The organism is Teichococcus rhizosphaerae, assembly GCF_002631185.1.
Taxonomy (GTDB): domain Bacteria; phylum Pseudomonadota; class Alphaproteobacteria; order Acetobacterales; family Acetobacteraceae; genus Pseudoroseomonas; species Pseudoroseomonas rhizosphaerae.
This window is the reverse complement of record NZ_PDNU01000002.1, coordinates 1-113,705: the sequence shown is the minus strand read 5'-3', so window position 1 is coordinate 113,705 and position 113,705 is coordinate 1. Positions and strand designations below refer to the sequence as shown.

Sequence of the window (113,705 nt, the reverse complement as noted above, 5' to 3'; positions counted from 1 at the left end):
GCCTGGTCTCGGGCTTCGTCCGCTGGGCGGACAGCATCATCATGCGCGTCATGGACGGGCTGATGTCGATCCCCTCCATCCTGCTCGCCATCGCGCTGATGGCGCTGACGCGGGGCTCGGTCGGCAATGTCATCCTGGCCATCACGGTGGCCGAGATCCCGCGCGTCTCCCGCCTGGTGCGCGGCGTGGTGCTCAGCCTGCGCGAGCAGCCCTATGTGGACGCCGCGGTGGCCTCCGGCACCCGCACGCCGGTCATCATCTGGCGCCACATCCTGCCCAACACCCTGGCGCCGATGACCGTGCAGGCCACCTATATCTGCGCCAGCGCCATGATCACCGAGGCGATCCTCTCCTTCATCGGCGCGGGCACGCCGCCCATCATCCCCTCCTGGGGCAACATCATGGCCGAGGGGCGGGCGCTGTGGCAGGTGAAGCCCTACATCGTGTTCTTCCCCGCCATCTTCCTTTCCATCACCGTGCTGGCGGTGAACCTGCTGGGCGACGGCCTGCGGGATTCGCTCGATCCGCGCGCGGCGAAGCGGGTGTAACGCCATGGCGCTGCTCGAAGTCGAGAACCTCCAGACCCATTTCCGCACCCCCGATGGCGGCGTGAACCGCGCCGTGGACGGGCTCACCTTCTCGGTGGAGGCGGGCGAGACCGTCGCCATCGTGGGCGAGTCCGGCTGCGGCAAGTCCGTCACCTCCATGTCGATCCTGCGGCTGATCCCGGAGCCGCCGGGCCAGCTCGCCGGCTCCATCCGGTTCGAGGGGCGCGACCTGCTGAAGCTGTCGGAGCGCGAGATGCGCGACATCCGCGGCAACGAGATCAGCATGATCTTCCAGGAGCCGATGACCTCGCTGAACCCGGTGCTCTCCATCGGGCAGCAGATCGGCGAGGCGCTGCGGCTGCACCAGGGGCTCTCCAAGTCCCAGGCCGAGGCCAAGGCGGTGGAGATGCTGACGCTGGTCGGCATCCCGGCGCCGGCCAAGCGGGTGAAGGAATACCCGCACCAGCTCTCGGGTGGCATGCGCCAGCGCGTGATGATCGCCATCGCGCTGGCCTGCAACCCGAAGCTGCTGATCGCCGACGAGCCGACCACGGCGCTCGACGTCACCATCCAGGCGCAGATCCTCGACCTGATGCGCGACCTGAAGCACCGCGTCGGCGCCGCCATCGTGCTGATCACCCACGATCTCGGCGTGGTGGCCGAGGTCGCCGAGCGGGTCATCGTCATGTATGCCGGGCGCAAGGTGGAGGAGGCGCGGGTGGAGGAGCTGTTCCGCGCGCCCAAGCACCCCTACACCCAGGGCCTGCTCGGCGCCGTGCCGAAGCTCGGCTCCTCGCTGGACGGCACGACCGAGCGCCTGGCCGAGATCCCCGGCCTGGTGCCCAGCCTGAAGCAGAAGATCCAGGGCTGCGTCTTCGCCAGCCGCTGCCCGCATGCGACCGAGCTGTGCCGCGAGGTTCCGCCGGCGCTGGAGGAGAAGGCGCCGCGCCATGTCGCCGCCTGCCATTACGCGGTGAAGGAGGCCGTCGCCGCATGAGCATGACCATGGGAACCCACCCCGCCCACGCCACCGCGCCGAAGCGCCCCCCTGGCCGCGGCGGCAGGCCGCTGCTGGAGGTGAACGACCTCAAGAAGCACTTCCCCATCAAGGCGGGCTTCTTCGGCGGCACCACCGGCCATGTCTATGCGGTGGACGGCGTCAGCTTCCACATCGACAAGGGCGAGACGCTCTCGCTGGTGGGCGAATCCGGCTGCGGCAAGTCCACCGTCGGCAAGGCGCTGCTGCGGCTGTTCCCGCCCACGGCGGGGCAGGTGGTGCTGGACGGCCAGCGCATCGACGATCTCAGCCAGGCCAAGCTGCGGCCGATGCGCCGCCGCGTCGGCGTGGTGTTCCAGGACCCGTTCTCCAGCCTCAACCCGCGCATGCGGGTGAAGGACCTGCTGGCCGAGCCGATCCGCAATTTCGGCCTGGCCAAGAACAGCGCCGACCTCGACGAGCGCGTGGCCAGGCTGATGGACACGGTGCGCCTGCCGCGCGACGCCGTGAACCGCTGGCCGCACGAGTTCTCGGGCGGGCAGCGGCAGCGCATCTGCATCGCCCGCGCGCTGGCCGGCGAGCCGGACCTGATCGTCTGCGACGAGGCGGTCTCGGCGCTCGACGTCTCGGTCAAGGCGCAGATCGTCAACCTGCTGCAGGACCTGCAGAAGGAGCTGGGCCTCGCGCTGCTGTTCATCAGCCACGACCTCGCCATCGTCGAGCACATGACGCACCGCGTGGCGGTGATGTATCTTGGCAAGATCGTCGAGATCGCGCCAAGGCGCGAGCTGTTCGGGGCGCCCAAGCACCCCTACACCGAGGCGCTGCTCTCGGCCGTGCCGGTGCCGGAGCCTGGCTCGGCGCGCCAGCGCATCGTGCTCACGGGCGACGTGCCGAGCCCGATCAACCCGCCCTCGGGCTGCCGCTTCCACACGCGCTGCCCCTATGCCTTCGACCGCTGCAAGGTCGATGAGCCGAAGCTGCAGCAGACCGCGCCGGGACAGTGGGCGGCCTGCCACCTGCACGACCTGCCGGCGGAGCGGAACCCGCTGGCGCGCGGCGTTTCCATGCCGGTCTGAGAAGGCGGGCGGGCGAGGGGAAAGGGAGCCACGGCTCCCTTTTTCCCGCGCCTTATCTGAGAACGCTTCTCAATCGCGAAAAGCGGTGGTAAACGTCATGGCCTGGGTGCATCCGCCCGCTTGACGGGCCGCCCGTGCTTGGATGACCTTTCCCTCAGGGACGCCGCGTCGCGCGGCGCCGTCTGCATGGGGGAGACGCGGCATGCCGCAAGTCACGCTGACCGTGAACGGCCAGAGCCACACCGTTGAAGTGGAAGCCCGCACGCTTCTGGTGGAAGTGCTGCGCGAGAAGCTGCGCCTGACCGGCACGCATGTCGGCTGCGACACCAGCCAGTGCGGCGCCTGCGTGGTGCATATCGGCGAGGACAGCGTGAAGTCCTGCACCATCCTGGCGGTGCAGGCCGACGGCGCCGAGGTCACCACCATCGAGGGCCTGGCCGCGGCCGACGGCGCGCTGCACCCGATGCAGGAGGCCTTCCGCGAGTACCACGCGCTGCAATGCGGCTTCTGCACGCCGGGCATGGTGATGAGCGCCATCGACCTGGTGAGGAAGCACCCGCAGGGCCTTTCCGAGCAGGAGATCCGCGAGGGGCTGGAAGGCAATATCTGCCGCTGCACCGGCTACCACAACATCGTCAAGGCGATCGCCGCCGCCGCCGATGTGATGCAGGGCCGCACCTCCGAGCTGGCGCGCGCCGCCGCCGAGTAGGCCAGGCCGCGACGCCGGCGCCGACCGGCCAGATAAGGCCGGCGCGACACAGAAGCGTTCCGCATGCCGTTGGGAGGCGAAGTCCATGAATGTCACCACCCCCCCTTCCGAGGGGATCGGGGCCAGCGTTCGTCGCCGTGAGGATCTGCGGTTCCTGTCCGGGCGCGGGCAGTACACGGACGACCTGAACCGCCCCGGGCAGCTTCACGCCTGGATCCTGCGCAGCCCCCACGCGCATGCGCGGATCGGCGGCATCGACACCGCGGCCGCCGCCGCCATGCCGGGGGTGCGGGCCATCTACACCGCGGCCCACATCGAGGCGGCGGGGCTCGGCGGCGTCCCCTGCGGCTGGCAGGTGACGGGCAAGGGCGGCAAGGTGATGGCCGAGCCGATGCACCCCGTTCTGGCCAGCGGCAAGGTGCGCCATGTGGGCGACCCCGTGGCCGTGGTGGTGGCCGAGACGCGCAGCCAGGCGCGGGACGCGGCGGAGGCCATCGCGGTCTCCTATACGCCGCTGCCGGCGCTTCCCACCATGGCGGCGGCGCTGGCCCCCGGCGCCGCGCTGCTGCATGACGACGCGCCCGGCAATGTCTGCTTCGACTGGGAGATCGGCGACGCGGCGGCCACGGATGCCGCCTTCGCCGCCGCGTACAAGGTGGTGCGCTTCGAGACCACCAACAACCGGCTGGTGCCGAACGCCATGGAGCCGCGCGCCGCCATCGGCGACTACGACCCGAACAGCGGCGAGCACACCCTCTACACCACCAGCCAGAACCCGCATGTCATCCGGCTGCTGATGGGCGCCTTCGTGCTGAAGGTGCCGGAGCACAGGCTGCGCGTGGTGGCGCCCGATGTGGGAGGCGGCTTCGGCAGCAAGATCTACCACTACGCCGAGGAGGCCATCGTCACCTGGGCGGCCGCGCAGCTGAAGCGCCCGGTGAAGTGGACCTGCGAGCGCAGCGAGGCCTTCGTCTCCGACGCGCATGGCCGGGACCATGTCACCCGGGCCGAGCTGGCGCTGGACGCGGAGGGGCGCTTCCTTGGGCTGCGCGTCGAGACGCTGGCCAATATGGGCGCCTATCTGTCCACCTTCGCGCCCGCCGTGCCGACCTATCTCAGCGCCACGCTGCTGGCCGGCTGCTACACCACGCCGGCGATCCACGGGCAGGTGAAGGCGGTGTTCACCTCCACCGTGCCGGTCGATGCCTACCGTGGCGCCGGGCGGCCGGAGACGACCTATCTGCTGGAGCGCCTCGTCGACGTCGCGGCGCGCGAGATGGGGATGGACCGGGTGGAGATCCGGCGGAAGAACTTCATCCGCCCCGACCAGTTCCCGTACCAGACACCCGTGGCGCTCCAGTACGACAGCGGCGACTACGAGGCGACGCTGCGGGAAGCCCTGCGCGTTGCCCGCTACGACAGCTTCGAGCAGCGCCGGGCGGAGGCGAAGGCACGCGGCAGGCTGCGCGGCATCGGCATCTCCACCTATCTGGAGGCCTGCGGCATCGCGCCCTCCAAGCTGGTGGGGCAGCTCGGCGCGCGGGCCGGGCTCTACGAGGTGGCGAACATCCGCGTCCATCCCACGGGCAGCGTCTCGGTGTTCACCGGCACGCACAGCCACGGCCAGGGGCACGAGACCACCTTCGCCCAGCTCGTCTCGGAGCAGCTCGGCGTGCCGCTCTCGCAGGTCGAGGTGGTGCACGGGGACACCGGCAAGATCCCCTTCGGCATGGGCACCTATGGCTCGCGCAGCCTGGCCGTCGGCGGCAGCGCCATGGTCAAGGCGATGGACAAGATCATCGCCAAGGGCAGGAAGATCGCCGCCCATCTGCTGGAGGCCTCGGTCGAGGACATCGAGTTCTCCAATGGCCAGTTCCGCGTCGCCGGCACCGACCGTGCCAAGGCCTTCGCCGAGATCAGCATGGCGGCCTATGTGCCGCACAACTACCCGATCGAGGAGATCGAGCCGGGGCTGGAGGAGACGGCCTTCTACGACCCGAAGAACTTCACCTATCCCGGCGGCTGCCACATCTGCGAGGTGGAGATCGACCCTGAGACGGGCGAGACGGAGGTCGTCAACTTCACTGCCTGCGACGATGTGGGCCGCGTGATCAACCCGATGATCGTGGAAGGGCAGATCCAGGGCGGCCTGGCCCAGGGCATCGGCCAGGCACTGATCGAGAACACGGTGTATGACTCCGAGGGCCAGCTGCTCTCGGCCAGCTTCGCCGACTACGCCATGCCGCGCGCGGCGCAGATCCCCGCCTTCGACGTCTCCACCAGCACCACGCTCTGCACGCACAACCCGCTGGGCGTGAAGGGCTGCGGGGAGGTGGGCGCCATCGGCTCGCCGCCCGCCGTCATCAACGCCGTGGTGGACGCGCTGCGTGACTACGGCGTGACCCATGTCGAGATGCCCGCGACACCGCAGAAGATCTGGTCCATCATCCATTCCAAGGGCGGCGCGGCCCTGCCCGCCGCCGCCGAGTAGGGAGCCCCTCGCGATGTATGATTTCGCCTACCACAAGCCGACCAGCGTCGCGGACGCGGTGAAGCTGCTCGCCGAGGACCCGGACGCCCGGCCGATCTCCGGCGGCATGACCCTGCTGCCCGCGCTCAAGCACCGGCTGAACATGCCGAGCGCCCTGATCGACCTGTCCGGCATCGCCGAGCTGCGCGGCATCCGCCGCGAGGGCGATGCCCTCGTCATCGGCGCCATGGTGAAGCATTTCGAGATCGCCACCGACCCGCAGATCATGGCGGCCATTCCGGCGCTGTCGCGCATGGCCGCCACCATCGGCGACACCCAGGTGCGCAACCGCGGCACCATCGGCGGCAGCCTGGCCAACAACGACCCGGCGGCCGACTACCCGGCGGCCGCGCTGGCCCTCGGCGCCACGCTGATCACCGACCGCCGCCAGATCCCGGCCGACGCGTTCTTCGTGGGCATGTTCACCACCGCGATGGAGCCGGGCGAGCTGCTGGTCGGCGTGTCCTTCCCCATCCCCGAGAAGGCGGGCTACGCCAAGCTGCGCAACCCGGCCAGCCGCTACTCGATGACGGGCGTGTTCGTCGCCCGCGGGCCGAAGGGTGTCGGCGTCGGCGTCAACGGTGCCGCCGCCTGCGCCTTCCGGCAGAAGGAGATGGAGGCGGCGCTGGCGGCCAACTGGTCGCCCGAGGCCGTGGCCGGAATCCGCCAGCCGGCGGACGACCTGAACAGCGACATCCATGGCAGCGCCGAATACCGCGCCAACCTGGTCACGGTGATGGCCAAGCGCGCCGTGGCCGACGCCGGCTGAGGCAAATCGCGGGCCGGCCCTTCCGCCGGCCCGCACCCTGCGGCACGCTGCGTCTTCCAATGGCAGGGAAGGGGAGACTCGCGTGCAGATCGACGATCCGGCGGTGATTGCGGAAGCCCGGGCGGTGTTCGACCGCTACGAGGACGCGCTGATGAACAACCGCACGGAAATCCTGGACAGCATCTTCTGGGCCGATCCGCGCACCGTGCGCTTCGGCATCGGCGAGATCCTCTACGGGCACGATGCCATCCGCGCCTTCCGCGCCTCGGTGAAGGCCTATGCGCAGCGCGTGCAGCGAAAGGTCCACATCGTCGCCTTCGGGCGGGACTTCGCCGCGACCCACCTGGAATATGAGCGCGTCGGAACAGGCCTGATCGGGCGCGAGACCAAGATCATGGCGCGGCTCCCCGAGGGCTGGCGCGTGGTTTCCGCCCATGTCTCGCTGCTGGCGCCCGACCCGGGGATGCAGCCGCGGTGAGGGGCCACGCCGTCGTCATCGGCGCCGGCATCGTCGGCGCCACCACGGCGCTGGCGCTGCGGCGGGAAGGGTGGGGCGTCACCATCCTCGACCCTGGCGAGCCGGGCGGCGAGCAGGCGGCGAGCTACGGCAACGGCGCCTGGCTCTCGCCGCAATCCGTCATCCCGCCCGCCATGCCGGGGACGTGGAGAAAGGTTCCCGGCTTCCTGCGCGACCCGCTGGGCCCGCTGGCCATACGCTGGGGCTACCTGCCGCGCGTGGCGCCCTGGCTGCTGCGCTACCTCTGGGCGGGCTGGACCGAAGCCAAGGTGCTGCGCACCGCCCAGGCGCTGAAGCCGCTGCTGGAGGACGCGCCCGTGCTGCACCAGGCGCTGGCCGTGGAAGCGGGCGTGCCGGAGCTGATCCACCGCACCGGCCTGATGTACATCTATCCAGACCGCGCCGCCTTCGAGGCGGAGGCCATGGCCTGGCGCATCCGCCAACAGGTCGGCATCGCCTGGCGCGAGGTGGGCGAGGAGGAGCTGCGCCAGCGCGAGCCCGCGCTCGACCGCCGCTACACCTTCGGCATCCTGGCCGAGCAGGGCGGCCACTGCTCCGACCCTGGTGCCTATGTCGCGGCGCTGGTGGCGCTGGCGGCGCGGGAAGGGGCGCGCCACCTGCGCGAGGGCGCCACCGGCTTCCGCATCGAGGGCGGAAGGCTGCGCGCGGTGCTGACGCGGAACGGCGAGATCGCCGCCGACCGCGCCGTGATCGCGGCCGGCGCCCATTCGAAGGCGCTGGCCGCCGCCGCCGGCAGCCCGGTGCCGTTGCAGACGGAGCGCGGCTACCACGCCGTCATCGCCAGCCCCGAGGCGGGGCCGCGCATCCCGCTGATGCCATCGGACGGCAAGATGGCCATCACCATGACGCGCGGGGGCCTGCGCGTGGCGGGGCAGGTGGAGATCGCGGCGCTCGATGCCGCGCCCAACTGGAAGCGGTCCGAGATCCTGCGCGACCACCTGCTGCGCAGCTTCCCCGGCCTGCCGCGGGACATGCCGGCGGAGCGGGTGAAGGTCTGGATGGGCAACCGCCCGAGCATGCCGGACGGGCTCCCCTGCATCGGCCCCGCGCGCAACTCGCCCGATGTTGTGCTCGCCTTCGGGCATGGCCATGTGGGGCTTGTCGCGGGGCCGCGCACGGCCGGGCTGGTGGCGGACATCCTGGCCGCCCGCGAGCCGGATATTCCGCCGGAACCTTACGACCCACGGCGATTCGACTAGCAATCGGGCCGCTCTGGTGCGAGGATGGACCATGCCGGCCCTGCATCCCGTCGGGCCGCACACTTTACACGGATACGAGACGCAGTGTTTCCGGATAACGATTCGCAGGGCAGCACCGGGCCCATCGAGGCCGAGGTCAAGTGGTACAACGGCCGTAAGGGGTTCGGCTTCGTACTGGGCCCGGACGGTCAGGACGTGTTCTTCCACGCTTCGGCGCTGACCGAGGCCGGGATCGAGCCGCCCGAGACCGGTGACAAGCTGGTCTGCGAGATCGGCGCGGACCGCCAGGGTCGCCGGCTGGTGACCAAGATCCACGAGCGCAAGCTCGGCCCGGGCGCCCCGCCCGGTGGCGACCGTCCCCGCCGCGACTTTGGTGCTGGCGGCTTTGGCGACCGTCCGCCGCGCCGTGACTTCGGTGACCGCCCGCCGCGCCGCGACTTCGGCGCCCCGGGTGGCTTTGGCGATCGTGGCGGCTTCGGCGACCGTCCGCCGCGCCGCGACTTCGGCGACCGTGGCGGCTTCGGCGGTGGCTTCGGCGACCGTCCGCCGCGCCGCGACTTCGGCGCCCCGGGTGGCTTCGGTGGTGGCGACCGTGGCGGCTTCGGCGGCCCGCGTGGCTTCGGCGACCGCCCGCCGCGCCGTGACTTCGGCGGCCGTGACGAGGGTGGCCCGACCTATGCCGTGAACGGCACGGTGAAGTGGTTCGACCAGGTGCGCGGCTTCGGCTTCGTCACGCCGGATGACGGTGGCCAGGACGTGTTCCTGCACTCCTCCGTGCTGCAGCGTGCCGGCAAGCAGGATGTCCAGCAGGGCGAGAAGCTCAACCTGGAGGTCCGTGACGGCCAGCGCGGCCGCCAGGCTGTGGTGCTGAAGGGCGGCTGAGCCTTCCGCCACCCGATGATGGCCTGAATGGAGCCCCCGGCCTGCCAGCGCCGGGGGCTTTTTCGTGGCCTTAGCGATATCTTCAGCGTCACGGGTCCAGAACACCTCCCAGGGCCGGCCGGAGCCGGCTGAAGGGAAACCCTTGCATGTCGCTGGATTCCGCCTCCCTGCTTCCCACCCTGGTCCAGCCGTCCCTGCGCGCGGACATGGACGGGCTCGACAGCATCCTGCTCACCGGCCGCCAGCTCAGCAGTGCCAAGGCGCTGCTCGACCTGCTGGGGCAGGTGCTCGCGGATACCGACATGCTGGCCATGGAGGCCAGCCGCCTTCTGGAGCGGCTCGCCGGGGCCGCCGCGGCGGATGAGGGCCAGCACGCCGCCATGGCGCGCTACCAGCGGAACTTCGATGAGATCCTCTCGCTGCTGGCGGCATGCCGGCGTATCGGCCAGGCGCTGACGGGCGGCGTGGAGGACGGCGCTCCGGGCATGTTGCGCTCGCTGGAACTGCTGGAGCGCACCGCTGGCCGGCTGCCCGGCCCGCCCGCCAGCCCTGCCGCCGCCCTGGCCATGCTGCCGCATCTCGGTGCCTTCACCCTGGCCGTGGCGGAAGCGCGCGACAGCCTGGCGGCCGACCGGGGCGCGGTGGAGGCCCGGCTTTCGCTGAACCTGGAGCGGCTCGACGAGCACCAGCCCCGCCTCGGCGCGCTGGAGGACACGGACCTGCTGAAGGAAGCGGCACGGCTCCAGGCACTGCAGATCCGCCAGCAGCTCGATGGGCAGGCGATCGGCCTCGGCGCCCTGGTGCCGCGCTGCCTGCTGGATCTGCGCGGCGGCTGAAAGGTGGCCGGAACCCGTGCCGCTTTCCGGGTTCCCCCGGCGGGCGGCACGGGGATAGCCTCGCTTCCCACCACCGGAAGGAGTGCGTCCCGCCATGCGCCGAATGCTGCTTGGACTTGCGTTGGCCAGCTTCTGGCTTCCCCCGGCCGCCAGCCAGGCGCAGGAGGAGCCCTGGCCGAGCCGGCCCATCACCCTGATGGGCGGCTTTCCGAACGGCTCGGGTGTCGACATCTACCAGCGCAAGCTGGCCGAGCCGCTGGGCCAGGCACTCGGCGTGCCGGTGGTGGTGGACAACCGCAGCGGCGCCGGCGGCAACATCGCCAGCGACCATGTCGCGAAGGCGAAGCCGGATGGCTACACCTTCCTCTTCGGCACCGCCGGCACCCACGCCATCAACGCCACCCTCTACCGCAGCCTGCCCTTCGACCCGGTGAAGGACAGCACGCCGATCGCTCATCTCGGCGACGTGCCGAACGTGCTCACCGTCAGCCCCGAGCGGCGCCCGAACCTCGCCAGCTGCCAGGACGTGATCAGCGCCGCCAAGGCGCAGCCGGGCAAGTTGAACTACGCCTCCACCGGCAATGGCGCCTCGACGCATCTGGCGGGTGCGCAATTCGCCCAGGTGGCGCAGCTGGATATCGTGCATGTGCCGTTCCGCGGCCAGCCCGGCGCGCAGACGGCGCTGCTTTCCGGCGATGTGGACCTGTTCTTCAACCAGTCCGGCCCGTCCATCGGCTATATCCGGCAAGGGCAGGTGAAGGGGCTCGCGGTCACCACCGCCAAGCGGCTGGAGGCGCTGCCGGACGTGCCCACCGTGGCCGAGGCCTGTAGCCTGCCCGGCTTCGACAGCAGCACCTGGTACGGCATCTTCGCGCCTCCCGGCCTGCCGGAGCCGATCCAGGCGCGGATGAACGCCGAGATCCAGCGCATCATCGCCACGCCCGAGTTCCGCCGCTGGCTGATCGACACCCAGGGCATCACCCCCAGCACGATCTCCACCCCCGCCGAGTTCCGCGCCGTGCAGGAACGCGACATCGCCCGCTGGGGCGAGGTGGTGCGCCGCTCCGGCGCCCGGGTGGACTGAACCGCCCTGGCCGGAGGAGGCGCTCCCCCGGCCTGCACGCGTCAGCCCCGCCCGACGAAGGGCATCTTCGTCGCCATCACCGTCATGAACTGGATGTTGGCGTCGAGCGGCAGCGAGGCCATGTGCAGCACCGCCTCGCCCACATGCCGCACATCCATGCGCGGCTCCACCATCATGGTGCCATTGGCCTGCGGCACACCCTTCGCCATGCGGTCCGTCATCTCGGTCGCGGCATTGCCCACGTCGAGCTGTCCGCAGGCGATGTCCCATTTCCGCCCGTCGAGGCTGAGCGACTTGGTCAGGCCGCTGATGGCGTGCTTGGTGGCGGTGTAGGGGGCGGAGCCGGGACGTGGCGCATGGGCGCTGATCGAGCCGTTGTTGATGATGCGCCCGCCGCGCGGCTCCTGGTGCTTCATCATGCGGTAGGCCTCCTGTGCGCAGAGAAAGGCGCCGTGCAGGTTGGCGGCGACGACGCCGAACCAGTCCTCGTGCGAGATCTCGTCGAAATCGACCGCCGGGCTGCCGCGCCCCGCATTGTTGAACAGCAGGTCGCAGCGGCCCCATCTTTCCTTCACCGCGGCGAAGAGGGCGGAAACGGAGGCGGCGTTCCCCACATCGGTCGGCACGGCCAGGCAGCGCGTGCCGGCCTCGCCCGCCTGGGCGATGGTCGCCTCCAGCGCATCGGCGCGGCGGCCGGCCAGCGCGACATGCCAGCCGGCGCCCAGCAGGGCGAGCGCGGCGGCGCGGCCGATGCCGCTGCCCGCGCCGGTGACGACAGCGATCTTGCTCATGGGCGTTTCCCTTCTTACCTCAATCGGGCCGCAGCCTGCGGCGGCCGGAGGGGAAGCGCAAGCCAGCTCCGGCATGGCTGTCCGGCCTGTCCGGAAGGGAGGTTCCGATGCGACGCACCGCCATCCTGGCCCTGGCCCTCGCGGGGGCCGGTGCCGGCGCCGCCCTGGCCCAGGCGCCCGCGCGGAACGCTCCCGCCCAACTCTGGCCGACCCGCGACGTGGCGGTGACCTATACGGTGCGGGGCGGCGGCCAGGCGCCGCGCACCGTGCCCGCCGCCTGGCTCGCCGCCGAGCAGCGGCTGCGCGTGGAACCGCCGGAGGCGCCGGGCTGGGTGCTGGTGGATGTGCCGCGCGGCCAGGCGCTGATGGTGATGGATTCGGTGCGCACGGCGATGCAATTGCCGGAGGAGCAGAAGCTCCCGCTGGCCCAGGGCCTGCCGCCCGGCACCAGGATGACGCGGGCGGGCAGCGACACCGTGGCCGGCCACCGCTGCGACAACTGGCAGGTGAGCGGGCCGGAAGGGCAGGGCACGGTGTGCCTGACGCCGGATGGCGTGCTGCTGCGCGCCCAGGGCAGCCGCGAGGGCAGGCAGGGCTCGCTGGAGGCGACCGCCATTTCCTATGCGCGGCAGGATCCGGCCCGCTTCCGGCTGCCCGCCGAGTATCGCAGCGTCACGCTGCCGCCAGGGCTGCTGAAGAACCTGCCGCCGGGCCTGGCGCAGAACATCCCCGGCCTTTCCCGCTAGGCCCGAGCTTGCGACCGGGGCCCGTGCCCGTGCCCGTGCCCGTGTCCGTGCGCGTCCCGCTCCTGCCGGGCGGGCCGCGCGCCGGTCACCACACCAGCCGGTAGCCGCGCCCCCGCACCGCGAGGAGCTGGATGGCGCCCCCCGAGGCCTGCTCTAGCTTCTGCCGCAGCGAGGAGGCGAACTGGTCCACCCCCCGCTGCTGGGGCCGCCGGCGGTAGCCCAGCACATGCTCCGCGATCAGGTCCCGCTCGGCGGTGAGCGAAGGGTCGCGCAGCATCATGGCGAGCAGCCCCGCCTCGGCGCCCGTCAGGTGGATCTCGTGCCCTTGCGGCGGCACCAGCCTTTGCCGGGCGGGGTCGAGCAGCACGCCCATGGCCAGGCGCGGCGGCATGGGCCCCTGCGCCGTGGATGGCGCGGCGAGGCGGCGGGAAAGCGCCCGCAGCCGGGCCACCAACTCGCGGGGCGAGACGGGCAGGGGCAGGTGGTCGTCCGCCCCCAGCTCCAGGCTGGCCACGCGCTCCGCCTCGCCCGCCTGCCGGCTCAGCACCACGAGGCCACGGCCACGGCCGGGGATGCGGCGAAGCATCTCCGGCGCGGAGTCGGCGGCCCAGTCCAGGTCCAGCACCACGACGCGTGCCGGGGCCTGTTCCAGGGCCGCGCAGAAGTCGTTCAGGTCATCGGTCAGGTTCGGCTCGTAGCCGGACTGCGCCAATGCCTCGGACAATGCCGCAGCCATGCGGGCGCAACCCAGTCCGAGCAGGATGCCCTCGGCACGGACCTGTTCCGCCCGGCTGCGCGAGCGACGCAAGGGGGGTTCTAGGGTTGTGGCTTGGTTTACCATTGCTCGCAATGATAGCAGAGCGAGCCTAGGAATCTACCACAATGTGAGTTTTTCTCTAACAGATAGATGAGGTATCACAAATCTGCGCGAGAATGGAAACCCTCTTCCTTGACCGGATGAGGATTGGCGCTTTTCCAGGGCGTTGATGGGAAGCCGGCCGGCGCCACTGCCATGGCCATGGGTCAGCCGGGTCGCGGCAATGCCCGTGGCGTATCGGCGCCGCGCGTCAGGTGAGGGCAGATCGCTCGAAAGCGGCCAGGCGCGCGAGAAGGGTCAGCGCGGCGGCGTAGTAATGGGGCGCGGCATGAACGCGGGGCAGGTCCGAAACCTTTGCCTCGGGATCGAGCACCAGCCGCGCGATGGAATCCATGCCGCTATCGGCCGCGTAGGGCGCCACATGGTCCTGGGCGAACTCGGCCCAGGCGGGGGTGTAGCCGGAAGGGTGGGAGGCGCTCCAGAACCGCGCCGCGGCGCGCGCGGCCGGCTCGGCAGACAGACCCGCCCAGGCGAGGTAGAGCGGGATGCGAATGGCGTCGTAGGAAAAGCGGGCAGGCCAACCGGGAGCGGGCAGGGGCGGCTCGTCCGAAAGGTGCGACAGGCGGATCCAGTCCGCCGGCAGGTTCCAGGCACCGAAGCCGGTTTGCCGCAGCAGGGAGAGGCCGTCCTGGCGAAGCTCGCGCCACCGGTCATTCGGCATCAGCCGCGCCATCGCGTCGAGCGCGGGGAACACATAGTAGGACGGATTGATGACGGTGTAGCTGGGGTGCTCGAAGCCGAAGGCGGCCGGCAGCAGCACGGTCCGCCCCCGCACCTCCCGGACGCAGTTCTCGTGCAGGTCCCGCGCGATGGCGGCGGCCCGCCCCGAGAGTTCCGGGCGGTGCCACCGCCGGGCGGCCCTCTCGAGCGCCCAGGCGATGAACAGGTCGCCATCGGTGGCGTTGTTGCTGTCCTCCACCGGCTGCGGCCTGTTGGGGCGCCAGCTCCAGGCGTGGAGCGAATCATGAGGGCGGCGGAGGTTGCGGTGGGTCCAGGCGAACACCCGGTTGAAGGTGGCCTGGTCGCCATAGGCTTCGGCCATCAGCAACGCCCAGCCCTGGCCCTCCGAGTGCGAGGCATTGTTGTTGCCGGTATCGATGATGCGGCCGTCCGGCAGGAGGTACTTCGCCTTGAAGTCCTCCCATTCCTGCCGGCCGGGCAGGTTAAGCGCGGAGCGGAACTCGATCCGCTCCGGAGAGCGGGGCGTGGCAACGAACAGGCCGGCGCAAAGCGTGATCCATTTTCGCCGTCCCACGTCGTCTGGCATGGCCGGAAGCCCCATCATCCCCAAGGAGAATGACCACCCTCAATAGAAGGGTATCTAGCTTTACCCGTAATGCGCGCACAAGGACGGAAGTTAACATTCCTCAGGAGAAACTGTGGAGCTCGGACTTAACATTTTGGCGAGAACCCGACCGGTCTCAGCCTTTATCAACTTTGAGTTGATGAGCCTTGGCTGAACGATACGTCTTCGCCTGGAATGTGCCAGTTCTTAATCCCTGTTCTCCAGGCCAGGTGGTAGGACACAATATTGATGTCGTGCAACAATATTGAGAGCCGCCGCATACGCGAAGAAGGCCGGATGCTGCCCTGAAGGGTCCGAAGCCTCGAAAGCGTGGTGCTGGCGCTTCCCCTCTGCGCCGTCCACTCGCCGGGGGCGGCGCGTGCGGTGCTCCGCGGGCTCGGCGGTCCGGCTTCAGTGGGTGGTGGGGCGCAGCCTGCGCAACAGGGCGAGAAGCCGTGGCGGCAGAGGCTCCTCGGCCACCTCTTGGTATTCCTCGCGGATGCGCTCGTCGAGCCACTCGCGCCGCGTGGTGCCGGAGGCAGGGGCCGTACCGCCCGCAACCTCGTCCTCGGGGGTCGCAGCCGCCTGGTCTTCCTGGGCGGGCGATGACACGGAAGCGGGTTTGGCCACGCGGCAGTCTCTCTGTCTCACGAAGTGGTGTGCCATCCTATCGGCAGAGACCTGTGCATTTCGACAGGGAAGTTGTAACCCTCGGTTTCCCCTGACAAGAATTCACAGGCGCCGGCCTGGGCCGCAGGCGGTCCGGCCAGAGGGAGGCGCTTCCGGGAGGTCATGCGACGATGAGCTCCGATCCCGCCACCCTCCTGCCCATCCTCCGTTCGCTCCGCCGCTATGCGGCGGCCGCCACCGCCTCCCGCGTGCTCGGCGACCGCGTGGTGGAGGCTGCGCTGCGCGACCTGCTCGGCAAGCCTTCCAGCAGGCGCCTGCCAGGGCGCCTCCGCCTTTACCGCGCGGTGCAGGACCGGCTTTCCACGCTGCCGGAAGGGCTGCCTTCCGCGTTCGGAGACATGCCGGGCCCCTGGCCGCAGGAGCCGCATGCGCAGGCGCATGCTCTGGTCCGGCTCTGGCTGCGCCGCCGGCTGCGGCGGCTGACGGGGCCGCAGCGCCACGCCCTGTTGCTGTGCCATCTGGAGGGCTTCACCCCGCTCCGGATCGCCCAGATCCTGCGGACCGGCCCGGACATGGTGCGCGGCCTGCTCGCCGAGGCCTGGGCCATCACCGCCCCGCCCGGTCCGGCCGATATCCTGATCATCGAGGACGAGATGCTGACCGCGCTCGACATGTCCATGATGATGCACGATCTCGGCCACCGCGTGCTGGGTATCGCCGCCTCGGCACGGGAAGCGGAGATGCTGCTGGAGGATGGGCGGCCGGACCTGATCCTGTCCGATCTGCGGCTGGCCGCGGACTCCAGCCCCGCGGTGCTGCGCCATCTCGGCGGGGCGGATGCGGCGCCCGTCGTGTTCGTGACGGCCTGCGAGGAGCCGGTCCTGCCGGCAGGGCGCCCGGGCCCCGCCTTCGTGGTGCGCAAGCCCTTCTGCGCCCGGCACCTCGCCATGACGGTGTGCGATGCCCTGGCCGCCGGGCGCGAGCGCCGCCTGACCCCCAGCGCCTGACCCCCAAGCGCCTGAGATCAGCCTCGGGCTCCGGTGCCTGCCTCAGTCCGGCCGGAGCCCTGTGCTTGAGCCGGGGCCGCCTGGAAGCGGGCGATCTCCTCGTTGAACCCCATCAGGCGGAAGTCGCGCATCCGCATGGGGTAGAGGATGCCGTCGAGATGGTCGTTCTCATGCTGCACGACGCCGGCATGGAAGCCGCCCACCTCGGCCGAGACGGTACGGCCATCGCAGTCCTGTCCGGTGTAGCGGACCCGCCGGTGGCGCGGCACGGCGGCGCGCAGCCCGGGGATGGAAAGGCATCCCTCCCAGCGCAGATGCTTCTCCTCGCCCAGCGGCTCGACCACCGGGTTGATGAGCACGGTGTTGCCGACCGCCACGTCGTCCGGCGCGCCGGTGGAGCGTTCGGGCAGCACGCGGAAGACGAAGAGCCGCAGCGGGACATGCACCTGCGGCGCGGCGAGGCCGGCGCCCGGCGCGTCCTCCATCGTCTCGATCATGTCCCGCACCAGCCGCCGGATCTCCGGCGCGCCAGGGTCCGGCACGGGCTGGCACCGCTCCAGCAGGACGGGGTGGCCCATGCGGGCGATCTTCAGAATGGCCATGCCGGCTCCTGTGCGGGAAAGGGGGCTGTCCGAGGCCCGCCAGGCCGGCGCTCAGCCGAACACATCGTCCGTGCGGCCCTCGCGGAAGCCGTCCAGGATGTAGTGCCGGGCCGCCGCGTCCTGGTCCGTGCCGAAGGCCGCCTGCAGGTCCGGGTAGTTGATGAGGTATTGCACGGCATCGAAGCTGGCCTTGCGGCCCTCGAACCGCCCGTGCTGGAGGTAATGCAGGGCGCCGGCCTCGCGGTTCGCGCCGAAGGCCGCGATCAGGTCGCCATGGGAGGCGATGTAGTCCAGCGCGTCGAACAGCACCGCGCGCCCCTCATGCCGGCCCGTCGTGATGTAGTGCGCCGCCGCCCGGTCCTGGTTGCCGCCGAAGGCGAGGATGAGGTCCGTGTAGGAGGCGGTGTATTCGAGGCTCTCGAAGCGCGTGACACGCCCCTCGGCCCAGCCATGGGCCATGCGGTGCAGCGCGCCGGCCTCGCGGTCGGTGCCCAGGGCGTTCATCAGGTCCGTGTAGGAAGCGGTGTATTCGAGCGCGTCGAAGGTGATCGCGCGTTTCTCGATGAAGCCGTGGCGGATGTAGTGGGCGGTTGCGGCCTCCACGTCGAGGCCGAAACTCAGCTGCAGGTCGCCATAGGAGGCCAGGTATTCCGCGCCACGGAAGGCCAGGGGCCGGCCCTCCCGCGCGCCGAAATGGAGGTAGTGCTCGAAGCCCGCGGCCGGATTGGCGCCGAGGGCCTGGATCAGGTCCGGGCTCGCCGCGATGTAGCGCAGCGGCGCGAAGCCCTCGCCGATGGCGGCGCGCGTCTCGCCGCTGGCGAACTGGAGGCGCTCCACGCTGATCAGCCGGTCATTGCCCTCGAGCGCCAGCGCGGCAGCGGTCAGCGGAATGACGGCCAGGGCGCCGCTCCATTCCACCAGCCGGTAATCGGCGGCTTGCCCGCTCAGCACCACGGTATCGAAGCCGGGGCCGCCATCCACGGCATCGTCGCCTGGGCCGGGCAGGGCGGTGTCGTCGCCCGCGCCGAGCCGGATCGTGTCGTTCCCCGCATAGGTCTTCACATGGTCGTTCAACGGCGAGCCGGTCAGGACGTCACCGCCCGCCAGGAGGACGGACCGGGCCGAATCGCTCAGCCCGTGCCAGGTGCCGCCGAGCAGCTGGGCCACGGGCATGGCCAGGCCCTCGACCCGAAGGGTGGGGACGCCAGCCAGGCTTTCCTGGAAGCCGGACACGGCCCCCGAGGCCGGAACGCCATAGGCATCGTAGCGGAAGTCGCTGCCGAACAGTTCCAGGGCATAGGAGTAATCGCCAGTAAATCTGCGGTCTGCCCTGGCATAGCCGGCCTGCCGGTCGATGAAGGTCAGGTTGTTCCATGCGCCAGCGTTGAAAAGCCGGAAGTCGAGGCTGGCCTGATTTCCGGCTGTGATCTGGACCATCGGTGGGTTCCTGGGCCGCTACGTCTTGTTTCTTTTCGATAACACGGACAGCGCGGCTTGTCCCGGCCAAGTTTCAGCCTGCCTCCGAAGTCGTGGGAGGGCGCGCCGCCAAATCGGACGTTGCGCGACCCGTATTTTCTGCTACGGTATCAATCACGAAAAAGTGATTAAACTGGACGGAGCGCTCGGATGCAAAGCACCCCCGCCGATTTCTCGGACGCCCTCGCCGGCATCGACCAGGACATGCTCGACGGCGTCTCCGAGCTTGGTCCGGTGCGCAGGATGGCCAGCGCCGCCTTCCTCAAGATCGGTGCCCTGCACGGCGTCACGGTGGAGATCGAGGCGCCGCTCGGCCAGGAAGGGGATGTGCCGCCTCTCGTCCGTCAGGGGCTGGTGATCCGCTGCATGCTGCCGCGCGGCATCGCCCTCCCGCGCCTGGCCGGCGCGCTGGCGGAAGGCCCGGTGGCCGAGCTGGTGCGGAAGGTGCTGGACGGGCACCGGCTCCGACTCACGGCCGAGGGGGGCGCGGGCAGCCTCACCCCCGCGGCGGAACAGGCGCGGGGCCGCCTGCTGGAGGCGCTCTCGGGCATGGCGCTCGCGCCCGTGCCGGCGCCCGTGCCGGCAAAGGCCGCCTCCCGCCCCTCGAAGCGCCAGGTCGCGCTCCACCTGGCTGCCGCCTGAGCCGCACCCGGCGCCTGTCGCGCCCGGCTGATCGAAGCGTGTGTTGAGCTTGCGCTTGGCGAGCGCCACAACTCTGCCCTATGGCATCGCCAATCTATCGGAAAGGCCGTCCCTCCCGGAGAGGCGGCCTTTCCTTGCCATGACCGAGTGCGCGCGAGACAGCCGGAGCTTCGAGATGAACGACATGCTGCCCACCGACCAGAAGGCCCCCGCCCGGCTTCGCCCCGGCGTGGTCACCGGCGCCGACTACCTGACCCTGCTCGATGCCTGCCGCGCCGGCGGCTACGCCCTGCCGGCGGTGAACGTGGTCGGCACCAACAGCATCAACGCGGTGCTGGAGGCGGCGGCGAAGAACAAGTCCGACGTCATCATCCAGCTCTCCAATGGCGGTGCCCGCTTCTTCGCGGGCGAGGGCTGCCCGGACGCCGCCGCCGCCCGCGTGCTCGGCGCCGTGTCCGCCGCGCAGCACGTGCACACCGTGGCCGCCGCCTATGGCATCTGCGTCGTGCTGCACACCGACCACGCCGACCGTTCGCTGCTCCCCTGGGTCAACGGCATGATCGACCACGGCGAGGCGTTCATGAAGCGGACGGGCAAGCCGCTCTTCTCCTCGCACATGATCGACCTCTCGGCCGAGCCGCTGGAGACCAACATCGCCGAGTGCAAGCCGGTGCTGGAGCGCATGGCCAAGCTCGGCATGAGCCTCGAGATTGAGCTGGGCGTGACCGGCGGTGAGGAGGACGGCATCGGCCACGATGTCGAGGAATCGGCCGAGAACGCGCATCTCTACACCCAGCCCGAGGACGTGCTGAAGGCGTGGGAGGAGCTCTCGCCCATCGGCCATGTCACCGTCGCCGCCTCCTTCGGCAACGTCCACGGCGTCTATGCCCCCGGCAACGTCAAGCTGCGGCCCGAGATCCTGAAGGCCTCGCAGGAGGCGGTCGCTGGCCGCTTCGGCGGTGGCGACAAGCCGATGAGCCTGGTCTTCCACGGCGGCTCCGGCTCCGAGAAGGACAAGATCGCCGAGGCGGTCTCCTATGGCGTGTTCAAGATGAACATCGACACCGACACGCAGTTCGCCTTCGCCGAGCCGGTGGGCGCCTATGTGCAGGCCAACCCGGTGGCCTTCACGCACCAGATCGACCCGTCGAACGGCAAGCCGACCAAGAAGCTCTACGACCCCCGCAAGTGGCTGCGCGCGGGCGAGAAGGGCATCGTCAAGCGGCTGGACGAGGCCTTCGCCGATCTCGGCTCCGCCGGCCGCACCCTGGCGGGCTGAAGCGGGGAAGGGGCGGCGGCACCCCCGCCGCCCCGTTCCCCAGCCGGATCTCAGACCCCTTGCGGCAGGCCGGCGCCCGGGAAGCGGCCGGCCGTTTCCAGCGCCGGCGCGCCCAGCGCCTGCCCGCGCATCGCGTGCCAGCGCCGCAGCGCCGCGTGCACGGTGGGAAAGGCCAGCTCCTCCCAGGGGATGTCCTCCCAGGCGAACAGCCTCACCTCCAGGCTTTCCGGCCCGGCGGCGAAGCCCGGCTCCGCCAGGCTCGCGCGGAAGATCACCTGCACCTGGCCGATGCGGGGAATGGAATAGAGCGCCAGCACGCCCTCGGGCGCGATGCGGGCCTGGGCTTCCTCCCAGGCCTCGCGCCGGGCGCCGTCCTCCACCGTCTCGCCCAATTCCATGTAGCCGGCCGGCAAGGTCCAGAAGTCCATGCGCGGCTGGATGGCGCGGCGGCAGAGCAGCACCCGGCCCTCTCCCGCCACCCCTTCGCTCACCACGGAGCCGACGACGATCTTCGGGTTCTCATAGGCGATGAAGCCGCATTCGGCGCAGGTGAGCCGCTCGCGGTCCTCGCCCTCGGGGATGATGCGCTGGAAGTTCGGCTCTGGCATGGCGCCAGGGTGCGGGGCGCGGCCTTCCGCCGCAAGCCCCTCCCGCGCCGTCGCGCAGCACCCGCGTGGCTCAGCACCAGTCGGGCGGCGTGTCGTAGCGCGCGAACAGGAAGGTCAGCCCCTCGGGCGGCGCGTTCTGCCCGGCAAGGGTGCGGTCCCGGCCATCCAGCAGCCGGCGCGGCCAGGAGGCGGGGCGGCGCCCCAGCCCCACCTGCAAGAGCGTGCCCACCATGTTGCGCACCTGGTGGTGCAGGAAGCTGCGCGCCTCGGTGTGGACCACCACCTCGTCGCCCAACCGGGCGACATCCAGCCGGTCCAGCGTGCGCAGCGCGCTCTTGGCCTGGCAGGCGGCGGCGCGGAAGGCCGAGAAATCATGCCTGCCGAGCAGGGACTGCGCCGCCGCGTGCATGGCGGCGGCATCGAGCGGCTGCTGCACATGCCAGACCCGCCCGGCCTCCAGCGCCGGCCGCGCCCGCCGGTTGAGGATGCGGTAGCGGTAGCCCCGCCCGGTGCAGGAGAAGCGGGCCGACCATCCTTCCGGCGCCCGCGCCGCCGCCAGCACGGAAACGGGGTGGGGGCGGGTGTGGAAGTTCAGCGCCTCGCGCAGGCGCAGCGGCTCCAGCTCGGCCGACAGCTCGATCTGCACCACCTGGCCCTCGGCATGGACGCCGGCATCGGTGCGGCCGGAAGCCTGGGTGGCGGCGGGCTGGCCGCCATTCAGCGGCGCCGCCGCGTCCTCCAGCACCTGCTGCACCGAAAGGCTTCCCGCCTGGCGCTGCCAGCCGACGAAGGGCGCGCCGTCATATTCCACCAGCAGGGCGTAGCGCGGCATATCAGCCCAGCACCATGCCCGAAGGCAGCGGAAAGCCGCGCAGGAAGTCGGCCGCGGGCAAGGGGCCGCGCCCGGGGCGTTGCAGGGTGGTCAGCCGCAGCGCCGTGCCGCCGCCACAGGCGATGCGCGGCGCGCCATCCAGCACCGTGCCCGGGGCGGCCTCCGGCGCGCCTTCCGCCGGCTCGGCCGCCAGCACGCGGATGGCCTCGCCGCCATGCTGGAAGAAGGTGCCGGGCCAGGGGTTCAGCGCGCGCACGCGGCGGTCCAGCGCGGCGGCGTCCTCGGCCCAGTCCAGCCGGCCATCGGCCTTGGTGAGCTTGGGCGCGTAGGTGACGCCCTCCTCGGGCTGCGGCACGGCCTCCGGGTCTTCCTCCAGGGCGCGCAGGATCAGCCCGGCCCCCATCGCGGCCAGCGCGTCGTGCAGGGCGGGCGTGCCGTCGCGCGGGCCGATCGGCACCCGGTCCTTGAGCAGCATCGGGCCGGTGTCCAGCCCTTCCTCCATGCGCATGATGGTGATGCCCGTCTCGGCATCGCCCGCCAGGATGGCGGCCTGGATCGGCCCCGCGCCGCGCCAGCGCGGCAGCAGCGAGGCATGGATGTTGAGGCAGCCGCGGCGCGGCGCCTCCAGCATGGCGGGCGGCAGGATCAGCCCGTAGGCGGCCACCACCGCCACATCGAGGTCGAGCGCGCGGAAGGCCGCGTGCTCCGCCGTGTCGCGCCTCACGCGGGCCGGGTGGCGCACCGGCAGCCCCAGGTCCAGCGCGGCGCGGTGCACGGGGCAGGGGGTCTCGCGCTGGCCCCGGCCGGAAGGGCGCGGCGGCTGGGTGTAGACCGCCGCCACCTCATGCCCCGCCGCGTGCAGCGCGCGCAGCGCCGGCACCGAGAAATCCGGGCTGCCCATGAAGGCCAGGCGGAGCTTGCCGCTCATGCGCCGTCCGGAGCGCCGTCCCGCTGGCGGGCCTTGAGCTCCTTGGCCAGCTTGCGCAGCAGCATGTTGCGCTTCAGCGCGGAGATGTGGTCGACGAACAGCACGCCGTTCAGGTGGTCGATCTCGTGCTGGACGCAGGTGGCCAGCAGCCCGCCGGCGGTCATTTCCTGCCGGCTGCCGTCCAGCGCCTGCCAGCGCACCTTCACCTCCGCCGGGCGGGTCACCTCGGCATACTGGTTGGGAAGGGAAAGGCAGCCCTCCTCGCGCGCCGCGAGCTGGTCGCTCTCGGCCACGATCTCGGGGTTGACCATCACATAGGGCTCGGGCCGGTCGTCGGGCTGCAGGTCGATGACGACGAGGCGCAGCAGCTCGCCGATCTGGGGCGCGGCGAGGCCGATGCCGGGCGCCTTGTACATGGTGGCCAGCATGCGGGGCGCCAGCGCGCGCACCGCCTCCGCGTCGCCGGGGCCGACGGGGCGGGCCTTGGCGCGCAGTCGCGCATCGGGCACCAGGAGGATGGGCAGCAGGTCGGTGTCGGACATGAGGCGCCTGCTTTAGCCCTGCGCCCGCGCGGCTTCAATCGCTGACCCGCCAGGGCCGCGCCGGGCACATGCGGCGGGTCTTGCATCCACCGCCACGCTGCACAAAATATCGGCTTGCCGGCTGGGTGCTTCGGGCCCTGCCGGCGGCTCGCTCACCATGAGGGGTTACGGATCATGTCCCGCTCGTCGCTTTTCGGCTCGCCGCTGTTCCTGGGCTTCGATCATCTGGAGCAGATGCTCGACCGGGTGGCGAAGAACGCCGATGGCTACCCGCCCTACAACATCGAGCAGACCGGCGACAACCGGCTGCGCATCACCCTCGCCGTCGCCGGCTTCAGCATGGACGACCTCCAGATCACCCAGGAGGACAACCAGCTCGTGGTCCGCGGCAAGCAGCGCGAGGAGGTCGATGGGCGCGTCTTCCTGCACCGCGGCATCGCCGCCCGCCAGTTCCAGCGCGCCTTCGTGCTGGCCGAGGGCATTGAGGTGGAGGGCGCCTGGCTCGACAACGGCCTGCTGCACATCGACCTGAAGCGGCCGCAGCCGGAAGTGCGGGTGAAGTCCATCAACATCGGCACGCGTGGCGCCCAGGGCGGACGTCCTCTCGTCAATGGCAACGCCATCGACGATGGTTCGGCCTCCATCGCTTAAACTTTCACGTCCACCGGCCATTCTTCCCTCATCCCGCCCTGGCCGGGCGCGATCGGGCGGGCTGCCTCGGGCAGCACCGCCGCATGCCAGGCCAGGAACGGCCGGAACGGGAAGGGCCGGGGGTCATCACAGCGGTGCGGCGAAGCCGGCCGCGCGCCGTGTCCCATCTCGGGAACGGCAAAAGGAGATTCCTGCGATGAACAAGGAAGGCCCGACACGCCCCTTCGCCGCCGCCGACGCGCTGCGTCAGCTGGCCCCCGCCGACTGGGCGCGCTTCGGCGCGGAGCAGATCGCCTACATCCGCCCCGTCCTGGTGGATGGCAATCCGGCCGTGGCCATCCACGCCGCCGACGGCACCCAGATCGGCGCCGCGCCCGATGCGAGTCTCGCCACCGCGGCGATCCTGCAGCACGAGATGCTGCCGGTTCTCGTCCACTGAACGGATGAAGGCCGGGGCGCGGCGGGACCGCCTCCCGGCTTTCGTTTGCGGCCGCTCCGGCCATCCTCTCCGCCACCCACATTTCCGGCACCGCGTACGCAGGAAGGTGGTTGCCCTGGCACGCGAGGGGCGCTAGAGAGCGGCCGCGCGCCGACGTAGCTCAGCGGTAGAGCAACTGATTCGTAATCAGTAGGTCCCCGGTTCAATCCCGGGCGTCGGCACCATCCCCCCCATATCCTTAGTTCCGGCATCTCCAGCGTGGGCGCCCTTGCGTTCGCGCGGCTTCCCGCTTGCGCGATGCCACATGGCACAGGGCACCGCCTGTTTCTGCAATATTGCGAGTCATTCGCATTGCAACAGACTCTCATTGGCGGCATAAGCCAACGCAGTTGCGAAGGGGATGTTGCCGCCATGCCGATCCGCCGAATGCTGGGCGCCCTGGGGTTCGTCACGGCCGCGCTGCTGGCGGCGCCGCTGTTCCCGCTGGCCGCCTCGCCCGCGGCGGCACAGGGGGCCTCATCCGTGGCGGAGCGCATCGGGCTGGAGCTGAACCGGCTCGAGCCGCGCCAGAACGGCAATGCCAATGGCTGCCGGGTGTGGCTGGTGCTGCGCAACCCCGGCGCCGAGCCGGTCGACCCGCTGCGCCTCGACCTCCTGATCTTCGGCAAGGACGGGGTGATCGCCCAGCGCCTTTCGCTCGATGTCGGGCCGCTGCCGCGCGAGAAGACCCTCGCACGGGTGTTCGACCTGAGCACCCAGCCCTGCGACGGCATCGGCGCCTTCCTGCTGAACGACCTGCTGGCCTGCGGCGCGGCCGAGACCGCCGCCGCCTGCCTCCCCCGTCTCGCGCTGTCGTCGCGCGTCGACGGCGTTTCCTTCGACAAGTGAGGAGGTCGCGATGAACCCGACCGATGCCGCCACCGCCCTTCCGGAAGTCGCCAACGCGGCCGCCCATGCCGACATGTCGATGCTCGGCCTGTTCCTCATGGCGGACTGGGTGGTCAAGTCGGTCATGATCTCGCTGGTGCTCGCCTCGCTGGTCTGCTGGGCCATTATCGTCGAGAAGTCGCTGCTGCTGAGCCGGCTCGGGCGCGAGGTGCGCAAGCTGGTGGGCGCCGCCGCCCCAGGCAGCCAGGCCGCCCCACAGGCGCCGCAGGGGGAGGGGCTCGCCGCACGGGTGCTGCGCGCCGGCACCCGCGAATGGCGCGACGGCCGCGAGGATGGCGAGAGCCGCTTCGAGTATCGCCACCGCATGGAGCACGCCATGCGCCACGCCCTGAGCGGCGAGCTGCGCAAGGTGGAGCCCGGCCTTCCCTTTCTGGCCACCACCGGGGCGGTGGCGCCCTTCATCGGCCTGTTCGGCACGGTGTGGGGCATCATGAACAGCTTCTCCAACATCGCGCAGAGCAACGACACCAGCCTGGCCGTGGTCGCTCCCGGCATCGCCGAGGCGCTGTTCGCCACCGCCATCGGCCTGGTCGCCGCCATTCCCGCCGTGATGGCCTATAACCGCCTGCTGGTGCGCCTGGGCCGGCTGCGGCAGGACGGGCAGTCGGCCGCGGCCGACCTCGCCTCCAGCCTGTCCCGCCGGCCGCCCGTCCTGGCGGCCTCCCACGCCAACCGCGCGGCCGCGGCGGAGTAAGCGGCATGGCCTTTGCCGGACCGAGCCTGGGCGGCGGCGACGATGACGGCCCGCTGCCCATGGCGGACATGAACGTCACCCCGCTGGTGGACGTCATGCTGGTGCTGCTGATCGTCTTCATGGTGGCGGCGCCGATGATGGTGGTGGGCGTTCCGGTGGAGCTGCCCAAGACCGCCGCGCCGCGCGCCGCCGCGCAGCGCCCGCCCGTGGTGCTGACCGTGGCGGCCGACAGCCGCGTCTTCATCCGCCAGGAGGAGGTGCCCGCCGCCGAGCTGGCGGCCCGCCTCGCCACGCTGCGCGAGGAAGACCCCGAGGCCCCCGTCTATGTGCGCGGCGACCGCAGCGTGCCCTATGGCGAGGTGCTGCGCGTCATGGGCCGCATCACCCAGGCCGGCATCACCAAGGTGTCCCTGATCGCCGAGGCGGAACCCGCGGGCCCCGCGATCCGCGCCCGCTGAACAGGCTCCTGGCATGACAACGCAGACTCTCGGGGGCAATGGCCTGGGGGGCAATGGCCTGGGCGGCCCGGGGATCGGGCTGCGCGGCAGCCGGGCGCTTGGCTGGGGCGTCTCGGCGCTGCTGCATGGCGGCGCCGCGGTGTTCCTTCTCTATGGCGTGCCGGCACCCGAGCCGGCGCCCGAGCTGGTGCCGCTGGAACTGGCGAGCCTTCCCACCGCTCCCGCCAGCGAGGCGAGCGAGGCGGCCGAGGTGGCCGAGCCCGTGCAGGCCGTGGCCCCGCAGGCGATGAGCGCCACCAGCGAGCCGCCGCCGCCCAACGCCATGGTGTCCGCCGAGCCGGTGACGACCGAGCCGCCGCCCACCGTGCAGCCGCTCGAGCCGCCCCCCGTGGCGCCCGCCGAGCCGCCGCCCTTGCAGGCGGTGGAGCCCGAGCCGGTGACGGAAGCGCCGCCGCCGGAGCCGGAAGCGGCGCCGGAGCCTGAAACGGCGCCCGTGCTGGAGGTGGAGGAGCCGCCGCCGCCACCGCCCCCCCCGCCGCCCGAGCCCCCGCCGCCCCGCCCGCCGCCGCCGCGCCCCGCACCGCCCCGGCCAGCACCGCCCAAACCGGCGCCGCCCCGGCCCGAGCCGCGCCCGGCGCCGCCACGCCCCGCTGCCGCCCCCGCGGCGCCCATGCCCAGCACCGCGCCGCCCGGGCCGCAGACGGCCGCGCCGCCGCCGCCGGGCGCGCAGGTGGCGCCCGCACGCTCCGCCGGCCCGCCGCCCTCCTATCTGGGGCGCCTGTCGGCGGCGCTGGAGCGCGCCAAGCGCTACCCGAACGTCGCGCGGCTGCGCCGGCAGGAGGGAACGGGCGTGCTGACCTTCAGCATGCGGCGCGATGGCACGGTGACGGGCTGGCGCCTGGTGCGCAGCAGCGGCCACGCGGATCTGGACGAGGAGATCGTCGCCATGATCCAGCGCGCCTCACCCCTGCCGGCCCCGCCGGACGAGATGGCGGGCGATCCGGTGATCCTGACCGTGCCGGTGCGCTTCAACCTGCGCTGAGGGCGGGCTCGAAAGAGCCTGCTGGGATAAGAAAAGCCCCGGGGGAAGGAATTCCCACGGGGCTGTTTCATGCCCGCCTGCGCCTGCGGGCCGGCTTCGGCAGAAGCGGCGCCAGGAAACGGCCCGTGTGGCTTGCCGCCACCAGCGCCACATCCTCCGGCGTGCCCTCCGCCACGATCTGCCCGCCGCCATCGCCGCCCTCGGGGCCGAGGTCGAGCAGCCAGTCAGCGGTCTTGATGACCTCCAGGTTGTGCTCGATCACCACCACGGTGTTGCCCTGGTCCACGAGCTGGTGGAGCACCTCCAGCAGCTTGCACACATCCTCGAAGTGCAGGCCGGTGGTGGGCTCGTCGAGGATGTAGAGGGTGCGGCCGGTGGCGCGGCGGCTCAGCTCCTTGGCCAGCTTGATGCGCTGCGCCTCGCCGCCCGAGAGGGTGGTGGCCTGCTGGCCGAGATGGATGTAGCCGAGCCCCACCTCCTTCAGCACGCGCAGCTTGTCGCGGATGGCCGGCACGGCGGAGAAGAACTCCACCCCCTCGTCCACCGTCATCTCCAGCACGTCGGCGATGGACTTGCCGCGGAACTTCACCTCCAGCGTCTCGCGGTTGTAGCGCTTGCCCTTGCAGGTGTCGCAGGTGACGTAGACATCGGGCAGGAAGTGCATCTCGATCTTCAGCACGCCGTCGCCCTGGCAGGCCTCGCAGCGCCCGCCCTTGACGTTGAAGCTGAAGCGCCCCGGCTTGTAGCCGCGCGAGCGGCTGTCCGGCAGCTCCGAGAACCAGTCGCGGATCGGGCCGAACAGCCCGGTATAGGTCGCCGGGTTGGAGCGCGGCGTGCGGCCGATCGGCGACTGGTCGATGTCGATGATCTTGTCGAGGTGCTCCAGCCCCTCGATCCGCTCATGCGGCGCGGGCACGGTGCCGGCGCCCATCAGCCGGCGTGCCACCGCCTTGTAGAGCGTCTCGATGACGAAGGTGGACTTGCCGCCGCCGGAGACGCCCGTGACGCAGGAGAAGGTGCCGAGCGGGATGCCCGCCGTCAGCCCGCGCAGGTTGTTGCCGCTGGCGCCGACGACGCGCAGCATCCGCTTCTCGTCCACCGGGCGGCGCTTCTCCGGCACGGCGATGGCGCGGCGGCCGGACAGATAGGCGCCCGTCACGCTGTCCGGATGCGCCGCCACCTCCTCCGGCGTGCCCTGGGCGATGACGCGCCCGCCGCCCGCGCCCGCTGCCGGCCCGATGTCGATCAGGTGGTCGGCGGTGCGGATGGCGTCCTCGTCATGCTCGACGACGAGGACGGTGTTGCCGAGGTCGCGCAGGCGGCGCAGCGTGGTCAGCAGCCGCTCATTGTCGCGCTGGTGCAGGCCGATGGAGGGCTCGTCCAGCACGTAGAGCACGCCGGTGAGGCCGGAGCCGATCTGGCTGGCGAGCCGGATGCGCTGGCTCTCGCCACCGGAGAGCGTGGCGGAGGAGCGGGCGAGGGACAGGTAGTCCAGGCCCACATCCAGCAGGAAGCGCAGCCGCTCGACGATCTCCTTGAGGATGCGCCGGGCGATCTCGGCGCGCTGCGGGGTGAGGGTGGCCTCCACCCCCTCGAACCAGGGCAGCGCCTTGCGGATGGACAGCTCGCTGGCGCCGGCGATGTGCATGCCCGCCACCTTCACCGACAGCGCCTCGGGCTTGAGGCGGGCGCCGCAGCAGGCATGGCAGGGCCGGTCCGCCTGGTAGCGGGCGAGGTCCTCGCGGACCCAGGGGTTGTCCGTCTCGTGCAGGCGGCGGGCGAGGTTGGGCAGCACGCCCTCGAAGGGCTTCTTCACCTCATAGGCGCGCAGCCCGTCCTTGTAGCGGAGCGCCACCACCTCGCTGCCCGTGCCGTTCAGGATGGCGTCCCGCGCCCGCTCGGGCAGCGTGCCCCAGGGCTTGTCGGTCTTGATGCCGAGATGCTTCGCCAGGCTTTCCAGCGTCTGGTCGTAATAGGGCGCGCTGTTGCCGGCCCAGGCGGCCACGGCGCCGTCGGCGAGGCTGCGGCTGTCGTCCGGCACCACCAGGGCGGGGTCGAAGAAGCTTTCCGTGCCGAGCCCGTCGCACACCGGGCAGGCGCCCTGCGGCGAGTTGAAGGAGAACAGCCGCGGCTCGATCTCCTCCAGCGTGAAGCCGGAAACGGGGCAGGCGTAGCGGCTGGAGAACACCGTCCGCTCGCCGCTGTCCGCGTCCTCGGCATAGGCGACGCCGTCGGCCAGGCCGAGCGCCGTCTCGAAGCTGTCCGCCAGACGCTGCGCCAGCCCCTCATTGCCGACCACGACGCGGTCCACCACCACCTCGATGTCGTGCTTCTTGCGCTTGTCGAGCGCCGGCGCCTCCTCGACGCGCATCAGCGTGCCGTTGATCTTGACGCGCTCGAAGCCGCGGCGCTGGTACTCGGCCAGCTCCTTGCGGAACTCGCCCTTCTGGCCGCGCGCCACGGGAGCCAGCAGCAGCAGGCGGGTGCCCTCCGGCATGGCGAGCACGCGGTCCACCATCTGGCTCACCGTCTGCGCCTCGATCGGCAGGCCGGTGGCGGGGGAATAGGGCACGCCGGCACGCGCCCAGAGCAGGCGCATGTAGTCGTGGATCTCGGTCACCGTGCCCACGGTGGAGCGCGGGTTGTGGCTGGTGGTCTTCTGCTCGATCGAGATGGCCGGCGACAGGCCCTCGATGGAATCCACGTCCGGCTTCTGCATCAGCTGCAGGAACTGCCGCGCATAGGCCGAGAGGCTCTCGACATAGCGGCGCTGCCCCTCGGCATAGATGGTGTCGAAGGCCAGCGACGACTTGCCGGAGCCGGAAAGCCCGGTGATCACCGTCAGCGTGTGCTTGGGGATGTCGATATCGACATCCTTGAGGTTGTGCTGGCGCGCGCCGCGGATGCGGATCTGGTCATTCTGACCGGAGGTGGCATGCGGCTTCGGCTGCATCTTCAACGGCGGCTCCTGGGGCGGTCGTGGAGGCGGGGGGAGGGGGCGGGCGTTCGCATTGTGTTCCGGGTGGCTTTGTGCCAGTATCCGCCGCCCGCGAAAAGTGGGCGCGTGCGTGACCAGAACAAGGTCTTGGCATCGGGGCTGGCCGAGGCCGTGCCGCATGGCTAGGTTGCGCGCCGCTGCGCCATGGTGCGCACAGCGAAGTGAAACAGCGCCGCCATGGCCGGACCGCCCCGCCCTCCGTTGCGGGCGGGTGCGCCGGCCCTGGCGGGCGAGAACGGGCAAAGGACCGCGCGGCATGGCCGGCAGCGTCAACAAGGTGATCCTGATCGGCAACCTGGGCAGGGACCCGGAGGTGCGGAACTTCCAGAATGGCGGCCGGGTGGTGAACCTGCGCCTGGCCACGACGGACAGCTACAAGGACCGCGAGGGCAACCGGCAGGAACGGACCGAGTGGCACTCGGTCGCCATCTTCAACGAGAAGGTGGGCGAGATCGCCGAGAAGTACCTGCGCAAGGGCAGCAAGGTCTATATCGAGGGCAAGCTGGAAACCCGGAAGTGGCAGGACCAGGCTGGCCAGGACCGCTATTCCACCGAGGTCGTGATCCGCAACTTCGGCGGCGAGCTGACCCTGCTCGACGGCCGTGGCGGCGAGGGTGCCGGCGGTGGCGGCTTCGAGGGCGGGGCCGAGCGCGGCGGGGGTGGCTATGGCGGTGGCCGTGGCGCCGGCGGCGGTGCTGGCGGTGGCGGCAATGGCGGCGGCGCCCGCCCGCAGCGCGGCGGCTGGGACGCGCCCAAGGGCGGCGGCAGCGACCTGGACGACGACATCCCGTTCTAGCGTGCCCGGCCGGAAGCGCCCCGGATTGCGCTTCCGGGGATGCATCGCAATCTCTGCCCGGCCCGCCTCGCGCGGGCCGACGCATTTCGACCGCCGGACGAGAGGGACCCGCAGGCCCGTGATCCTCACCGCAGACCGCATCCGCCTCGCCGCCCGGCCCTCCAGCAAGGAGGCGGCGATCCGGCAGGCCGCGCAGCTCCTGGCCGAATCCGGCGCCATCGACGCCGCCTATGCCGACAGCATGCTGCGACGCGAGGGCGAGGCGGACACCTTCCTCGGCAACGGCATCGCGATCCCGCATGGCCAGCGCGCCGACCGGGGGCTGATCGCGCGCACCGGCATCGCCGTGCTCCAGGTGCCGGACGGCGTGCGCTGGAACGGCGATGACGTGGCGCATCTCGTGGTCGCCATCGCCGCGCAGGGCGACGAGCACATCGCCGTGCTGCGCCGCCTGACCGACGTGCTGGGGGAGGAGGCGCTGGCCGCGCGCCTGGCCCGCACCGCCGACAAGGGGGAGATCCTGGCCGCGCTCGACCCCGGCGCGCCGCTACCCGCCGCCGCGCCGCCCGAGCCGGACGCCGCGCCAGACGCCACGCCAGACACCACGGGCGGGATGCTGAGCGCGGAGGTGCGCGCCCCCGCCGCCGCCGGGATGCATGCCCGCCCGGCCAAGCTGCTGGCGCAGCTCGCCAAGGGCTTCGAGGCGCGCCTCACCCTGGCGCATGGCGACCGGCGGGCCGATGCGCGGAGCTTGATCGCCCTGTTGCAGCTCGGCGCCGGCCCGGGGGCGGCGATGACGCTGAGCGCCACCGGCCCGGACGCGGCGAAGGCCATCGAGGCGCTGCGCGCGGCTTTCGCCGACGAGCTGGGCGACCGCGACGTGGCGCCCGCCGTGCCGGCCGATGCGGCCCCCGCCGCGCCCATGGAGGATGAGCCGCTGGAGCCGGGTGCCATCGCCGGGCTGCCGGCCAGCCCCGGCGTCGCCATCGGCGTGCTGCACCGCTTCCGCTCGGAGGCCGCCGGCTTCGCCAGGATGGCGGCGGACCCGCTGGCCGAGAAGGCGGCGCTGGAGGCCGCGCTGGAGGCTTCCCGCGCCGAGCTGAAGACCGTCTCGGCCGAGATGGCGCAGCGCGTGGGGGACAAGCATGCCGGCATCTTCGCCGCCCATGCCGAGTTCCTGGAGGACCCCGAGCTTCTGGCGGCGGCGGAGCGGGCCATCGAGGGCGGCGCCTCCGCCCCCGCCGCGTGGCAGGACGCCGCCGAGGGCCGTGCCGCCGCCCTGGCCGGCCTCGGCGACCCGCTGCTGGCCGAGCGCGCCACCGACCTGAAGGACGTGGCGCGCCGCGTGCTGCGCCATCTGGTGGGCGCTGGCGAGACGGTGGCGCCGCCGCCCGAGCGCGCCATCGTCGCCGCCGAGGACCTGACGCCTTCCGAGACCGCCAATCTGGACCCCGCCCGCGTGGTGGGGCTGGTGACGGCGGCGGGCGGCCCCACGGCGCACACCGCCATCCTGGCCCGTGCCCTCGGCATTCCGGCGGTGGTGGCGGCGGGGCAGGGTGTCCTGGCGCTGGCCGACGGCACGCCCGTGGTGCTGGATGGCGACCGCGGCCGCCTGATCCCCGACCCTGACGAGGCCGCGCTCCGCCGCGCCGAGGCCTCCCGCGCGCGGGGGAAGGAGCGGGCCGAGGCCGCGAGGCGCGCCGCCTTCCGCCCCGCCGTCACGCAGGATGGCCACCGCGTCGAGGTCGCCGCCAATGTGCGCGGGCCGGAGGAGGCGGCGGAGGCCGTCGCCGCCGGCGCCGAGGGCAGCGGGCTGGTGCGCAGCGAGTTCCTGTTCGATGACCGCGCCGAGCCACCCTCGGAGGAGGAGCAGTTCGGCCTCTACCGCCGCCTCGCCGAGGGCTTCGGCGGCCTGCCCGTGGTGCTGCGCACGCTGGACGCGGGCGGCGACAAGCCGCTGCGCTTCGTCAATCATCCGGCCGAGGCCAACCCGTTCCTCGGCCTGCGCGGCCTGCGCCTTTCGCTGGCCGAGCCGGCCCTGTTCCGGGCGCAGATCCGCGCCGCCCTCCGCGCCGCCCGCCATGGCGACATCCGCGTCATGCTGCCGATGGTGGATGGTTTGGCCGACCTCCGCGCCGCGCGCGACCTGATCGAGAAGGAGCGCCTGTCGCTGGCCACGCCGCCGGTGGAGGTGGGCATCATGGTCGAGGTGCCCTCGGCCGCGGTGATGGCGGACCAGCTTGCCCGCGAGGCGGATTTCTTCTCCATCGGCACCAACGACCTGACGCAGTACGCCCTGGCGGTGGACCGCCTGCACCCGACGCTCGGCGCCCGCTCCGACGCGCTGGACCCGGCCGTGCTGCGGCTGATCCAGATGACGGTGCAGGCCGCCCATGCGCGTGGCCGCTGGGTCGGCGTCTGCGGCAACATGGCCGCCGATCCCATGGCGGCACCCATCCTGGTGGGGCTGGGCGTCGATGAGCTGTCCGTCTCCATCCCCAACGTGGCCGCGCTGAAGGCGCAGATCCGCGCGCTCAGCATGGCCAGGGCCGAGGCGGTGGCGCGCGAGGCGCTGAACTGCGCCACGGCGGCCGAGGTGCGCGCGCTGCCCGCGCTGCGCGCCCTGGGCGGGGCGGGCTGAGATGGCCCCCGCCAACCCGCGCCCGCGCATCGCCACCGTCACGCTGAACCCGGCGCTCGACCTCACCATCCCGCTGCCCAGGCTGGCGCGGGGGGAGGTGAACCGCGCAGGAGCTGCGGAGCTGCGGCCCGCCGGGAAGGGGGTCAATGTTTCCGTGATGCTGGGCGTGCTGGGGGAGGCCTCGCTCGCCACCGGCCTGCTGGGCGGCGCCGATGTTCCGGCCTTCACGGAGTTCCTGGGCGGGCTGGGCATCGCCACGGATTTCGTGGCGGTTCCCGGGCGGTGCCGCATCAACGTCAAGCTGGTGGAAACCGGAACGGGAGAGGTGACCGACATCAACCCGCCCGGCGCCGCCACGCCGGAGGGCGCGCTGGAGGCGGTGGCGGGGAAGCTGGCCCATGGCCCAGGCCTCGCCGTGCTGGCCGGCAGCCTGCCGCCCGGGCTCGATGCCGGTGCCTGGGCCTGGCTGGCCGGTCGCCTGCATGGCCAGGGCACCCGCGTGGTGCTGGACAGCAGCGGCCCCGCCCTCGCCGCCGCGCTCGCCGCGCCGCGCGCGGCCCGGCCGGTGCTGGTGAAGCCCAACCGTGACGAGCTTTCGGCGCTGCTCGGCCGCGCCCTGCCGGACCGCGCGGCGCTGGTCGCCGCCGCGCGGGAGTTGCAGGGTCAGGGCATCGAGCACGTCGTGGTCTCGGCCGGCGGGGAGGGGGCGCTCTTCGCGCTGCCCGGCGCCACCCTGTGGGTGACGCCGCCCCGGGTGCGGCTGACCACCACCGTCGGGGCCGGCGATGCCATGGTGGCCGGCCTGACCGCCGCCCTGGCGCGCGGCCTGGAGCCCGAGGCGACCGCGCGGCTGGCCACCGGCTGCGCCGCCGCCGCCGTTTCCCGCCCCGTGGCCGCGGCGGGCGAGGGGAGGCCGGAACTGGCGGAGATCGCCCGCCTGGCGGAGGCCGCGCATGCCGAGCGCCTCTGACCCCATACCCCGCCACCTGACTACCCGGCCCGGCACCGAGTTCCTCCGCACCTCCCACCAGGACGAGAGCCATGCCCTCTGATCCCGGCCAGGCCAAGCCGACCCGGCTGCTCGCCGTCATCCGCCACGCCGCCAGCGCCCCACATGCCGCCATGGCCGCCGAGGCGCTGCGTGACGCGGCCGGGTGGGCCGCGCTCGACCTCACCCTCGACACCGCCGAGGCGCCTGCCCCGGCGGCCGGGGCGGCGGATGCCGTGCTGCTGGTGGGTGACGCCACCGCCGACGCCGCGCGCCATGCCGGGCGGCCGCTGATCGCCACCACCGTCATCGAGGCGATCCGCCGGCCGGAGCAGGCCCTGCGCGCGGCCGCCTCGCTGGCGCTGCTGCCGCGGCCGGCGCCGCCGCTCCTGGCCGAAGCCGCGCCGGGAGCCATGGCCGCCGCGGCACCGGCCGGCGCCGCCATGGGCGAGGGGCCGAGGAAGCTGGTCGCCATCACCGCCTGCCCCACCGGCATCGCGCACACCTTCATGGCGGCGGCGGCGCTGGAAAAGGCGGCGGCGAAGCTCGGCCACAGCATCCGGGTGGAGACGCAGGGCTCGGTCGGCGCCCGGAACGCGCTGACGCCGGAGGAGATCGCCGAGGCGGATGCGGTGGTGATCGCCGCCGACACAGGCGTGGACACCGCCCGCTTCGCCGGCAAGCGCATCGTCACCGGCGGCACGGGGGACGCGCTGAAGGACGGCGCCGGGTTGATCGCCCGCGCCCTCGCCGCCGCGCCCCAGGGCGGCGCCCCCGCATCCGGCGCCGCCACGCCCGCGCCAGCCAAGGCCGGGCAGGCGCCGGGCGCCTACAAGCACCTGATGACCGGCGTCTCCTACATGATCCCGCTGGTCACGGCGGGGGGGCTCTGCATCGCGCTCTCCTTCGCCTTCGGCATCGAGGCGTTCAAGGAGCCGGGCAGCCTGCCGGCGGCGCTGTTCCAGATCGGCGCGCAATCGGCGCTGGCGCTGATGGTGCCGGTTCTGGCCGCCTTCATCGCCTTCTCCATCGCGGATCGTCCCGGCCTGGCGCCGGGCTTCGTCGGCGGCTCGCTGGCAGGGGCGGTGGGGGCGGGGTTCCTGGGCGGCATCGCGGCCGGCTTCCTGGCCGGCTACGTGGCGCGCTTCCTGCGGGACAGGCTGCCCTTCCCGGAAAGCCTGGAAGGGCTCAAGCCTGTCCTGGTCATCCCGCTGCTGGCTTCGCTGGTCACCGGCCTGCTGATGATCTACGTGCTGGGCACGCCGATCGCGGCGGCACTCGCCTGGCTCACCGAGTTCCTGCGCGGCATGGGCACCTCCAACGCCGTGATCCTGGGCCTCGTGCTCGGCGCGATGATGGCGGTGGACATGGGCGGGCCGGTGAACAAGGCGGCCTATGCCTTCGGCGTCGGCCTGCTCGGCTCCGAGACCTATGCGCCGATGGCGGCGGTGATGGCCGCCGGCATGACGCCGCCGCTCGGCGTGGCGCTGGCCACCCTCATCGCGCGCGGCCGCTTCAGCCAGGAGGAGCGGGATGCCGGCAAGGCCGCCGCCGTGCTCGGCGCCGCCTTCATCTCGGAGGGCGCCATCCCCTTCGCCGCCAAGGACCCTGTGCGCGTCATTCCGGCGCTGATCGCGGGCTCGGCGGTGGCGGGGGCGCTGTCCATGCTGCTCGGCTGCACGCTGCGCGCGCCGCATGGCGGCATCTTCGTGGTGGGCATCCCCGGCGCGGTGGGCAACCCGCTAGGCTACCTGCTGGCCATCCTGGCCGGCACCATTGTCACCGCCCTGGCCGTGGCCCTGCTCAAGCGCGGCTCGCCGGCCGCCCCTCCGGACCACGCTCCCGCGGCCCGGTCCCCGGCGGCCTAAGCCGTTGTCGGGGCGGGAAGGAATTCCCGCCCGGCGCCGTTTGGCGGAACGCACCGGAGCGGCTATAACATCCCCGATTTTCCGTGGAGGACGTTCCAGCCACCGCGCGCCTCGCGCCGGGCCGGCCCACCCCCCACTTTGCTGCATGGGATGACCGCGTGAGCGAAAGCGACAACGGCACGGGCGACAACGTAACCGGGCCCGCCGCCCATATTCCGCCGGAAGGCACCCTGCCGATCGCGCTCGAGGAGGAGATGCGCCGCTCCTACCTCGACTACGCGATGAGCGTCATCGTCGCGCGCGCCCTGCCGGATGTGCGCGACGGGCTGAAGCCGGTGCACCGGCGCATCCTGTTCTCGATGAACGAGAACAGCTTCACCGCCGACAAGCCCTACAAGAAATCCGCCCGCGTCGTCGGCGACGTGATGGGTAAGTACCACCCGCATGGCGACAGCGCGATCTACGACGCCATGGTCCGCATGGCGCAGACCTTCTCGCTGCGCGTGCCGCTGATCGACGGCCAGGGCAATTTCGGCTCCATGGACGGCGACCCGCCGGCGGCCATGCGCTACACCGAGGCCCGCCTCGGCAAGTCGGCCGCCGCGCTGCTGGAGGGCATCGACGAGGACACCGTCGATTTCGCGCCGAACTACGACGAGAGCGCCGAGGAGCCGCGCGTGCTGCCGGCCGCCTTCCCCAACCTGCTGGTGAACGGCGCCAACGGCATCGCCGTCGGCATGGCGACCAACATCCCGCCGCACAACCCGGGCGAGGTGATCGACGCCACGCTCAAGCTGATCGAGGACCCGGACACCACCCTCGAGGCGCTGATGCAGATCATCCCCGGGCCGGACTTCCCGACCGGGGCGCTGATCCTGGGCCGCGCTGGCATCCGCTCGGCCTTCGAGACGGGGCGCGGCAGCGTGATCCTGCGGGCGCGCGCCGAGATCGAGGAGATGCGCGGCGGCCGCAGCCTCATCGCCATCTCCGAGATCCCCTACCAGGTGAACAAGGCGGCGCTGATCGAGCGCATCGCCGACCTGGTGCGGACCAAGCAGATCGAGGGCATCAGCGACCTGCGCGACGAGAGCGACCGCTCGGGCCTGCGCATCGTCATCGAGCTGAAGAAGGACGCGACACCCGAGGTGGTGCTGAACCACCTCTACCGCTACACCAACCTGCAGACCTCCTTCGCGGTGAACTTCCTCGCCCTGCATGAGGGGCGGCCGCAGCAGATGGGGCTGCGCCAGGCGCTGCTCGCCTTCATCGACTTCCGCGAGGAGGTGATCCTCCGCCGCTCGCGCTTCCGCCTCGCCAAGGCGCGCGACCGTGGCCACCTGCTGGTGGGCCTCGCCATTGCGGTCGCCAACATCGACGAGGTGATCCGCCTGATCCGCGAAAGCCCCGACGCCGTCACCGCCCGGGCCGCGCTGATGGCGCGGGACTGGCCGATCGCCGATGTGGGCCCGCTGCTGGAGCTGGTGGACGATTCCGGCAATGTCGTTGTCGACGACACGGTGAGGCTCACCGAGGCGCAGGCGCGCGGCATCCTGGAGCTGCGCCTGCAGCGCCTGACCGGCCTCGAGCGGGACAAGATCAACGCCGAGCTGGACGAGGTGGCGGCGCGCATCCGCGAGCTGCTGGAGATCCTCTCCTCCCGCCCGCGCCGGCTGGAGCTGATGTCGGAGGAGCTGCGCGCCGTGCGCGCGCAGATCGCCAATCCGCGCCTGTCCGAGATCGTCGACGGCATCGCCGACCAGGACGACGAGAGCCTGATCGAGCCCGGGCTGATGGTGGTGACGCTGACGCGCGACGGCTATGTCAAGCGCACGCCGCTCGAGACCTTCCGCGCGCAGAACCGTGGCGGGCGCGGGCGCAGCAGCGCCAACATGCGGCAGGACGACGTCGTCATCCGCTCCTTCAACGCGCACACACACCAGTGGGTGCTGTTCTTCACCAGCCGCGGCATGGCCTTCCGCGAGAAGGTGTGGAAGCTGCCCGAGGCCGGGCCGACCGCGCGCGGCCGCTCGCTGCGCCAGCTCCTGCAGCTCCAGGCGGAGGAATACGTCACCGCCGTGCTGCCGCTGCCGCAGGATGAGGGTCTGTGGGAGAACCTGCACCTCGTCTTCGCCACGGCGCAGGGTAATGTCCGCCGCAACCGGCTGTCCGACTTCCGGAATGTCCGCTCCTCCGGCCTCATCGCCATGAAGCTGGACGAGGGGGACAGCCTGATCGGCGTTTCCACCTGCCGCGAGGGGGACAACGTTCTGCTCGCCACGCGCGGCGGGCGCGCCATCCGCTTCGTGGCCGACGTGGACACGCTGCGCGTCTTCGCGGGCCGCGATTCCACGGGCGTGCGCGGCATCAAGCTGGCGCTGAAGGACGAGGTGATCGCGCTCTCGGTGCTGCGCCACGTCGATGCCAGCGTCGAGGAGCGGGCGGCTTATCTGAAGCAGGCGGCGCAGAAGCGCCGCAGCGCGGAGGAAAGCGCCGAGGCGGCGGCCGAGGCCGAGGAGTCGCTGGCCGAGGAGAATGCCGAGGCCGCCGGCACCGAGATCGCCCTCTCGCCCGAGCGCTTCGCGGAGCTGGAGGAGCAGGAGGAGATCCTGCTCACCGTGACGGATGGCGGCTTCGGCAAGCGCAGCTCCGCCTATGAGTACCGCGTGACGGGTCGTGGCGGGCAGGGCATCGCCAACATCACCCTCGCCAAGCGCACAGGGCGCGAGGTGGTGGCCACCTTCCCGGTGCGCCAGGGCGACGACGTGATGCTGGTCACCGACAATGGCCGGCTGATCCGCCTCCCCGTCGATCAGGTGCGTGTCACCGGTCGTTCCGCCATGGGCGTCACCCTGCTGCGGCTGGACGGCGAGGAGCGCGTCACCTCCTGCTTCACCGTCGTCGAGGAGCAGGGCCAGGACCAGGACCAGCTGGAGGCCGCGCCGGGCGAGGGGGATGCGGGGGAGGACGGGGCCGATGTCTGAGCCGTCCCCGCGCAGGCCGCGCAGCGGCATTTATCCCGGCACCTTCGATCCCGTCACCAACGGGCATCTCGACATCATCCACCGCGCCGCCCGCATCCTGGACCGGCTGGTGGTCGGCGTCGCCATGAATGCGGGGAAGGGGCCTCTCTTTCCGCTCGAGGAGCGCGTGGCGCTGGTGCGCGCCGAGGTGGCGAGCATCGCCGAGCGTACCGGCACGGTGATCGAGGTGGTGCCCTTCGAGGGGCTGCTGGTCGGCTTCGCGCGGGAGGTCGGCGCCGAGGTGATCGTGCGCGGCCTGCGCGCCGTCACCGATTTCGACTACGAGTTCCAGATGGCCGGCATGAACCGCCGGCTCGATCCGGAGATCGAGCTGCTGTTCCTGATGGCCAGCGAGGGCAACCATTTCATCTCCTCGCGCTTCGTCAAGGAGATCGCGCGGCTGGGGGGGGACATCTCCACCTTCGTGCCGCGCCTGACATGCGAGCGCACCCTTGCCCGGGTTCGCGCGCCACACCAGGGGGAGTGACACAGGATGCGCCGTCGCGACCTGCTCGCCAGTTCCATCGCCATCACGGGGATCATGATGACCGAAGCCACCACCAATGAGGCCGCCGCCCAGGACGATCGCGAGAACACCCTGTTCTTCGATCTGAAGGATGGCCGCGTCGTCATCAAGCTGCGCCCCGACCTCGCGCCCCAGCATGTCGAGCGCATCAAGACCCTGGTGCGCCAGGGCTTCTATGACGGCACGCCCTTCCACCGCGTGATCGAGGGCTTCATGGCCCAGGGCGGCGACCCGACCGGCACCGGCACGGGCGGCAGCCAGCTCCCCGACCTGCCGGCCGAGTTCAGCCCGCCGGCCAAGGCGCGCTTCCTGCGCGGCGTCTGCGGCATGGCCCGCACCGCCAACCCGAACAGCGCCAACAGCCAGTTCTTCATCATGTTCGCGCCGGCTTCCAGCCTGGACGGCCAGTACACCATCTGGGGGCAGGTGACCTCGGGCATGGAGTTCGTGGACAAGATCAAGCGCGGCACCGGCCAGAGCGGCATGGTGCGCGAGCCGGACCGCCTGGTGAAGGCGCAGATCGCCGCCGACGCGGCCTGATTCCTCGCCGCTATCGCCGCGAGGCTTGACAGGGGCGGCGCGGGAGGGTTTCTCCCGCCCGTCTCCCCCATGTGCCCGTAGCTCAGTCGGTAGAGCACGAGACTTTTAATCTTGGGGTCCAGGGTTCGAGTCCCTGCGGGCACACCACGCTTGCCGGCGCTGAGGCCGGTTTTCCATCATCTGCCGGCCATACCGCCTTCCGCCGCCTGGAGCGGCGAGGGCAGCGTCCTGCTGGCTGAAGGGTTTACGGCCCATCGCCTGCTCATGCTCTCCAGACCAGTCCTCATAAACCTTATAAAGAAAATTATCGTAAATTCTTGCCGCTTCCTGCCGGACTCCTGGCGGAGAAGTCTCCAACAAGCACACACCTCGCACCCAGCCACGAAACAAGCGGGCCGGACCCGACCGACCTTTACGCGCCACGGACAGCGCCATTCCGATGGCCGGCCGGAAGGGGAGGGCCAGCAAAGCCCTCCACCCGCAGTGGAGCAGGCCCAAGGGGCCGCGGCCGAACTCGTGCCTTTTCCGTACTTTGGGTTCACGTCGGTGCCGGTGGCTTGCCATGCCACGCCCGGTTGCTGGTGCCGTGGCGGCAAGGGCGCTAAGCACGCGCCACCATGCCGTCCCCCGAACTCACCGTCGTCATCCCCTGCTACAACGAGGCCCTCAATGTCGCGCCCATGGTGGAGCGGCTGGAGGTGGCGCTCGCCGGGATCGCCTGGGAAGCCATCTTCGTCGACGACAACAGCCCGGACGGCACCGCGCGCGTGGCGCGGGAGATCGCGGCGCGGGATGGCCGCATCCGCTGCATCCGGCGCGTCGGGCGGCGCGGGCTCGCCTCCGCCTGCGTCGAGGGGATGCTGGCCTCGTCCGCCAAATATGTGGCCGTCATCGACGGCGACCTGCAGCATGACGAGGCGCTGCTGCCGCGCATGCTGGCGGCGCTGCGGGCGGGCGAGGGGGATGTCGCCATCGGCAGCCGCCATGTGGCGGGAGGCGAGGCGGCGGAAGGCTTCTCCGCCCTCCGCCGCCGCATCAGCGATGGCGGCACCACCCTGGCGCGGTTCTTCCTTCCCGTGCCTGTGGCCGATCCGATGAGCGGCTTCTTCATGCTGCCCCGCGCGCTGGCCGAGGAGATCGCGCCGCGCCTCACCGGGCGCGGCTTCAAGATCCTGCTGGACCTCCTGCTCTCGGCCGGGCGCAGATTGCGCGTGGTGGAGCTGCCCTACACCTTCCGCCCGCGGCAGGCGGGCGAATCCAAGCTCGACGCCACCGTGCTGCTCGATTTCCTGGCGCTGCTGCTGGACAAGTGGTCGCATGGGCTGCTGCCGCTGCGCTTCCTGGCCTTCGCCGCGGTCGGCGCCATCGGCATCGTGGTGCACCTGCTGGTGCTGTCGGCCGTGCTGGGGCCGCTGCCCTTCGCGCAGGCGCAATGGGTGGCGAGCCTCGTGGCGATGACGGCGAATTTCGTGCTGAACAACCGCATCACCTACAGCGATGTGCGGTTGCGCGGCGCGGCGCTGTGGCGCGGGCTGGCGCTGTTCTATCTCGTCTGCGGCGTCGGCGTCGCGGCCAATGTCGGCGTGGCCGGGCTGCTGCTGCGCGACGAGGTGCTGGACTGGGGCCTGGCCGGCGCCGCCGGCGCGCTGCTGACGGTGGTGTGGAACTATGCCGTCTCCGCCACCCTGGTCTGGCGCGCCCGCTGATGGCGGCGTTCCGGGGCAATGCGCCATGGCTGTGGGCGCTGGCGGCGCTGACCCTGCTGCGCCTGGCCGCCGCCTGGTGGCTGCCCCCCGCGCCGGACGAGGCCTATTACTGGGTCTGGGGCCGCGCCCTTTCGCTCAGCTACTACGACCATCCGCCCATGGTGGCGCTGTGGACGGCGCTGGGCTCGGCTCTGGCGGGCGACACCGCGCTGGGGCTGCGCTTGCTGGGGCCGCTCGGCGTGGCCGCCGCCTCCCTGCTGCTGGCCGATGCGGGGGAGAGGCTGTTTCCCGGCCGGCAGGCCGGGCCCTGGGCGGCGGCGCTGCTGAACGCCACGCTGCTGTTCGGCGCCGGCTCGGTGCTGATGACGCCCGACACGCCGCTGCTGGTGTTCTGGTGCGCCGCGCTCTGGGCGCTGGCGCGGCTTCATGCCAGCCAGGACGGGCGCTGGTGGCTGGCCTTCGGCGTGCTGGCGGGTCTCGCGCTGCTGTCCAAGTACACGGCCGTACTGCTGGGCGGTGGGGTGGTGCTGTGGCTGCTGCTGGAGCGGCAGGCGCGCCACTGGCTGGCGGATTGGCGGCTCTGGGCGGGCGGCGCGCTGGCGCTGCTGGTGTTCAGCCCCGTCATCCTCTGGAATGCGCGCCATGACTGGGTGAGCTTCGCCAAGCAGGGGGGGCGGGCCGGCGCCACCGCCACCGGTTCCTCCCTGCGCTACCTTGGCGAGCTGCTGGGCGGGCAGGCCGGGCTGGTCACGCCCATCATCTTCCTGCTCTGCGCCGCCGGCACGGTGGCCGCCTGCCGCCTGTGGTGGAAGCGCGGCGAGGGTGCCGGGGCGGCCGGGCTGCTCGCCGCCATCACCGTGCCCGCCGCGCTGCTGTTCCTGTGGCAGGCCACGGGCAGCCGGGTGCAGGGCAACTGGCCGGCCATCCTCTATCCTTCCGCCTGCCTCGTCGCCGCCGGCTGCCTCGGGCCGCGCTGGGCGCGCTGGCGCCGCCCCGGCGTGGCGCTGGGGCTGGGGCTGACCCTCCTGGTGCTGGTCCAGGCCGCCTTCGCGCCGCTGCCGCTGCCGCGCCGCAGCGACCCCACTCTGGCGCGGCTCGGCGGCTGGGCCGAGTTCGCCGCCACGCTGGACGCGGAGCGCGCCGCGCGCGGCGCCGGCTTCATCGCCGCCGAGGAATACGGCCTGGCCAGCGAGCTGGCGCTGCACCTGCCGCCCACCACCCGCGTCGTCGCCATCGGCGACCGCTGGGACCTGTTCGACCTGCCGGCGCCCGCCGCCGGCGGCACGGGCCTGATGGTGCGCAGCGAGCGGCGCGGCGGCCCGCCGCTCTGGCCCGGCGCGGTGGAGGAGGGAGGAATCGCGCGCAGCCGGCACGGCATCGAGGCGGAGCGCTACCGGCTGCACCGGGTGGTGACCACCGTAGCCGGGGAAGGGCCGCCGCTGGTGCTGCTGCCGGCCCGGCGCTGAGGCCTTTCCCTGCCGCCGGGGCCGCCTACATGCTGGGCGAGGTTCAGGGAGACGAGCTATGCCGATCCGCATTCCCCGGGGCTGGGAACTGCCCGAATCCGCGGCCACGCCGGAGCATCTGGTGCTGGGGCGGCGCAAGGCGCTGGGGCTTGGCGGGCTGATCGCCGCCGGCGCTGCGCTGCCGTGGCAGGGTGCCGCCGCCCAGGAAGCGGCGCCGATGGCCGCCATGCGCAACCCCGCCTACCGGCCTGAGCGCGCCCTGACGCCGGAGAAGGACGCCACCGGCTACAACAACTACTACGAGTTCGGCAGCAGCAAGAACGTGACGGCCGCCGCCGCGCGCCTGCCGCAGCGGCCCTGGACGCTGAAGCTGGAAGGCATGGTGGACAAGCCGCAGGAGCTTGGCCTCGACGACCTGCTGAAGCGCGTCAGCCTGGAGGAACGGGTGCTGCGGCACCGCTGCGTCGAGGCCTGGGCGATGACCGTGCCCTGGACCGGCTTTCCCATGGCCGAGCTGCTGAAGCTGGCCGGGCCGCAATCCGGCGCCAAATTCGTCGAGTTCCACACCGTGGCGGACCGCGCCGTCATGCCCGGCCTGCGGCAGAGCTGGTATCCCTGGCCCTATGTCGAGGGCTGCACCCTGGCCGAGGCGGCGAACGAGCTTTGCTTCATGGCGGCGGGCCTCTACGGCAAGCCGGTGCCGGCGCAGAATGGCGGCCCCATCCGCGTGCTGTTCCCGTGGAAATACGGCTTCAAGAGCGGCAAGGCGATCACCACCATCCGCTTCACCGACAAGCGCCCGGTTTCCTTCTGGGAGCAGTTGCAGCCGACTGAATACGGCTTCTGGGCCAATGTGAACCCGGAGGTGCCGCATCCGCGCTGGAGCCAGGCGCATGAGCGTCTGCTCGGCAGCAATGAGCGCGTGCCGACGAAGCTGTTCAACGGCTATGGCGAATTCGTCGCCGGCCTTTACGCGGGGCTGGAGAAGGAGCGGCTCTACCTCTGAGGCTGCCGCGGGGCCTGGGCCTTTCCGGCTCAGGCCGGCACCAGGCCATGCCGCAGCATGATCTCCCGCGCCCTTGCCGGGTCCGGCCTGCCGGACTTCAGCAGGGCCGCCAGTTCGCGGAAATACTCGGGGCCGAGCACGCCGGGGGTGAGGATGCAGAGGCAGGTGGCCGGTGCCCCGCTCCGGTTGTTGAAGCCATGCACCGCGCCGCGCGGGATGAACAGGCTCTCGCCCGGACCCACCGCATGGTCCTGGCCGTCCACCGTGAAGGTCACGGTGCCGGAGAGGCCATAGACCGTCTCCTCCCAGCTTTCATGGTAATGCGGCACCGGCATGCGCCCCTCCGGCTGGAGGGTCATCTCGAACATGTCGAGGCTTCCGCCCGTCTCGTGCCGGTCGCGCAGGAAACGCAGCTGGAGCGAGCCGAAATCGATGCGTTCAGCCATGGTCCACCTTCGAGGCCGGAAGCAGCATAAGGCACGGGCCTTGGCGTGTCTCGCTTCTGGCAGCCCTTCGAGCAGCTTCCGTTCGCCTTGGCTCACGTCTACTGCTCTAGCCGTTTGTTTTTGCGAGCATCTTCACCCGCTCAGATGCTTCCATCTGAGCGGGATCTGCTCTAGCCGGCCAGCCGCTTCCGCCCCTCCGCGATGGCGCGGATCGCCTCGTCCCAAAGACCCAGGCCCGGCAGTGCCTCGGGCGGGAAGAAGCGCGCCTCGCTCACATCGTCCCCCGCCACCGGCTCGCCGCCCGTCCAGCGCCCGGCGAAGTCGATGATGGTGTAGTGGAAGCGCGCGCGGCCCGCCTCGTCATGGTTCAGCGCGTCCACCACGACGGCCACAGTGAGGGGGCCCACGGTGACGCCGGCCTCCTCCAGCAGCTCGCGCCGCGCGGCGGCCTCGGCCGTCTCGCCCAGGTGCTGGGCGCCGCCGGGGATGGACCACTCCCCCATGCGCGGCGGCTTGGCGCGGCGGACCAGCAGCACGTCATCGCCCCGGAAGGCGATGACGCCGATGCCGACCCACGGCCGGTCCGGATATTCCCGGCTGCTCACGGCGCGGGGCGGGCAGGGGTGGCGGCGGGAGCCCCACCGGCCGGGGCTTCCTCCGCCTTCAGATCGTCCAGCAGCGGCAGGAAGGCGCGGCGCTTCCAGGCGCCCAGCTGGTAGGCCCAGCCGCGCCAGCGGGCGTTCAGCCGCTCCGCCTCGGCGTCGCCGCTCGCTTCCAGCAGCGCCCACACCGCCTCGCCCTCCTCATGCAGCGTAACGGTGATGCCGAGGTTGTCGGTCAGGGTGAAGCGCGCCTGGCCAAGCCGCGCGCCGGGGATGTCGGCGGCGCGGTGGACGTCGGTCAGCGTCAGGAACTCGAAGGCGCTGCCCACGCTGTCGAGCCGCGTCTGCTCCAGCGGCGGCGCGTCGGCGGGCTCGACCAGGCCGAGCCGCCCATCCGGCCCTTCGCCCCTGGCCAGCACCAGGGCGGGCGCGCCCTCGCGCTGCACCACCACCCTCAGCACGCGCTCGCGGGGCAGGTTGGCGAGGTCGCGGTCGATCCAGAGCTGCGGATCGGCGTCCAGCGGCAGCCGGCCCTCGGCCAGCCAGGACTGCGTCTCGCCCTCGCGGCGGACATAGACGCTTTCCGGCACGTTGCCCTGGGTGCGCACGCGGCGGCGCCCCACCACCAGCGCCACGATCGGCGCGCCGGTGCCGTCCAGCACCCGCAGCAGGGCGCCGGTGGAGCCCTCCTTTTCCGGGTCCTGCAGCCCGAGCCGCTCCAGCATGTCGGGGTTGGCGGTGCGCGGCTCCACCAGGCGCAGCTCGGTCAGCCCCACCAGCAGCTCGCGCACCTTCTCCGGGCGCACGGGGTAGTTGGCCACCTCGGGCAGCACCCAGGCATCGCCCGCGCCGGATGTGGCGCCCTGGCGCTGCACGGCCAGCGTCTGGTCGTGCCGCGTCACCTCGATGCGCATGGCGCCCTGCAGGCGCGCGGCGAGGTCGCGGAACATCAGCGGCGCCTCGCCCGTGGCGGCGGGCGGCGGGCCGCCGGGGCCCAGCGCCACCACGGCGGCGGCGGAAGCCAGGGCGGCACCGCCCAGGATGAGGAGGGATCTGCGTTGCATCGGGCGTGCTCCCTCAGGCGCGGGCGGCGACGCGGCGCCGGGCGCGGGCCACGGCGAGCCCGATGGCGAAGAGCGTGACGAGCACCGGCACCAGCGCGATGTTGAGGATGCGCAAGGCCCGCTCCAGCCCCTCGATGTCCCGCCGCAGGTCGAGCTGCACGGCGCGGAGCTGCCCGCGCGTGGCCACGATCTCGGCGCGCGCCTTGTCGATCTCCGCGCGCTGCTCGGGCGTGATGACGCTCTGCGAGCCAGGCTGGCCAGTTCCCTGAGCGCTTCCCTGCCGCAATTCGCGCAGGCGGCGCTCGGTGGCCTCCAGGCGCTGGGTGAGGGATTGCTCCGTCTGCCGGTAGCGCGCCTCCGCCTCCCGCCGCATCGCCTCGACGCGGCCGAAGGGGCGCAGCGATTCCCCGCGCGAGCGCAGGCCGATCAGCGCGTCGCCGCCGGCCAGCGTGTCGGTGAGGTTGGCGACGAGGGAGCCGTTGTCGCTGAAGGGTGTCGCCGTCTGCTGGCCGAAGAAATCCTGCACCCGCACCCAGAAGCGGTCCTCCAGCAGGTCCGAATCATTGGCGACGACGAGGTTGGCCGGCCCCTCGCTCTGCGCGCGGTGGGCGGGGAAGTCGGCCGGGCGCTCGGCGCCCTCGGGCGGCGGCGGCGGCCCTTCGGGGAAGGCGGATTTCAGGATGCCGCGGGCGCGCGCCATCAGCACGTAGCGCTCGCCGGAAGGGCGGAACTCGGCCAGCAGCCGGGCGGGGTTGGGGTTCTCGCGCACGCGGGCCGTCTCCACCAGCATCGCCTCGGGGCTGCTGGTGACGAGCGGCGTGAACTCGATGCCCGCGCCCTCCCGCCGCCGCACCTGCCCGGCGGCGGCGAAGGTGACCTGCTGCAGCTCGGCCGTCGCCACATCGGCGGTGCTGAGGCTGTCGCCCGTGGCGTTGAACCAGGCGGGGTAGTCCACCGCCTGCACCCGGTCCTGCGGGTTGGCGCGCACCCGCCAGGCGCCGCGCTGGTCGAGCACCACCTGCTCGCGCGGCGCCTCGATGCCCCAGGCGTTCAGCAGCCGGTCCAGGCTGGAGGCGGTGTCGGTGGGCGGCTGGCCGGTGGGGCCGGGGCGGCTGGCCTGGCTTTCGCTGTGCGGATCGGTCAGCGCGAAGAGCTTGCCGCCGCGCATGACGAACTGGTCGATGGCGTAGAGCGTCGCGTCCGGCAGGCCCTGCGGCTGTGCCACGATCAGCACCTGCGTGTCGGCGGGGATGAGCTGCGCGTCCGCCGCCACGTCGCGCAGGGTGAAGAACTGGCGCAGCTGGTTGGCGATGACGAAGGGCTGCCCGGCGCCGGGGACGCGCATCATCATCGCGCGCGGGTCGCCGTTCAGCGGCAGGGCGGACAGCAGGCCCACCACCGGCCGGCTGGGGTTTGAAAGGTCGTGGACCAGCCGCGTCAGGTCGTATTCGAGAAAGCGCTCCCGCTCGGGCTGCAGGAAGGGCAGCACCCGCTCGTCATCCAGCAGGTTGGTGCCGGCGATGCCGAAATAGACCTGCTCGCCCGACTGGTCGATCGGCACGCCCTGGATGCCATAGGCCAGCGCCCGGTCCTCGGTTTCCGAGAAGGGCTCGGGGTCGAGGTATTCGAGGCGCAGCTTGCCCCCCGAGACGGCGGCGTATTCCTCCAGCATCCGCCGCACCCGGTCCGCATAGGCGCCATAGACGGGGATGCTGCCGCCGAGGCGGCGGGAATAGAACAGCCGCAGCGTCACCGGGTCCTGCAGCCCGGACAGGATCTGCCGCGTGCCGTCGGACAGGGTGTAGAGGCGCTGGGCGGTGAGATCGACCTGCGCGCGGGGCAGCAGCCGCTCGGTCAGCAGGTTGGCCGAGACGGCCAGCACCAGGGCGGCGGCGAGGCCGCCCGCCGTGTGGGCGAGGCGGCGGGAGGAGGAGCGCGCGGGCGGGGACGCGGCGTCGTTCGGGGCAGTCATGGGCTCAGTCCGCCTTGCGATGATCGACCGCCACGGCATTGGCGAACAGCCAGAAGCCGATGAAGCTGGCGAAGAAGACGATGTCGCGCAGCGCCACCACGCCGCGCGAGAAGCCGGACAGGCGGTCGGTGACGGAGATGCCGCGGGCGATCTCGGCCATCACCGGCAGCCGCGCGGACAGGAACTCGGTGACCACGGGGCTGCCGGCTGCGGCGAAGACGAAGCACACCGCCACCGCCAGCACGAAGGCCACCACCTGGTTCTTGGTGAGCGCCGAGATGGCCGCGCCCACCGCCAAATAGGCGCCCGCCACCAGCAGGCAGCCCGCATAGCCCGTGGCGATGACGCCGTTGTCCGGGTTGCCCAGGTAGTTCACCGTGATCACCAGCGGAAAGGTTAGGGCCAGCGCGATGCCGCAGAAGGCCCAGGCCGCCAGGAACTTGCCCAGCACCGCCTGGCCCTGCGTCACCGGCAGGGTCAGCAGCAGCTCGATGGTGCCCAGGCGCCGCTCCTCCGCCCAGAGCCGCATGGTCAGCGCCGGCACCAGGAACAGGAACAGCCAGGGCACGAAGCCGAAGAAGGGCTGCAAATCCGCCGTGCCGCGGCCGAAGAAGTTGCCGAGGGTGAAGGTGAGCGCGCCCGTCATCACCAGGAAGATGACGATGAACACATAGGCTACGGGCGTCGCGAAATACCCGGCCAGCTCGCGCCGGGCGATGGTCAGCGCGGTGCGCATCAGGCGGCCTCCGGCCTGGCGGCGCCCGGGCGCGCGGTGGTCAGCTCGCGGAACACGGCATCCAGCGAGGGCCCGCGCCGCGACAGCTCGGCCGGCGTGGAATCGGCCAGCACCCGCCCGCGCGCGATGATGATGGCGCGCGTGCAGATGGCCGAGACCTCCTCCAGGATGTGGGTGGAGATGATGATGGCCTTGGCGGGCGCCATCTGCCCGATCAGCCGCCGCACCTCGTGCTTCTGGTTGGGGTCGAGGCCGTCGGTCGGCTCGTCCAGCACCAGCACCGGCGGGTCGTGCAGCAATGACTGCGCCAGCCCGACGCGGCGCTTGAAGCCCTTGGAGAGCGTCTCGATCGGCTGCAGACGCACGCCGTCCAGCGTGGTCAGGCGCATGGCATGGGCCACGCGGTCCGCCGCCTCCGAGCCACGGTAGCCACGCACCCGCGCGGCGAATCCGAGGAAGCCCGCCACCGTCATCTCCGGATAGGTCGGCGCGCCCTCGGGCAGGTAGCCGAGATGCCTCTTGGCGGCGACGGGCCGCTCCACCACATCCTCGCCGCAGATGCGGGCGGTGCCGGCGCTGGGCGTCACGAAGCCGGCCAGCATCTTCATGGTGGTGGACTTGCCGGCGCCGTTCGGCCCCAGGAAGCCCAGCACCTCGCCGCGCGCCACGGCGAAGGACACATCATCGACGGCGGTGAAGGCGCCGAAGCGTTTGCTCAGGCGGTCGATCTCGATCAGCGCGGACAACCGGGCTCATCCCCTTGCTCGTGGGCGGAACGTGCTGCGGGTTTAACCAGGGCAGGGGGCAATGCAACCCCTTGGCCTGTATCGAAGCGTGGCGCCCAAGGCGTGGCGTTCAAGACGGGGTACCCCGAACCTGCCGCTCAGCCGGCTGCCAGCGGCGCCAGCGTCAGGTCGTGGCCGAACACGCCGAGCAGCAGCCGCGCCGCGGCGCCGCGCGCCGTGGCGGCCAGCTCCGGGTCGCGCTCCAGCAGCAGCGCCGCATCCTGGTGCGCCATGCGGACCAGCCCGCCATGGCGCTGCGGGTCGGCCAGCCGCCGCCCGATGCGCCCCGCCTGCCGGACGCCGAGCGCATCGCCACCGCCGCGGTATTCGAGGTCGGCATCGGCGATGACGAAGCCGTCCTGCGTTTCGCGCAGCACGGCGAGGCGCCGCTGCTCGCTCTCGTTCAGCTCGGCCGAGGGCAGCAGCAGGCAGAAGCTCTGCGCCTTGCCACGCCCGACACGGCCGCGAAGCTGGTGCAGCGCCGCCAGCCCGAAGCGCTCCGCCTGCTCGATGATCATGATGGTGGCCTCGGGCACGTCGACACCCACCTCCACCACGGTGGTGGCCACCAGAAGCTGCGCGCGGCCGGCGGCGAAGTCCTGGAGCGCCGCCTCGCGCACCTCCAGCTTCTGCGTGCCATGGGCGAGGCGCACCTTGTCGCCGAAGATGGCGGCAAGCTCGGCGAAGGTGGTCTCGGCGGCGGCGTTGTCGTGCTTCTCGCCTTCCTCCACGGCGCGCACCACCCAGTAGGCGCGGTGGCCATCGCGGAAGGCGGCGCGCAGGCGGGCCACCAGCTCCCCCCGCCGCTCGCGGCTGACGATGCGGGTGACGATGGGCTGCCGCCCGGCGGGCAGCCCCTCCAGCCGGCTCACCGCCATCTCGCCCCATTGCGTCAGCAGCAGCGTGCGCGGGATGGGCGTGGCGGTCATCACCAGCACGTCCGTGGTGCCCTTCTCGGTCAGCGCCAGGCGCTGCGCCACGCCGAAGCGGTGCTGCTCGTCCACCACGGCGAGGCCGAGGTCGCGGAAGGCCACCCCCTCCTCGATCAGCGCGTGGGTGCCGACCACGAGCGGAATGGAGCCGTCGGCCAGCCCGGCCAGCACGCGCTTCCTTTCCTTGCCCTTCACCGAGCCGGCCAGCAGCGCGCAGGGCACGCCGGCGGCGCCGGCCAGCTTCTCCAGCGTGCGCAGGTGCTGGCGGGCCAGCAGCTCGGTGGGCGCCATGATCGCCGCCTGGGCGCCGCCCTCCACGGCGCGCAGCATGGCCAGCACCGCCACCAGCGTCTTGCCGGCGCCGACATCGCCCTGGAGCAGGCGCAGCATCCGGCGGGGCGCGGCGAGGTCGGCGTCGATCTCGGCCAGGGCCATGGCCTGCCCCGGGGTGGGCGGATGGCCGAAGGCCGCCAGCGCCGCGTCGCGCAGCCGCCCGTCGCCGCGCAGCGCGCGGCCCGGGCGTTGCAGCACCGTCCGCCGCACCAGCCCCACGGCGAGCTGCCCGGCCAGCAGCTCGTCATAGGCCAGCCGGTCGCGCGGCGTGTCGTCGGGCACGGCCCCGGGGGCCTGGAGGGCGTGCAGCGCCGCGCGGAAGCCCGGCCAGCGGCGCCGCGCCAGCAGGGTCCGGTCCTGCCATTCCGGCAACTCGGGCAGCAATTCCAGCGCCGCCGCCATGGCGCGGCCGACATCGCGCTGCCCTAGCCCCTTCACCAGCGGCCAGACGGGCTGGATCTCCGGGATGCGGTCCGGCGGCTCCACGAAATCGGGCGCGTCCATCTGCCAGCGATCGCGGAAGCGCTTCATCCGGCCAGAGACGCGCCGGGCTGCCCCTTCCGGGTAGGTCCGGCCCAGCCAGGCGCCGAGCCAGGAGCGGCGGCCGAAATAGATCAGGTCCACCGGCCCCGCGGCGGAGTCGCAGCACACGGACCAGGGCTGGGTCGGGCTGCGCGGCGGCTGGGTCTGCACCACCCGGACGGGCAGGGTGGCCACCTCGCCCTCCTGCGGGGTGGCGGCGCGGCGGTCCTGGTAGCGCTCCGGCAGGTGCAGCAGCAGGTCGAGCACGCGCCCGCCCTCCACCGCCTGGCCGAGACGCTTCCGCTTCTCCTCCGGCATGGGCAGGCTGCCGAGCGGCGCGAGCAGGGGCGCCAGCAGGTCCATTTCCGCCTCTTGGGCTGACACGATTCCCATCCGCCTCTATATGCCAGCCTCACAAGGCGCCGACGACATGTCCCAGACCGATCCCCATACCCCCGACACCCCCACCGGCGAAACGCCTCCCGAGCTTGCGCCGCCGGAGCTTTCCCCGCGCCGGCGGCGCCTGCTGTTCCGCGCTCACCATCGCGGCACCAAGGAAACCGACCTGATGGTGGGCGGCTTCGTCACCCGTCACATCGCCGCCTTCACCGAGGTGGAGCTGGACGAGCTGGAGGCGGTGCTGGAACTCCTGGATGTCGATCTCGCGGACTGGCTGTCCGGCCGCCGCCCCATCCCCGCGGAGGTGATGACGCCGATGCTCACCCGCATGGCCGAGGAATGCTCTATGCTGGGCGCAGGCGTGCCGGAGGCCGCGCGCCGGGCATGAGCGCGCTCACCATCCATGGCGCGCCGGAGGGCTTCGACGCCCTGCTGCTGACCCGCCGCCGCGCGGAAGCGGAAGGCTTCGTGCTGCATGTCTGCCGCGACGACGCGCGCATGGCGCGGATGCAGGACGGGCTGGCCTTCTTCGCGCCGGAAATGGAGGTGCTGCGCTTCCCGGCCTGGGACTGCCTGCCCTATGACCGCGTCTCGCCGCATGCCGAGCTGGTGGCCGAGCGCGTCGCCACCCTGACGCGCCTGCTGGAAAAGGCCGACCGCCCGCGCATCGTGCTGACCACCGTGAACGCCCTGGTGCAGCGCGTGCCGCCCCGCACCGCCTTCGAGGGCGCCACGCTGCACCTGAGGCGCGGCGGGCGCATCACGCCCGAGAAGCTGTCCGGCTTCCTGGAGGCCAATGGCTATGGCCGCGTCGCCACCGTGATGGAGCCGGGCGAATACGCGGTGCGCGGCGGCATCGTCGATCTCTATCCGGCGGGCGAGCCGGAGCCGGTGCGGCTCGACCTGTTCGGCGACGAGATCGAGAGCCTGCGCCGCTTCTCCACCGAGACGCAGCGCAGCGGCAAGGCGATGGACGGGCTCTGGCTGCGCCCGGTGGGCGAGGTGTTCCTCGACGAGGCATCGGTCTCCCGCTTCCGCGCCGGCTACCGCGACCTGTTCGGCAACGCCGCCGCCGAGGACCCGCTCTACGTCTCCATCTCCGCCGGGCGCCGCCATCCCGGCATGGAGCACTACGCCGCCCTGTTCCACGAGAGCATGGCGACGCTGCTGGACTACATGCCCGGTGCCTCGGTCAGCCTGGACCACCAGGCGGAGGAGGCGCTGGAGGTGCGGCTGGAGATGGTCGAGGACCATTACGAGGCGCGCCGCATGCCGGCGCGGGACGGGGAGGTGCCCTACCGCCCCGTGCCGCCCCGCCGCCTCTACCTCGACCGCAAGGGCTGGGACGCCATGCTCTCGGGCGGCCCGCTGCTGCGCTTCAGCCCCTTCCCGAAGGCGGAGGGCGCGGAGGGGATCGATGCCGGCGGCCGGCCGGGCGGCCTCTACGCCGAGGCGCGCACCGCCGGCGAGAACGTCTTCGCCCTCTACCGCCAGCACGCCGAGGCGCAGGCCAAGGGCGGCATGCGGCCCGTGGTCGCCGCCTGGACGCGCGGCTCGCGCGAGCGGCTGGGCAACCTGCTGCGGGAGAACCGCGTGCCCGCCCAGGCGGTGGAGGACTGGGCCGCCGCCCGGGCGCTCCCGGCCGGGGTGGTGGCGCTGGTGGTGTTCGGCGTGGAGCGCGGCTTCACCGGGCCGGCGTCCGGCGGCAAGACCAGCGCCGCCATCGCGCTGACCGGCGAGCAGGACCTGCTGGGCGAGCGCATCGCCCGCCCGCCGCGCCGCCGCAAGCGCGCCGACCAGTTCATCGCCGACGCCACCGAGATCGCCGAGGGCGACCTCGTGGTGCATCAGGACCACGGCATCGGCCGCTATGACGGGCTGGAGACCATCGGCGTCTCCGGCGCGCCGCATGACTGCCTGCGGCTGATCTACGATGGCGGGGACAAGCTGTTCCTGCCGGTCGAGAACATCGAGCTGCTGTCCCGCTTCGGCAGCGACAGCGCGGGCGTGGCGCTGGACAAGCTCGGCGGCACCTCCTGGCAGAACCGCAAGGCGAAGGCCAAGCAGCGCATCGCCGACATGGCGGGCCAGCTCATCCGCGTCGCCGCCGAGCGGCGCGTCCGGGAAGGCCATCTCGCCATCCCGCCCGAAGGGGCGTGGGACGAGTTCTGCGCCCGCTTCCCCTTCGCCGAGACGGAGGACCAGCAGCGCGCCATCGCCGACGTGCTGGAGGACCTCGCCGCCGGCCGCCCGATGGACCGGCTGATCTGCGGCGACGTCGGCTTCGGCAAGACCGAGATCGCGCTGCGTGCCGCCTTCGTGGTGGCGATGACCGGCGCCCAGGTGGCGGTGGTGGTGCCTACCACGCTGCTCTCCCGCCAGCATTTCCGCACCTTCACCGCGCGCTTCGAGGGGCTGCCGGTCCGGATCGCCCAGCTTTCCCGCATGGTGACGGCGAAGGAGGCGGCGCAGGTCAAGGCCGGGCTGGCCGATGGCTCGGTCAACATCGTCATCGGCACCCACGCGCTGCTGGCCAAGGGCATCGAGTTCGCCGACCTCGGCATGGTCATCGTCGACGAGGAGCAGCATTTCGGCGTGGCGCACAAGGAGCGGCTGAAGTCGTTGAAGGCCGATGTGCATGTTCTGACGCTGACCGCCACGCCCATCCCGCGCACCCTGCAACTCGCGCTGACCGGCGTGCGGGAGATGAGCGTGATCGCCACGCCGCCCGTGGACCGGCTGGCCGTCCGCACCTTCATCATGCCGTTCGACGCGGTGGTGGCGCGCGAGGCCATCCAGCGCGAGCGGCTGCGCGGCGGGCAGGTGTTCTGCGTGGTGCCGCGCCTCGAGGACCTGCCGAAGATGGCGGCGCGGCTGGCCGACATCGTGCCCGAGGCGCGCACCGTGCAGGCGCATGGCCGCCTGACCTCCACCGAGCTCGAGCGCGTCATGACCGAGTTCGGCGACGGCAAGTACGACATCCTGCTCGCAACCAACATCGTCGAGAGCGGGCTCGACATGCCGGCGGTGAACACGCTGATCATCTACCGGGCCGACATGTTCGGCCTGGCGCAGCTCTACCAGCTGCGCGGTCGCGTGGGCCGCGGCAAGCAGCGCGGCTACGCCTATCTCACCTGGCCGGCGACGCAGCGCCTCTCGGTCGCCGCCGAGAAGCGGCTGGCGGTGATGCAGACGCTCGACAATTTGGGCGCCGGCTTCACGCTCGCCAGCCACGACCTCGACATCCGCGGCGCCGGCAACCTGCTGGGCGACGAGCAGTCGGGCCATATCCGGGAGGTCGGCATCGAGCTCTACCAGCAGATGCTGGAGGAGGCGGTGGCCGACATCAAGGCCGGGCAGGGGCGGCGGGACGGCGCCGGGGACCGCGACTGGACGCCGCAGATCAACCTCGGCCTGCCCGTGCTGATCCCCGAGGCCTATGTGGCGGACCTGCCGGTGCGGCTCGGCCTCTACCGCCGCATCGGCGCCCTCGCGGGGGATGCGGAGGTGGAGGCGATGGCCGCCGAGCTGGCCGACCGCTTCGGGCCGCTCCCGGCCGAGGTGGAGAACCTGTTGCAGGTCGTCTCCATCAAGCATCTCTGCCGCCAGGCGGGGGTGGAGAAGCTGGATGCGGGGCCGAAGGGCATCGTCGCCGCCTTCCGCCGCAACAACTTCGCCAATCCGGGCGGCCTCGTGAACTGGGTCGCGGCGCAGAAGGGGCTGGTCAAGCTGCGCCCCGACCACAAGCTCGCCATGGTGCGCGAGATGGACCTCCCCACGCGGCTGCGCGCCGCCAAGGACGTGCTGAAATCGCTGGTGAAGGTGTCCCGCCAGGCCAAGGCGGCCTGACCGGGATGGCGGGGCAGGGCGGCTAGAACTCGCCGGCCTCGGCGAGCGCGACGTCGATCAGCCGCTCCAGCACCTCCGGCTCCTGCGCACCGGCGATGGCGTGGCCCGTGCCATGCCCCTGCTTGCCGGAGAACACGAAGCAGGGCACGCCGTTGATGCCGAGGCGGTGGGCGCGCAGGTTCTCGGCATGCACCGCCTCCGCCTCCAGCCCGCTGGCGAGGAAGCGCTGCACCACGCGCGGCTCCATCCCGTGCCGGGCGGCCAGGGCGGCGAGGTTCTCGGGCCGGCCGATATCGGCGCCGTCGCAGAAATAGGCGGTGAACAGCGCGTCCACCAGCGCGTCGGCCAGGCCCTGCTGGGCGGCGAAGCGCACCAGCCGGTGCGCGTCCACCGAGGCGGGCACGCGCTGGATGCGGTCGAAGCGGAAGGCGATGCCTTCCGGGCGCCCGAGCTCGGTCATGGTGGCATGCAGGCGGCGGGCGCGCTCCTCGCCGCCGAACTTGCGCGCCATGTAGTCCTGCCGCCCGGCGCCGCCGAGGCCGAGGTCGGGGTTCAGCAGGAAGGGGCGCCAGCGTATCTCGGCCGCCACGTCCGTCCGGCGCTCCAGCGTCCGGCGCAACCGGCGGGTGCCAAGGAAGCACCAGGGGCAGACGAGATCGAACACCACCTCGATGTCGAGCTGGCTGCGGGGCGAGGAGACGAGGTTCACGGAGCCGATCATAGGCCGGAAAGCCCCGGCCGCCCATGGGGCGGGCGGCAGGCGAGGGCGGGCATTTTCTGCCACTTATGGTTGGAAAGCCGTGGAATCAGCCTTGTAGGGAGGATTCCTGACTCCTAGTTTGAGACATGCGGAGCAGGAGCCTTGAAACTCACGGATGATGGCAGGGTCGCACATTGCGTTGGGCGCGGCTGCCTGGTTCGCGGCCGCGCCGCGGCTGGACCTGCCGGCGCTGGACCCCGCCCTGCTCGGCCTCGCCGTGTTCGGGGCGCTGCTGCCCGACATCGACCACCCGAAATCCTGGGTGGGCAAGGCGCTGTGGCCCGTTTCCCGCGTCTTTGCCCGGCTGCTGGGGCACCGGGGCATCACCCATTCCGCCCTGGCGGTGGTGGGCTGCACGGCGCTGCTGCTGAGCCAGGACGTGCCGCTGGCCATCACCGCGCCCCTCGTGGTGGGCTACCTGTCGCATCTGGGGGCGGATCTGCTGACGCCCGCCGGACTGCGCCTGGCCTGGCCGCTGCGCGGAACCTACGCGCTGCCGCTCTGCCGCGCGGGCTCTCCCTTCGAGCCGCTGGTGGTGGCGCTGATCCTGTCCTGGGCCTGGGGCAGCACCTCGGAGAAGGTGAACTTCGCGGCCGGCCTGCGCGCCACCGGCATCTGCCGCGTGGCGGAAGGGGTGATGCCGGCGCTCTGCCCGCCCGGCTCCTCGGCCGCGCTGCCGGGCGGACCCGGCCTCGGGCGGCTGTGGGAAAAGGCGCTCGGTGCCGGCGGAACCGTGCTGGCGCGCCAGGGCGGGGAGGCCCTCGGCCCGGCCCTGCGCTAGTTGCCCGGCCAGTGGGCGCATGGCGGATGGGGTGGGATTCGAACCCACGGTAGGGTTGCCCCTACGGCGGTTTTCAAGACCGCTGCCTTAAACCACTCGGCCACCCATCCGCAGAGGGGGGGCGGGATCCTGGCCCTGCCGCCCCGATAGCGGGTTCGCGCGCCCCGGTCGAGAGGGTCAGGCGGCGCGGACCTCCTGGAGGAACTGCTCCACCTGCACCCGCAGCCGGCCCGTGGTCTCGCTCATCTCCGCCGATGTGGTCTGCACCACGCCGGCGGTGCGGCCGCTGACCTCGGCCGCGTTGCGCACCACGCTGGTCTCGCGCGAGACGGCAGCGGCGGCCTCGGCCGAGCCCGCGATGTTGCGGGCGATCTCCTGCGTGGCCGCTCCCTGCTCCTCCACCGCGGCGGCGATGGCGGCGGCCGTCTGGTCGATCTCGGCCACCACGCCGGCGATGCTGTTGATGGCCTCCACCGCGAGGTTGGTGGCGCCCTGGATGGCGTTCACCTGCTGGCTGATCTCCTCGGTCGCCTTGGCGGTCTGGCTGGCCAGGTTCTTCACCTCGGAGGCCACCACGGCGAAGCCCTTGCCGGCCTCGCCCGCCCGCGCCGCCTCGATGGTGGCGTTGAGTGCCAGCAGGTTGGTCTGGCCCGCGATGTCGGCGATCAGCCGCACCACGTCGCCGATCCTGTTGGCGGTGCCGGCCAGGTCGCGCATGGTGTGCTCGGTGCGCTGGGTTTCCGCGACGGCGCGGCGGGAAACCTCGGCCGAGCGGCTCACCTGGCGGGTGATTTCGCCGATCGAGGCGGTCAGCTCCTCCGTGGCGGCGGCGGCGGTCTGGGCGTTGGCGGAAGCCTCCTCCGAGGCGTGGCTGAGCGTGTCGGTGAGCTGGGCGGAAGCCTGCGCCGCCTGCGTCATCTCGCCGGAGCTGCCGCGCATGCGCTCGGCCGCGCCGCGCAGCGCCTCCAGGGCGCGGCCCGCATCCTGGCCGAAGCGCGCCACCAGCGCCTCCAGCCGCGCGCTCCGCTCCCGCCCCTGCAGGTCCTGGCGCGCCTGCTCGGCGGCGAGGCGCTCGCCATCCTGCACCTTGGCGCGGAACACCTCCAGCGCCTTGGCCATGCTGCCGATCTCGTCGGCACGCTCCTGGTCCGCGACCTGGGTGTCGAGCGCGCCGCCCGTCATGCGGCGCATGCTTTCCGTCAGCCGGCCGACGGGCGCGCAGATGCCGCGGATCAGCGACAGCCCGACCAGCGCCAGCGCCACGATGCCAAGGCCACAGCCGATGGCAATGGCCCAGGTCGAGGAGCCGACCGTGCCGCGCGCTGAGACGCCGCTGGCCTCCGCGCCCTTCTTGTTGAACTGGCCGAGCTTGTCCAGCCCCTCCTGGAAGCGATCGAAGGCTTCGCGGTTTGGTCCATTGAGTTGCGCGAAGACCTCGGCCTTCCGCTGCGCACGGCTCAGCTCCAGCGTGGCGCGTGACAGGGCGAGATAGCTGCTCCAGTCCCGCCGGGACGTCTCGAGCAGCGCCATCTCCTGCGGCATGTCCGCCATCTGCGCGTAGCTGGCGAAGGAGCGCTCAACCCTGGCGCCCGTCTCGGCGAGGCGGCCTTCCAGCTCGCGCATCCCCGTCTCATCCGACAGGGTGGCGTGGCGGAGAGTCTGCTGGCGCATCGTCAGGGCGTCCTGCTGAGCCTGGCTGATGATGTCGAGGGCCGGCAGCCAGGTGCCGACGAGCTGCTCCACCTCAGTCTGGATGCTGGCCAGCCGGTGCAGGGCGAAGCCCCCGAGCCCCACGAAGCAGATCATGATGAAGGCCATGGTGGCCAGAATGCGATTGCGGATGGACATGGGAAGCTTCGACCTCCTCCCGGCTGCTGGGAAGGGCCATTGTGGAGACCGAAGATGAACCAAAGCCTGCCGCACGGTGTCCGAATCCGGAGGCGCGCGGCCAATCCCATTGTGCCGCCGCAATAAAACGGAACTTGCGGGTTTATCCGTGCCTCGCCAAAACCCCCCCCGCGCCTCCGTCCGCGCCGGGCGGCGGCGTGATTCGACCCGGCGGCCCCCGCCTCGCCGCCGCGAGCAAGGATTGCCGCATGCGCGCCCGCCTCTCGCCGACCGTCTTCCTGCTGCTGGCCATGGGCGCTTCCGGACCGGCCATCGCGCAGGCCATTCCCGGCGACCAGGCGCCGCCGCCCGACCCCAAGGGCACGCTGAGCTTCTCCCTCGAGAACGACATGTTCGGCGGCAGCGACCGCTACTACACCAACGGCTTCCAGCTCGCCTGGCGCTCCCCCTCGGCCGACCTGCCGGCGCCGCTCGGCTGGCTGAACGACCGGCTGGACTGGCTGATGGGCCCCGGTGCGCTGCGCTGGGGACTGGCCTTCGGCCAGAGCCTCTACACGCCGCGCAACACCGACACCGTGCTGCCCGACCCGCGGGACCGTCCCTATGCGGGCTATCTCTACGGCGCCGCCTCGCTGTCGCGCGTGTCGGGGCGCACCGCCAACCTCTTCGAGCTGCAGCTCGGCGTGGTCGGCCCTTCCGCGCTCGGCGAGTTCGTGCAGAACAACTACCACGACATCATCAACATCGATCAGACCAATGGCTGGAAGTCCCAGCTCAAGGACGAGCCGGCCATCACCGCGCTGTACGAGCGCAAGTGGCGCCTGCCGCTCGGCCAGCTGAACGGCTTCGGCCTGGAGGCCATCCCCTCGGCCACGGTGAGCCTCGGCAACGTGCAGACCTACGCCGCCGTGGGCGGTCTGCTGCGGCTGGGCGAGGGGCTGGAGGCGGATCTCGGCCCGCCGCGCATCCGCCCGGCCCTGGCGGGCTCCACCGCCTTCCAGCCGCGCCAGGATTTCGGCTGGTACGTGTTCGCCGGCCTCGACGGCCGCGCCATCGCGCGCGACATCTTCCTCGACGGCAACACCTGGCGCGACAGCCGCAGCGTGGACAAGCGCATCCTGGTGGGCGACGCCCAGGCCGGCGTCGCGGTGCTCTGGCGGGGCATGCGCTTCGCCTATACCCAGGTCTGGCGCTCCGAGGAGTTCTACGGCCAGGAAGGGGTGCAGAGCTTCGGCTCCCTCAGCGTCTCGTTCCGCTTCTGACCTGTGAGCGGCGAGGGGGCCACCAGCGGTTGCGGGGCGGGCGCCGGTCGTGGCACCTCTCGCCCATGCTGAACCGCCGCACCCTGCTGTCCCGAGTCGCCGCCCTTTCCGTCCTGTCGGGGGGCGCGGCCCAAGCCGCCACGGCCAGCTTCGACGACTTCCTGCAAGGGGTCGCCGGAGAGGCGCGGCGCGCGGGCGTTTCCCAGGCCACGCTGCAGCGCGCCTTCGCCAATATCCGGCCCAACGACAAGGTGCTGGAGCTGGACCGCCGCCAGCCCGAGTTCACCCTGACCTGGGAGCAGTACCGGGACGGACGCATCACCGCCCAGCGTGTCGAGCGCGGCCGGCAGATGTATGCCGAGAACAGCACCCTGCTGGATGCCATCGCCACCCGCTTCCGCGTCTCGCCACGGATCGTCGTGGCCGTCTGGGGGCTGGAAACCAACTACGGCGGCTTCACCGGCAACTACAACACCATCGAGGCGCTGGCGACGCTGGCCTGGGATGGCCGCCGCAGCGCCTTCTTCCGCGCCGAGCTGCTGGCGGCGCTGCGCATCCTGGAGCGCGGCGACGTGGCGCCGGACCGGATGCGCGGCTCCTATGCCGGCGCCATGGGCCACCCGCAGTTCATGCCCACCAGCTTCGAGCGGCTGGCGGTGGATTTCGACGGCGACGGCCGGCGCGACATCTGGGACAGCCGCGCCGACGCGCTGGGCTCCATCGCCAACTACCTGGGCCGCAGCGGCTGGGACGAGACGGAGCGGTGGGGCCGCGAGGTGCTGGTTCCCCCCGGCTTCGACACCAGCCTGGCCGGGCGCGGCACCCGCCGCCCGCTGCGCGACTGGCTGCGCATGGGCGTCACCGCCGCCGACGGCACGGCGCTGCCGCCGCTGGAGATGCAGACCTCGATCCTGCTGCCGGGCGGGGCGGGCGGGCAGGCCTTCGCCGTTTACCAGAACTTCAACGTCATCCGCCGCTACAACCCCTCCGACTTCTACGCGCTGGTGGTCGGCATGCTGTCCGACAGGGTGGCGTGACCCCGCGAGGCAGGCGGGGGCATGGCGCCGCGCGCGGCCTGCTGCTGGCGGCGGCGCTGCCGCTGCTGGTCTCGGCCTGCGTGCGCCCGCCACCGCCGGGCTCCGGCGCCGCCGCGCAGCCGCGCTACGTGGTGGGCGAGCCCTACGCGATGGGCGGCGTCTGGTCCTATCCGCGCGAGGATTTCACGCTGCGCGAGACCGGCCTTGCCGTGGTGGCGGCCGACCGCGCCGCCGGCCGCCGCACCGCCAATGGCGAGATCCACGATCCCGCCCTGGCGACGGCGGCGCACCGCACCTTGCAACTGCCCACCATCCTGCGCGTCGCGAACCTGGAAACGGGGCGCGAGATCCTGCTGCGGGTGAACGACCGCGGCCCGGCCAGGGCAGGGCGGGTGCTGGAGCTTTCCCGCCGCGCCGCCGCGCTGCTCGGCGTGGCGGAGGGGGGCACGGCCCAGCTGGCGCTGTCGGTCGAGGCCGAGCCGTCGCGCCGCCTCGCCGCCGCCCTGCCGCAGCCGGAAGGAACGCGGCTGGCCATCGCCGCCGCCCCGCGCGACGCGGTGCAGAGCGAGGAGCTGGCGCCGCCTCCCGGCAGCAGCGCCGCGCCCGGCCGCGCCCGCCCCGGCGGCGCCATGCCCGCGGCGGCACCCGACGCGCCCCTGGCGCCCCCGCCGGAGCGGCTGCCGGAAACGGTCTGGCAGGGGCCGGCCCGCCCGGGGCGGCTCTACCTGCAAGGCAGCAGCTTCCTCAGCCGGGCCGACGCGCAGCGCCAGGCGGCGCGGATCGGCGCGCGGGTGGAGGGCACCGGCCGCCCCGGCCGGCCGGAATACCGCGTTCGCCTCGGCCCCTTTGCAAGCATCGCCGAGGCGGATACAGCCCTTGAGCGGGCGCTCCGTTCGGGCGTATCGGATGCCCGCATCCTGATCGACTAGCGGCCTGCCCACGGGCGCGGGCCGCGAGGTCCCGGTTTTTGAACGAGGAGATTCCCGCGATGCCGCTTCGCCGCGAACTGCTGGGCGGCGCCGCCGCGGTCATGGCCGCCGGCCCGCTCGCCACCCCTGGCCTGGCGCAGCGCCGCGCGCCCGCGCGCTCCGCCGCGCCCGCGGCCCCGCCGTCCTCGCCCGCCAGCACCCCGCTCGGCCCGGTGGACACCATCGCGCGCCAGGCGCTGGTAATGGACGCCGATACCGGCGCCGTGCTGCTGGAAAAGAACGCGGACGAGCGGATGCCGCCCTCCTCCATGTCGAAGATGATGACCATGTACGTGGTCTTCGACATGATGAAGCAGGGCCGGCTGCGCCCCGACCAGATGCTGCCGGTGAGCGAGCGCGCCTGGCGCATGGGCGGCTCCAAGATGTTCGTGGAGCTGGGCAGCAGCATCAAGGTCGAGGACCTGGCGCGCGGCGTCATCATCCAGTCCGGCAACGATGCCTGCGTGGTGCTGGCCGAGGCGATCAGCGGCAGCGAGCAGCAATTCGCCGAGCTGCTGAACGAGTACGGCAAGCGGATCGGGCTCAAGGACAGCAACTTCCGCAACGCCACCGGCTGGCCCGACCCCGAGCACCGCATGACCTGCCGGGACCTCGCCACCCTGGCCATCCGGCTGATCCAGGACTTCCCCGACCAGTTCAGCATCTACAGCGAGCGTTCCTTCCGCTGGAACGACATCAACCAGGAGAACCGCAACCCGCTGCTCGGCCGCGTGGCCGGCGCCGACGGCCTCAAGACCGGCCACACCGAGGATGCGGGCTACGGCCTGACCGGCACCGCCAAGCGCGGCGAGCGCCGGCTGATCCTGGTGGTGAACGGCCTGCCCTCGATGCGCGCCCGCGCCGAGGAATCCGAGCGGCTGATGGAGTGGGGCTTCCGCGAGTTCGAGAACGTGGTGCTGTTCCGCGCCGCCGACACGGTGGAGGCCGCCCCCGTCTATCTGGGGGAGGCGGCCACCGTGCCGCTGGTGGGCGGCAAGGACCTGGTGCTGACCCTGCCGCGCCAGTGGCGGCGCAACCTGCAGGTGACGCTGCGCTACAACGGCCCCATCCCGGCGCCGATCGCCAAGGGCCAGGAGGTCGGCCAGCTCGACGTGGCCGGGCAGGGGGTGCCGCCCATGGTGCTGCCGCTCTACGCGGGGGCGGACGTGCCGAAGCTCGGGCTGATCCCGCGCATCCCGGCGGTGATCTCGCGCATGGTTTCGGGCTGAGGTGGCGCCAGGCAACCGCGAGGCCGTGCGTCCCGGACGCTTCATCACGCTGGAGGGCGGGGAAGGGGCCGGCAAGACCACGCTGGCCCGTACCCTGGCCGCCCGCCTTTCCGCCGCCGGCCTGCCCGTGCTGCGCACCCGCGAGCCGGGCGGCGCGCCGGGCGCCGAGCTGCTGCGCGGCCTGCTGCTGGATGGCGACATCGTCTGGGACCCGGTGGCCGAGGCGATGCTGATGTTCGCCGCCCGGCGCGAGCACCTGGCCAAGACCATCCGGCCCGCGCTGGAGGCGGGCATCTGGGTGGTGTGCGACCGTTTCGCCGATTCCACGCTGGCCTACCAGTGCCACGGGCACGGGCTGGACCGCGCCGTGTGGGACGGGCTGATGGGCGTGGCGCTGGGCGATTTCGCGCCGGACCTGACCCTGGTGCTGGACCTGCCGCCCGAGGCCGGCATGGCCCGTGCCCTGGGCCGTGGCGCGCCGGACCGCTTCGAGCGGCTGGGCGCCGCCTTCCATGCCCGGGTGCATGCGGGCTTCCAGGCCATCGCCGCCGCCGAGCCGGGGCGCTGCGCGGTGCTGGACGCCACCCAGCCGCCCGCGCCCCTGGCCGCCGCCGCCGCCGCCATCCTGCGGGACCGCCTCGGGGCGCCGCTGTGACGCCGCCCGAGACCCGCGCCAATCCCGAGCTGCGCGGCCACGACCACGCCGCCGCCACCCTGGCCGAGGCCGCTGGTGCCGGGCGGCTGCACCATGCCTGGCTGCTGGCCGGGCCGCGCGGCGTGGGCAAGGCGACGCTGGCCTACCGCTTCGCGCGCTGGCTGCTGGCGGACCGCCCGGAGGCACCGCCCGACGAGGCACCGCTCTACCTGCCGCCCTCGCATCCGGTGTTCCGCCGCGTCGCCGCCGGGGGCCATGCCGACTTGCGGGCGCTGGCTCCGAATGCCGGCGAGCGCGGCGTGAAGCTGATGATCCGCGTGGACGAGGTGCGGCAGGTGCCGCGCTTCCTCGGGCTGACGGCCGCCGAGGGCGGCTGGCGCATCGTCATCGTCGAGCAGGTTGAGGCGATGAACGCCGAGGCGCAGAACGCCCTGCTCAAGACGCTGGAGGAGCCGCCCGCCCGCGCCCTGCTGCTGCTGACCAGCGCGGCGCCGGACCGGCTGCTGCCCACCATCCGCAGCCGCTGCCGCCGCGTGGACCTCTTCCCGCTGCCGGCGCCGGAGATGGACGCGCTGCTCGCCGGCTGGCTGCCGGAGCTGGAGGCGGAGCCGCGCGCCGTGCTGGCGCGCATCGCCGGCGGCGCGCCGGGCCGCGCCCTGCAGCTGGCCGAGGGCGACGGGCTGCTGCTCCAGAAGAGCGTGGACAGCTTCCTGGCCACCCTGCCGCGCCCCGACCAGCGCGCCCTGCACGCCCTGGCCGACACCCTGGCCGCGAGGCGGGATGGCAGCGCCTATGTCACCTTCATGGAGCTGCTGCGCGCCGCGCTGGGCGAGGCGATCCGCGCCGCGGGGCGGGGCCAGCCGGCACCGGCCTGGATCGCCACCCGACCGCTTGCCCAATGGGCAACCCTGTGGGACACCCTGGGCCGCCTGGCCGACGAGACCGAAACCCTGAATCTGGACCGCAAGCAGGCGGTGCTGAGCGGTCTCTCGCAGCTGGCCTCGCGTTGAGGACCTTGATCATGACGAGCGAGCGCCGCTCCATCTACCTGACCACGCCCATCTACTACGTGAACGACAAGCCGCATATCGGCCACGCCTATACCTCGCTGGCGGCGGATGTGCTGGCGCGCTGGCATCGCCTGTCGGGCCATGACGTGCATTTCCTGACGGGCACGGACGAGCACGGGCAGAAGGTGGAGAAGGCGGCCGAGGCCAAGGGCATGGACCCCCAGGCCTTCACCGACACGGTGAGCGAGGCCTTCCGTGAACTCGCACTCCGCATGAACTATTCCAACGACGACTTCATCCGCACCACGGAGGAGCGCCACAAGCTGGCCTGCGCCGCCCTGTGGAAGCGGCTGGAGGAGCGTGGCGAGATCTATCTCGGCCACTACGAGGGCTGGTACGCGGTGCGCGACGAGGCCTTCTACGGCCCGGACGAGATCACCGAGCGCGACGGCCAGAAATTCGCCCCCACCGGCGCGCCGGTCGAGTGGGTGAGGGAGCCTTCCTACTTCTTCCGCCTGTCGCAGTGGCAGGAGAAGCTGCTCGCCTTCTACGACGCCAACCCCGACTTCATCGCGCCGCAGACCCGCCGCAACGAGGTGATCAGCTTCGTCAAGGGCGGGCTGACCGACCTGTCCATCTCCCGCACCTCCTTCAAATGGGGCGTGAAGGTGCCGGGGGACGAGGCACATGTGATGTATGTCTGGCTCGATGCCCTGACGAACTACATCACTGCACTGGGCTATCCCTCTGAATATGAAGCATTGTGGCGCTTCTGGCCGGCCGATGTGCATTTCGTCGGCAAGGACATCCTGCGCTTTCACGCCATCTACTGGCCGGCCTTCCTGATGGCCGCCGGCCTGCCCACGCCCCGGCGCGTCTTCGCCCATGGGTGGTGGACCAATGAGGGGCAGAAGATCTCCAAGTCGGTCGGCAACGTCATCGACCCGCTGGCGCTGATCGACGAGTTCGGGCTGGACCCGGTGCGCTTCTTCCTGCTGCGCGAGGTGCCCTTCGGGCAGGATGGCGACTTCCAGCGCAAGGCGCTGGTGGGCCGCCTCAATGGCGAGCTGGCCGACGCGCTCGGCAACCTCGCCAACCGCACCCTCAGCCTGATCCAGCGCAACTGCGAGGGCGTGCTGCCGGCACCCGCCGCCGTGGCGGCCGAGGCCGACATCGCCTTCCTGGCGGCCACCGGCCATGCCGACGCCCCGGGCAGCCCCGCCTGGCTGGCGGCGAAAGTCGGGGCCCTGCTGAACGAGCAGAAGTTCGACGCGGCGCTGACGCTGGTCTTCGCCTCCATCCGCGAGGCCAATGGCTACATCACCCGCGAGCAGCCCTGGGCCCTGAAGAAGACCGACCTGGCCCGGATGCGCGACGTGCTGCGCCACCTGCACGACGCGTTGCGCGTCTTCGCCACGCTGCTGCAGCCCTTCATGCCGCAGACCATGGAGAAGCTGCTGGACCAGCTCGCCGTGCCGGCCGGGGCGCGCCAGCTCGCAGCACTCGCCACGCCGCTGCCGGAGGGCGCCGCGCTGCCGCCGCCCAGCCCGTTGTTCCAGAAGATCCAGGACGTTGCCGCCTGATGCTGGTCGATAGCCACTGCCATCTCGACTACTTCACCGAGGCCGAGATCGAGGACATCCTGTGCCGCGCCGCCGAGGCGGGCGTGGGCGAGATGGTCACCATCGGCGTGCGCATGGCGCAGGCCGAGACAGTCAAGTCTATATCGCAACGATTTTCCCAGGTCTGGGGCACGGTCGGCGTGCATCCGCAGAATGTGGGCGAGGGGCCGCTGCCGGAGGTCGCCGAGATCGTCGCCGCCGCCGACCACCCCAAGGTCATCGGCATCGGCGAGAGCGGGCTCGACTACTTCTATGACAAGGCGCCGCGGGAGGTGCAGCAGGAGGGCTTCCGCCGCCACATCCGCGCCGCCCGCGAGACCGGCCTGCCGCTGGTGGTGCATGCGCGCGACGCCGACGAGGACATCGCCGCCATCCTGCGCGGGGAGCGGGAGGACGGGCCGTTCGACTTCCTGCTCCATTGCTTCAGCTCCGGCCGCAAGCTGGCGGAGGAAGCCATTGAAATGGGCGGATACGTCTCCTTCTCCGGCATCCTGACCTTTCCGAAGTCGCAGGAGATCCGCGACATCGCGCGGGACATGCCGGCGGACCGGCTGCTGGTGGAGACGGACAGCCCCTACCTCGCTCCCGCGCCGTTTCGCGGCAAGCGCAACGAGCCCTCTTACGTCCCGCACACCGCCCGCGTGCTGGCGGAGCTGCACGGGATGACGCCGGACGCCATGGCCGAGACCACCACGGCCAATTTCCGGCGCCTGTTCAGGAAGGCGGCCTAGCGCCTTGAAGCTGAAGGTTACCATCCTGGGCTGTGGCGGCTCGGCGGGCGTGCCGATGCTGGGCGGCCCGGATGGCGCCGGAGACTGGGGCCAGTGCGACCCGGCCGAGCCGCGCAACCGCCGCAGCCGCTCCTCCATCCTGATCGAGACGCCGGACGGGCGCCGGCTGCTGGTCGATGCGGGGCCTGACCTGCGCACGCAGCTCCTGGCCAACCGTATTGGGCGGGTGGACGCGCTGCTGGTCACCCATGGCCATGCCGACCACATCATGGGCCTCGACGAGTTCCGGCCGCTGAACCGGGCGGCAGGGGCGGCGATCCCGGTCTATGCCACGCCGACGACCCTGGCCGAGCTGAAGGCGCGCTTCGACTATGCCTTCCGCCCGCCGACGCCACCGGCCTTCTTCCGGCCGGCGCTGACGCCCATGCCCGTGGCGCCGGGCCAGGTGGTGGAGGCCGCCGGGCTGCCCGTGCGGCTGTTCCGGCAGGACCACAAGGTGATGGACACGCTGGGGCTGCGGATCGGCGACTTCGCGTATTCGACGGATGTGGTGGCGATGCCGGAGGACAGCCTGGCGCAGCTTGAGGGCCTCGACACCTGGATCGTCGGCTGCTTCCAGCGCCGGCCGCACAGCGTGCACGCGCATCTCGACCTGGTGCTGGAATGGGTAGCGCGGCTGCGGCCGAGGCGGACGGTGCTGACGCATATGGGGCATGACCTCGACTGGTCCTGGCTTGGACAGAACCTGCCTGATGGGATCGAGGCTGCGCATGACGGGTTGATCCTGGCCGTGCCTGCTACCTGAGAATTGTCATAATGTTCATTATACGCCTGACGTGAACGCCCTTGCCGACAAGGATCGACACCGTGGATGACGCCTCCCGGGACCCCGCCCAGGCACTCGCCCGCCTCCTCGCCATCATGGCCCGGCTGCGCGCGCCCGATGGCTGCCCCTGGGACCGGGAGCAGGACTTCGCCTCGATCGCGCCCTACACCATCGAGGAAGCCTACGAGGTGGCGGATGCCATCCAGCGCGCCGACATGCCGGCACTGCAGGACGAGCTGGGCGACCTGCTCTTCCAGGTCGTCTATCACGCGCAGATGGCGCGCGAGGCCGGCGCCTTCGACTTCACCGCCGTGGCGGACACCATCTCCGACAAGATGATCCGCCGCCATCCGCATGTGTTCGGCGAGGCCGCGGCGCGCGACACCGCCATGCAGAACCAGGCCTGGGAAGTCCAGAAGCAGGCCGAGCGCGCCGCCCGCGCCGAGACGGGCACCCTGGCCGGCATTCCCGCCGCCCTGCCCGCCCTGACGCGCGCCGCCAAGCTGACCCGCCGCGCCGCGCGCGTGGGCTTCGACTGGCCGGACGCCGAGGCAGTGCTGGACAAGCTGGCCGAGGAAACAGCCGAGTTGCGCGCCGAGCTGCCCGGCGCCGAGCCCGAGCGGCTGGCGGACGAGCTGGGCGATATGCTGTTCGTGCTGGCCAACCTCGCCCGCAAGCTGGACCTCGACCCCGAGGCCTGCCTGCGCGGCGCCAATGCCAAGTTCGAGCGCCGCTTCAACGCGGTGGAGGCGCATCTCTCCACGGAGGGCCAGAGCCCGGCCGATGCCGGGCTGGAGCGGATGGAGGCCCTTTGGCAGCAGGTGAAGCGGATGGAGGGCTGATCCGCCCGGCGCAAGCCCCGCCGGACGGGTCGGGAAACTGCTCTAGGCGCCGAGCAGCGCCTCGCGCGCCGCCTCCCAGCTTGCCTTGTCTGGTGCGGCGATCAGCCCGCCGCCCGTGTGCTCGGGGCGGTACTCGCTGCCGTCGAAGCGGGCGCTGTGGCCGCCCGCCTCCCGGTGCAGCAGCCAGCCCGGCAGATGGTCCCAGGGCATCAGGCGGTTGTAGACGGCGACATGGGCGTTGCCCGTGGCCAGCAGCCGGTACTCATGGGCGGCGCAGCGGAAATGCACGCCGCCCGCGAAGCGCGGCAGCCGCGCCGTCAGCTGCGAGCGAACCGGCTCCTCGATATAGGTCCAGGACACGGCAGCGATCATCCGCTCCACCGGTGCCGGCGGCGCCACCCGCAGCGCCACCCGGTGCCCGTCCGGCGCCTCGATCCAGGCCCCCTCGCCCCGCAGCGCAATGGCGGTGTCGTCGCCCATCGGGTCGTGGATCCAGGCAGCCACCACCTCGCCCTTCACCACCGCCGCCGCCATGCAGCCGAACAGCGGCACGCCGGCGGCGAAGTTGGCGGTGCCGTCCACCGGGTCCACCACGAAGGCGAGGTCCGCCCCCGCCAGGCGGCCCAGCACGCCGGCATCGGCGGCGCAGGCCTCCTCGCCCACCACCACGCAGCCGGGGAAGCACTCGGCCAGCGCGGCGGTGATGACGCGCTCCGCCGCCTCGTCCGCATCCGTCACCAGGTCCGTGGCGCTGCTCTTGGCGCGGATGGCACCGCTCGCCAGGCGGCGGAAGCGCGGCTTGATCTCGGCCAGCGAGGCGTCCCGCAGCAGGGTGGCGACCTCGGCCGCCATCTTGTCGTTGAAGCGCATGGGGTTCCCTGTCGCGGTCAGTTCTGCTGCTCGAAGCGGGCACGGTCGGCGGGCGAGATGCGGACGCTGAGGCGGACGCTCTCATCCCCATCCTCGCGGGAAAGCACCTCGCCATGCTCATAGAGCCAGGCGAGGCGGGCGCCGTCGCTGTTGGCGAGGGTGTATTCCACCTGCTCCATCCCCGCCGCCAGCCGGGCGTCGAGCGCCGCGCGCAGCGCCTCCAGCCCCTCCCCCGTCAGCGCCGAGACGGCGACCGAGGCGGCATCGTCACCCCCCGGAACATCGGCGACGCCACCCAGCAGGTCGGCCTTGTTCAGCACCTCGATGGTGCGGGCAGGCCAGTTCTCGTCGAGCGCCGGGTCGGGGCCGCTGGCCATGCCGTTCAGCACGCCCATCACGTCGGCCCGCTGCGCGCCGGTGTCCGGATGCGCCACGTCCCGCACATGCAGGATGATGTCGGCCGAGGCCACCTCCTCCAGCGTGGCGCGGAACGCCTCGATGAGCTGGGTCGGCAGGTCGCTGATGAAGCCCACCGTGTCGGACAGGATCACCGTGCGGCCCGAGGGCAGCCGGATGGCCCGCATGGTGGGGTCGAGCGTGGCGAAGAGCTGGTCCTGCGCGAACACGCCCGCGCCGGTCAGCGCGTTGAACAGCGTGGACTTGCCGGCATTGGTATAGCCCACCAGCGCCACCACCGGGAACGGCACGCGGGTGCGCGCCGCGCGGTGCAGGCCACGGGTGCGCCGCACCTGCTCCAGCTCGCGCTTGAGCTTGACGATCCGCTCGCCGATCAGCCGGCGATCGATCTCGATCTGGCTCTCGCCCGGGCCGCCGAGGAAGCCGAAGCCACCCCGCTGCCGCTCCAGGTGGGTCCAGGAGCGGACGAGCCGGGTACGCTGGTATTCCAGATGCGCCAGCTCGACCTGCAACGTGCCTTCCCGCGTCCGGGCGCGCTCGCCGAAGATCTCCAGGATCAGCCCGGTGCGGTCGATGACCTTGCAGCCCCAGGCGCGCTCCAGGTTGCGCTGCTGCACGGGCGACAGCGCCGCATCGACGACGACGACGCCGATCTGGTGCTCCTCGATCGCCTCGCGCGCCATCTCCACCTGCCCCTCGCCCAGCAGCGTGGCCGGGCGGCGGGCGCGCAGCGGAAACACCGCGCTGTGGACGATGGTCAGGCCGATCGAGGCGGCGAGGCCCACGGCCTCGGCCAGCCGCGCCTCGGCCGCGCGGTTGGCGGCGCGGGATTCGGGAAAGGGCACGACGCCCTCGGTGCCGCCCGGGCGCGCCGGGCGCTCGAAGGGCAGCAGAACGGCGGCGAGGGTGGGCTTGCCGCCCCCCGCCGCGTTGTTCTCAGTCGGAGGAGCCGACAGGGTTGACCTCGCGTTGCAGTGTCATGGTGCCTTCGCGCGTCACGGAGACGGTGCCGCCCTGGGACGCGCCCGGGGTGGCGCCGGCACCGGCGGCCGTGGCATCGAACAGCATGATCGGCGCGCCCGGCATGACGGTGCTGATGGCGTGCTTGTAGACCAGCTGGGTGTGACCGTCCCGGCGCAGCAGGACGGAGAAATTGTCGAACCAGGTGATGATGCCCTGGAGCTTCACGCCGTTGACCAGGAAGATGGTGACGGGCGTCTTGCTCTTGCGGACATGGTTCAGGAAGACGTCCTGAACATTTTGGGACTTCTCGGCGGCCATGGGCTCGGTCCTTCTTGTTCTTGGCGGGTCACCCCTGGCGGGCCGTTTTTCGCGGCCTTCGCGTGCGGACGGGGCGTCGCCCCGGCGGGCGGGGTGCCCGCCGGTTCGCCCGCAAGATCACGCAGGCAGGGGTGTCTTGGCAAGGCCGCGCAAGCATTTGGCGAGCGCATGGCCATCCGCGAAAACCGCATCCGGGGCCAGCGCCGCCACCCCCCCGTCATGCGCGGCGTCCCCCAGCAGCACGGCGGCGCAGCCCGCGGCCCGCGCCGCCCGCATGTCCACGCCCGTGTCGCCGATGAACCAGACCTCCGGCCCCGGTGCCACGCCCAGCCTTTCCAGCGCCATCAGCACGGGCGCCGCGGCGGGCTTGTCCTCCGCCGCGTCCCCCGCCCCCACCAGCGCGCCGAAGCGCGGCGCCCAGCCCAGATGCTCCGCCTCGCGCCGCAGGATCGGCCCCTGCTTGTTGGAGACGATGCCGAGCGGCCAGGGGCTTGCCGCCTCCAGCGCCTCCAGCGTGCCGGGGAGCGGGTTCAGCACCTCCAGGTGGCGGGCGCGCACCTCGGCGTAGAACAGCTCCCGCGCCCGCCCCCATTCATCCCCGAAGATCGCCGGAAAGGCGTCGCGGAGCGAGAGCCGGGCACGCGCCCGCACCTCCCCGATGCTCCATTCCGGCATGCCGAAGCCGCGCAGCGCGGCGTTCATCCCCGCCTGCACACCGGCCCAGGCATCCACCAGCGTGTTGTCCCAGTCCCACAGGATTGCCCGCGGGACGGGCAGGTCCGCCACGCTCACGCCGCGTTCTTCACGGCGCCCTTCACATGGCGCGCGAAGATGTCGAAGAGCTGGCGGGTGACGGGGCCGGGCTTGCCGTCGCCCACCTCCTGGCCGTCGATCCGCACGATCGGCTTCACGAAGGAGGTGGCGGAGGTGATGAAGGCCTCGCGCGCGCGCCGCACCTCGTCGAGCGTGAAGGGCGCCTCGGAGAAGCCGATGCCCGCCTCGCGCAGCTCCGCCATCAGCGCGGCGCGGGTGCAGCCCGGCAGGATATCGTGCGAGAGCGGCCGGGTGCGGATGACGCCCTGCTCATCGACGATCCAGAAGCTGGTGGCCGCCCCTTCCGTGACGACGCCCGTCGCCTCCTCGTAGAGGATGGCCTCGGCCGCGCCCTGCTCGCGCGCGGCCTGGCGGGCCAGCACGTTGGGCAGCAGGTTCACGCTCTTGATGTCCCGCCGCGCCCAGCGCAGGTCCGGCAGGGTGATCGCTCCCGCCCCCCAGTTGTCCACGCTCGCCGGATAGGGCGCGATGCGCTTGACCGTCACCACCAGCGCCGGCGCCACGGGGGTGGCCGGAAAGGGATGGTCGCGCCGCGCCACGCCGCGCGTGACCTGCATGTAGAGCAGCCCCTCGGTCACGCGGTTGCGGCGCGCCACCTCGCGCAGCACATGGGACAGCGCCTGGCGCGTCAGCGGCATGGGCAGGCGGATCTCGCGCAGCGAACGCTCCAGCCGGTCCAGGTGCCGGTCCTCGTCGATGAAGCGGCCGCCATAGAGATGGACCACCTCATAGATGCCATCGCCGAACTGGTAGCCGCGATCCTCGACATTCACGCTGGCCTCGCGCTGCGGGACGTAGCGGCCATTGACATAGGCGATGCGGGACATGCCCTGACTCTCTTCCTCGTGGTTCGCGGGAAGCGCGCAGCTTCGCGCCATCGGCCCGCACGGGCAATGGCGCGGCGCGCAAAAAAGGCTGGAAAGGCCGCCCTTCCCGGCCCTGCGCCGCAGCCTCAGCCCGGCGCGGCGCGGTCCTCGGCCTGCACGCCCAGGAACTTCAGCTTGCGGTGCAGCGCGCTGCGCTCCATGCCGACGAAGTTGGCCGTGCGGCTGATGTTGCCGCCGAAGCGCAGCAGCTGCGCCTCCAGGTACTGCCGCTCGAACAGCTCGCGCGCCTCGCGCAGCGGCAGGGTCATGATCTCGGAGGAGCGGTCGAGCTTCAGCGCGGCGGGCGCGGCCGAGCCCACCTCGGGCGGCAGCATCTCGGGGCGGATCGGCTCGCCGGGGCCGCCCGGCGCCATGATCAGCAGCCAGTCCACCAGGTTGCGGAGCTGGCGCACATTGCCCGGCCAGTCATAGGCCTGCATCGCCGCCAGCACGTCCTCGGACAGCTCGCGCGCCGGCACGCCGGAGCTTTCGGCCGAGCGGGCCATGAAGTGGCGGGCCAGCACCGGCACGTCCTCCCGCCGCTCGCGCAGCGAGGGCACCCGCAGCGGCACCACGGCGAGGCGGTAATAGAGATCCTCGCGGAAGCGCCCGGCCGTGATCTCGGCGGCCAGGTCACGGTTGGTGGTGGCCAGCACCCGCACATCCACCTTCACCCGCGTGGCGCCGCCGACCCGCTCGAAGCCCTGCTCCTGTAGTGCGCGGACGATCTTGCCCTGGGTTTCCAGCGGCATGTCCGCCACCTCGTCCAGCAGCAGCGTGCCGCCATGGGCGCGCTCCAGCACGCCGGCGCGGCGGGGCGCCCCCTGCCCGTCCGCCGCCGCCTCCACGCCAAACAGCTCCTCCTCGAAGCGGCCCGGGTTCAGCGTGGCGCAGTTCAGCGCGACGAAGGGCTCGTTGCTGCGGCGCGAGCGGGCATGGATCATCCGCGCCGCCACCTCCTTGCCGGCGCCGGCCGGGCCCGAGATCAGCACCCGGCTGCCGGTCGGCGCCACGCGGTCGATGGCGCCGCGAAGCTGGCTGATCAGGGAGGAGGTGCCGAGCAGCTCGGTTTCCGGCCCGGCGCGCAGCTTCAGCTCGCTCACCTCCCGCTTCAGCCGCGCCGCCTCCAGCGCCCGCTCGGCGATCAGGATCAGCCGGTCCGACTTGAAGGGCTTCTCGATGAAGTCGTAGGCACCCTGCTGGATCGCCTGCACCGCCGTCTCGATGGTGCCGTGGCCGGAGATCATCACCACCGGCACCTGCGGCTCCTCGCGCTGCATGGCCTCCAGGATGCCGAGCCCGTCGAGGCGCGAGTTCTGCAGCCAGATGTCGAGGATCACGAGGCTCGGCCGGCGGGCGCGGAAGGCCGCCAGGGCGGTGTCCGAGTTCTGCGCGACGCGGGTGTCGTAGCCCTCGTCCGAAAGGATGCCCTCGATCAGCGCGCGGATGTCCGGCTCGTCATCGACGATCAGGATATCATGCGCCATGCCGTTGCATCTCCGTGGTCTTTCCCGCCATGTCCGTACCGGCACCCTCCGCCGCGCCGCGCAGGGGCAGAACCAGCGCCGCACGGGTACCACGCGCGGGGCCGTCTTTCGTTGCCTCCCGCTCGGTCAGCAACAGCCGCCCCCCATGGTCCTCCATGATCTTCTTGACGATGGCAAGACCAAGGCCAGTCCCTTTTGGTTTATGCGTCACATACGGTTCCGTGATCCGCTCCCGCTCCTCGCCCTGGGGCAGGCCGATGCCGTTGTCCTCCACCGCCAGCGTCACCCACTCCCCCTGCGGCTCGACGGACAGGGCGATGGCGCCGGGCTCGGGCTCCCGCCCCTCCGCCGCCTCGGCCTGCAGGCGGGCGACCACGGCATCGGCGGCGTTCGAGAGCAGGTTGGTCAGCGCCTGCCCGATCAGCCGCCGGTCGCAGGGCACGCGCGGCAGCTCCTCGGGGATGCGGGTGGTGTAGACGAGATCGTGATGGGCGTTCTGCTGCAGGATCAGCGCCTCGCGGGCCATCTGCGCCAGCGGCTCGGGGCGGATCACCGGCTGCGGCATCCGGGCGAAGGCGGAGAACTCGTCCACCATCCGCCCGATGTCGCCCACCTGGCGCACGATGGTGTCGGTGCAGGCCTTGAAGGTCTCGGGGTCGGACTGGATCTCCTTGAGGTAGCGCCGCTTCAGCCGCTCGGCGGAAAGCTGGATGGGGGTGAGCGGGTTCTTGATCTCGTGCGCGATGCGCCGCGCCACGTCGGACCAGGCGGCCTTGCGCTGGGCCGAGAGCAACTCGGTGATGTCGTCGAAGGTGACGACGAAGCCCACCACCTCGCCGCGCTGGATCTCGGCGCCGATCCGCGCCATCAGCGTCCGCCGCTCGCTGGCGGGGCCGATGCGGATCTCGCCCGTGCGCGGCCGGTCCGGCGCCGCCAGCACCGGCTCCAGCAGCGGCGCGAACTCGGGCACCACCTGGCTCAGCGGCACGCCCAGCTCGCTTTCCAGCTCCAGCCCCAGCAGCTCGCTGGCGCGGCGGTTGGGCAGGTTGATGCGGCCCTCGATGTCGAGCCCCACCACGCCGGCCGAGACGCCGGACAGCACCGTCTCGGTGAAGCGGCGCCGCTCGTCGATCTGGCGGTAGGCCTCCATCAGCTCGCTGCGCTGGGCGGCGAGCTGGTTGGTCATGCGGTTGAAGGCGCGGCTGAGGGAGCCGACCTCGTCATCCCCCTGCCCCTCCGTCACCCGCACCGACAGGTCGCCGCCCCGCACCCGCTCGGCGGCCACGATGAGGCGGGAGAGCGGCCGCGCGATCTGGTTGGCGATGACGAGGCCGATCAGCACCGCCGCCATCAGCACCAGCAGCGCGGCGATGGCGAAGATCATGGCGAAGGTGACCTGCAGCCCCGAACGGTTGCGGTCGAGCTGGTCGTATTGCTGGAAGGCCAGCTCCGTCCGCTGCATGTGCTCGATCACGCCCGGATCGACGGGGCGCCCGATCAGCAGCATCAGCCCCGGGCCGATGTCCAGCTCCACCAGGGCGCGCACCCGCCCTTCCTCGCTCTCCCCCGGCAGCACCGCCACCTCGCCGCTGCGCGCCACCTCCATGGCCCAGGCGGGCAGCGGGCTCAGCACCGCGGTGGTGGTGAGCCCCGCATGGCTGACCACGCGGTTCAGCACCGGCTCGAAGACGATCGACTCCGTGAGCCCCCGCAGCGCCGTGTGGCTGGCCAGGATGCGCGCGAAGACATACTGGTTGTCGTCCAGCAGGCGCCCGTTGCGGTTGAGGTCGGCCGCCATGGCCAGCGCGTCGGCGCGGATGGTGTTGCGGTGCTCGTCCAGATAGGCGCGGGAGGCGACGAGGCTGGCCTCCAGCGTCTCGCGCACCCGGTCGCTGAACCAGGCCTGGATGCCGAGGTTGAAGAACACGGCGGCGAAGGTGGCCACCAGCAGCGCCGGCACCACCGCCACCACGCTGAACAGCATGACCAGCCGCACATGCAGCCGCGACCCGGCCGAGCCGCGCCGCCGCTCCGCCCACATCCGCACCAGCCGCGCCGTCAGGGAGGCCAGCAGCAGCAGCAGGAAGGCGGCGTTGACCAGCACCATGGCCACCACCTGCCCCGGCCGCGTCGGGCCGAAGGGGCTGCCGCCCGAGAGCAGGGTGAAGGTGCCGATGCCGAGCAGCAGCGCGCCCACCGCCAGCGCCAGCGTCATGGCGCGGCCGAACATCAGGTCCATCAGCCGCCGGGCCCAGGAAGGCCGGGAGGAGGCGGCGCCCTCCTCCCCGCGGCCGGGGCCCGGCGCCTCGCCGCTCACGACAGACCGCGCACCACGGGCAGGTCGAGCTCGCGGATCTTCTTGCGCAGCGTGTTGCGGTTGAGGCCCAGCATGGCCGCGGCCTTGATCTGGTTGCCGCGCGTGGCGGCGAGCGCCAGGCGCAGCAGCGGCCGCTCCACCTCGGCCAGCACCCGCTCATAAAGGTCGCGCACCGGCAGCCCGTCCTTCTGCGCCGCGACAAAGGAGGACAGGTGGCGCTCCACCGCCTGTTCCAGCGTCTCGGGGCCGCGCAGCTCCAGCTCGGCCAGCGGCTCCGCCTCGGCCAGCTCGGCGGCCACGGCATCGGCGCCGATCACCTCCTGCGGGTAGAGCGCCGCGAGGCGCCGCATCAGGTTCTCCAGCTCGCGCGCGTTGCCGGGCCAGGCATGCTGCCGCAGCCGGTCCACCGCCCCCTGGTCGAGCTGCTTGGAGGGCAGGCCGGAGGTCTTGGCGCGGTCCAGGAAGTGGCGCGCCAGCAGCGGGATGTCCTCGATCCGCTCGCGCAGCGGCGGCAGGCGGATCGGCACCACGTTGAGACGGTAGAACAGGTCCTCGCGGAACATGCCGCCGCGGATCGCCTGCCGCAGGTCGCGGTGCGTCGCCGCCACGATGCGGACATTGGCCTTGATCGGGTTGCGGCCGCCGACGGTGGTGAACTCCCCCTCCTGCAGCACGCGCAGCAGGCGGGTCTGCGCCTCGGGCGGCATGTCGCCGATCTCGTCGAGGAACAGCGTGCCGCCGGCCGCCTGCTCGAAGCGGCCGACGCCGCGCGCCAGCGCGCCGGTGAAGGCGCCGCGCTCATGCCCGAACAGCTCGCTCTCGATCAGCTCGCGCGGGATGGCGGCCATGTTGATGGCGACGAAGGGCCCGGTGCGGCGGCGGCCGTAATCGTGCAGGGCACGCGCCACCAGCTCCTTGCCCGTGCCGCTCTCGCCGGTGATCATCACGGTGAGGTCGGTGGTCGTCAGCCGCGCGACGGTGCGGTAGATCTCCTGCATGGCCGGGCTGCGGCCGACCAGCGGCAGGCGCTCCTCCTCGTCCGCCTCCTCGGCCGAGGCCGCCGCGGCGGGCGCCGTCAGCGCGCGGGCGACGACGGCCAGCAGCTCCTTCAGGTCGAAAGGCTTGGGCAGGTACTCGAAGGCGCCGCGCTGGGCGGCCTTCACCGCCGTCATGAAGGTGGACTGCGCGGACATCACCACCACGCGCAGCTCCGGCCGCACACGCCGGATGCGGGGCACCAGGTCGAGCCCGTTCTCGTCGGGCATGACGACGTCGGTGATCACGAGGTCGCCGGCGCCCTCCTCCACCCAGCGCCACAGCGTGGCGGCGGAGGAGGTGGCCCGCACCGTGTAGCCGGCGCGCCCGAGCGCCTGGGACAGAACCGTGCGGATGGCCCGATCGTCATCGGCCACGAGGATGGTGCGTGCGTCGGTCATGCGTCTCGGATCTTGCGCGGGGCGGGAAGGTCGGCTGGGCACACGGGCAGGGAAAGGCGGAACACCGTGCGGCCGGGCCGCGTGTCGCACTCGATCAGCCCCCCCTGGTCGGCCACCAGCTTGGCGACAAGGGCGAGGCCGAGCCCCTGCCCGCCCCGCTTGGTGGTGACGAAGGGCTCCCACAGGGTGGAGGCCACCTCCTCGGGAATGCCGGGGCCGTTGTCGCGCACGCTCACCTGCAGGGGCACGTGCACCCGCTCGCGCGAGCCGGGAATGGCGATGCGCACCCCATGGTGATAGGCGGTGGAGAGATGGATCTCGCCACCCTCCGGCTCCACCGCCTCGGCGGCGTTCTTCACCAGGTTGAGCAGGATCTGCACCAGCAGGTCGCGGTTGCCCAGCACCGATGGCAGCGAGGGGTCGTAGTCCTCGGTGATGCGCAGGTGGCTGGCGAAGCCGCGCGCGGCGATGCGCCGCACATGGTCCATCACCTCGTGGATGTTCACGGGCGCGCGCTCCACCGGGCGCTCGGAGAACATCTCCATCTTCTCGACCAGGGTGCGGATGCGGTCCGCCTCGTCCTGGATCAGGGTGCAGAGCTCGCGGTCCTCCTCGCTGGCGGACTGCTCCAGGAGCTGCGCCGCGCCGCGGATGCCGCTGAGCGGGTTCTTCACCTCATGCGCCAGCATCTCCGCCATGGCGGAGGCGCCGCGCGCGGCGCCGCGGAAGTTGAGCTGCCGGTCCAGCCGCTGTGCCTTGCTGCCATCCTGCAGGGTCAGCACCACCGCCCCCGGCATCTCCGGCAGCGGCGCGCCATGGGCGGCCACGCCCGTGCGGTGCAGGCGTGGGCTTTCCAGCGTCAGGTCGTGGTCGGACACGGGCGCGTCCTGCACCCGCACCTGCTCCACCATGGCGAACAGCCGGCTGTCGGGCGGCAGCAGGTCGGCAAGCCGCATCTGCGCCAGGGTGGTGGCGGAAAGCTGGAAGAACTGCTCGGCCGCCGGGTTGGCGAAGCGGAAGCGCCCCTCCGCATCCAGCACCACCATGGGCACGGGCAGGGCGGAAAGCAGCGCCAGCGCATCCGGCAGCGGCCGGATCTCCGCCCCGGGCGGTGCCGCCACGGGGCCGGGGCCCGGCGGGGGAGCTGGCGGGCGGCGGGGGGCGGTGCCCGTCATGGCGGCGCTCATGCGGCCAGGGAATCCATTCCGGCATCGCGGTAGGTGTCGCGCACCGCCTCCACCCCCTGCTCGATCAGCGGCAGGTAGAACTCGGCCAGCAGCGCCTCGGCCGCGGCCTGCGTCTCGGCCTGGTTCACCTTGACGCGGAACTCGGCCGAGCCTGGCAGGCCCTTGGAATACCAGGCGAGGTGCTTGCGGGCGAGGCGCACGCCAGGGTGGCTGCCATGGTGCTCCAGCATCGCCCGGTAGTGCTGCAGCACGATGCCGTACTGCGTGGCGAGGTCGGGCTCCGGCAGCGCCTCGCCCGTGGTGAGGTAGGCCGCCGTGCGCGCCAGCAGCCAGGGCCGGCCATAGCAGCCGCGCCCGATCATCACGCCGTCGGCGCCCGACTGGCGCAGCGCCTCGGCCGCGTGCTCCGGCGTCAGGATGTCGCCATTGACGATGACGGGGATGCCCACCGCCTGCTTGACCTTGGCCACGAAGGCCCAGTCGGCTGTGCCGGTGTAGAGCATCTGCCGGGTGCGGCCATGCACCGTCACCAGCCGGATGCCGCATTCCTCCGCGATCTTCGCCAGGCGCGGCGCGTTCAGGCTGCTGTGGTCCCACCCCATGCGCATCTTCAGCGTCACCGGCCCGGGCACCGCCCTGACCACCGCCTCCAGGATGCGGGCGGCGCCGATCTCGTCGCGCATCAGCGCGCTGCCGGCCTGCTGGCCGATCGCCACCTTCTTCACCGGGCAGCCGAAATTGATGTCCACGATGGCGGCGCCATGATCCACCGCCAGCTTCGCCGCCTCGGCCATCACCGCCGGGTCGCAGCCGGCGAGCTGCACGCTGGTCGGGCCGCCGAAGCCGTCCACCTCGGCCATCTTCAGCGTCTGCCGGTTCTCGCGCACCATGGCCTGGCTGGCGATCATCTCGCTCACCACCATCGGCGCCTGCAGCTCGCGGCAGAGCCGGCGGAAGGGCAGATCCGTGACGCCGGACATGGGCGCCAGGATCACCGGCGCATCGATGCGGATCGCGCCGACCATGATCGGCCGCAGGCGCGGCGTGTCGGCCGGGGAGGAGATGGGGGCGATGCTCATGATTTGAGCAATCTAGTGGCAGCGCCGCCCGCCGTCCATGCGCAACCGCCCAGGAGGCAAGCAAACCCGGCCATGCGCGGGCCGCAAGGCGGCGTGCCGCGCCCCACCCCCTGGGCGCGGCGAGGCGCTGCGGCTAGGGTCCGCGCCATGCGTGTGATCGCCCTTCTCATGGCCGCCGGGCGCGGCAGCCGCTTCGGCGCCGAGGTGCCGAAGCAGTACCTCCCCCTGCTCGGCCGCCCCGTGCTGCGCCATGCCGCCGAGGCCCTGCTGGCCGATGGCGGGGTGGACGCCATCCTCCCCGTGGTGCCGGAAGGCGAGGCGGAGACGGTGGCGGCGCTGCTCGCCGGCCTGCCCTGCCTGCCCCCCGTCACCGGCGGCGCCACGCGGCAGGACAGCGTGCGGCGGGGCCTCGAATCGCTGGCCACCCGCCCGCCGGAGCTGGTGCTGGTGCATGACGGCGCCCGCCCCGCCCTGCCGCGCGGCACCGTGCCCGCCCTGCTCGCCGCCCTGGCCGAACATCCTGGCGCCATTCCCGCCCAGCCGGTGAGCGACACGCTGAAGGCCGGCGCTTCGGGCCGCATCCTGCGCACCGTGCCGCGCGCCGGGCTGTTCCGCGCCCAGACGCCGCAGGCCTTCCGCTACCCCGCCCTGCTGGACGCGCACCGCGCCGCGCGCGAAGAAGCCACCGACGACGCCGCCCTGCTGGAGGCCGCCGGGCTGGACGTGGCCCTGCTGCCCGGATCGGAGAGCAACCTGAAAGTGACCTACCCCGAGGACCTGGCCCGCGCCGAGGCCGCCCTGCTGCCGCGCTACCTGCCCGCCATGGGCACCGGCTTCGACGTCCACCGGCTGGTGGAGGGCCGGCCCCTGGTGCTGTGCGGCCTGACCATCCCGCACAGCCTGGGGCTGGACGGCCATTCGGACGCCGATGTGGGCGTGCACGCGCTGTGCGACGCCATCTATGGCGCGCTGGCCGAGGGCGACATCGGCCGCCACTTCCCGCCCAGCGAGGCGGAATGGAAGGACGCCGACAGCGCCCGCTTCCTGCGCCACGCCGCCGGCCGCGTGGCGGCGCGCGGCGGCGTCATCACCCATGCGGATGTCACGCTGATCTGCGAGCGCCCCAAGATCGGGCCGCATGCGGACGCCATGCGGGCGCGGCTGGCCGAGCTGATGGGCATCCCGCTGGCCCGCGTCTCGGTGAAGGCCACCACCACGGAGAGGCTGGGCTTCACCGGGCGGGGCGAGGGCATCGCGGCACAGGCGGCGGCGACGCTGCTGCTGCCCGCCTGAGGGCTTCGGGCGGCGCCCCTCACGCGCCCGCCCGTCACGCGCCCACCCGTCACGCGCCCGCCCGGAGGCGCCCCGCCAGCCAGCCCCGCAGGGCCGGCTCCGCCATCGGCCGGGCGATCAGGTAGCCCTGCGCCTCGTCGCAGCCACGCGCCGCCAGGAAGTCGAGCGCCTCCTGGTCCTCCACCCCCTCGGCCACCACGCGGTGGCCGAGATCGTGGGCGAGCTGGATCATGGTGGCCACCAGCCGCCGGTCCCGCGCGCTGGCGGAAAGGCCACGGATGAAGGACTGGTCCAGCTTGAGGATGTTGGCCGGCAGGGTCTGGAGGTAGGAGAAGGTGCTGTAGCCGGTGCCGAAATCGTCGAGGGCGATGTCCACCCCCATCTGCCGCAGCGCCCGCAGCTGCTCCATCGCGGCGGCGCCATTGCTCATCAGGGCGCTTTCGGTGAATTCCAGCTCCATCGCCTGCGGCTCCAGCCCGTGCCGCGCCAGGGTGCCGACCAGCCGCTCGGCGAAGTCCGGCTCCGACAGGTTCACCGCCGAGACGTTCACCGAGAGCCGGAGCCCCAGCCCGTCCCGCCGCAGCGCCGCGAGCTGCGCGGCGGTCCGGTGGATCACCCATTGCGTCACCGGCCGGGTCAGCGCCGTCTGCTCGACCAGCGGGATGAACTCCCCGGGCGGCACGGCGGCCAGCTCGGAATGGTGCCAGCGCAGCAGCGCCTCGGCGCCCCGGCACCGCCCGCAGCCGATCTCGATGCGCGGCTGGAAGACGAGGCTGAGCTGGTCCTCCGCCTCCAGGGCGGGGCGCATGTCGGCCAGCAGGCGGAGGCGGCGGCGGCTGCGCGCTTCGCTGTCGGGGCTGTAGAGGCTGGCGCTGAGGCCGGCGCGGCGTGCTTCCTCGGCGGCGCTGGCGGCGGCGCGCAGCACGTCCTCAGCCCCGCTTCCGCCCGCTCCGCTTCCGCCTGCCGTGCCGCCGCCGGGCCCGAAGCAGGCCACTCCGAAGGTGGGCGTGGCCGCCACCGGTATGTCGCCGAAAGGCACGGGGGCCTCGAAGGCCGCCTCCAGCGCCGCCACCGCCGCCTGCCAGCCGCCCGGCCGCGCCTCGTCCAGCAGAACCAGGAAGGCGCAGCCGCCGATGTGGTAGAGCCCGTTCCGCCCGCCCAGCACGCGCTGCAGCACGCCCGCGCCGTGCCGCGTCATCGCCTCGACATAGGCCGGCCCCAGCACCGCCAGCGCCTGGCCGAACTGGCTAGAATGGGACAGGTCGGCCAGCAGCGCGACACCCCCCGCCGCTTCCGGGCGGGCGGCGAACTCGTCCAGGAACTGCAGCCGGTTGGGCAGGCCGCTCACCGGGTCGATGCGGCCGAAGGCGTGCTCCAGCTCCACCTGCGCCATCACCATGGCGGCGAGGTCGGTGAGGCCCCGCAGCTCGGCCGGCGTGACCTGGCGCGGCGTGACGTCGAGCACGCACATGGCGCCGAGGCCCTGCCCGTCCTGCGTCACCAGCGGCGCCCCGGCGTAGAAGCGGAGGCCCGCCGCCACCAGCGGGCTGCCGATGAAGCGCTCATCCTCCTGCATGTCCCGCACCACCAGCGGCTGGCGGGTGGTGCTGACCACGGCGCAGGGCGCCTGGTGGCGCGGGATCTCCCGCCCCGCGGTGCCAAGGGCGGACTTGAACCATTGCCGGTTGGCGTCGGTCAGCGACACGGCGGCCAGGGGCGTGCCGAGCATCTGGCTGGCGAGCCGGGTGATGCGGTCGTAGCTCTCGCTGGGCGGGGTTTCCAGCAGGTTCAGGGCCAGCAGCGCGTCGAGGCGGCGGCGCTCTTCCGCGGGCGGTGGCGAGAAGAGGGGCATGGGGCATCCTTGGAAATCGGATTTCAGGGCACGGATCGTGCCGCCCCCGCCGCTCTCGCCTCCTGCATGTGGCCCTGGGCCGGCCACCGCAAGCTAGCCGGCGCGATGCTAATTTTCCGTCTCCATGCCCCCCGCCGCCGCGCACGCGGCGGGGCGGGGCGGGGCGGCGGCCCTGCACGGGGCCGGGCGGCGCCTCAGCGGCGGGGCAGGAAGCCCATCAGTTCCTCGGCCTTCTGCACGATCGGCTCGGCGATGGCGGCGGCCTTGTCCGCCCCCGTCCGCAGCGCGGCGTCCACCGCCGCCGGGTCGTCGAGCAGCCGCCGCATCTCCGCCTGGATCGGGCCGAGATGCGCCACCAGCGCCTCGGTCAGCACGCCCTTGAAGGTGCCGAAGCCCTGCCCCTCATGCTCGCGCAGCACCGCCTCCGGCGTGGAGCCGGTGATGGCGGCCAGGATGCCCACCAGGTTGCGCGCCTCCGGCCGCGCCTCCAGCCCCGAAAGCTCGGCCGGCAGCGGCTCGGCGTCGGTCTTGGCGCGGCGGATCTTCAGCGCGATGGCGTCGGCATCGTCCGTCAGGTTGATGCGCGACTGGTCGGAGGGGTCCGACTTGCTCATCTTCCTGGTGCCGTCCCGCAGGCTCATCACCCGCGCGGCGACACCCTGGATGATCGGCTCGATGTGGGGGAAGAACTCCACGCCGTAGTCGTGGTTGAACTTCTCGCCGATGTCGTTGGCCAGCTCCAGGTGCTGCTTCTGGTCCTCGCCCACCGGCACGCGGGTGGCGTGGTAGGCGTGGATGTCGGCCGCCATCAGGTTGGGATAGACATAGAGGCCGGCGCCGGCGTTCTCGCGGTCCTTGCCCGCCTTGTCCTTGAACTGGGTCATCCGGTTCAGCCAGCCGAGCCGCGCCACGCAGTTGAACAGCCAGGCCAGCCGGGCATGGGCGTGAACATGGCTCTGCACGAACAGGGTGCAGCGGTCCGGCGTCACGCCGCAGGCGATCAGCGCCGCGGCCATCTCGCGCGTCTGCCGCGCCAGCGTTTTCGGGTCGAAGGGCTGGGTGATCGCGTGCAGGTCCACCACGCAGTAGATGCACTCATGGTCGTCCATCATGGGCACCCAGTTGCGGATGGCACCCAGATAGTTGCCGAGGGTGGGGATGCCGGAAGGCTGGATTCCGGAGAACACGCGCTGCATCGTCGAACCTTTCGCGCCTGGGCAGGCGGGGGTGATCCCGCGCGGCGGCGCCTGCGTCAAGCCATGGGCGCCGCCCCGCGCCGCTCGGCCAGGGCCGCGCCCCCGTTGCGCCGATCGCGCGGAGGCGGCAGAGGAGCGCGAAACACCGGCCGGAGGAGCTGAAGCACATGCGGATCGAGCGGGAACTGGAGGGATTGCGCGCGGCCACCGGCGCCTGGCGCGCGGCCGGCCGGCGCATCGCCCTGGTGCCCACCATGGGCGCGCTGCATGCCGGGCACCTCGCACTGGTGGCCGAGGCGCGGCGGCGCGCGGATGCGGTGGTCACCTCCATCTTCGTCAACCCGCTGCAATTCCTCCCCGGCGAGGACCTGGACCGCTATCCGCGCGACGAGGCGGGCGACCTCGCCAAGCTGCGCGAGGCGGGCTGCGACCTCGCCTGGCTGCCCACCCCCGCGGTGATGTACCCGCCTGGCGCGGCCACGGTCATCGAGCCCGCCGGCCCCGCCGAGGGCTGGGAGGGCGCCGAGCGCCCGGGCCATTTCCGCGGCGTCGCCACCGTCTGCACCAAGCTGTTCATGATGACGCGGGCGGACGTGGCGGTGTTCGGCGAGAAGGACTGGCAGCAGCTCCAGGTCATCCGCCGCGTGGTGGCCGACCTGCACCTGCCGCTGGAGATCGTGGGCCTGCCCACGGTGCGCGACACGGACGGGCTGGCCCTGTCCTCCCGCAACCAGCGCCTCGCGCCGGAGCACCGCGCGCGGGCGGCCGCCCTGCCCCGCCGGCTCGACGCCCTGGCCGCGGCCCTCGCCGCCGGCCGCCCGGCGGGCGATGCCCTGGCCGAGGCGCGCGCCGCCCTGGCCGCCGAGGGCTTCGGGGTGGACTACCTGGCGCTCGTCGTGCCGGAAACGCTCGCCCCCTGGCCCGGGGGACAGACCGGCGAGGCCCGGCTGATCGCCGCCGCGCGGCTGGGCGACGTGCGGCTGCTGGACAACATCCCCGCCCGCGTCCTGGCCTGAGAAAAGCGGGCGGCGGGGGCGTGTGCCGCCGCCGCCGCTCCCGCAACCCTGGGGCGTGGCGGCCCCCGCTTCGCGCATGACACTTTTTCCGGGCTGCTGCGTTGCGGAATGGCGATGATCATTCAGCCCCCCGCCAGCGGCACCGTCATGCCCCTATCCCCGCACGCCACGCTGCCCCTGCTGCGCCCCGGCGACACGGTGTGGCGCACCGCCCACGCCCCCCGCGCCGCGGTGCTGATCGACGCCGCCGCCTATTACGGCGCGCTGCGGGAGGCGATGAAGCAGGCGCGGGAGACCATCCTGATCGCCGGCTGGGACATCGACAGCCGCACCCCCCTGGTCGGCCCCTCCGGCGAGGCGACGGACGGGATGCCCGCGACGCTCGGCCCCTTCCTGGCCGAGCTGGTGCGCCGCCGCCCCCGGCTGCGGGTGAAGCTGCTGCTGTGGGACTATTCGGTGCTCTACGCGCTGGAGCGCGAGCTGCTGCCCGAGCTGGCGCTGCAATGGAACACCCCCGCCCAGATCGAGCTGTGCCTGGACGGGGACGTGGCCTTCGGCGCCTCGCACCACCAGAAGATCGCGGTGATCGACGACACCCTGGCCTTTTCCGGCGGGTTGGACCTGACCATCCGCCGCTGGGACACCCCGGCGCACAACCCGGTCAACCCGCACCGCGTCGACCCGCGCGACGAGACCTACGCCCCCTTCCACGACGTGCAGATGATGGTGGATGGCGAGGCCGCCGGGGCGCTGGCCGACCTGTTCCGCGCCCGCTGGGCACGCGGCGCCTGCGAGGACCTGCCCCCGCGCGAGCCCGTCCCCCGCCGCCCCGCGCCCTGGCCCGCCGATGTGGCGCCGGACCTGACGGATGTGCGGGTGGGCATCGCCCGCACCCAGGGCGGCTACGAGGACGAGCCCGAGATCCGCGAGGTGGAGCGGCTGTTCGAGGCGATGATCGACCGCGCCGAGCACAGCATCTACATCGAGAACCAGTTCCTCACCGCGCTCGGCCTGGCGCGCCGCCTGGCGGACCGGCTGCGCGCCCGCCCGCGGCTCCAGGTCGTCATCCTCGGCCCCCGCACGCACCACACCTGGCTTGAGCACCGCACCATGCTCGCCGGCCGCATCCGCTTCATGACCCTGCTGCGCGAGGCGGGCGTGGCCGACAGGGTGCGGCTGGTCTATCCGCATGTCGGCACCAAGCGCACGCCGCAGGCGGACGTCATGGTCCACTCCAAGGTCACGATCATCGACGACACGGTGCTGCGCGTCGGCTCCGCCAACCTCTGCAACCGCTCCATGGGCGCGGACACGGAGTGCGACCTCGTGGTGGAGGCCACCACGGCGGAGCAGCGCGCCATGATCGCCCGCGTGCGGGACCGCTTCCTGGCCGAGCACCTCGCCGCCACGCCGGAGCAGGTGGCGGAGACGGTGCGGGCGGGCGGGCTGTTCGGCGCGCTGGACCGCCTCGCGGGCCGCACCCACCAGCTCCTGCCGATCGAGGACGGGGAGCTGGACGAGGGCGAGGCCCTGCCGCAGATCGAGGCGGTGGCCGACCCGCAGCGCGCCCTCGGCACCGCCATGCTGCTGGCCGACTTCACCGCCGCCGACGGCACCTCGCACGGGCTGCCGCTCTGGGCGCGCATCGCGCTGGTGGTGGTGCCGGTGCTGCTGCTGGGGGTGGTCTGGCGCTACACGCCGCTCTCGGCCTACCTGAACCCGGAAACCTTCAGCGCCTCCATGCAGAACGCCAACGGCGCCTGGGGGCCGGCCATCGCCCTCGGCCTGTTCATGGCGCTGGGGCTCATCGCCTTTCCGGTCAACGTGCTGATCGTGGCCACGGCGGCGGCCTTCGGGCTGTGGCCGGGGCTGGCCTATGCGGCGGTGGGCGCCATGGTCAGCGCCGTGCTCACCTACCTGCTCGGCCGCAAGGTGGGGCCGAAGCTGCTGCGCAAGCTGCTCGGGCCGCGCATCAACCGCATCAGCCGCAGCATCGCGCGCAACGGCATCATGGCCGTCACCATGGTGCGGCTGATGCCGGTGGCGCCCTTCACCCTGGTGAACCTGGTGGCCGGCGCCATCCGCATCCCGCTGCTCGACTACACAGTGGGCACGGCGCTGGGCCTGGCGCCCGGCCTGGTGCTGATGACGGCGCTGGGCGACCGCCTGCTGCGCATCATGACCGACCCTTCCCTCACCGACATACTGGGCTTCATCGTCGTGCTGGTGGCGTGGGGCGGCATGTCCTACGGCTTGCAGAGCCTGGTGTCGTGGTTCCGCCGCCGCGCCGCGCGCAGGCGGCATGGGGAGGCGGCGGACGCCGCGCATGAGGGCGCCGAGGCGGGGGCCGGCGCCGCATGAGGCTACGCGTGATGACCTGGAACATCCATTCCGCCATCGGGCCGGACGGGCGCTACGACCTGGACCGGGTGATGGGGCTGATCCGCCGCCACAACCCGGACATCCTGGCCGTGCAGGAGGTCGAGAGCCGCGGCCGGGGCGACCGCCCTTCCCCCTTCGCCGCGCTGCGGGACCATTTCTCGGGCCACGCCACGGCCGAGACGATGCGCGCCCAGGATGGCGCCTATGGCCACATGCTGCTCAGCCGGTGGACCATGGAGGACGAGGCGCTGCACGACCTTTCCTATCCCGGGCGGGAGCCGCGCATGGCCATCTCGGTGCGGGTCCGCACGCCGGGGGGGTATCTCGGTGTCGTCTCCACCCACCTTGGCCTGCGCTGGCGGGAGCGGCAGCACCAGGCGGCGCGGCTGGCGGCCCTGGTGCGGCGCCTGCACGGGCCGCTGGTGGTGATGGGCGACTTCAACGACTGGTCCTGGCGCGGTCCCGTCTGGCGCGCCCTCTCGCCCCTGCTGCCCGCCGTGACGCGGCACCGCACCTTTCCTTCCCACCGCCCCCTGCTGCGGCTGGACGAGATCTTCTGCCGCCCCGTGCCGCTGCTCGGCCCAAGCTGGCGCGACCCGCTGGGCCGCGAGGCCTCGGACCACCTGCCCGTGGTGGCCGACCTGAACCCCGGCCATCTGCATGGCAGCACCCATGCCAGCCGGGAGCGGGAAGAGAGGGCACCGGCCCAGCCCGTGCTCAGCCACTGACGCGGATTCTGTTCAGGGGAATTACCGAGACGGGCGGGGATGCTCGCGGAACAGGAACCTCGGAGCATCTGGCGTGGAGCCGGGGCGGACGACGGTGTTCCAGGCCGGTCCAGGGAGGGTCCTGCGCCCCGTCTCGTTTCCGCGCGCGTTTTCATGCGTGGGGCTGCAACCAGGGGCACACGCACGGGTTGTGGAGATTGGCTTCTCCAATCCCGCAGGGCGGCAGCCGGTGTCCTGAACTATGATCCCCAAAGGCTGATCACTTGGCCCGCCACGCTGGCGGGCTTCTTTTTTGCCCGAAGGTTGCGGGCACCCAGAGCCCCCCGCCCCGGCACCCGGCCCGGCCGCGCCGGCCAAGGCCCGGGGGCAAGGCGGCACGGCGTCAGGGCCGGCTACATCAGTTGCAGCATGTAGAGAACGGCGAAGGTGCCCGTCACCATACCGGCGGTTGTGCCAGCCTGGAGGGCATGGCGCGTCCAGTTGATCCGGCCACTCCATTGAAGGCACATGTGAAATTGCTTCATGCCGCCCCATAGCACGGCCCGGCCCGGAAGCCGGCATGCATTCGCCCGCGCCCCTTCCCCCACCCCGCCGGATGGACGGGACCCCGCGAAGTCGTGATCCGATGACGGGCATGGGCGGGACGATCTAGGCGTTGCCCACCGGCTGCGCCAACATGCGCGGATGCAGCAGAATCTGACCCGGACCAAGACGTGGCTGGCGGAGCGGCTCGGCCTGAGACGCCTCTTCGCCGCGAGCACCTACACGCTGATCAAGCAGCTCCAGGCCGACGCTCCCCCCGAGGGCCTGGAAGGCAATGAGCGGCTGCAGGCACTCTTCCTGGAGCTGGCCGGCATTCTCCAGCCGAACCTGTTCATGGACATCGGCGCCAATGACGGCTCGGCCTCGCTCGCGGTGCGGCGCCGGCTGCCCCATTGCACGATCCATGCCTTCGAGGCCAATCCGCGGATCTTCGCCCGGAACAGGGAGCGGCTGGAGGCGGAGGGCGTCCGTTTCTGGAACCTCGCCGTGAGCGACAAGCCGGGCCGCGTGACCATCTACGCCCCGCTGACCCTTTCGCAGGCCTATGTCGATGGCGAGGTCGTTCCCGCGCATGTCGAGGAGGCGGAGGACACCGGGAAGTCCTCCCTGCTGCGCCGGAACGAGAACGCCACCTACAGCGAGTTCGATGTCGAGGCGGCGACGCTGGATGGCTTCGCGCAGGCGCATGTGCCGGACTGGGGCCAGCGCACGGCCTTCCTGTGGGTCGATGTGGAAGGTGCGAGCGACCGCGTGCTGGCCGGCGCCACGCAGCTCCTCGCCCGCACCCGCGCCATCTTCCTGGAAACGGAGGGCTTCCCCTTCTGGGAAGGCCAGGCGAGCACCGCGACCGTCCTGAACCGCCTGATGCGCGCCGGCTTCCTGCCCATCGCCCGCGACCGCGAATATGGCGACAAGCAGTTCAACATCCTGCTGCTGCACCAGGATGTGGTCGAGCAGGTCATCCCCGTGCTGCTCGGGCAGGGCGGCGCGCGGAAGGCGCCGCCTCCGCCCGCCCCGGCGCCCACTCCCTCCGCACCTGCCCCCGTGCCGGCGCCGGTGCCGGTGCCAGCGCCGGCGCCGGTGCCGGCCACGCCGCATCTGTCGCTGGCCTGCCGGCTGCAAGGCGACGTGCCGGTCATCATCCCCTGCTTCGACACGGTGACCTATGTCCGGGGCATGGTGGAGCAGCTCCGCGACCGCGGGCTCCGCAACATCATCCTGGTGGACAACGCCTCGACCTTCGCGCCGATGCGGGCCTATCTGCAAGATCCCGGCGCGGGCGTCACCGTCATCGCGCAGGCGGAGAACAAGGGGCCGCGGGACTGCTTCACCGACCCCGCGACCCTGGCGCTGCTCCCGCAGGTCTTCTGCGTCACCGATCCCGACCTCGCCCTGAACCCGGACATGCCGCCCGACTTCATCGGCCAGCTCGCCGCGCTGACGGAGCGGCACGCGGCTGGCAAGGCCGGGCTGGCGCTGGACATCTCCACCCCCGCGCTCATGCGGGACGAGGAGTTCCGGATCGGCGGCCGGGGCTGGAAGATCTGGGAATGGGAGGCGCAGTTCTGGCAGGAAGGGCTGGAGCCCACCGCGGGGGGCGACCCCGTCTTCAAGGCCCAGACCGACACCACCTTCGCGGTCTACAACAAGCGCCACTTCGACCCGCACCGCCCGCTCGACGGGGTGCGCGTCGGCGGCCGCTTCACCTGCCGGCACCTCCCCTGGTACCGGGAGAACGGGCTGCCGGCCGAGGAGGAGCGGCACTACCGGCAACACGCGCGGGACAGCTTCTACCTCCGCAACAGCGACTCCCCTCCACCCCGGCTCTCCTGAGGCCGGGCCGCTACTCTCCCGCCACCCGCTCAGCGGGCGCGGCGCCGCCGATGGCGGGAGCCTTGTAGCGCCGCATGCCGTGCCGCGCCCGCAGGAACGGCTTCTCCACCAGCCACCAGGAGCCCAGGGCCAGGAGAAGCGTGGGCGGCACCGCACAGGCCGTCAGCAGGATGGGGCCGATCCCGGCACCCAGCAGCGCCACCACCGCCTGCTGCACCGGAAAGGCATAGAGATAGGTCCCGTAGGACAGGTCGCCGATCGTCTTTCCGAGGTGCAGCGCCCAGGGCAGCGCAAGGCCCGCGTAGAAGATCAGGTAGGGCAGGCAGACGAGGAGCACGACCATCCTGGCGTGCCCGGCCGGCGCGATGGCGAGGATGATCGCGCAACTGGCCGCGGCACCGGGGCTGAGCTGGATCTCCTCGCGGAACGCCCAGAAGCAGGCGCCGATCAGGAAGAAGCAGGCCGCCTTGATGGCCGGAAAGAGGGGCACCATCCGCACCAGCAGCCCCCCCTGGTTGTCCCAGCTCAGGCCCCAGGCTGGCGTGGCCAGGTAGCAGGCCAGCAACGCCGCGGTCAGCAGCGCCAGCACGCCGCGCCTGAGCAGGCCGAACGCCGCCAGGAGCGGCATCACGAGGTAGAAGGCCGCCTCGATCGGCAGGGTCCAGAGGCTGCCGTTGAAGTAGTTCAGCGGATTGCCGCCGAACACGCCCGGAATGACGGTGGTGATGCTGAACACGAACAGGCCGAGGACATGCTCCCACACGGCCGGGTCCTGGAAGTACCGCCCGGCGGGCAGGCTGGTGAAGAACGGGCCCAGCACCAGGGCGGTCAGGACCAGGCAGACCGCCAGCCCGGGCACGATCCGCAGCGCGCGCGAGCGCAGATAGGTCCAGGAATCGTGCCGCTGGGCCGAGCGGCAGACCAGGAAGCCGCTCAGCGTGAAGAAGGTGGAGACGGCGAGGCCGCCGCCGGTGTCGTAGCCTCCCCACCGCGCCGCGAAGGGCTCGGCACCCACGCCGGTCAGCGGATAGCTGTGGCTGAACAGCACCAGCAGCGCCGCCAGCAGGCGGATGGCATCGAAGTTGTTCCTCGGCGCCGCCATCCCCTCCGCGACGGATATTGTTTTCAAAGCCATGCCGCCGCACCCGCCATCCCGAAACATTGCACAGGCGGTTATTATTTACGGTCGCGCAACAGTCAACGCGGCGGAACGATTCCTGTCGGTCCGGGCCGGCCTGGGAGCGGGGAAGATGGCGCACCCTGAGGGACTCGAACCCCCAACCAACCGGGTAGAAGCCGGTTGCTCTGTCCAGTTGAGCTAAGGGTGCGGAACGGGGCGGGTCCCGCCCCGGGTCAGTGGGTCCAGTTCTCCGCCCGGCCGTAGCGGAAGTTCTCGGCGTAGGATTTCGGCTTGATCGCGGCGTGCCGCGGCTCGGCCTCCACCTCGTAGGGGATGTTGTTGGCGCGGGCATAGGCCTCGGCCGCCTCGCGGGTGGAGAAGCTCAGGCGGAGCTGGGCGCGGGTGTCGCCCGAGCCCCACCAGCCGGTCAGCGGATCGGTGCGGCGCGCCTCGGCCGGGGAGAAGACGAGCTGCCAGCCTGTGCGGGCCTTGCCGGACTGCATGGCCGAGCGCGGCTGGCAGCGGATGCGGGCAATGGCGGTGTCGCGGCTCATGCGGTGACGGCTCCCGGACCAGGCTGGCGGGCAGGCCCGCCGATGAGGAGGTATCGGGGCGAGAGGATTCGAACCTCCGGCCCTCTGCTCCCAAAGCAGATGCGCTACCAGGCTGCGCTACGCCCCGAATGCCGCGCAACCTATGGGCTCAGGCGGCGCTCGGCAAGCGCCTTCGCGCAAAGTCCGGCACGCCAGGAGCGGCGCCTCAGCCGATGCGCTCCAGACCGCCCATCCAGGGCCGCAGCACCTCGGGCACGCGCACGCCGCCATCGGCCTGCTGGTGCGTCTCCAGCACCGCGATCAGCGCCCGCCCGACGGCCACGCCGGAGCCGTTCAGCGTGTGCAGGAAGGCCGTGCCCTTGCCGCCCTCGGGGCGGTAGCGGGCATTCATCCGCCGCGCCTGGAAGTCGCCGCAATTGGAGCAGGAGGAGATCTCGCGCCATGCCCCCTGCCCCGGCAGCCACACCTCCAGGTCGTAGGTCTTGGTGGCGGAGAAGCCGGTATCGCCCGCGCAGAGCACGACGCGGCGCCAGACGAGGCCGAGCTCGGTCAGCACCCGCTCGGCGCATTGCGTCATGCGCTCGTGCTCGGCGGCCGAATCCTCCGGCCGGGTGATGGCCACCATCTCGGCCTTGGTGAACTGGTGCTGGCGCAGCATGCCGCGCGTGTCCCGCCCCGCGCTGCCCGCCTCGGAGCGGAAGCAGGGCGAGAGCGCGGTGAAGCGCAGCGGCAGGGCGCTCTCCGCCAGGATCTCGCCGGCCACGAGGTTGGTCAGCGGCACCTCGGCGGTGGGGATCAGCCAGCGTCCATCGGTGGTGCGGAACAGGTCCTCGGAGAACTTCGGAAGCTGGCCGGTGCCGTACATGGTGGCGTCGTTCACCAGCAGCGGCACGGAGGTCTCGGTGTAGCCGTGCTCCTCCGTGTGCAGCGCGATCATGTACTGGCCGAGCGCGCGCTCGAGCCGCGCCAGCGCGCCGCGCAGCACGGTGAAGCGGGCGCCGGCCAGCTTCGCCGCGGCGCCGAAATCCATCAGCCCCAGCGCCTCGCCGATCTCGAAGTGCTGCTTCGGCGTGAAGTCCAGCGCGGGCGGCTCGCCATGCTGGCGCAGCACCACGTTGTCCGCCTCATCACGGCCCTCGGGCACGGCGGGGTCGAGCAGGTTGGGCAGCGCCTCCAGCATGGCGGTCTGCGCGACTTCAGCGGCTTTGGCTTCGTCCGCCAGGGCCTCCATGCGGTCGCGGAGCGCGGCGCCCTCGGATTCCAGCGCCGCCGTGTCAGCCCCCTGGCGCCTGGCCTGGCCGATTTCCTTGGAAAGCTGGTTGCGGCGGGACTGCGCCTCCTGCGCCGCCGCCTGCGCGGCGCGGCGGGCGGCGTCCTGCGCCAGGATCGCCTCCGCCGAGGGCGGCAGGCCGCGCCGCGCCAGGGCGGCGTCGAAACCCGCCGGATCGGCGCGGACAATGCGGATGTCGTGCATGGGTCAGGCTCAGCTGTTGTCGTCGTCGCGCTTGGGCGCCACCCAGCCGGCGGCCAGGATCGAGATCTCGTAGAGCAGGATCAGCGGCACCGCGAGGCCGACCTGGCTGATGACGTCGGGCGGGGTGATGACGGCGGCCACCACGAACATGCCGACGATGGCGTAGCGCCGCCCCTTCTTCAGCCCCGCCACCGAGACGATGCCCACCTTGGCCATCAGCGTCAGCGCCACCGGAAGCTGGAAGGCGACGCCGAAGGCCAGGATCATGTGCATGACCAGGCTGAGGTATTCGCTCACCTTTGCTTCCAGCTGCACCGGCAGGGCGCCGCCGCCGGGCGGCGTCTCGAAGGAGATGAAGAACTTCCAGGCCAGCGGGAAGATGAAGTAGTAGGCCAGCGCCGCGCCGAGGACGAACAGCACCGGCGAGGCCAGCAGGAAGGGCAGCAGCGCCTTCTTCTCGGAGCGGTAGAGGCCGGGCGCGATGAACAGCCAGAGCTGCGTCGCCCACATCGGGAAGCTCAGGAACACGGCACCGAACAGCGCCACCTTCAGGTAGGTGAAGAACGCCTCGTAGAGCGCGGTGAAGATCATCCGCCGCTCGCCGCCCGACTGCTCGTGCAGGATGTCGGCCAGCGGGCGGGCCAGGAAGCCGTAGATCTGGGCGGAGAAGTAGTAGCAGAGCGCAAAGCAGATGATGAAGGCGCCGACCGACCAGAGCAGGCGCGTGCGCAGCTCCAGCAGATGCTCGATCAGCGGCATCGGCTTGTCGTCGATGATGTCTTCCTGGTCGCGGGCCACGGCGGGAGCTCAGACGCTGGGGTTGGGCTTGGCCGCGTCGGACGCGGCGGAAGCGGAGGGGTTGGGGCTCATCGTCGGGTTGCTCTCCGCCGGCCGCGAGGGGCCGGAATGGGTGTCGGGGCCGGCCCCGGCGGCGATGCTGGGCGGAACGAAGGCAGGAGGGCCTGCCGGGCGCGGCGGCTCGGCCGCGGGAGGGGCGGCCAGGGCGGAAGCCGGAGCGGAAGCCGGGCCGCCATCCTGGCCCCCATCCGGGGAGGCGGGCGATTCGGCGGTCCCTTCCGGCGCGCCGGCGCGGATCGCGCCAGGCTCGGGCGACGGGGCCGCTGGCTTCCAGGCATCCTTCAGCGGGTCGTCGTTGAAGGTGCGCCGGATCTCGCCATCCTGGTCGAGGTTGCGCTCGATCGTGCTCTTGATGTCGAAGTTCCGGATGTCGCGGATCTGGTCGCGCACGTCCTCGAGCTTCGCCTCGCGCACCAGCTCGTCGGCGTGCGACTGGAACTCGGAGGCCATGCGGCGCAGCTTCTGCACCCCCTTGGCCACGCTGCGGATGGCGTCCGGAAGGTCCTTCGGCCCGATGACGACAACCGCGACCACCGCGATCAGGGCGATCTCGGACCAGGCTAAATCCAACATGTGCTTCCCATCTCCCCCAGGCGGGGCTCCCCTTCAGGGGGGTCGTTTCCGTTAGCAGGAACGGAGGGCAGCGCCAATCTTGGCCCGTGCATATCGCTGCCGCCTTCCCGCCCCACCTCTTTCCGCGCCTTCTCTGTCCGCGCCTTATCTAGGTGCTTGGGGCCGAAAACACGAAGGCCCTTTCCGGGTCGAGCGCCACTCCCAGCCGGTCGCCGCGCCTCAGGCGCGGCCCGGGCGGCAGGCGGGCATGCAGGCGCAGCGGCGGGGCACCCGCGGCAGCCGGCACGGCCAGCCGCACCAGGCTGCTGGCGCCGAGCAGCCGGGAATCCTCCACCACCGCCGGCACCCCCTGCCCCTCCGGCAGCAGCCGCACCCCCTCGGGGCGCAGCAGCAGCTCGGCCGGGCCATCCGGCAGGGCGGCGGGCAGGCTGCCCAGCGCCGCCCGCGCGACCCCGCCCGAGACGGTGGCCGGCAGCGTGTTCACCTCGCCCAGGAAGGTGGCGGCGAAGCGGCTGGCGGGGCGCAGATACAGCTCCTCCGGCGTGCCGAGCTGCTCCACCCGGCCGCCGCGCAGCAGGGCGATGCGGTCGGCCATGAACATCGCCTCCTCCGCGTCATGCGTCACGATCAGCGTGGCGGTGCCGGCGGATTGCAGCACCTCCAGCGTGTCGTCCCGCACCTGCTCGCGCAGCCGCGCATCGAGGCTGGCGAAGGCCTCGTCCAGCAGCAGCACGGCGGGGCGCGGGGCGAGGGCGCGGGCCAGCGCCACGCGCTGCTGCTGCCCGCCCGAGAGCATGTGCGGCCACGCCCCGGCGAAGCCGCCGAGCCCGACCCGCTCCAGCGCCTCCATCACCCGTGCCTCGCGCTCCGCGCGCGGCAGGCCGCCCAGGCCGAAGCCCACATTGCGCGCCACCGTCAGGTGCGGGAACAGCGCGTAGTCCTGGAAGACGAAGCCGGCGTGCCGCGCCTCGGGCGGCTCCTCCCGCCCCTCGCCCGCCACGACCCGATTCCCGATGGCGATGCGCCCCCGCTGCAGCGCCTCCAGCCCCGCCACCAGCCGCAGCAGGGTGGTCTTGCCATCCCCCGAGGGGCCGAGCAGGCAGACGATCTCGCCCGCGCCGACGCTCAGGTCGATGCCGCGCAACACCTCCCGCGCGCCGAAGGCATGGTGGATGCCCGCCAGCTCCAGGCTCACCGCCCTTTCCCGCCCCCGGCGCCCGGCGAAGGCAGGTCCGGCTGCATCAGGCCGGGTTGCGCCTCGCCCGCCAGCAGCTCCTCGCGGCGCGGCAGGTCGGTCAGCTCGCGCAGGCCGAACTGCTCCAGGAAGCGCGGCGTCGTCACCCACAGGCTGGGCCGGCCCGGCACCTCCTTGCGGCCGCGCGGCGCGATGAGACCGTTCTCCAGCAGGGTCTCCAGCGTCGCCTGGGACAGGCTGGCGCCGCGGATCTCCTCGATCTCGGGCCGCGTCACCGGCTGGTGGTAGGCGATGATGGCCAGCGCCTCCATCGCCACGCGCGGCAGGCGGCGCGGCACCTCCACCACGCGGGTCAGCAGCGGCGCGAGGTCGGCGGCGGTGCGGAAGGCGTAGCCGCCCGCCACCTCGGTGAGCTGCACGCCGCGCCCGGCATAGCGCGCGGCCAGCAGCGTCAGCACCGCCTCGGCGCGCAGGCCGGGGGGCAGCACTTCCTGGAGGCGCTCCGGCGGCACGGGGCGGTCGGCGGCGAAGACCAGCGCCTCGGCCAGCCGCAGCGCGTGCTCCAGGGGCGCGATGCCGGCGGGATCCTCCGAGGGGCCCGGCTCGTCAGGCGGCGGCGTCATGGCTGTGCTCCTCCGGCATTGCGGCCGCCCGCGCCCCGGCGCCGCCGCCGGGGGCACGGCGCAGCAGGATGGGGCCGAAGGCGGTCTCCTGCCGCAGCTCGATACCGCCGCCGCGCGCCATCTCCAAGCCGGCGATGAGGGTGGCGGCCAGCGCGGCGCGGCGCTCCACCGGGTCGCCCACTGGCCCGCGCAGCGTGGGCGGCAGGAAGCGCCGCAGCTCGCCCCAGCTTCCCTCCGCATCGGGCAGCGCGCCGACCAGCCGCTGAAGCTGCGCCAGCGCCTCCTGCACCGTCCAGAGCCGGCGCGGCACGGGGCGATAGGGCCGGCGCGCATGGCCACGGCGCAGCGCCTCCACATAGCCGCGCAGCAGCGCCGGCAGGTCGGCGTTCAGCCCGCCGCGGTCCTGCCGCACCAGCCGCTCCGGCGCGCCGCGCGCCAGCACCTCCTGGCCGAGCTGCGGGCGGGCGCCCATCCAGCGGGCGGCGGCGCGCATCCGCTCCAGCTCGGCCAGGCGCTCGGCGAGCTGGCCGGCCAGCGCCTCGGCGTCCTCCTCCTCCTGCGGGTCCTCGGGCAGCAGCAGGCGGGACTTCAGCCAGGCGAGCCAGGCGGCCATCACCAGCCAGTCCGCCGCGATCTCGAGGCGCACCCGCCGCGCCCCCTCGATGACGGCGAGATACTGGTCCACCAGCGCCAGGATGGAGAGGCGGGCGATGTCCACCTTCTGCGCCCGCGCCAGCTCCAGCAGTAGGTCGAGCGGCCCCTCATAGCCCTCGAGGCTGACATGCAGGATCTCGGGCGGCGCCTCGGGGGCCGGCGCCCGCGGCTCCGCCGCACGCGTCCTGCCCCGCGGCTCCGCCCCACAGGCTCCTTCCCGCGGCTCCGCCGCGCGGGTCATGCCCCGTGACCGGCCAGCCAGAGGATGGTCCGGAAGCCGGAGCCCATGACGAAGCCGGAGATCCAGCCGATCGGGTCCAGTCCCTCGGACAGGCGCGGCAGCACGAAGATCAGCAGCATGACGATGACCAGCCCCGCCGGCTCCAGCCGCGCCAGGGGCGCAGCCAGCGGGGCGGGCAGCAGCCCCACCAGGATGCGCCCGCCATCGAGCGGCGGGATGGGCATCAGGTTGAACAGCGCGAGCAGCAGGTTGGCCATGATGGAGAGCACGATGAAGCGCACCATCAGCTCCAGCGCCTCGGGCGGCAGCACGCCGTCCATCTGCTCCACCGGATGGCCGAGCATGGCGGCGCACCAGGCGAGGAACACGTTCATCGCCGGTCCCGCCGCCGCCACCAGCACCATGCCGTAGCGCGGGTTCCGCAGCTTCCAGACGTTCACCGGCACCGGCTTGGCCCAGCCGAACATCGCCTCCACCCGGCCGATGGTGAGCATCTGCACCGCCAGCAGGAAACCCGGCAGCATGATGGTGCCCACCCTGTCCACGTGCCGCAGCGGGTTGAGGCTGAGCCGCCCCTCCCGCTGCGCCGTGTCGTCGCCCAGCGCCAGGGCGGCATAGCCATGCGCCGCCTCGTGCAGCGTGATGGCGAGGACGGTGGCGAGGATCGCGACGGCGAGCTCGGGCAGCCAGCCGGTCACGCGGCGTCCCGCAGCAGGGCGTCGCGCCGCGCGGCCAGGGCCGCCATTACGTCGGACTGCGCGGTGGCGGGGGCGGCCGCGGCGGCGGCCTTCATCGCCGCGCGGGCGGCGGCGAGGCGCTCCAGCGCGGCGTCGGTGAGCGGCGCGCTGGCCTCCAGCACGTCCTGGCTTTCCGCCAGCACCCCGCTGCAATGGAGCGCGATGTCGCAGCCGGCGGCGAGTGCGGCGGCGGCGCGCTCGCCCGGCGTGCCGGTGAGCGCGTGCATGGCCAGGTCGTCCGAGACCAGCACGCCGTCGAAGCCGATCTCGCCGCGGATGACATCCCGGATGATCCGGGGCGAGAGGGTGGCGGGCCGCTCCGGGTCGAGCGCCTCATACAGCAGATGGGCGGTCATCCCCCAGATGTCCCTGCCCCCGCCATTGCCGGCGAGCGCGGCGAAGGGGGCGAAGTCCTCGGCCAGCGCGGCGCGCGGCGCATCGACGCGCGGCAGCTCCAGATGGCTGTCGGCCATGGCGCGGCCATGCCCGGGCATGTGCTTGACGACGGGGATGGCGCCCCCCGCCTGCAGCCCGGCCACCCAGGCTGCGCCGAGCCGCGCCACCTCCTCGGGCCGGGCCGAGAAGCCCCGGTCCCCCACCACCGCGTGCCGTCCCGGCAGGCGCAGGTCGAGCACGGGGGCGCAGACCACGTCGAACCCCGCCGCGCTGCACTCCAGCCCCAGCAGCGTGGCGTTGGCGCGCGCCGCCTCGGCGTCCCTCTCCTCGAACAGGGCGGGCGCCGGGAAGTCCGGCCAGTGCGGCGGCCGCAGCCGCGCCACGCGCCCGCCCTCCTGGTCCACCAGCACCGGCGCCGCCTCGCCCAGCTCGGCACGGATGGCGGCGGTCAGCGCGCGGAGCTGCACCGGGTCCCGCACGTTCCGCGCGAACAGGATGACGCCGAGCGGCCGCAGCCGGCGCAGCAGCGCCGCCTCCCCGGCCAGCAGCTCAGGGCCGGAAAGGCCGATGATGGCGGCGCGCGGCGTGCTCATGGTGCGTCGGCCCTTCTCAGCCCCCGATGACGGCGCAGGCGCCGCCGCGGCTCTTGATGGTGTCGCAGAAGCTGCTGGCGCTGGCGCGGCTGTCGAAGCCGCCGGTGCGCAGCCGCCACATGGTCGGGTAGCCGTCGCGCTCGAAGCGGAGGATCTGCGGGGCGCGGCCTTGCAACACCTCCGGCGCGCGGCGCGCCAGCCGATCCCACTCGGAGCGGGCGCCGGATTCGGAATCGAGCGCGCCGAGCTGCACCACCACCCCGCCCGTGGCCCTTGCCTGAACAGGGGCCTGAACTGGGGCCTGAACGGGAGCCGGAGCGGGAGCGGGCGCCGGCCGTGGCGCCTCGGCCTGGGCGGGGGCCGGCGCCTGGAGCGGCGCCTGCGCCACCGCGCCGGGCTGGGGCGCGGCGGCGGGGCTGCCCTCCGCCGCGCCGCCCTGGCCTCGGGGCGGGGCCGTCTCCGGCGCCGGCTGCGCGGGTGCGGCCTGGGGTGCTGCCATCTGGGCGGGTGCCGCCTGGGAAGGGGCCGCCGCAGAAGGCGCCACCTGGGAGGGCGGCGGCATGGTGGCGGCGCGGAGCGCATCCAGGTTTGGCGCCTCGGCCGCCGGGCCGAGACGGCCGGACGGCTCATAGGTGCCGTTGGCGTTGCGCCGCTCGAAGATGATCTCGTCCTGGTTGGCGACGCGCAGCCCGCCCCGGTCGTCGGGCCGCACCTTGATCGGGCGTGAATCCGCTTCCACCACCGGGATCGTGTCGTCGGTGTACTTGCTGACGGCCCAGCCCACCAGCCCGCCCAGGGCCAGCGTGCCGGCGACGCCGCCGGCGATCAGCATCATGCGCCGGGAGCCGCCATCGTCGCTGGCTTCCCGCACCCGATAGGAAGGGATAGGCGCTTCCCTCATCGCATCTCCTCGACCGGTGCGACGCCCATGACCCGGAGGCCAGAGCGGATGATGAGGGCCGTGGCGGCCACCAGGGCCAAGCGGGCGCGCGTGGCCTCCGGCTCCTCGGCCCGGATGAAGCGCAGTGTCGCATCATCCCGCCCGCGGTTCCACAAAATATGAAAGTCGCTGGCCAAGTCACCGAGATAAAAGGCAATTCGGTGTGGCTCCCGCGCCGCAGCAGAAGCCTCCACGGTGCGCGGCCAAGTGGTCAGGCGGCGGATCAGCGCCAGTTCCGCCGGGTCGCGCAGCGCATCGAGCGGAACGGCGTCCAGCCCGTCCGCCAGCCCCTGCTCGCCGGCCTGCCGCAGCACCGAGCGGCAGCGCGCATGGGCATACTGCACGTAGAAGACCGGGTTGTCGCGCGACTGCTCCACCACGCGGTCGAGGTCGAAATCCATCTGCGCGTCGCTCTTGCGCGTCAGCATGGTGAAGCGCACCGCGTCGCGCCCCACCTCGTCGATCAGGTCGCGCAGCGTGATGTAGGTGCCCGCGCGCTTCGACATGCGCACGGGCTCGCCGCCCTTCATCACCTTGACGATCTGGCAGAGCAGCACGTCGAGCGGCACGGCGCCGCCGGAAAGCGCCTTGGTCGCCGCCTGCATGCGCTTCACATAGCCGCCATGGTCGGCGCCCCAGACCTGCACGAGCTGCTGCATGCCGCGCGCGATCTTGTCGGCGTGGTTGCCGATGTCGTTGGCGAAGTAGGTGTTGGAGCCGTCGGACTTGCGCAGCGGCCGGTCCACGTCGTCGCCGAAGCGCGTCGAGGCGAACAGCGTCTGCGGGCGCGGCTCCCAGTCGTCCGGCGTCTTGCCCTTGGGCGGCTCCAGCACGCCCTCATAGACGAGGCCCTTCTCCGCCAGCGCGGCGATGGCGCGGTCGGCCACGCCGTCGCGCACCAGCTGCGCCTCGCTGATGAACACGTCGTGCTCCACGCCCAGCGCCGCCAGGTCCTCGCGGATCGCCGCCATCATCTCGGCGACCGCGAACTCGCGCACCGTGTTCAGCCACAGCGCCGCATCGGCCGGGCGCGCGCCGGGGGCGAGCGAATCGCCGTGCACGCCCTTCAGCGCCTCGCCCACCGGAACCAGGTACTCGCCGCGATATTGCAGCCCGCCCGGCACGGCCTGCGCGTAGTCCTCCTCGGTCATGGTGGTGCCGAGGGCCTGGAGGTAGCGCCAGTAGGCGGCGTAGGCGAGCGCCTGCACCTGCGCGCCGGCGTCGTTGATGTAGTATTCCTTGGTGACGGCGTAGCCCGCCTTGTGCAGCAGGTTGGCCAGCGCGTCGCCCACCACCGCGCCCCGGCAATGGCCGACATGCATCGGCCCCGTCGGGTTGGCCGAGACGTATTCCACGTTGATCCGGATGCCGTTGCCGAGCGTGCCGTCGCCATAGGCCTCGCCCGCCCGCAGCATCACCGGCACCTGGCCGAGCAGGTAGTCCTCGCGCAGGCGGATGTTGACGAAGCCGGGGCCGGCCGGCGCGGCCTCCGCCACCATGGGCAGCGCGGCCAGCGCGGCCGCCAGCTCGGCCGCCAGCTTCGGCGGCGCCACGCGCGCGGCCTTGGCCACCACCATGGCGGCGTTGGTGGACATGTCGCCATGCGCCGGGTCGCGCGGCGGCTCGACGGCGACCTTGGCGGTCGCCTCCTCCGGCAGTTCCGGCAGGATGCGGCGCAGGCAATCCAGCACCCCGGCGCGCAGCGCGGCGAAGATGTCCTGGGGCGCGGCTTTGTTCTGTTCCATGCGGGTCCGTCTATTCAGCCGGGGATGTGGGGGTCGGTCAGGCGGCGGTGCTCGTCGAGCGCGAAGCGGTCGGTCATGCCGGCGATGTAGTCGCACACCGCGGCCGCGCAGGCGGCGCTGCCCGCCTCGCCGGCGCGGTCGCGCCATTCGGGGGGCAGCATGTCGGGGCCGCCATGCAGCAGGCTGAACAGCACCTGCACCACGCGCCGCGACTTCTGGGTGGTGCGGTTGACGCGCCAGTGGCGGTACATGCGCCCGCGCAGGAAGGCGCGCACCTCCTGGTTGGCCTCGCGCATCGGCGCGCTGAAGGCCACCATGGGGCGGCCGGCGGCGCGCACGGCGTCCACGCTGCCGGGCGACAGGGCCTCCAGCCGGCGCTCCGATTCCTGCACCACGTCCTGCACCATCAGGTTGATCACGCGGCGGATCGCCTCACTGGCCTGCCGGGCGCGCGGCGCCTCCGGGTAGCGCTCCCGCACCTCCCGCACCATGCCGCCGATCAGCGGCAGGGCGGCCGCCTCCTCCAGCGTGAACAGCCCGGCGCGCAGCCCGTCATCGAGGTCGTGGTTGTTGTAGGCGATGTCGTCGGCCAGCGCCGCCACCTGCGCCTCCACCGAGGCATGGGTTTCGAGCGCCAGCGGGTGCAGCGCGTCGTATTCCGCCATGAAGTGGCTGGGCCGGCGGATCGGGCCGTTGTGCTTGGCCAGCCCCTCCAGCGTTTCCCAGGTCAGGTTCAGCCCGTCGAACTCGGCGTAGCGCTTCTCCAGCACCGTCACCGCCTTCAGGCTCTGGGCGTTGTGGTCGAAGCCGCCATAGGGGCGCATCACGCCGTTCAGCGCCTCCTCCCCCGCATGGCCGAAGGGCGGGTGGCCGAGGTCGTGGGCGAGCGCCAGCGCCTCGGCCAGGTCCTCGTCCACACGCAGCCGGCGGGCGATGGAGCGGGCGATCTGCGCCACCTCGATGCTGTGGGTCAGCCGGGTGCGGAACTCGTCGCCCTCGTGGTAGATGAAGACCTGCGTCTTGTATTGCAGCCGGCGGAAGGCCACGCTGTGGATGATCCGGTCCCGGTCCCGCTGGAAGGGCGAGCGCACGCCATTGGCCGGCTCCGGGTGGAGGCGGCCGCGCGAGGTCTCGGCGCGCACGGCGTAGGGGGCGAGGTCGGTCATGACGGGCGGGCCTTACCAGCCGCCCCGGAACACCGCAACGCCGCCCCGCGGCCCGCCGGCGTTGGAATTCCGCCCCGCCCGGCCTATCTTTGCCGGCAAGGAGTTTCCGCCCATGCCCGATGGCACCCTGACCGCCCGATTCACCGTGACGCCGCGTGCCTTCGCCCAGGTGGCCGAGATCGCCGCGCGGGAAGGCCGCCCCGGCGCCGGCCTGCGCGTGGCGGTGCTGGCCGGCGGCTGCTCCGGCTTCCAGTATTCCTTCCAGCTCGACGACGCCGTGGCGGAGGACGACCTGGTGCTGGAGGGCGATGGCGCCCGCGTGGTGATCGACCCCGTGAGCCTCGACCTGCTGGCCGGCGCCCAGCTCGACTGGGCGGACGAGCTGATCGGCGCCCACTTCACGGTGAAGAACCCGCAGGCGGCCTCGGGCTGCGGCTGCGGCGCCTCCTTCTCGCTCGGCTGAGCGGCTGCCCCGCGCGTGCGCCTCGCCAGCTTCAACGTGAATTCGGTGCGCAAGCGCGTGCCGCATCTCTGCCGCTTCCTCGAAGCCGCCCAGCCCGACCTCCTGTTCCTCCAGGAGCTGAAGTGCAAGACGGAGGAGTTTCCCGCCGCCGAGTTCGAGAAGTTCGGCTACCGCTGCCACGCGGTGGGCCAGCCGGGCGGCCGCAACGGCGTGGCCGTGCTGGGCCGCGTGGACTTCACCGTGCTGGCCGAGGCGCTCCCGGGCGAGGAGGAGGACAGCCACGCCCGCTATGTGGAGGTGGCGGCGGAAGGGCTCCAGGCGGCCGGCATCTACCTGCCCAACGGCAATTCCGGCGGCGCGGAGGGCTATGCCTACAAGCTGCGCTGGATGGCGCGCCTGCGGGAGATCGCGGCGGCGCGGCTCGACGCCTTCATCCCCTTCGCCATTCTCGGCGACTTCAACGTCTGCCCGGCCGCGCTCGACCTGGCGCCCGGCTCCCTTCCCGCGACCGACGCGCTGGTGCGCCCCGAGACCCGCGCGGCCTTCCGCGCGATCGAGCATCTGGGCCTGACGGACGCGCTGCGCGCCCTGCACCCGGGCGAGCGGATCTACACCTACTGGGACTATGGCCCGGCCTTCGAGGGCAACCGGGGCCTGCGGATCGACCACGCCCTGCTCTCGCCCGACCTGGCCGAGCGGCTTTCCGCCGCCTGGGTCGATCTCGCGCCGCGCAGCCAGGAGCAGCCCTCCGACCACACCCCCCTGCTGATCGACCTCGCCTGAGCCGCCGCCCGCCTCCCCCCCCCTGGGGGAAGCGGGCCCGCGCGCTCACCAGCCGCGATGGTGGTAGCGCGGCGGGGGCGGCGGATAGGCCGGGGGCGGCGCGTGGTAGTAGCCGCGCGGCGGGCCGTAATAGGACGGCGCCGGCACGACCACGCATCCCGCCAGGCTCAGCCCGGCGCCCGCCAGCAGCAGGCACGTCACCAACCGGCGCATCATCCTCACCTCCAACCCGGTTCGACCCAGACCCAGCGGCCCCGGCGCTCCACCCAGCGGCCCTCGCGCCAGCGGCCACGGCCACGCGGCGGCACCCAGCGGCCGGACACCCAGTCATAGCTCCCGCCCCGCCACGCCCAGTGGCCGGGCTGCCACCGCGCGCGCGGCTCGGGCGGGCGCCCGCGCGGTCCATCGGGGCGCGGCGGCGGCGGCGGGGGCGGGCGGCGTCCCGGCTGCGGGCCAGGGCGCGGGGCCGGCGGCGCGCCGGGCGGCCGTCCCGGCGGATAGCCGGGCGGATGATTCCCAGGCGGATGATAACCGGGCTGCGGCCCATGAGGTTGCGCCCGCGCGGCCCCGGCCAGCGGCAGGGCGGCGGCGAGGCCCCCGAGCAACCCACCCAACAACGTGCGACGGTTCAGCATGCCGGTCCTTCCCCTGCCCGGCGCGGAACCCCGAGGTCCGGCGCGGGCGGCCCATGGCACCGCGGGCGGATCCCGCGGCGCCCGCCGTGCCTTGGCGGCGGTGTCCATGGCCGAAGCTTGGGGGGCCGAGCATGGCGAAGCTGGGGCGGAAGAATGACGAAGCGGGGCGCGGCGTTACGAAGAAAGACAGGCCCGGCAAGGAAAAACCGGGGAAGAACGAATTCTCCCCCGGCCCCCGCTTCCTCCTCGCGTCAGTCCCGCCGGACGCTCAGATGTCGGCGTAGCAATGCGTTTCCTCGGCGCCGCCGGGATGCGTCACGGCGCCCAGATGCGCAGGCCCCACGAGCTGCGCGTACTTCCACAGCGCGCCGGCATTGTAGTCGGTGCGGCGCGGCTGCCACTCGGCGCGGCGCTTCGCCAGCTCCTCGTCGGACAGCAGCACGTCGATCGTGCCCTTCTCCGCGTCGATGACGATGCGGTCGCCATTCCGCAGCAGCCCGATCGGCCCACCCACCGCCGCCTCCGGCCCGACATGGCCGATGCAGAAGCCGCGCGTGGCGCCGGAGAAGCGGCCATCGGTGATCAGCGCCACCTTGTCGCCCATGCCCTGGCCGTAGATGGCGGCGGTGGTGGACAGCATCTCCCGCATGCCGGGGCCGCCCTTTGGGCCCTCGTAGCGGATGATGATGACGTCGCCCTCCTTGTAGGCGCGGCTGTCCACGGCCTTGAAGGCGTCCTCCTCGCAGTCGAAGCACAGCGCCGTGCCCTCGAAGCGCAGGGTCTTCATGCCCGCGATCTTCACGATGGCGCCGTCCGGGGCGAGGTTGCCCTTCAGCCCGACCACGCCGCCCGTGGGCGACAGCGGCTCGGAGACGGGGCGGATCACGTCCTGGTCGCGCGGGAAGATCACCTCGCGGTGGTTCTCGGCCAGTGTCTTGCCGGTGACGGTCATGCAGTCGCCGTGCAGCAGCCCGGCATCGAGCAGCGCCTTCACGATCACCGGGATGCCGCCGATCTTGTAGACGTCATAGGCCACGTAGCGGCCGCCGGGCTTCAGGTCGCCGATATAGGGCGCCTTGCGCATGATCTCGGCCACGTCCTGCAGGGTGAACCTGATCCCCGCCTCGTGCGCCATGGCCGGCAGGTGCAGGCCGGCATTGGTGGAGCCGCCGGTGGCGCCGACGATCAGCGCCGCGTTGTAGAGCGACTCCTTCGTCACGATGTCGCGCGGGCGGATGTTGCGCTTCAGCAGCTCCATCACCGCCCGGCCGGATTCCACCGCCCACTTGTCGCGGTCCTCATAGGGCGCGGGCGCGCCGGCCGAGCCCGGCAGCGCGAGCCCGATGGCCTCCGAGACGGTCGCCATGGTGTTGGCGGTGAACTGCCCGCCGCAGGCGCCGGCCGAGGGGCAGGCCACGCATTCCAGCGCGTGCAGGTCCTCGTCGGACATGTTGCCGGCGGCGTGCTGGCCGACCGCCTCGAACACGTCCACCACCGTCACGTCGCGGCCCTGGAACTTGCCGGGCAGGATCGAGCCGCCATACATGAACACGCTCGGCACGTTCAGGCGCAGCATCGCCATCATCATGCCGGGGAGCGACTTGTCGCAGCCCGCCAGCGTCACCATCGCGTCGTAGGAATGGCCGCGCATGGTGAGCTCCACCGTGTCGGCGATGGCATCGCGCGAGGCGAGCGAGGACTTCATGCCCTGGTGGCCCATGGCGATGCCGTCGGTCACCGTGATGGTGGTGAACTCGCGCGGCGTGCCGAAGGCCTCCTTCACGCCCTGCTTCACGCTCTGCGCCTGGCGGTTGAGCGCGATGTTGCAGGGCGCGGCCTCGTTCCAGCAGGTGGCGACGCCCACCAGCGGCTGGGCGATCTCCTCCTCCGTCATGCCGATGGCATAGTAGTAGGAGCGGTGCGGGGCGCGCTCCGGGCCGACGCTCACATGGCGGCTCGGCAGGCGCGACTTATCCCATTTGTGCTCAGCCATGCGGGCGTGACCTTCGTTCTGTTGCGTCCCCGTGGGTGTATCGCGCAACAAGCTTCCGCCGGCAACCCGAGTAAGCCGGCGATCGGGCGCGGCCCTGGCCCCCGCCCGGCGCGGGGGCCGTGACTGTCACCCGCTGATGCGCGCCAGCGCCGCCTCCAGCCGGGCCATCTCGGCACGGGCGGCGGCGAGGCGCTCGCGGTTCTCCTCCACCACCTCCGGCTTGGCGCGGGCGACGAAGTCGGCATTGGCCAGCTTCTGCTCCACCTTGGCGCCCTCGGCCGCGGCCTTGTCCCGCTCCTTGGCCAGCCGCGCCCGCTCGGCGCCGAGGTCGATCACCTCGGCCAGCGGCAGCAGCACGGTGGCCTCGGCGACGACGACCTGCGCCACGCCCTTCGGCGCCTCGCCCGCGCCGAGCGCGCGGAACTCGGTGGCGCGCGCCAGGCGGCGGATGGCGTCCGTCCAGCGCCCGCCGCGCGCCAGCGTCTCGTCGCTGGCACCCTGCAGCAGCAGCGGCACCATGACGGAGGGCGGCACGTTCATCTCGGAGCGCACGCCGCGCACCGCCGAGATCAGCCCGACCAGCCAGTCCAGCTCGGCCCGCGCCGCCTCGGCGCCCGGCACGGCCACGGCCTCGGGCCAGGGCGCGCCGATCAGGCTGCATTCGGGGCCATAGCCGAAGCGGTCCCACAGCTCCTCGGTGACATAGGGCATCACCGGGTGCAGCAGGCGCAGGATGGTGCCCAGCACATGCTGCGCGGCGCCCTTCACCTCGGCCTTCTCCGCCCCGTCCTCGCCGCCGAGGGCGGGCTTGGCGAATTCCAGGAACCAGTCGCAGAAGCTGTTCCAGACGAAGCGGTAGCAGGCGCCCGCATAGTCATCCATGCGGTAGGCTTCCAGCGCGGCCGTCGCCTCGGCGATGGCGGCGTTGGCGGCATCGAGGATCCAGCGCGCCAGCGGCGTCTCGACCTTGGAGGGATCGAAGGACGGGTCGGGCGCGATCCCGTTCATCTCGCAGAACCGCGCCGCGTTCCACAGCTTGGTGCCGAAGGAGCGGAAATCCTCGACGCGCTTGCGGCCGAGCTTCACGTCGCGCCCCGGCGTGGCGAGGGAGGCGATGGTGAAGCGCAGCGCATCCGTGCCGTAGCTTTCCACCAGCTCCAGCGGGTCGATGACGTTGCCCTTCGACTTCGACATCTTCTGGCCCTTCTCGTCGCGGACGAGGCCATGGATGTAGACGGTGCGGAAGGGCACATCGCCCATGAAGTGGTGGCCCATCATCATCATCCGGGCGACCCAGAAGAAGATGATGTCCCAGCCCGTCACCAGCACGTCGCCGGGGTAGTATTTTTCAAGTTCCGGCGTCCTCTCCGGCCAGCCGAGGGTGCTGAACGGCCAGAGCGCGGAGCTGAACCAGGTGTCCAGCACGTCCGGGTCGCGCGCCAGCGTCACCCCGTCGCCCAGCCTGGCGCGGGCCTGGGCCAGCGCCTCCGCCTCCGTGCGGGCCACGAAGACACTGCCATCCGGCGCGTACCAGGCCGGGATCTGGTGCCCCCACCAGAGCTGGCGCGAGATGCACCAGGGCTGGATGTCGCGCATCCAGGAGAAGAAGATGTTCTCGAAGTGCTTGGGCACGAACTCGGTGCGCCCGGTCTCCACCGCCTCGATGGCGGGCCTGGCCAGGGTCGCCGCGTCGCAATACCATTGCAGCGTCAGCCGCGGCTCGATCGGCACGCCGGAGCGGTCGCCATGCGGCACGGCATGGGTGTGCGGCTCGATCGTCTCGACCAGCTCCAGCCGCTCCAGCTCCGCCACGATGGCCTTGCGCGCCGCGAAGCGGTCCTGCCCGGCGAGGCTCCGCACGAAGTCCGGCTCCGCCACGCCCTCCACCGCCTGCAAGTCGGCGGCGATCTCGTCGAGCATCACATGCCCGTCCGCGTCCAGCACCGACGGCATGGCGAGGCCGTGCCGCTTGCCCACCGCGAAGTCGTTGAAGTCGTGCGCCGGGGTGATCTTCACCGCGCCCGAGCCCTTCTCGGGGTCCGAATACTCGTCCGCCACGATGGGGATGCGCCGGCCCACCAGCGGCAGGATGGCGAACTTGCCCACCAGGTCGCGGAACCGCCCGTCCTCCGGATGCACGGCGATGGCGGTGTCGCCCAGCATGGTCTCGGGGCGGGTGGTCGCCACCACGATGAAGCGCCCCGCCTCCCCTTCCACCGGGTAGCGCAGGTGCCACAGGCTGCCCTTCACCTCGCGGCTTTCCACCTCCAGGTCGGAGATGGCGGTCTGGAACTTGGGGTCCCAGTTCACCAGCCGGCGGTCGCGGTAGATCAGCCCCTGTTCGTGCAGCGTGACGAACACCTCGCGCACCGCCGCCGAGAGGCCCTCATCCATGGTGAAGCGCTCGCGCGGCCAGTCCAGGCTGGCGCCGAGGCGGCGGAGCTGGCGGGTGATGTTGCCGCCCGACTGCGCCTTCCATTCCCACACATGCTCGAGGAACTTCTCGCGCCCGATCTCGCGCCGGTCGATCCCCTGCCCGGCCAGCAGCCGCTCCACCACCATCTGCGTGGCGATGCCGGCATGGTCGGTGCCCGGCTGCCACAGCGCGTCCCGCCCCTGCATGCGCCGCCAGCGGACCAGGATGTCCTGGATCGTGAAGGTCAGCGCGTGGCCGATATGGAGGCTGCCCGTGACGTTGGGCGGCGGGATCATGATGGTGAACGGCGCCGCCCCGCTGGCGGGGTTGGCGCCGAACCTGCCGGCCGCCTCCCACCCTTCATAGAGGCGCTGTTCGAAACTGGCGGGCGAGAGGGTCTTGTCGAGCATGGGCGCACGCTTGTGCGGGCGCCGCGCCGCCGTCAAGAGGCAGCGGGCCGGGGGCGCGGAAAAGCCGCCCCCGGGGCTTCCTAGCCCGGCCTGCCGCCCGACATGACGCGCGCGATCTCGGCCTTCACCAGCCGCTCCACCATGGGCGGCAGGTGCTGCTCCAGCCAGGCCTTCAGCAGCGGGCGCAGCTCCTCGCGCACCACGTCCTCGATGCTGGCGCCGCCCTGGCGCGTCACCGGCGCGTGGCGGTCCTCGGTCACGGCGCGGGCGAGCTGGCCCAGCGCGGCCGCGGCGGCGGCGGCGGCCACGGGTCCGAGCAGCGCCTCCTCCACGGAGCTGGCGGGCGGCATGGCGGCCGGCTCCGGCACCCGCGGCGCCGGCCTGGCGGCCGCCGGCTCCTCAACCGCAAGCCTGGCGGGCACGGGTTCGGCGGGCATGGGTTCGGCGGGCATGGGGCGCGGCTCGGGCGCCGGCCCCGCCTTCGCCGCCGGCATGGGCAGGGGCGCCGGCAATGCCACCGGCAGCCCCGGCTTCGGCGCGGGCACCGCCGGCTCGGCCGGCGCCGCCACGGGCGCCGTCATGGGCCCGGGTGCCGGCGATGGCCGCGGCGCCCCGATCCGGGCCGCGGCGCTGGCCGCGGAGCCGCCGGCCGGCGCGGCGTCCGCCGGAGCGGCCGGCGACGGGCCGAGATTGGCCAGCCGGCGCAGCGGCAGCGGCGGCCGCGCGGGCGGCGGCGGCGCGTCCGCGCCGGCCGGGGCGCGGGGCGAAGGCACCAGCATCTCCTCCGTCAGGTCGAGCGGCGGCGGCCGGGCGTCGCGCTCCTCCTCCTCGTTCAGGATGCTGCGGATGGAGGCCAGGATGTCCTCCATGGACGGCTCCTCCGGGTCCGGACGATAGGGAGGCTGCGCCATGCTCAGCGGCCCTCCTGCCGGCGGCCCGTGCCCTGGCTGTAATCCCCCGTTCCGAACCAGCGTGAGCGGACGGTGTTGTAGTAGGCCTCCATGTCGTACTGGGCGACGGGGAGGGCGAGGTCGCGGGCGGTGAGGCGGCCGACGGCGCCGGCGAGGTTGTAGCTGGCGGTGACGACGCTGGAGAGCGCCTGCAC

Annotated in this window: 101 protein-coding genes, 5 tRNA genes and 1 pseudogene (1 of these 107 running past the window's edge); 53 read left to right on the top strand and 54 right to left on the bottom strand. The window is 72.3% G+C overall.

Translation table 11 applies throughout. The features are described from left to right. The 11 genes from CR162_RS01770 to CR162_RS01720 form a co-directional block, all read left to right on the top strand. On the top strand, positions 1-548 hold the 3' portion of the coding sequence (locus CR162_RS01770) for an ABC transporter permease (protein WP_176559678.1). The gene continues 379 nt to the left of window position 1, outside the view; the window shows 548 of its 927 coding nt (coding positions 380-927); its start codon lies off the left edge, out of view; it ends in the stop codon at positions 546-548. 4 nt (positions 549-552) lie between these two features. Then, positions 553-1,545 (top strand): ABC transporter ATP-binding protein, encoded by a 993-nt coding sequence (locus CR162_RS01765; protein ID WP_099093812.1) that lies wholly within the window; start codon positions 553-555, stop codon positions 1,543-1,545. After that, positions 1,542-2,624 carry an ABC transporter ATP-binding protein gene (locus tag CR162_RS01760; protein ID WP_245870066.1) on the top strand — a complete coding sequence of 361 codons (1,083 nt, stop codon included), beginning with the start codon at positions 1,542-1,544 and terminating at the stop codon, positions 2,622-2,624. Before CR162_RS01765 ends, CR162_RS01760 begins: the two co-directional genes overlap by 4 nt. A 202-nt stretch (positions 2,625-2,826) precedes the next feature. Next, the gene (locus tag CR162_RS01755) at positions 2,827-3,333 is read left to right on the top strand and encodes a (2Fe-2S)-binding protein (protein WP_099093811.1); all 507 of its coding nucleotides are present in this window, start codon (positions 2,827-2,829) and stop codon (positions 3,331-3,333) included. A gap of 85 nt (positions 3,334-3,418) precedes the next feature. Beyond that, entirely contained in the window at positions 3,419-5,824 is a 2,406-nt protein-coding gene (locus CR162_RS01750) for a xanthine dehydrogenase family protein molybdopterin-binding subunit (RefSeq protein WP_099093810.1), read from the top strand. Between the two features lie 13 nt (positions 5,825-5,837). Next, entirely contained in the window at positions 5,838-6,632 is a 795-nt protein-coding gene (locus CR162_RS01745; RefSeq protein ID WP_099093809.1) for an FAD binding domain-containing protein, read from the top strand. Between the two features lie 82 nt (positions 6,633-6,714). Then, complete coding sequence (gene hpxZ, locus CR162_RS01740; RefSeq protein ID WP_099093808.1) at positions 6,715-7,110, top strand: oxalurate catabolism protein HpxZ; 396 nt, start codon at positions 6,715-6,717, stop codon at positions 7,108-7,110. Beyond that, positions 7,107-8,369: an NAD(P)/FAD-dependent oxidoreductase gene (locus tag CR162_RS01735; RefSeq protein ID WP_099093807.1), complete on the top strand. Its 1,263-nt coding sequence runs from the start codon at positions 7,107-7,109 to the stop codon at positions 8,367-8,369. The genes hpxZ and CR162_RS01735 overlap by 4 nt, the downstream gene beginning before the upstream one ends. Before the next feature lie 84 nt (positions 8,370-8,453). Next, a complete protein-coding gene (locus CR162_RS01730; RefSeq protein WP_176559677.1) occupies positions 8,454-9,251 on the top strand; it encodes a cold-shock protein in 798 nt (265 codons plus the stop codon). 146 nt (positions 9,252-9,397) lie between these two features. After that, on the top strand, positions 9,398-10,087 hold the full coding sequence (locus CR162_RS01725; RefSeq protein ID WP_099093805.1) for a hypothetical protein: 690 nt from the start codon (positions 9,398-9,400) through the stop codon (positions 10,085-10,087). 94 nt (positions 10,088-10,181) lie between these two features. Beyond that, positions 10,182-11,171, top strand: a complete 990-nt coding sequence (locus CR162_RS01720; protein ID WP_099093804.1) for a Bug family tripartite tricarboxylate transporter substrate binding protein — start codon at positions 10,182-10,184, stop codon at positions 11,169-11,171. Between the two features lie 41 nt (positions 11,172-11,212). Here the strand turns inward: CR162_RS01720 and CR162_RS01715 are convergent, their stop codons facing one another. Continuing rightward, complete coding sequence (locus CR162_RS01715) at positions 11,213-11,962, bottom strand: SDR family oxidoreductase (protein ID WP_099093803.1); 750 nt, start codon at positions 11,960-11,962, stop codon at positions 11,213-11,215. 107 nt (positions 11,963-12,069) lie between these two features. On the opposite strand from CR162_RS01715, the gene CR162_RS01710 reads away from it, so the two are divergent. Further along, positions 12,070-12,708 (top strand): hypothetical protein, encoded by a 639-nt coding sequence (locus CR162_RS01710; protein WP_099093802.1) that lies wholly within the window; start codon positions 12,070-12,072, stop codon positions 12,706-12,708. A gap of 85 nt (positions 12,709-12,793) precedes the next feature. Here the strand turns inward: CR162_RS01710 and CR162_RS01705 are convergent, their stop codons facing one another. The 3 genes from CR162_RS01705 to CR162_RS01695 form a co-directional block, all read right to left on the bottom strand. Further along, positions 12,794-13,516, bottom strand: coding sequence for a response regulator transcription factor (locus tag CR162_RS01705; protein ID WP_176559675.1), 723 nt, complete (start codon positions 13,514-13,516; stop codon positions 12,794-12,796). 259 nt (positions 13,517-13,775) lie between these two features. Continuing rightward, a complete protein-coding gene (locus CR162_RS01700) occupies positions 13,776-14,852 on the bottom strand; it encodes a glycosyl hydrolase family 8 (RefSeq protein WP_099093925.1) in 1,077 nt (358 codons plus the stop codon). Between the two features lie 429 nt (positions 14,853-15,281). After that, positions 15,282-15,521 carry a NepR family anti-sigma factor gene (locus CR162_RS01695; RefSeq protein WP_141563053.1) on the bottom strand — a complete coding sequence of 80 codons (240 nt, stop codon included), beginning with the start codon at positions 15,519-15,521 and terminating at the stop codon, positions 15,282-15,284. A gap of 149 nt (positions 15,522-15,670) precedes the next feature. Between CR162_RS01695 and CR162_RS01690 the strand changes: the two genes are divergently transcribed. Beyond that, positions 15,671-16,507, top strand: a complete 837-nt coding sequence (locus CR162_RS01690; protein ID WP_099093799.1) for a response regulator — start codon at positions 15,671-15,673, stop codon at positions 16,505-16,507. Between the two features lie 17 nt (positions 16,508-16,524). On the opposite strand, the gene def (CR162_RS01685) is transcribed toward CR162_RS01690, so the two are convergent. Together def (CR162_RS01685) and CR162_RS01680 are read right to left on the bottom strand one after the other, a co-directional pair. Beyond that, positions 16,525-17,109 (bottom strand): peptide deformylase, encoded by a 585-nt coding sequence (gene def / locus CR162_RS01685; protein WP_099093798.1) that lies wholly within the window; start codon positions 17,107-17,109, stop codon positions 16,525-16,527. A gap of 51 nt (positions 17,110-17,160) precedes the next feature. Continuing rightward, positions 17,161-18,546, bottom strand: a complete 1,386-nt coding sequence (locus CR162_RS01680; protein ID WP_099093797.1) for a hypothetical protein — start codon at positions 18,544-18,546, stop codon at positions 17,161-17,163. Between the two features lie 189 nt (positions 18,547-18,735). On the opposite strand from CR162_RS01680, the gene CR162_RS01675 reads away from it, so the two are divergent. Beyond that, positions 18,736-19,227, top strand: coding sequence for a hypothetical protein (locus tag CR162_RS01675; RefSeq protein ID WP_099093796.1), 492 nt, complete (start codon positions 18,736-18,738; stop codon positions 19,225-19,227). A 184-nt stretch (positions 19,228-19,411) separates the two neighbouring features. After that, positions 19,412-20,506 (top strand): class II fructose-bisphosphate aldolase, encoded by a 1,095-nt coding sequence (gene fbaA / locus CR162_RS01670; protein ID WP_099093924.1) that lies wholly within the window; start codon positions 19,412-19,414, stop codon positions 20,504-20,506. A gap of 50 nt (positions 20,507-20,556) precedes the next feature. Here the strand turns inward: fbaA and CR162_RS01665 are convergent, their stop codons facing one another. The 4 genes from CR162_RS01665 to def (CR162_RS01650) all read right to left on the bottom strand — a co-directional run bounded on the left by CR162_RS01665 (position 20,557) and on the right by def (CR162_RS01650) (position 23,416). Next, positions 20,557-21,114, bottom strand: coding sequence for an NUDIX hydrolase (locus CR162_RS01665; RefSeq protein WP_099093795.1), 558 nt, complete (start codon positions 21,112-21,114; stop codon positions 20,557-20,559). A gap of 70 nt (positions 21,115-21,184) precedes the next feature. Then, on the bottom strand, positions 21,185-21,946 hold the full coding sequence (gene truA, locus CR162_RS01660; RefSeq protein WP_099093794.1) for a tRNA pseudouridine(38-40) synthase TruA: 762 nt from the start codon (positions 21,944-21,946) through the stop codon (positions 21,185-21,187). A 1-nt stretch (position 21,947) separates the two neighbouring features. Then, on the bottom strand, positions 21,948-22,874 hold the full coding sequence (gene fmt, locus CR162_RS01655; RefSeq protein ID WP_099093793.1) for a methionyl-tRNA formyltransferase: 927 nt from the start codon (positions 22,872-22,874) through the stop codon (positions 21,948-21,950). Next, a complete protein-coding gene (gene def, locus CR162_RS01650) occupies positions 22,871-23,416 on the bottom strand; it encodes a peptide deformylase (protein WP_099093792.1) in 546 nt (181 codons plus the stop codon). The genes fmt and def (CR162_RS01650) overlap by 4 nt, the downstream gene beginning before the upstream one ends. 174 nt (positions 23,417-23,590) lie before the next feature. Here def (CR162_RS01650) and CR162_RS01645 point away from each other — a divergent pair, with 174 nt between their 5' ends. From CR162_RS01645 to CR162_RS01615, 7 genes are all read left to right on the top strand, one after another. Beyond that, positions 23,591-24,067 carry an Hsp20 family protein gene (locus CR162_RS01645; RefSeq protein ID WP_099093791.1) on the top strand — a complete coding sequence of 159 codons (477 nt, stop codon included), beginning with the start codon at positions 23,591-23,593 and terminating at the stop codon, positions 24,065-24,067. Between the two features lie 196 nt (positions 24,068-24,263). Further along, positions 24,264-24,506, top strand: coding sequence for a DUF1150 family protein (locus CR162_RS01640; protein ID WP_099093790.1), 243 nt, complete (start codon positions 24,264-24,266; stop codon positions 24,504-24,506). A gap of 149 nt (positions 24,507-24,655) precedes the next feature. After that, positions 24,656-24,730, top strand: a tRNA-Thr gene (locus CR162_RS01635). A 187-nt stretch (positions 24,731-24,917) separates the two neighbouring features. Next, positions 24,918-25,394 carry a Tat pathway signal protein gene (locus tag CR162_RS01630; RefSeq protein ID WP_099093789.1) on the top strand — a complete coding sequence of 159 codons (477 nt, stop codon included), beginning with the start codon at positions 24,918-24,920 and terminating at the stop codon, positions 25,392-25,394. Positions 25,395-25,404: 10 nt separating this feature from the next. Further along, positions 25,405-26,148: a MotA/TolQ/ExbB proton channel family protein gene (locus CR162_RS01625; protein WP_099093788.1), complete on the top strand. Its 744-nt coding sequence runs from the start codon at positions 25,405-25,407 to the stop codon at positions 26,146-26,148. 5 nt (positions 26,149-26,153) lie between these two features. Further along, complete coding sequence (locus CR162_RS01620; RefSeq protein ID WP_099093787.1) at positions 26,154-26,606, top strand: ExbD/TolR family protein; 453 nt, start codon at positions 26,154-26,156, stop codon at positions 26,604-26,606. A gap of 13 nt (positions 26,607-26,619) precedes the next feature. Continuing rightward, on the top strand, positions 26,620-27,648 hold the full coding sequence (locus CR162_RS01615) for an energy transducer TonB (RefSeq protein ID WP_099093786.1): 1,029 nt from the start codon (positions 26,620-26,622) through the stop codon (positions 27,646-27,648). Between the two features lie 67 nt (positions 27,649-27,715). Here the strand turns inward: CR162_RS01615 and uvrA are convergent, their stop codons facing one another. After that, positions 27,716-30,601, bottom strand: coding sequence for an excinuclease ABC subunit UvrA (gene uvrA / locus CR162_RS01610; protein ID WP_099093923.1), 2,886 nt, complete (start codon positions 30,599-30,601; stop codon positions 27,716-27,718). A 301-nt stretch (positions 30,602-30,902) separates the two neighbouring features. On the opposite strand from uvrA, the gene ssb reads away from it, so the two are divergent. From ssb to msrP, 11 genes are all read left to right on the top strand, one after another. Then, positions 30,903-31,442, top strand: coding sequence for a single-stranded DNA-binding protein (gene ssb, locus CR162_RS01605; protein ID WP_099093785.1), 540 nt, complete (start codon positions 30,903-30,905; stop codon positions 31,440-31,442). A gap of 118 nt (positions 31,443-31,560) precedes the next feature. Next, on the top strand, positions 31,561-34,083 hold the full coding sequence (gene ptsP / locus CR162_RS01600; protein ID WP_099093784.1) for a phosphoenolpyruvate--protein phosphotransferase: 2,523 nt from the start codon (positions 31,561-31,563) through the stop codon (positions 34,081-34,083). A 1-nt stretch (position 34,084) separates the two neighbouring features. Next, positions 34,085-35,053, top strand: a complete 969-nt coding sequence (locus tag CR162_RS01595; RefSeq protein ID WP_099093783.1) for a 1-phosphofructokinase family hexose kinase — start codon at positions 34,085-34,087, stop codon at positions 35,051-35,053. A 71-nt stretch (positions 35,054-35,124) separates the two neighbouring features. After that, a complete protein-coding gene (locus CR162_RS01590) occupies positions 35,125-36,939 on the top strand; it encodes a fructose-specific PTS transporter subunit EIIC (RefSeq protein WP_099093782.1) in 1,815 nt (604 codons plus the stop codon). A 254-nt stretch (positions 36,940-37,193) separates the two neighbouring features. Further along, positions 37,194-39,920, top strand: coding sequence for a DNA gyrase subunit A (gyrA, locus tag CR162_RS01585; protein ID WP_245870085.1), 2,727 nt, complete (start codon positions 37,194-37,196; stop codon positions 39,918-39,920). Continuing rightward, complete coding sequence (gene coaD, locus CR162_RS01580; protein WP_099093781.1) at positions 39,913-40,446, top strand: pantetheine-phosphate adenylyltransferase; 534 nt, start codon at positions 39,913-39,915, stop codon at positions 40,444-40,446. Before gyrA ends, coaD begins: the two co-directional genes overlap by 8 nt. 57 nt (positions 40,447-40,503) lie before the next feature. Continuing rightward, complete coding sequence (locus tag CR162_RS01575; protein ID WP_099093921.1) at positions 40,504-41,025, top strand: peptidylprolyl isomerase; 522 nt, start codon at positions 40,504-40,506, stop codon at positions 41,023-41,025. Between the two features lie 71 nt (positions 41,026-41,096). Further along, positions 41,097-41,172 (top strand) — tRNA-Lys (locus CR162_RS01570). A gap of 470 nt (positions 41,173-41,642) precedes the next feature. Continuing rightward, entirely contained in the window at positions 41,643-42,731 is a 1,089-nt protein-coding gene (locus CR162_RS01565; protein ID WP_099093780.1) for a glycosyltransferase family 2 protein, read from the top strand. Continuing rightward, positions 42,731-44,197 carry a glycosyltransferase family 39 protein gene (locus CR162_RS01560; protein ID WP_099093779.1) on the top strand — a complete coding sequence of 489 codons (1,467 nt, stop codon included), beginning with the start codon at positions 42,731-42,733 and terminating at the stop codon, positions 44,195-44,197. The genes CR162_RS01565 and CR162_RS01560 overlap by 1 nt, the downstream gene beginning before the upstream one ends. 58 nt (positions 44,198-44,255) lie before the next feature. After that, positions 44,256-45,203: a protein-methionine-sulfoxide reductase catalytic subunit MsrP gene (gene msrP, locus CR162_RS01555; protein WP_099093778.1), complete on the top strand. Its 948-nt coding sequence runs from the start codon at positions 44,256-44,258 to the stop codon at positions 45,201-45,203. A 29-nt stretch (positions 45,204-45,232) separates the two neighbouring features. Here the strand turns inward: msrP and CR162_RS01550 are convergent, their stop codons facing one another. The 7 genes from CR162_RS01550 to CR162_RS01520 form a co-directional block, all read right to left on the bottom strand. Next, positions 45,233-45,649 carry a cupin domain-containing protein gene (locus tag CR162_RS01550; protein ID WP_099093777.1) on the bottom strand — a complete coding sequence of 139 codons (417 nt, stop codon included), beginning with the start codon at positions 45,647-45,649 and terminating at the stop codon, positions 45,233-45,235. A 170-nt stretch (positions 45,650-45,819) separates the two neighbouring features. Then, complete coding sequence (locus CR162_RS01545) at positions 45,820-46,254, bottom strand: NUDIX hydrolase (RefSeq protein ID WP_099093776.1); 435 nt, start codon at positions 46,252-46,254, stop codon at positions 45,820-45,822. Further along, on the bottom strand, positions 46,251-47,315 hold the full coding sequence (locus CR162_RS01540) for a DUF4340 domain-containing protein (protein ID WP_099093775.1): 1,065 nt from the start codon (positions 47,313-47,315) through the stop codon (positions 46,251-46,253). Before CR162_RS01540 ends, CR162_RS01545 begins: the two co-directional genes overlap by 4 nt. A 13-nt stretch (positions 47,316-47,328) precedes the next feature. Beyond that, the gene (locus tag CR162_RS01535) at positions 47,329-49,287 is read right to left on the bottom strand and encodes a GldG family protein (RefSeq protein WP_099093774.1); all 1,959 of its coding nucleotides are present in this window, start codon (positions 49,285-49,287) and stop codon (positions 47,329-47,331) included. A gap of 4 nt (positions 49,288-49,291) precedes the next feature. Beyond that, the gene (locus CR162_RS01530) at positions 49,292-50,023 is read right to left on the bottom strand and encodes an ABC transporter permease subunit (protein ID WP_099093773.1); all 732 of its coding nucleotides are present in this window, start codon (positions 50,021-50,023) and stop codon (positions 49,292-49,294) included. Next, complete coding sequence (locus CR162_RS01525; protein ID WP_099093772.1) at positions 50,023-50,769, bottom strand: ABC transporter ATP-binding protein; 747 nt, start codon at positions 50,767-50,769, stop codon at positions 50,023-50,025. Before CR162_RS01525 ends, CR162_RS01530 begins: the two co-directional genes overlap by 1 nt. Before the next feature lie 137 nt (positions 50,770-50,906). Further along, positions 50,907-52,988 carry an ATP-dependent DNA helicase RecG gene (locus CR162_RS01520; protein ID WP_099093771.1) on the bottom strand — a complete coding sequence of 694 codons (2,082 nt, stop codon included), beginning with the start codon at positions 52,986-52,988 and terminating at the stop codon, positions 50,907-50,909. 37 nt (positions 52,989-53,025) lie between these two features. Between CR162_RS01520 and CR162_RS01515 the strand changes: the two genes are divergently transcribed. Both CR162_RS01515 and mfd read left to right on the top strand, forming a co-directional pair. After that, the gene (locus tag CR162_RS01515) at positions 53,026-53,382 is read left to right on the top strand and encodes an FAD assembly factor SdhE (protein WP_099093770.1); all 357 of its coding nucleotides are present in this window, start codon (positions 53,026-53,028) and stop codon (positions 53,380-53,382) included. Further along, the gene (gene mfd, locus CR162_RS01510; RefSeq protein WP_245870065.1) at positions 53,379-56,843 is read left to right on the top strand and encodes a transcription-repair coupling factor; all 3,465 of its coding nucleotides are present in this window, start codon (positions 53,379-53,381) and stop codon (positions 56,841-56,843) included. Before CR162_RS01515 ends, mfd begins: the two co-directional genes overlap by 4 nt. 22 nt (positions 56,844-56,865) lie before the next feature. Here the strand turns inward: mfd and CR162_RS01505 are convergent, their stop codons facing one another. Then, positions 56,866-57,564 (bottom strand): DsbA family oxidoreductase, encoded by a 699-nt coding sequence (locus tag CR162_RS01505; protein WP_099093768.1) that lies wholly within the window; start codon positions 57,562-57,564, stop codon positions 56,866-56,868. Between the two features lie 154 nt (positions 57,565-57,718). Here CR162_RS01505 and CR162_RS01500 point away from each other — a divergent pair, with 154 nt between their 5' ends. Continuing rightward, on the top strand, positions 57,719-58,384 hold the full coding sequence (locus CR162_RS01500) for a metal-dependent hydrolase (protein WP_099093767.1): 666 nt from the start codon (positions 57,719-57,721) through the stop codon (positions 58,382-58,384). A 20-nt stretch (positions 58,385-58,404) separates the two neighbouring features. Here CR162_RS01500 and CR162_RS01495 read toward each other — a convergent pair. Both CR162_RS01495 and CR162_RS01490 read right to left on the bottom strand, forming a co-directional pair. Further along, a tRNA-Ser gene (locus CR162_RS01495) sits at positions 58,405-58,494 on the bottom strand. A 67-nt stretch (positions 58,495-58,561) separates the two neighbouring features. Next, the gene (locus tag CR162_RS01490; protein WP_099093766.1) at positions 58,562-60,232 is read right to left on the bottom strand and encodes a methyl-accepting chemotaxis protein; all 1,671 of its coding nucleotides are present in this window, start codon (positions 60,230-60,232) and stop codon (positions 58,562-58,564) included. 248 nt (positions 60,233-60,480) lie between these two features. Here CR162_RS01490 and CR162_RS01485 point away from each other — a divergent pair, with 248 nt between their 5' ends. The 10 genes from CR162_RS01485 to mazG all read left to right on the top strand — a co-directional run bounded on the left by CR162_RS01485 (position 60,481) and on the right by mazG (position 70,414). After that, positions 60,481-61,494 carry a lipid A deacylase LpxR family protein gene (locus tag CR162_RS01485; protein ID WP_099093765.1) on the top strand — a complete coding sequence of 338 codons (1,014 nt, stop codon included), beginning with the start codon at positions 60,481-60,483 and terminating at the stop codon, positions 61,492-61,494. 65 nt (positions 61,495-61,559) lie between these two features. Beyond that, complete coding sequence (locus CR162_RS01480; protein ID WP_099093764.1) at positions 61,560-62,531, top strand: lytic murein transglycosylase; 972 nt, start codon at positions 61,560-61,562, stop codon at positions 62,529-62,531. Then, positions 62,528-63,460: a septal ring lytic transglycosylase RlpA family protein gene (locus tag CR162_RS01475; RefSeq protein ID WP_245870064.1), complete on the top strand. Its 933-nt coding sequence runs from the start codon at positions 62,528-62,530 to the stop codon at positions 63,458-63,460. The genes CR162_RS01480 and CR162_RS01475 overlap by 4 nt, the downstream gene beginning before the upstream one ends. A 59-nt stretch (positions 63,461-63,519) precedes the next feature. Continuing rightward, positions 63,520-64,728: a D-alanyl-D-alanine carboxypeptidase family protein gene (locus tag CR162_RS01470; RefSeq protein WP_099093763.1), complete on the top strand. Its 1,209-nt coding sequence runs from the start codon at positions 63,520-63,522 to the stop codon at positions 64,726-64,728. A gap of 25 nt (positions 64,729-64,753) precedes the next feature. Then, on the top strand, positions 64,754-65,383 hold the full coding sequence (gene tmk, locus CR162_RS01465) for a dTMP kinase (protein WP_099093919.1): 630 nt from the start codon (positions 64,754-64,756) through the stop codon (positions 65,381-65,383). Beyond that, positions 65,380-66,393 (top strand): DNA polymerase III subunit delta', encoded by a 1,014-nt coding sequence (locus tag CR162_RS01460; RefSeq protein ID WP_099093762.1) that lies wholly within the window; start codon positions 65,380-65,382, stop codon positions 66,391-66,393. The genes tmk and CR162_RS01460 overlap by 4 nt, the downstream gene beginning before the upstream one ends. 11 nt (positions 66,394-66,404) lie before the next feature. Then, a complete protein-coding gene (gene metG / locus CR162_RS01455; RefSeq protein WP_099093761.1) occupies positions 66,405-67,976 on the top strand; it encodes a methionine--tRNA ligase in 1,572 nt (523 codons plus the stop codon). After that, positions 67,976-68,746 (top strand): TatD family hydrolase, encoded by a 771-nt coding sequence (locus tag CR162_RS01450; protein ID WP_099093760.1) that lies wholly within the window; start codon positions 67,976-67,978, stop codon positions 68,744-68,746. The genes metG and CR162_RS01450 overlap by 1 nt, the downstream gene beginning before the upstream one ends. 10 nt (positions 68,747-68,756) lie before the next feature. Further along, positions 68,757-69,551 (top strand): MBL fold metallo-hydrolase, encoded by a 795-nt coding sequence (locus CR162_RS01445; RefSeq protein WP_099093918.1) that lies wholly within the window; start codon positions 68,757-68,759, stop codon positions 69,549-69,551. 62 nt (positions 69,552-69,613) lie between these two features. Next, positions 69,614-70,414 carry a nucleoside triphosphate pyrophosphohydrolase gene (mazG, locus tag CR162_RS01440; protein WP_099093759.1) on the top strand — a complete coding sequence of 267 codons (801 nt, stop codon included), beginning with the start codon at positions 69,614-69,616 and terminating at the stop codon, positions 70,412-70,414. A gap of 42 nt (positions 70,415-70,456) precedes the next feature. Here mazG and CR162_RS01435 read toward each other — a convergent pair whose 3' ends face one another. The 10 genes from CR162_RS01435 to dusB all read right to left on the bottom strand — a co-directional run bounded on the left by CR162_RS01435 (position 70,457) and on the right by dusB (position 82,188). After that, complete coding sequence (locus CR162_RS01435) at positions 70,457-71,284, bottom strand: inositol monophosphatase family protein (RefSeq protein ID WP_099093758.1); 828 nt, start codon at positions 71,282-71,284, stop codon at positions 70,457-70,459. A gap of 17 nt (positions 71,285-71,301) precedes the next feature. Next, positions 71,302-72,657 carry a GTPase HflX gene (gene hflX / locus CR162_RS01430; RefSeq protein WP_099093757.1) on the bottom strand — a complete coding sequence of 452 codons (1,356 nt, stop codon included), beginning with the start codon at positions 72,655-72,657 and terminating at the stop codon, positions 71,302-71,304. Continuing rightward, a complete protein-coding gene (gene hfq / locus CR162_RS01425; RefSeq protein WP_099093756.1) occupies positions 72,638-72,982 on the bottom strand; it encodes an RNA chaperone Hfq in 345 nt (114 codons plus the stop codon). The genes hflX and hfq overlap by 20 nt, the downstream gene beginning before the upstream one ends. Before the next feature lie 117 nt (positions 72,983-73,099). Then, a complete protein-coding gene (locus CR162_RS01420) occupies positions 73,100-73,774 on the bottom strand; it encodes an HAD family hydrolase (protein ID WP_099093755.1) in 675 nt (224 codons plus the stop codon). Beyond that, a complete protein-coding gene (locus tag CR162_RS01415; RefSeq protein ID WP_099093754.1) occupies positions 73,771-74,643 on the bottom strand; it encodes a D-amino-acid transaminase in 873 nt (290 codons plus the stop codon). Before CR162_RS01415 ends, CR162_RS01420 begins: the two co-directional genes overlap by 4 nt. Before the next feature lie 125 nt (positions 74,644-74,768). Beyond that, the gene (gene ntrX, locus CR162_RS01410) at positions 74,769-76,169 is read right to left on the bottom strand and encodes a nitrogen assimilation response regulator NtrX (RefSeq protein WP_099093753.1); all 1,401 of its coding nucleotides are present in this window, start codon (positions 76,167-76,169) and stop codon (positions 74,769-74,771) included. Continuing rightward, entirely contained in the window at positions 76,159-78,408 is a 2,250-nt protein-coding gene (locus tag CR162_RS01405; RefSeq protein ID WP_099093917.1) for a sensor histidine kinase NtrY-like, read from the bottom strand. The genes ntrX and CR162_RS01405 overlap by 11 nt, the downstream gene beginning before the upstream one ends. Positions 78,409-78,482: 74 nt before the next feature. Further along, positions 78,483-79,922: a nitrogen regulation protein NR(I) gene (gene ntrC / locus CR162_RS01400; protein ID WP_099093752.1), complete on the bottom strand. Its 1,440-nt coding sequence runs from the start codon at positions 79,920-79,922 to the stop codon at positions 78,483-78,485. After that, complete coding sequence (locus CR162_RS01395; RefSeq protein ID WP_099093916.1) at positions 79,919-81,097, bottom strand: two-component system sensor histidine kinase NtrB; 1,179 nt, start codon at positions 81,095-81,097, stop codon at positions 79,919-79,921. Before CR162_RS01395 ends, ntrC begins: the two co-directional genes overlap by 4 nt. 8 nt (positions 81,098-81,105) lie before the next feature. After that, positions 81,106-82,188: a tRNA dihydrouridine synthase DusB gene (gene dusB / locus CR162_RS01390; RefSeq protein ID WP_099093751.1), complete on the bottom strand. Its 1,083-nt coding sequence runs from the start codon at positions 82,186-82,188 to the stop codon at positions 81,106-81,108. A 147-nt stretch (positions 82,189-82,335) separates the two neighbouring features. Between dusB and CR162_RS01385 the strand changes: the two genes are divergently transcribed. Continuing rightward, entirely contained in the window at positions 82,336-83,481 is a 1,146-nt protein-coding gene (locus tag CR162_RS01385; protein ID WP_099093750.1) for a bifunctional 2-C-methyl-D-erythritol 4-phosphate cytidylyltransferase/2-C-methyl-D-erythritol 2,4-cyclodiphosphate synthase, read from the top strand. Between the two features lie 49 nt (positions 83,482-83,530). Here CR162_RS01385 and CR162_RS01380 read toward each other — a convergent pair whose 3' ends face one another. Together CR162_RS01380 and trpS are read right to left on the bottom strand one after the other, a co-directional pair. Next, a complete protein-coding gene (locus CR162_RS01380) occupies positions 83,531-85,333 on the bottom strand; it encodes a GGDEF and EAL domain-containing protein (RefSeq protein ID WP_099093749.1) in 1,803 nt (600 codons plus the stop codon). 194 nt (positions 85,334-85,527) lie between these two features. Continuing rightward, positions 85,528-86,529: a tryptophan--tRNA ligase gene (gene trpS, locus CR162_RS01375; protein ID WP_099093748.1), complete on the bottom strand. Its 1,002-nt coding sequence runs from the start codon at positions 86,527-86,529 to the stop codon at positions 85,528-85,530. Between the two features lie 167 nt (positions 86,530-86,696). On the opposite strand from trpS, the gene panC reads away from it, so the two are divergent. The 4 genes from panC to CR162_RS01355 all read left to right on the top strand — a co-directional run bounded on the left by panC (position 86,697) and on the right by CR162_RS01355 (position 93,031). Then, a complete protein-coding gene (gene panC / locus CR162_RS01370) occupies positions 86,697-87,545 on the top strand; it encodes a pantoate--beta-alanine ligase (protein WP_099093747.1) in 849 nt (282 codons plus the stop codon). 114 nt (positions 87,546-87,659) lie between these two features. Next, positions 87,660-89,906, top strand: coding sequence for a VTT domain-containing protein (locus CR162_RS01365; protein ID WP_176559672.1), 2,247 nt, complete (start codon positions 87,660-87,662; stop codon positions 89,904-89,906). Positions 89,907-89,917: 11 nt separating this feature from the next. Continuing rightward, positions 89,918-90,655 (top strand): endonuclease/exonuclease/phosphatase family protein, encoded by a 738-nt coding sequence (locus CR162_RS01360; RefSeq protein ID WP_245870082.1) that lies wholly within the window; start codon positions 89,918-89,920, stop codon positions 90,653-90,655. Positions 90,656-91,339: 684 nt separating this feature from the next. After that, positions 91,340-93,031, top strand: coding sequence for an FkbM family methyltransferase (locus CR162_RS01355; protein ID WP_099093745.1), 1,692 nt, complete (start codon positions 91,340-91,342; stop codon positions 93,029-93,031). A 10-nt stretch (positions 93,032-93,041) separates the two neighbouring features. Here the strand turns inward: CR162_RS01355 and CR162_RS01350 are convergent, their stop codons facing one another. The 15 genes from CR162_RS01350 to CR162_RS01280 all read right to left on the bottom strand — a co-directional run bounded on the left by CR162_RS01350 (position 93,042) and on the right by CR162_RS01280 (position 105,900). Further along, positions 93,042-94,133 (bottom strand): acyltransferase family protein, encoded by a 1,092-nt coding sequence (locus CR162_RS01350; protein WP_176559671.1) that lies wholly within the window; start codon positions 94,131-94,133, stop codon positions 93,042-93,044. 149 nt (positions 94,134-94,282) lie between these two features. Next, a tRNA-Arg gene (locus tag CR162_RS01345) sits at positions 94,283-94,359 on the bottom strand. 25 nt (positions 94,360-94,384) lie between these two features. Further along, on the bottom strand, positions 94,385-94,705 hold the full coding sequence (locus CR162_RS01340; RefSeq protein WP_099093743.1) for an NADH dehydrogenase ubiquinone Fe-S protein 4: 321 nt from the start codon (positions 94,703-94,705) through the stop codon (positions 94,385-94,387). A gap of 53 nt (positions 94,706-94,758) precedes the next feature. Beyond that, positions 94,759-94,832 (bottom strand) — tRNA-Pro (locus tag CR162_RS01335). A 78-nt stretch (positions 94,833-94,910) separates the two neighbouring features. Further along, on the bottom strand, positions 94,911-96,179 hold the full coding sequence (gene serS, locus CR162_RS01330; protein WP_099093742.1) for a serine--tRNA ligase: 1,269 nt from the start codon (positions 96,177-96,179) through the stop codon (positions 94,911-94,913). Between the two features lie 9 nt (positions 96,180-96,188). Beyond that, positions 96,189-96,977, bottom strand: coding sequence for a twin-arginine translocase subunit TatC (gene tatC / locus CR162_RS01325; protein WP_099093741.1), 789 nt, complete (start codon positions 96,975-96,977; stop codon positions 96,189-96,191). A 9-nt stretch (positions 96,978-96,986) separates the two neighbouring features. After that, a complete protein-coding gene (tatB, locus tag CR162_RS01320; protein WP_099093740.1) occupies positions 96,987-97,610 on the bottom strand; it encodes a Sec-independent protein translocase protein TatB in 624 nt (207 codons plus the stop codon). A gap of 148 nt (positions 97,611-97,758) precedes the next feature. Further along, positions 97,759-98,805, bottom strand: a complete 1,047-nt coding sequence (locus CR162_RS01315; RefSeq protein ID WP_099093739.1) for an ABC transporter ATP-binding protein — start codon at positions 98,803-98,805, stop codon at positions 97,759-97,761. After that, positions 98,802-99,428 carry an SMC-Scp complex subunit ScpB gene (gene scpB / locus CR162_RS01310; RefSeq protein WP_245870062.1) on the bottom strand — a complete coding sequence of 209 codons (627 nt, stop codon included), beginning with the start codon at positions 99,426-99,428 and terminating at the stop codon, positions 98,802-98,804. Before scpB ends, CR162_RS01315 begins: the two co-directional genes overlap by 4 nt. Next, complete coding sequence (locus CR162_RS01305) at positions 99,412-100,323, bottom strand: segregation and condensation protein A (RefSeq protein ID WP_099093738.1); 912 nt, start codon at positions 100,321-100,323, stop codon at positions 99,412-99,414. Before CR162_RS01305 ends, scpB begins: the two co-directional genes overlap by 17 nt. Further along, on the bottom strand, positions 100,320-101,021 hold the full coding sequence (locus CR162_RS01300; protein WP_099093737.1) for a site-2 protease family protein: 702 nt from the start codon (positions 101,019-101,021) through the stop codon (positions 100,320-100,322). The genes CR162_RS01305 and CR162_RS01300 overlap by 4 nt, the downstream gene beginning before the upstream one ends. Then, complete coding sequence (gene nagZ, locus CR162_RS01295; protein ID WP_099093736.1) at positions 101,018-102,049, bottom strand: beta-N-acetylhexosaminidase; 1,032 nt, start codon at positions 102,047-102,049, stop codon at positions 101,018-101,020. The genes CR162_RS01300 and nagZ overlap by 4 nt, the downstream gene beginning before the upstream one ends. A 16-nt stretch (positions 102,050-102,065) precedes the next feature. After that, the gene (locus tag CR162_RS01290) at positions 102,066-102,950 is read right to left on the bottom strand and encodes an SPOR domain-containing protein (protein ID WP_141563052.1); all 885 of its coding nucleotides are present in this window, start codon (positions 102,948-102,950) and stop codon (positions 102,066-102,068) included. Next, positions 102,947-104,734: an arginine--tRNA ligase gene (gene argS, locus CR162_RS01285; RefSeq protein ID WP_099093734.1), complete on the bottom strand. Its 1,788-nt coding sequence runs from the start codon at positions 104,732-104,734 to the stop codon at positions 102,947-102,949. Before argS ends, CR162_RS01290 begins: the two co-directional genes overlap by 4 nt. Before the next feature lie 14 nt (positions 104,735-104,748). Further along, on the bottom strand, positions 104,749-105,900 hold the full coding sequence (locus CR162_RS01280; RefSeq protein ID WP_099093733.1) for a deoxyguanosinetriphosphate triphosphohydrolase: 1,152 nt from the start codon (positions 105,898-105,900) through the stop codon (positions 104,749-104,751). Between the two features lie 112 nt (positions 105,901-106,012). Here CR162_RS01280 and erpA point away from each other — a divergent pair, with 112 nt between their 5' ends. Continuing rightward, positions 106,013-106,363: an iron-sulfur cluster insertion protein ErpA gene (gene erpA, locus CR162_RS01275; RefSeq protein WP_099093732.1), complete on the top strand. Its 351-nt coding sequence runs from the start codon at positions 106,013-106,015 to the stop codon at positions 106,361-106,363. Positions 106,364-106,378: 15 nt separating this feature from the next. Beyond that, a complete protein-coding gene (gene xth / locus CR162_RS01270; protein ID WP_099093731.1) occupies positions 106,379-107,146 on the top strand; it encodes an exodeoxyribonuclease III in 768 nt (255 codons plus the stop codon). 45 nt (positions 107,147-107,191) lie between these two features. Here xth and CR162_RS22265 read toward each other — a convergent pair whose 3' ends face one another. From CR162_RS22265 to CR162_RS01245, 6 genes and pseudogenes are all read right to left on the bottom strand, one after another. Then, entirely contained in the window at positions 107,192-107,362 is a 171-nt protein-coding gene (locus tag CR162_RS22265; protein WP_176559670.1) for a hypothetical protein, read from the bottom strand. A 2-nt stretch (positions 107,363-107,364) separates the two neighbouring features. Further along, complete coding sequence (locus tag CR162_RS23200) at positions 107,365-107,781, bottom strand: YXWGXW repeat-containing protein (RefSeq protein ID WP_218014821.1); 417 nt, start codon at positions 107,779-107,781, stop codon at positions 107,365-107,367. 268 nt (positions 107,782-108,049) lie between these two features. Further along, on the bottom strand, positions 108,050-109,774 hold the full coding sequence (gene ilvD, locus CR162_RS01260; RefSeq protein WP_099093730.1) for a dihydroxy-acid dehydratase: 1,725 nt from the start codon (positions 109,772-109,774) through the stop codon (positions 108,050-108,052). A 126-nt stretch (positions 109,775-109,900) separates the two neighbouring features. Further along, the gene (locus CR162_RS01255) at positions 109,901-112,600 is read right to left on the bottom strand and encodes a valine--tRNA ligase (protein WP_099093729.1); all 2,700 of its coding nucleotides are present in this window, start codon (positions 112,598-112,600) and stop codon (positions 109,901-109,903) included. Positions 112,601-112,680: 80 nt separating this feature from the next. Further along, positions 112,681-113,511: a DUF2497 domain-containing protein gene (locus CR162_RS01250; RefSeq protein WP_099093728.1), complete on the bottom strand. Its 831-nt coding sequence runs from the start codon at positions 113,509-113,511 to the stop codon at positions 112,681-112,683. Between the two features lie 2 nt (positions 113,512-113,513). Beyond that, positions 113,514-113,705 (bottom strand): annotated as a pseudogene (locus CR162_RS01245) (hypothetical protein); the annotation flags it as partial.

Coding starts and splice junctions, on each gene's coding strand:
- CR162_RS01280 (WP_099093733.1), bottom strand. CDS start 105,900: ATGACCGACCTCGCCCCCTACGCCGTGCGCGCCGAGACCTCGCGCGGC.
- CR162_RS01450 (WP_099093760.1), top strand. CDS start 67,976: ATGCTGGTCGATAGCCACTGCCATCTCGACTACTTCACCGAGGCCGAG.
- CR162_RS01665 (WP_099093795.1), bottom strand. CDS start 21,114: ATGCCAGAGCCGAACTTCCAGCGCATCATCCCCGAGGGCGAGGACCGC.
- CR162_RS01750 (WP_099093810.1), top strand. CDS start 3,419: ATGAATGTCACCACCCCCCCTTCCGAGGGGATCGGGGCCAGCGTTCGT.
- CR162_RS01530 (WP_099093773.1), bottom strand. CDS start 50,023: ATGCGCACCGCGCTGACCATCGCCCGGCGCGAGCTGGCCGGGTATTTC.
- CR162_RS01500 (WP_099093767.1), top strand. CDS start 57,719: ATGATGGCAGGGTCGCACATTGCGTTGGGCGCGGCTGCCTGGTTCGCG.
- CR162_RS01715 (WP_099093803.1), bottom strand. CDS start 11,962: ATGAGCAAGATCGCTGTCGTCACCGGCGCGGGCAGCGGCATCGGCCGC.
- CR162_RS01640 (WP_099093790.1), top strand. CDS start 24,264: ATGAACAAGGAAGGCCCGACACGCCCCTTCGCCGCCGCCGACGCGCTG.
- CR162_RS01340 (WP_099093743.1), bottom strand. CDS start 94,705: ATGAGCCGCGACACCGCCATTGCCCGCATCCGCTGCCAGCCGCGCTCG.
- CR162_RS01360 (WP_245870082.1), top strand. CDS start 89,918: ATGACCTGGAACATCCATTCCGCCATCGGGCCGGACGGGCGCTACGAC.
- metG (WP_099093761.1), top strand. CDS start 66,405: ATGACGAGCGAGCGCCGCTCCATCTACCTGACCACGCCCATCTACTAC.
- CR162_RS01520 (WP_099093771.1), bottom strand. CDS start 52,988: ATGGGAATCGTGTCAGCCCAAGAGGCGGAAATGGACCTGCTGGCGCCC.
- CR162_RS01490 (WP_099093766.1), bottom strand. CDS start 60,232: ATGTCCATCCGCAATCGCATTCTGGCCACCATGGCCTTCATCATGATC.
- hfq (WP_099093756.1), bottom strand. CDS start 72,982: ATGGCCGCCGAGAAGTCCCAAAATGTTCAGGACGTCTTCCTGAACCAT.
- CR162_RS01550 (WP_099093777.1), bottom strand. CDS start 45,649: ATGGCTGAACGCATCGATTTCGGCTCGCTCCAGCTGCGTTTCCTGCGC.
- CR162_RS01470 (WP_099093763.1), top strand. CDS start 63,520: ATGCCGCTTCGCCGCGAACTGCTGGGCGGCGCCGCCGCGGTCATGGCC.
- CR162_RS01690 (WP_099093799.1), top strand. CDS start 15,671: ATGAGCTCCGATCCCGCCACCCTCCTGCCCATCCTCCGTTCGCTCCGC.
- CR162_RS01380 (WP_099093749.1), bottom strand. CDS start 85,333: ATGCCCCTCTTCTCGCCACCGCCCGCGGAAGAGCGCCGCCGCCTCGAC.
- gyrA (WP_245870085.1), top strand. CDS start 37,194: ATGCGCCGCTCCTACCTCGACTACGCGATGAGCGTCATCGTCGCGCGC.
- CR162_RS01480 (WP_099093764.1), top strand. CDS start 61,560: ATGCTGAACCGCCGCACCCTGCTGTCCCGAGTCGCCGCCCTTTCCGTC.
- mfd (WP_245870065.1), top strand. CDS start 53,379: ATGAGCGCGCTCACCATCCATGGCGCGCCGGAGGGCTTCGACGCCCTG.
- CR162_RS01720 (WP_099093804.1), top strand. CDS start 10,182: ATGCGCCGAATGCTGCTTGGACTTGCGTTGGCCAGCTTCTGGCTTCCC.
- dusB (WP_099093751.1), bottom strand. CDS start 82,188: ATGAGCATCGCCCCCATCTCCTCCCCGGCCGACACGCCGCGCCTGCGG.
- CR162_RS23200 (WP_218014821.1), bottom strand. CDS start 107,781: ATGCTGAACCGTCGCACGTTGTTGGGTGGGTTGCTCGGGGGCCTCGCC.
- fbaA (WP_099093924.1), top strand. CDS start 19,412: ATGCTGCCCACCGACCAGAAGGCCCCCGCCCGGCTTCGCCCCGGCGTG.
- erpA (WP_099093732.1), top strand. CDS start 106,013: ATGCCCGATGGCACCCTGACCGCCCGATTCACCGTGACGCCGCGTGCC.
- serS (WP_099093742.1), bottom strand. CDS start 96,179: ATGCACGACATCCGCATTGTCCGCGCCGATCCGGCGGGTTTCGACGCC.
- CR162_RS01765 (WP_099093812.1), top strand. CDS start 553: ATGGCGCTGCTCGAAGTCGAGAACCTCCAGACCCATTTCCGCACCCCC.
- CR162_RS01485 (WP_099093765.1), top strand. CDS start 60,481: ATGCGCGCCCGCCTCTCGCCGACCGTCTTCCTGCTGCTGGCCATGGGC.
- CR162_RS01755 (WP_099093811.1), top strand. CDS start 2,827: ATGCCGCAAGTCACGCTGACCGTGAACGGCCAGAGCCACACCGTTGAA.
- CR162_RS01565 (WP_099093780.1), top strand. CDS start 41,643: ATGCCGTCCCCCGAACTCACCGTCGTCATCCCCTGCTACAACGAGGCC.
- tatB (WP_099093740.1), bottom strand. CDS start 97,610: ATGTTGGATTTAGCCTGGTCCGAGATCGCCCTGATCGCGGTGGTCGCG.
- ntrX (WP_099093753.1), bottom strand. CDS start 76,169: ATGGCGCATGATATCCTGATCGTCGATGACGAGCCGGACATCCGCGCG.
- CR162_RS01620 (WP_099093787.1), top strand. CDS start 26,154: ATGGCCTTTGCCGGACCGAGCCTGGGCGGCGGCGACGATGACGGCCCG.
- coaD (WP_099093781.1), top strand. CDS start 39,913: ATGTCTGAGCCGTCCCCGCGCAGGCCGCGCAGCGGCATTTATCCCGGC.
- CR162_RS01625 (WP_099093788.1), top strand. CDS start 25,405: ATGAACCCGACCGATGCCGCCACCGCCCTTCCGGAAGTCGCCAACGCG.
- CR162_RS01355 (WP_099093745.1), top strand. CDS start 91,340: ATGCAGCAGAATCTGACCCGGACCAAGACGTGGCTGGCGGAGCGGCTC.
- CR162_RS01560 (WP_099093779.1), top strand. CDS start 42,731: ATGGCGGCGTTCCGGGGCAATGCGCCATGGCTGTGGGCGCTGGCGGCG.
- ntrC (WP_099093752.1), bottom strand. CDS start 79,922: ATGACCGACGCACGCACCATCCTCGTGGCCGATGACGATCGGGCCATC.
- def (WP_099093798.1), bottom strand. CDS start 17,109: ATGGCCATTCTGAAGATCGCCCGCATGGGCCACCCCGTCCTGCTGGAG.
- CR162_RS01700 (WP_099093925.1), bottom strand. CDS start 14,852: ATGCCAGACGACGTGGGACGGCGAAAATGGATCACGCTTTGCGCCGGC.
- scpB (WP_245870062.1), bottom strand. CDS start 99,428: ATGACGCCGCCGCCTGACGAGCCGGGCCCCTCGGAGGATCCCGCCGGC.
- fmt (WP_099093793.1), bottom strand. CDS start 22,874: ATGAGCGGCAAGCTCCGCCTGGCCTTCATGGGCAGCCCGGATTTCTCG.
- CR162_RS01305 (WP_099093738.1), bottom strand. CDS start 100,323: ATGACCCGCGCGGCGGAGCCGCGGGAAGGAGCCTGTGGGGCGGAGCCG.
- CR162_RS01595 (WP_099093783.1), top strand. CDS start 34,085: ATGGCCCCCGCCAACCCGCGCCCGCGCATCGCCACCGTCACGCTGAAC.
- CR162_RS01710 (WP_099093802.1), top strand. CDS start 12,070: ATGCGACGCACCGCCATCCTGGCCCTGGCCCTCGCGGGGGCCGGTGCC.
- trpS (WP_099093748.1), bottom strand. CDS start 86,529: ATGCAGCGCGTGTTCTCCGGAATCCAGCCTTCCGGCATCCCCACCCTC.
- CR162_RS22265 (WP_176559670.1), bottom strand. CDS start 107,362: ATGATGCGCCGGTTGGTGACGTGCCTGCTGCTGGCGGGCGCCGGGCTG.
- CR162_RS01590 (WP_099093782.1), top strand. CDS start 35,125: ATGCCCTCTGATCCCGGCCAGGCCAAGCCGACCCGGCTGCTCGCCGTC.
- CR162_RS01675 (WP_099093796.1), top strand. CDS start 18,736: ATGCAAAGCACCCCCGCCGATTTCTCGGACGCCCTCGCCGGCATCGAC.
- CR162_RS01290 (WP_141563052.1), bottom strand. CDS start 102,950: ATGAGGGAAGCGCCTATCCCTTCCTATCGGGTGCGGGAAGCCAGCGAC.
- CR162_RS01575 (WP_099093921.1), top strand. CDS start 40,504: ATGACCGAAGCCACCACCAATGAGGCCGCCGCCCAGGACGATCGCGAG.
- CR162_RS01615 (WP_099093786.1), top strand. CDS start 26,620: ATGACAACGCAGACTCTCGGGGGCAATGGCCTGGGGGGCAATGGCCTG.
- argS (WP_099093734.1), bottom strand. CDS start 104,734: ATGGAACAGAACAAAGCCGCGCCCCAGGACATCTTCGCCGCGCTGCGC.
- msrP (WP_099093778.1), top strand. CDS start 44,256: ATGCCGATCCGCATTCCCCGGGGCTGGGAACTGCCCGAATCCGCGGCC.
- CR162_RS01250 (WP_099093728.1), bottom strand. CDS start 113,511: ATGGCGCAGCCTCCCTATCGTCCGGACCCGGAGGAGCCGTCCATGGAG.
- CR162_RS01725 (WP_099093805.1), top strand. CDS start 9,398: ATGTCGCTGGATTCCGCCTCCCTGCTTCCCACCCTGGTCCAGCCGTCC.
- panC (WP_099093747.1), top strand. CDS start 86,697: ATGCGGATCGAGCGGGAACTGGAGGGATTGCGCGCGGCCACCGGCGCC.
- CR162_RS01365 (WP_176559672.1), top strand. CDS start 87,660: ATGATCATTCAGCCCCCCGCCAGCGGCACCGTCATGCCCCTATCCCCG.
- CR162_RS01415 (WP_099093754.1), bottom strand. CDS start 74,643: ATGTCCCGCATCGCCTATGTCAATGGCCGCTACGTCCCGCAGCGCGAG.
- CR162_RS01395 (WP_099093916.1), bottom strand. CDS start 81,097: ATGACGGGCACCGCCCCCCGCCGCCCGCCAGCTCCCCCGCCGGGCCCC.
- CR162_RS01535 (WP_099093774.1), bottom strand. CDS start 49,287: ATGACTGCCCCGAACGACGCCGCGTCCCCGCCCGCGCGCTCCTCCTCC.
- def (WP_099093792.1), bottom strand. CDS start 23,416: ATGTCCGACACCGACCTGCTGCCCATCCTCCTGGTGCCCGATGCGCGA.
- uvrA (WP_099093923.1), bottom strand. CDS start 30,601: ATGCAGCCGAAGCCGCATGCCACCTCCGGTCAGAATGACCAGATCCGC.
- ilvD (WP_099093730.1), bottom strand. CDS start 109,774: ATGGCTGAGCACAAATGGGATAAGTCGCGCCTGCCGAGCCGCCATGTG.
- CR162_RS01385 (WP_099093750.1), top strand. CDS start 82,336: ATGCGTGTGATCGCCCTTCTCATGGCCGCCGGGCGCGGCAGCCGCTTC.
- CR162_RS01435 (WP_099093758.1), bottom strand. CDS start 71,284: ATGCGCTTCAACGACAAGATGGCGGCCGAGGTCGCCACCCTGCTGCGG.
- nagZ (WP_099093736.1), bottom strand. CDS start 102,049: ATGAGCACGCCGCGCGCCGCCATCATCGGCCTTTCCGGCCCTGAGCTG.
- CR162_RS01505 (WP_099093768.1), bottom strand. CDS start 57,564: ATGATCGGCTCCGTGAACCTCGTCTCCTCGCCCCGCAGCCAGCTCGAC.
- CR162_RS01255 (WP_099093729.1), bottom strand. CDS start 112,600: ATGCTCGACAAGACCCTCTCGCCCGCCAGTTTCGAACAGCGCCTCTAT.
- CR162_RS01745 (WP_099093809.1), top strand. CDS start 5,838: ATGTATGATTTCGCCTACCACAAGCCGACCAGCGTCGCGGACGCGGTG.
- CR162_RS01350 (WP_176559671.1), bottom strand. CDS start 94,133: ATGGCGGCGCCGAGGAACAACTTCGATGCCATCCGCCTGCTGGCGGCG.
- CR162_RS01630 (WP_099093789.1), top strand. CDS start 24,918: ATGCCGATCCGCCGAATGCTGGGCGCCCTGGGGTTCGTCACGGCCGCG.
- ssb (WP_099093785.1), top strand. CDS start 30,903: ATGGCCGGCAGCGTCAACAAGGTGATCCTGATCGGCAACCTGGGCAGG.
- CR162_RS01680 (WP_099093797.1), bottom strand. CDS start 18,546: ATGGTCCAGATCACAGCCGGAAATCAGGCCAGCCTCGACTTCCGGCTT.
- CR162_RS01540 (WP_099093775.1), bottom strand. CDS start 47,315: ATGCAACGCAGATCCCTCCTCATCCTGGGCGGTGCCGCCCTGGCTTCC.
- CR162_RS01760 (WP_245870066.1), top strand. CDS start 1,542: ATGAGCATGACCATGGGAACCCACCCCGCCCACGCCACCGCGCCGAAG.
- truA (WP_099093794.1), bottom strand. CDS start 21,946: ATGCCGCGCTACGCCCTGCTGGTGGAATATGACGGCGCGCCCTTCGTC.
- CR162_RS01645 (WP_099093791.1), top strand. CDS start 23,591: ATGTCCCGCTCGTCGCTTTTCGGCTCGCCGCTGTTCCTGGGCTTCGAT.
- CR162_RS01405 (WP_099093917.1), bottom strand. CDS start 78,408: ATGGACCTGATGTTCGGCCGCGCCATGACGCTGGCGCTGGCGGTGGGC.
- CR162_RS01515 (WP_099093770.1), top strand. CDS start 53,026: ATGTCCCAGACCGATCCCCATACCCCCGACACCCCCACCGGCGAAACG.